97 protein-coding genes and 1 tRNA gene (2 of these 98 cut by a window edge) are annotated in these 115,343 nt (G+C 45.6%); 66 read left to right on the forward strand and 32 right to left on the reverse strand.

The features are described 5' to 3' along the window. The 7 genes from AC07M6_RS17980 to AC07M6_RS18010 all read left to right on the forward strand — a co-directional run. A protein-coding gene (locus AC07M6_RS17980) for a lysylphosphatidylglycerol synthase domain-containing protein (RefSeq protein WP_494891973.1) crosses the window boundary here: on the forward strand, positions 1 to 263 show its 3' portion. Its footprint begins 709 nt before the window's first position; 263 of the gene's 972 nt are visible here — the last part of the coding sequence; the start codon falls outside the window, past its left edge; the stop codon is at positions 261 to 263. After that, complete coding sequence (locus AC07M6_RS17985; protein WP_494891792.1) at positions 247 to 1,377, forward strand: glycosyltransferase family 2 protein; 1,131 nt, start codon at positions 247 to 249, stop codon at positions 1,375 to 1,377. Before AC07M6_RS17980 ends, AC07M6_RS17985 begins: the two co-directional genes overlap by 17 nt. A gap of 136 nt (positions 1,378 to 1,513) precedes the next feature. Then, positions 1,514 to 2,911 carry a class II fumarate hydratase gene (gene fumC / locus AC07M6_RS17990; protein ID WP_494891794.1) on the forward strand — a complete coding sequence of 466 codons (1,398 nt, stop codon included), beginning with the start codon at positions 1,514 to 1,516 and terminating at the stop codon, positions 2,909 to 2,911. Positions 2,912 to 3,121: 210 nt separating this feature from the next. Continuing rightward, positions 3,122 to 3,700: a fumarate hydratase gene (locus AC07M6_RS17995; protein ID WP_494891796.1), complete on the forward strand. Its 579-nt coding sequence runs from the start codon at positions 3,122 to 3,124 to the stop codon at positions 3,698 to 3,700. A gap of 3 nt (positions 3,701 to 3,703) precedes the next feature. Further along, complete coding sequence (locus tag AC07M6_RS18000; RefSeq protein WP_494891798.1) at positions 3,704 to 4,492, forward strand: S1/P1 nuclease; 789 nt, start codon at positions 3,704 to 3,706, stop codon at positions 4,490 to 4,492. An 89-nt stretch (positions 4,493 to 4,581) separates the two neighbouring features. After that, positions 4,582 to 5,019, forward strand: a complete 438-nt coding sequence (locus tag AC07M6_RS18005; RefSeq protein WP_494891800.1) for a low molecular weight protein-tyrosine-phosphatase — start codon at positions 4,582 to 4,584, stop codon at positions 5,017 to 5,019. Between the two features lie 112 nt (positions 5,020 to 5,131). Next, positions 5,132 to 6,211: an alginate lyase family protein gene (locus tag AC07M6_RS18010; RefSeq protein ID WP_494891802.1), complete on the forward strand. Its 1,080-nt coding sequence runs from the start codon at positions 5,132 to 5,134 to the stop codon at positions 6,209 to 6,211. Between the two features lie 2 nt (positions 6,212 to 6,213). Here AC07M6_RS18010 and AC07M6_RS18015 read toward each other — a convergent pair whose 3' ends face one another. Next, positions 6,214 to 6,567, reverse strand: coding sequence for a DUF5615 family PIN-like protein (locus tag AC07M6_RS18015; RefSeq protein ID WP_494891804.1), 354 nt, complete (start codon positions 6,565 to 6,567; stop codon positions 6,214 to 6,216). Further along, a complete protein-coding gene (locus AC07M6_RS18020) occupies positions 6,557 to 6,796 on the reverse strand; it encodes a DUF433 domain-containing protein (protein ID WP_494891805.1) in 240 nt (79 codons plus the stop codon). Before AC07M6_RS18020 ends, AC07M6_RS18015 begins: the two co-directional genes overlap by 11 nt. A 107-nt stretch (positions 6,797 to 6,903) precedes the next feature. Between AC07M6_RS18020 and hflX the strand changes: the two genes are divergently transcribed. Next, complete coding sequence (hflX, locus tag AC07M6_RS18025; protein WP_494891806.1) at positions 6,904 to 8,088, forward strand: GTPase HflX; 1,185 nt, start codon at positions 6,904 to 6,906, stop codon at positions 8,086 to 8,088. A 100-nt stretch (positions 8,089 to 8,188) separates the two neighbouring features. Here hflX and AC07M6_RS18030 read toward each other — a convergent pair whose 3' ends face one another. The 5 genes from AC07M6_RS18030 to AC07M6_RS18050 all read right to left on the reverse strand — a co-directional run bounded on the left by AC07M6_RS18030 (position 8,189) and on the right by AC07M6_RS18050 (position 15,075). Further along, positions 8,189 to 9,088 (reverse strand): alpha/beta fold hydrolase, encoded by a 900-nt coding sequence (locus AC07M6_RS18030; RefSeq protein WP_494891807.1) that lies wholly within the window; start codon positions 9,086 to 9,088, stop codon positions 8,189 to 8,191. A 91-nt stretch (positions 9,089 to 9,179) separates the two neighbouring features. Continuing rightward, the gene (locus AC07M6_RS18035; protein WP_494891808.1) at positions 9,180 to 12,911 is read right to left on the reverse strand and encodes a sensor histidine kinase; all 3,732 of its coding nucleotides are present in this window, start codon (positions 12,909 to 12,911) and stop codon (positions 9,180 to 9,182) included. A gap of 92 nt (positions 12,912 to 13,003) precedes the next feature. Next, positions 13,004 to 13,891, reverse strand: coding sequence for an ACP S-malonyltransferase (gene fabD / locus AC07M6_RS18040; protein WP_494891810.1), 888 nt, complete (start codon positions 13,889 to 13,891; stop codon positions 13,004 to 13,006). A 117-nt stretch (positions 13,892 to 14,008) separates the two neighbouring features. Next, on the reverse strand, positions 14,009 to 14,650 hold the full coding sequence (gene folE / locus AC07M6_RS18045) for a GTP cyclohydrolase I FolE (protein WP_494891811.1): 642 nt from the start codon (positions 14,648 to 14,650) through the stop codon (positions 14,009 to 14,011). A gap of 8 nt (positions 14,651 to 14,658) precedes the next feature. After that, a complete protein-coding gene (locus AC07M6_RS18050) occupies positions 14,659 to 15,075 on the reverse strand; it encodes a 6-pyruvoyl trahydropterin synthase family protein (protein ID WP_494891974.1) in 417 nt (138 codons plus the stop codon). Between the two features lie 75 nt (positions 15,076 to 15,150). On the opposite strand from AC07M6_RS18050, the gene mqnB reads away from it, so the two are divergent. Genes mqnB through AC07M6_RS18070 form a run of 4 tightly spaced genes read left to right on the forward strand, consistent with a single transcriptional unit; the run spans position 15,151 to position 18,018 of the window. After that, positions 15,151 to 15,870, forward strand: coding sequence for a futalosine hydrolase (gene mqnB / locus AC07M6_RS18055; protein ID WP_494891813.1), 720 nt, complete (start codon positions 15,151 to 15,153; stop codon positions 15,868 to 15,870). After that, positions 15,867 to 16,688, forward strand: a complete 822-nt coding sequence (locus AC07M6_RS18060; RefSeq protein ID WP_494891815.1) for a PhzF family phenazine biosynthesis protein — start codon at positions 15,867 to 15,869, stop codon at positions 16,686 to 16,688. Before mqnB ends, AC07M6_RS18060 begins: the two co-directional genes overlap by 4 nt. Positions 16,689 to 16,690: 2 nt before the next feature. Next, the gene (locus AC07M6_RS18065; RefSeq protein ID WP_494891817.1) at positions 16,691 to 17,137 is read left to right on the forward strand and encodes a DinB family protein; all 447 of its coding nucleotides are present in this window, start codon (positions 16,691 to 16,693) and stop codon (positions 17,135 to 17,137) included. Then, on the forward strand, positions 17,134 to 18,018 hold the full coding sequence (locus tag AC07M6_RS18070; RefSeq protein ID WP_494891819.1) for a menaquinone biosynthesis family protein: 885 nt from the start codon (positions 17,134 to 17,136) through the stop codon (positions 18,016 to 18,018). The genes AC07M6_RS18065 and AC07M6_RS18070 overlap by 4 nt, the downstream gene beginning before the upstream one ends. A 243-nt stretch (positions 18,019 to 18,261) precedes the next feature. Here AC07M6_RS18070 and AC07M6_RS18075 read toward each other — a convergent pair whose 3' ends face one another. Next, positions 18,262 to 19,032 (reverse strand): exodeoxyribonuclease III, encoded by a 771-nt coding sequence (locus AC07M6_RS18075; RefSeq protein WP_494891821.1) that lies wholly within the window; start codon positions 19,030 to 19,032, stop codon positions 18,262 to 18,264. Between the two features lie 125 nt (positions 19,033 to 19,157). Continuing rightward, positions 19,158 to 19,862, reverse strand: a complete 705-nt coding sequence (locus AC07M6_RS18080) for a peptidylprolyl isomerase (protein ID WP_494891975.1) — start codon at positions 19,860 to 19,862, stop codon at positions 19,158 to 19,160. 103 nt (positions 19,863 to 19,965) lie between these two features. Between AC07M6_RS18080 and AC07M6_RS18085 the strand changes: the two genes are divergently transcribed. Beyond that, complete coding sequence (locus tag AC07M6_RS18085; protein WP_494891823.1) at positions 19,966 to 21,906, forward strand: TlpA family protein disulfide reductase; 1,941 nt, start codon at positions 19,966 to 19,968, stop codon at positions 21,904 to 21,906. A 155-nt stretch (positions 21,907 to 22,061) separates the two neighbouring features. Here AC07M6_RS18085 and AC07M6_RS18090 read toward each other — a convergent pair whose 3' ends face one another. From AC07M6_RS18090 to ileS, 4 genes are all read right to left on the reverse strand, one after another. Further along, positions 22,062 to 22,406 (reverse strand): hypothetical protein, encoded by a 345-nt coding sequence (locus AC07M6_RS18090; protein WP_494891825.1) that lies wholly within the window; start codon positions 22,404 to 22,406, stop codon positions 22,062 to 22,064. Between the two features lie 275 nt (positions 22,407 to 22,681). Then, positions 22,682 to 23,287 carry a lipoprotein signal peptidase gene (locus tag AC07M6_RS18095; protein WP_494891826.1) on the reverse strand — a complete coding sequence of 202 codons (606 nt, stop codon included), beginning with the start codon at positions 23,285 to 23,287 and terminating at the stop codon, positions 22,682 to 22,684. Continuing rightward, positions 23,288 to 23,674: a TraR/DksA family transcriptional regulator gene (locus AC07M6_RS18100; RefSeq protein ID WP_494891828.1), complete on the reverse strand. Its 387-nt coding sequence runs from the start codon at positions 23,672 to 23,674 to the stop codon at positions 23,288 to 23,290. Next, positions 23,674 to 27,072, reverse strand: coding sequence for an isoleucine--tRNA ligase (gene ileS, locus AC07M6_RS18105; RefSeq protein WP_494891829.1), 3,399 nt, complete (start codon positions 27,070 to 27,072; stop codon positions 23,674 to 23,676). Before ileS ends, AC07M6_RS18100 begins: the two co-directional genes overlap by 1 nt. 68 nt (positions 27,073 to 27,140) lie before the next feature. Between ileS and AC07M6_RS18110 the strand changes: the two genes are divergently transcribed. From AC07M6_RS18110 to AC07M6_RS18120, 3 genes are read left to right on the forward strand one after another with little or no spacing between them, the layout of a single operon-like run. Further along, positions 27,141 to 27,338 carry a hypothetical protein gene (locus AC07M6_RS18110; RefSeq protein WP_494891830.1) on the forward strand — a complete coding sequence of 66 codons (198 nt, stop codon included), beginning with the start codon at positions 27,141 to 27,143 and terminating at the stop codon, positions 27,336 to 27,338. 21 nt (positions 27,339 to 27,359) lie between these two features. Next, entirely contained in the window at positions 27,360 to 27,557 is a 198-nt protein-coding gene (locus AC07M6_RS18115) for a hypothetical protein (RefSeq protein WP_494891832.1), read from the forward strand. Beyond that, positions 27,554 to 27,736 carry a hypothetical protein gene (locus tag AC07M6_RS18120; protein ID WP_494891833.1) on the forward strand — a complete coding sequence of 61 codons (183 nt, stop codon included), beginning with the start codon at positions 27,554 to 27,556 and terminating at the stop codon, positions 27,734 to 27,736. The genes AC07M6_RS18115 and AC07M6_RS18120 overlap by 4 nt, the downstream gene beginning before the upstream one ends. 189 nt (positions 27,737 to 27,925) lie before the next feature. On the opposite strand, the gene AC07M6_RS18125 is transcribed toward AC07M6_RS18120, so the two are convergent. After that, positions 27,926 to 28,318: a hypothetical protein gene (locus AC07M6_RS18125; protein WP_494891978.1), complete on the reverse strand. Its 393-nt coding sequence runs from the start codon at positions 28,316 to 28,318 to the stop codon at positions 27,926 to 27,928. Next, positions 28,290 to 29,066 (reverse strand): SDR family oxidoreductase, encoded by a 777-nt coding sequence (locus tag AC07M6_RS18130; RefSeq protein ID WP_494891835.1) that lies wholly within the window; start codon positions 29,064 to 29,066, stop codon positions 28,290 to 28,292. Before AC07M6_RS18130 ends, AC07M6_RS18125 begins: the two co-directional genes overlap by 29 nt. Positions 29,067 to 29,313: 247 nt before the next feature. Here AC07M6_RS18130 and AC07M6_RS18135 point away from each other — a divergent pair, with 247 nt between their 5' ends. From AC07M6_RS18135 to AC07M6_RS18170, 8 genes are all read left to right on the forward strand, one after another. Then, entirely contained in the window at positions 29,314 to 30,726 is a 1,413-nt protein-coding gene (locus AC07M6_RS18135) for a sigma-54-dependent transcriptional regulator (protein ID WP_494891837.1), read from the forward strand. A gap of 5 nt (positions 30,727 to 30,731) precedes the next feature. Continuing rightward, the gene (locus AC07M6_RS18140; protein WP_494891839.1) at positions 30,732 to 30,941 is read left to right on the forward strand and encodes a hypothetical protein; all 210 of its coding nucleotides are present in this window, start codon (positions 30,732 to 30,734) and stop codon (positions 30,939 to 30,941) included. A 167-nt stretch (positions 30,942 to 31,108) separates the two neighbouring features. After that, positions 31,109 to 32,158, forward strand: a complete 1,050-nt coding sequence (locus tag AC07M6_RS18145) for an AI-2E family transporter (protein ID WP_494891841.1) — start codon at positions 31,109 to 31,111, stop codon at positions 32,156 to 32,158. Positions 32,159 to 32,295: 137 nt separating this feature from the next. Continuing rightward, positions 32,296 to 32,562: a YtxH domain-containing protein gene (locus tag AC07M6_RS18150; RefSeq protein ID WP_494891843.1), complete on the forward strand. Its 267-nt coding sequence runs from the start codon at positions 32,296 to 32,298 to the stop codon at positions 32,560 to 32,562. Between the two features lie 65 nt (positions 32,563 to 32,627). Then, entirely contained in the window at positions 32,628 to 32,969 is a 342-nt protein-coding gene (locus tag AC07M6_RS18155) for a hypothetical protein (protein WP_494891845.1), read from the forward strand. A gap of 9 nt (positions 32,970 to 32,978) precedes the next feature. Beyond that, positions 32,979 to 33,422: a hypothetical protein gene (locus AC07M6_RS18160; protein WP_494891847.1), complete on the forward strand. Its 444-nt coding sequence runs from the start codon at positions 32,979 to 32,981 to the stop codon at positions 33,420 to 33,422. A gap of 186 nt (positions 33,423 to 33,608) precedes the next feature. Then, positions 33,609 to 34,259, forward strand: a complete 651-nt coding sequence (trmB, locus tag AC07M6_RS18165; RefSeq protein WP_494891848.1) for a tRNA (guanosine(46)-N7)-methyltransferase TrmB — start codon at positions 33,609 to 33,611, stop codon at positions 34,257 to 34,259. A 2-nt stretch (positions 34,260 to 34,261) separates the two neighbouring features. Beyond that, a complete protein-coding gene (locus AC07M6_RS18170; protein ID WP_494891850.1) occupies positions 34,262 to 34,594 on the forward strand; it encodes an MGMT family protein in 333 nt (110 codons plus the stop codon). A 2-nt stretch (positions 34,595 to 34,596) separates the two neighbouring features. Here the strand turns inward: AC07M6_RS18170 and AC07M6_RS18175 are convergent, their stop codons facing one another. From AC07M6_RS18175 to AC07M6_RS18185, 3 genes are all read right to left on the reverse strand, one after another. Then, entirely contained in the window at positions 34,597 to 35,127 is a 531-nt protein-coding gene (locus AC07M6_RS18175; protein ID WP_494891852.1) for an STM3941 family protein, read from the reverse strand. Positions 35,128 to 35,141: 14 nt separating this feature from the next. Beyond that, positions 35,142 to 35,507: a VOC family protein gene (locus tag AC07M6_RS18180; RefSeq protein WP_494891854.1), complete on the reverse strand. Its 366-nt coding sequence runs from the start codon at positions 35,505 to 35,507 to the stop codon at positions 35,142 to 35,144. A gap of 90 nt (positions 35,508 to 35,597) precedes the next feature. Further along, entirely contained in the window at positions 35,598 to 35,939 is a 342-nt protein-coding gene (locus AC07M6_RS18185) for a carboxymuconolactone decarboxylase family protein (RefSeq protein WP_494891856.1), read from the reverse strand. Between the two features lie 162 nt (positions 35,940 to 36,101). Between AC07M6_RS18185 and AC07M6_RS18190 the strand changes: the two genes are divergently transcribed. From AC07M6_RS18190 to AC07M6_RS18235, 10 genes are all read left to right on the forward strand, one after another. Next, positions 36,102 to 36,479, forward strand: a complete 378-nt coding sequence (locus tag AC07M6_RS18190) for a VOC family protein (protein WP_494891858.1) — start codon at positions 36,102 to 36,104, stop codon at positions 36,477 to 36,479. 58 nt (positions 36,480 to 36,537) lie between these two features. Further along, positions 36,538 to 36,852: a four helix bundle protein gene (locus AC07M6_RS18195; protein WP_494891860.1), complete on the forward strand. Its 315-nt coding sequence runs from the start codon at positions 36,538 to 36,540 to the stop codon at positions 36,850 to 36,852. Positions 36,853 to 36,925: 73 nt separating this feature from the next. Continuing rightward, positions 36,926 to 37,507 (forward strand): DNA-3-methyladenine glycosylase I, encoded by a 582-nt coding sequence (locus AC07M6_RS18200; RefSeq protein ID WP_494891862.1) that lies wholly within the window; start codon positions 36,926 to 36,928, stop codon positions 37,505 to 37,507. Positions 37,508 to 38,427: 920 nt separating this feature from the next. Then, positions 38,428 to 41,751 carry a SusC/RagA family TonB-linked outer membrane protein gene (locus AC07M6_RS18205; RefSeq protein ID WP_494891864.1) on the forward strand — a complete coding sequence of 1,108 codons (3,324 nt, stop codon included), beginning with the start codon at positions 38,428 to 38,430 and terminating at the stop codon, positions 41,749 to 41,751. Positions 41,752 to 41,761: 10 nt separating this feature from the next. Beyond that, a complete protein-coding gene (locus AC07M6_RS18210; RefSeq protein WP_494891866.1) occupies positions 41,762 to 43,570 on the forward strand; it encodes a RagB/SusD family nutrient uptake outer membrane protein in 1,809 nt (602 codons plus the stop codon). Positions 43,571 to 43,642: 72 nt separating this feature from the next. Continuing rightward, positions 43,643 to 44,653: a family 43 glycosylhydrolase gene (locus AC07M6_RS18215; protein WP_494891868.1), complete on the forward strand. Its 1,011-nt coding sequence runs from the start codon at positions 43,643 to 43,645 to the stop codon at positions 44,651 to 44,653. 283 nt (positions 44,654 to 44,936) lie between these two features. Further along, a complete protein-coding gene (locus AC07M6_RS18220; RefSeq protein WP_494891870.1) occupies positions 44,937 to 49,040 on the forward strand; it encodes a hybrid sensor histidine kinase/response regulator in 4,104 nt (1,367 codons plus the stop codon). Between the two features lie 224 nt (positions 49,041 to 49,264). Next, complete coding sequence (locus AC07M6_RS18225; RefSeq protein WP_494891872.1) at positions 49,265 to 50,752, forward strand: glycosyl hydrolase family 28 protein; 1,488 nt, start codon at positions 49,265 to 49,267, stop codon at positions 50,750 to 50,752. 52 nt (positions 50,753 to 50,804) lie between these two features. Then, a complete protein-coding gene (locus AC07M6_RS18230; protein ID WP_494891874.1) occupies positions 50,805 to 52,829 on the forward strand; it encodes an alginate lyase family protein in 2,025 nt (674 codons plus the stop codon). Between the two features lie 103 nt (positions 52,830 to 52,932). Beyond that, a complete protein-coding gene (locus AC07M6_RS18235) occupies positions 52,933 to 54,879 on the forward strand; it encodes a glycoside hydrolase family 97 protein (protein WP_494891876.1) in 1,947 nt (648 codons plus the stop codon). A gap of 23 nt (positions 54,880 to 54,902) precedes the next feature. Here the strand turns inward: AC07M6_RS18235 and AC07M6_RS18240 are convergent, their stop codons facing one another. The 4 genes from AC07M6_RS18240 to AC07M6_RS18255 all read right to left on the reverse strand — a co-directional run bounded on the left by AC07M6_RS18240 (position 54,903) and on the right by AC07M6_RS18255 (position 60,297). Next, the gene (locus tag AC07M6_RS18240) at positions 54,903 to 56,078 is read right to left on the reverse strand and encodes a chromate transporter (protein ID WP_494891878.1); all 1,176 of its coding nucleotides are present in this window, start codon (positions 56,076 to 56,078) and stop codon (positions 54,903 to 54,905) included. Further along, entirely contained in the window at positions 56,078 to 57,067 is a 990-nt protein-coding gene (locus AC07M6_RS18245; protein ID WP_494891880.1) for a DUF1259 domain-containing protein, read from the reverse strand. Before AC07M6_RS18245 ends, AC07M6_RS18240 begins: the two co-directional genes overlap by 1 nt. A 64-nt stretch (positions 57,068 to 57,131) precedes the next feature. After that, positions 57,132 to 57,992: a chromate resistance protein ChrB domain-containing protein gene (locus AC07M6_RS18250; RefSeq protein ID WP_494891882.1), complete on the reverse strand. Its 861-nt coding sequence runs from the start codon at positions 57,990 to 57,992 to the stop codon at positions 57,132 to 57,134. 91 nt (positions 57,993 to 58,083) lie between these two features. Beyond that, the gene (locus AC07M6_RS18255) at positions 58,084 to 60,297 is read right to left on the reverse strand and encodes a PAS domain S-box protein (RefSeq protein WP_494891884.1); all 2,214 of its coding nucleotides are present in this window, start codon (positions 60,295 to 60,297) and stop codon (positions 58,084 to 58,086) included. Positions 60,298 to 60,552: 255 nt separating this feature from the next. Here AC07M6_RS18255 and AC07M6_RS18260 point away from each other — a divergent pair, with 255 nt between their 5' ends. From AC07M6_RS18260 to AC07M6_RS18270, 3 genes are read left to right on the forward strand one after another with little or no spacing between them, the layout of a single operon-like run. Continuing rightward, positions 60,553 to 61,866 carry a hypothetical protein gene (locus AC07M6_RS18260; RefSeq protein WP_494891886.1) on the forward strand — a complete coding sequence of 438 codons (1,314 nt, stop codon included), beginning with the start codon at positions 60,553 to 60,555 and terminating at the stop codon, positions 61,864 to 61,866. Positions 61,867 to 61,876: 10 nt separating this feature from the next. Next, positions 61,877 to 62,734 (forward strand): hypothetical protein, encoded by an 858-nt coding sequence (locus AC07M6_RS18265; protein WP_494891888.1) that lies wholly within the window; start codon positions 61,877 to 61,879, stop codon positions 62,732 to 62,734. 18 nt (positions 62,735 to 62,752) lie between these two features. Continuing rightward, complete coding sequence (locus tag AC07M6_RS18270; RefSeq protein ID WP_494891890.1) at positions 62,753 to 63,658, forward strand: hypothetical protein; 906 nt, start codon at positions 62,753 to 62,755, stop codon at positions 63,656 to 63,658. Positions 63,659 to 63,760: 102 nt separating this feature from the next. On the opposite strand, the gene AC07M6_RS18275 is transcribed toward AC07M6_RS18270, so the two are convergent. From AC07M6_RS18275 to AC07M6_RS18285, 3 genes are all read right to left on the reverse strand, one after another. Next, positions 63,761 to 64,333, reverse strand: coding sequence for a porin family protein (locus tag AC07M6_RS18275; RefSeq protein WP_494891892.1), 573 nt, complete (start codon positions 64,331 to 64,333; stop codon positions 63,761 to 63,763). Positions 64,334 to 64,555: 222 nt separating this feature from the next. Then, on the reverse strand, positions 64,556 to 65,545 hold the full coding sequence (locus tag AC07M6_RS18280) for an aldo/keto reductase (protein ID WP_494891894.1): 990 nt from the start codon (positions 65,543 to 65,545) through the stop codon (positions 64,556 to 64,558). A 92-nt stretch (positions 65,546 to 65,637) separates the two neighbouring features. Continuing rightward, entirely contained in the window at positions 65,638 to 66,558 is a 921-nt protein-coding gene (locus AC07M6_RS18285) for a PfkB family carbohydrate kinase (RefSeq protein ID WP_494891896.1), read from the reverse strand. A gap of 86 nt (positions 66,559 to 66,644) precedes the next feature. Between AC07M6_RS18285 and AC07M6_RS18290 the strand changes: the two genes are divergently transcribed. The 20 genes from AC07M6_RS18290 (at position 66,645) to AC07M6_RS18385 (ending at position 99,198) form a co-directional block, all read left to right on the forward strand. Beyond that, positions 66,645 to 66,718, forward strand: a tRNA-Asn gene (locus AC07M6_RS18290). 1,137 nt (positions 66,719 to 67,855) lie between these two features. Then, positions 67,856 to 69,085 (forward strand): hypothetical protein, encoded by a 1,230-nt coding sequence (locus AC07M6_RS18295; protein WP_494891898.1) that lies wholly within the window; start codon positions 67,856 to 67,858, stop codon positions 69,083 to 69,085. A 51-nt stretch (positions 69,086 to 69,136) separates the two neighbouring features. Next, on the forward strand, positions 69,137 to 70,075 hold the full coding sequence (locus tag AC07M6_RS18300; RefSeq protein ID WP_494891900.1) for a hypothetical protein: 939 nt from the start codon (positions 69,137 to 69,139) through the stop codon (positions 70,073 to 70,075). Between the two features lie 118 nt (positions 70,076 to 70,193). Beyond that, on the forward strand, positions 70,194 to 73,580 hold the full coding sequence (locus AC07M6_RS18305) for a hypothetical protein (RefSeq protein WP_494891902.1): 3,387 nt from the start codon (positions 70,194 to 70,196) through the stop codon (positions 73,578 to 73,580). An 11-nt stretch (positions 73,581 to 73,591) separates the two neighbouring features. Beyond that, on the forward strand, positions 73,592 to 77,302 hold the full coding sequence (locus AC07M6_RS18310) for a DUF6443 domain-containing protein (RefSeq protein ID WP_494891904.1): 3,711 nt from the start codon (positions 73,592 to 73,594) through the stop codon (positions 77,300 to 77,302). Beyond that, positions 77,253 to 77,636 (forward strand): hypothetical protein, encoded by a 384-nt coding sequence (locus tag AC07M6_RS18315; RefSeq protein ID WP_494891905.1) that lies wholly within the window; start codon positions 77,253 to 77,255, stop codon positions 77,634 to 77,636. The genes AC07M6_RS18310 and AC07M6_RS18315 overlap by 50 nt, the downstream gene beginning before the upstream one ends. Positions 77,637 to 77,917: 281 nt before the next feature. Next, positions 77,918 to 78,814, forward strand: a complete 897-nt coding sequence (locus AC07M6_RS18320) for an RHS repeat domain-containing protein (RefSeq protein WP_494891907.1) — start codon at positions 77,918 to 77,920, stop codon at positions 78,812 to 78,814. 225 nt (positions 78,815 to 79,039) lie between these two features. Continuing rightward, on the forward strand, positions 79,040 to 79,513 hold the full coding sequence (locus AC07M6_RS18325) for a hypothetical protein (protein WP_494891908.1): 474 nt from the start codon (positions 79,040 to 79,042) through the stop codon (positions 79,511 to 79,513). A gap of 148 nt (positions 79,514 to 79,661) precedes the next feature. Beyond that, positions 79,662 to 79,946 carry a DUF5041 domain-containing protein gene (locus AC07M6_RS18330; RefSeq protein ID WP_494891910.1) on the forward strand — a complete coding sequence of 95 codons (285 nt, stop codon included), beginning with the start codon at positions 79,662 to 79,664 and terminating at the stop codon, positions 79,944 to 79,946. 396 nt (positions 79,947 to 80,342) lie between these two features. After that, complete coding sequence (locus AC07M6_RS18335) at positions 80,343 to 83,912, forward strand: TonB-dependent receptor (RefSeq protein WP_494891911.1); 3,570 nt, start codon at positions 80,343 to 80,345, stop codon at positions 83,910 to 83,912. A gap of 167 nt (positions 83,913 to 84,079) precedes the next feature. Next, the gene (locus AC07M6_RS18340; RefSeq protein ID WP_494891913.1) at positions 84,080 to 85,702 is read left to right on the forward strand and encodes a RagB/SusD family nutrient uptake outer membrane protein; all 1,623 of its coding nucleotides are present in this window, start codon (positions 84,080 to 84,082) and stop codon (positions 85,700 to 85,702) included. A gap of 112 nt (positions 85,703 to 85,814) precedes the next feature. After that, positions 85,815 to 86,984, forward strand: a complete 1,170-nt coding sequence (locus AC07M6_RS18345) for a right-handed parallel beta-helix repeat-containing protein (RefSeq protein WP_494891915.1) — start codon at positions 85,815 to 85,817, stop codon at positions 86,982 to 86,984. Between the two features lie 29 nt (positions 86,985 to 87,013). Continuing rightward, positions 87,014 to 89,260 (forward strand): beta-glucosidase BglX, encoded by a 2,247-nt coding sequence (gene bglX / locus AC07M6_RS18350; protein ID WP_494891917.1) that lies wholly within the window; start codon positions 87,014 to 87,016, stop codon positions 89,258 to 89,260. 145 nt (positions 89,261 to 89,405) lie between these two features. After that, on the forward strand, positions 89,406 to 89,945 hold the full coding sequence (locus AC07M6_RS18355) for a sigma-70 family RNA polymerase sigma factor (RefSeq protein WP_494891919.1): 540 nt from the start codon (positions 89,406 to 89,408) through the stop codon (positions 89,943 to 89,945). 38 nt (positions 89,946 to 89,983) lie between these two features. Then, positions 89,984 to 91,123: a FecR family protein gene (locus tag AC07M6_RS18360; protein WP_494891921.1), complete on the forward strand. Its 1,140-nt coding sequence runs from the start codon at positions 89,984 to 89,986 to the stop codon at positions 91,121 to 91,123. A 44-nt stretch (positions 91,124 to 91,167) separates the two neighbouring features. Then, positions 91,168 to 92,700 (forward strand): glycoside hydrolase family 28 protein, encoded by a 1,533-nt coding sequence (locus tag AC07M6_RS18365; protein WP_494891923.1) that lies wholly within the window; start codon positions 91,168 to 91,170, stop codon positions 92,698 to 92,700. Then, complete coding sequence (locus AC07M6_RS18370; protein ID WP_494891976.1) at positions 92,687 to 94,705, forward strand: sialate O-acetylesterase; 2,019 nt, start codon at positions 92,687 to 92,689, stop codon at positions 94,703 to 94,705. The genes AC07M6_RS18365 and AC07M6_RS18370 overlap by 14 nt, the downstream gene beginning before the upstream one ends. A gap of 35 nt (positions 94,706 to 94,740) precedes the next feature. Continuing rightward, the gene (locus tag AC07M6_RS18375) at positions 94,741 to 96,627 is read left to right on the forward strand and encodes a beta-L-arabinofuranosidase domain-containing protein (RefSeq protein ID WP_494891925.1); all 1,887 of its coding nucleotides are present in this window, start codon (positions 94,741 to 94,743) and stop codon (positions 96,625 to 96,627) included. Positions 96,628 to 96,699: 72 nt separating this feature from the next. Next, entirely contained in the window at positions 96,700 to 98,763 is a 2,064-nt protein-coding gene (locus AC07M6_RS18380) for a putative phage tail protein (RefSeq protein WP_494891927.1), read from the forward strand. Between the two features lie 147 nt (positions 98,764 to 98,910). After that, complete coding sequence (locus tag AC07M6_RS18385; protein WP_494891929.1) at positions 98,911 to 99,198, forward strand: hypothetical protein; 288 nt, start codon at positions 98,911 to 98,913, stop codon at positions 99,196 to 99,198. Positions 99,199 to 99,326: 128 nt separating this feature from the next. Here the strand turns inward: AC07M6_RS18385 and AC07M6_RS18390 are convergent, their stop codons facing one another. Next, entirely contained in the window at positions 99,327 to 99,929 is a 603-nt protein-coding gene (locus AC07M6_RS18390) for a YceI family protein (protein WP_494891931.1), read from the reverse strand. Between the two features lie 206 nt (positions 99,930 to 100,135). Between AC07M6_RS18390 and AC07M6_RS18395 the strand changes: the two genes are divergently transcribed. Together AC07M6_RS18395 and AC07M6_RS18400 are read left to right on the forward strand one after the other, a co-directional pair. Next, complete coding sequence (locus tag AC07M6_RS18395) at positions 100,136 to 100,597, forward strand: VOC family protein (protein WP_494891933.1); 462 nt, start codon at positions 100,136 to 100,138, stop codon at positions 100,595 to 100,597. A 74-nt stretch (positions 100,598 to 100,671) separates the two neighbouring features. Beyond that, complete coding sequence (locus AC07M6_RS18400; RefSeq protein ID WP_494891935.1) at positions 100,672 to 101,478, forward strand: YybH family protein; 807 nt, start codon at positions 100,672 to 100,674, stop codon at positions 101,476 to 101,478. Between the two features lie 136 nt (positions 101,479 to 101,614). Here the strand turns inward: AC07M6_RS18400 and AC07M6_RS18405 are convergent, their stop codons facing one another. Next, positions 101,615 to 103,465, reverse strand: a complete 1,851-nt coding sequence (locus tag AC07M6_RS18405) for a PAS domain-containing sensor histidine kinase (protein ID WP_494891937.1) — start codon at positions 103,463 to 103,465, stop codon at positions 101,615 to 101,617. A gap of 396 nt (positions 103,466 to 103,861) precedes the next feature. On the opposite strand from AC07M6_RS18405, the gene AC07M6_RS18410 reads away from it, so the two are divergent. The 3 genes from AC07M6_RS18410 to AC07M6_RS18420 all read left to right on the forward strand — a co-directional run bounded on the left by AC07M6_RS18410 (position 103,862) and on the right by AC07M6_RS18420 (position 107,607). Further along, a complete protein-coding gene (locus AC07M6_RS18410) occupies positions 103,862 to 104,494 on the forward strand; it encodes a DUF4397 domain-containing protein (RefSeq protein ID WP_494891939.1) in 633 nt (210 codons plus the stop codon). A 120-nt stretch (positions 104,495 to 104,614) separates the two neighbouring features. Further along, entirely contained in the window at positions 104,615 to 105,559 is a 945-nt protein-coding gene (locus tag AC07M6_RS18415) for an EamA family transporter (protein WP_494891941.1), read from the forward strand. A gap of 98 nt (positions 105,560 to 105,657) precedes the next feature. After that, positions 105,658 to 107,607: an ATP-binding protein gene (locus tag AC07M6_RS18420; RefSeq protein WP_494891943.1), complete on the forward strand. Its 1,950-nt coding sequence runs from the start codon at positions 105,658 to 105,660 to the stop codon at positions 107,605 to 107,607. Positions 107,608 to 107,718: 111 nt separating this feature from the next. Here AC07M6_RS18420 and AC07M6_RS18425 read toward each other — a convergent pair whose 3' ends face one another. Then, positions 107,719 to 108,597 carry an NAD(P)H-binding protein gene (locus tag AC07M6_RS18425; protein WP_494891945.1) on the reverse strand — a complete coding sequence of 293 codons (879 nt, stop codon included), beginning with the start codon at positions 108,595 to 108,597 and terminating at the stop codon, positions 107,719 to 107,721. A gap of 83 nt (positions 108,598 to 108,680) precedes the next feature. On the opposite strand from AC07M6_RS18425, the gene AC07M6_RS18430 reads away from it, so the two are divergent. After that, on the forward strand, positions 108,681 to 109,037 hold the full coding sequence (locus AC07M6_RS18430) for a winged helix-turn-helix transcriptional regulator (RefSeq protein WP_494891947.1): 357 nt from the start codon (positions 108,681 to 108,683) through the stop codon (positions 109,035 to 109,037). Here AC07M6_RS18430 and AC07M6_RS18435 read toward each other — a convergent pair whose 3' ends face one another. Further along, positions 109,038 to 109,376 carry an MmcQ/YjbR family DNA-binding protein gene (locus AC07M6_RS18435; protein WP_494891949.1) on the reverse strand — a complete coding sequence of 113 codons (339 nt, stop codon included), beginning with the start codon at positions 109,374 to 109,376 and terminating at the stop codon, positions 109,038 to 109,040. A 39-nt stretch (positions 109,377 to 109,415) separates the two neighbouring features. On the opposite strand from AC07M6_RS18435, the gene AC07M6_RS18440 reads away from it, so the two are divergent. From AC07M6_RS18440 to AC07M6_RS18450, 3 genes are all read left to right on the forward strand, one after another. Next, a complete protein-coding gene (locus AC07M6_RS18440; protein ID WP_494891951.1) occupies positions 109,416 to 110,555 on the forward strand; it encodes a cytochrome-c peroxidase in 1,140 nt (379 codons plus the stop codon). Between the two features lie 13 nt (positions 110,556 to 110,568). Next, complete coding sequence (locus tag AC07M6_RS18445; protein WP_494891953.1) at positions 110,569 to 111,060, forward strand: molybdopterin-dependent oxidoreductase; 492 nt, start codon at positions 110,569 to 110,571, stop codon at positions 111,058 to 111,060. 281 nt (positions 111,061 to 111,341) lie between these two features. Then, the gene (locus tag AC07M6_RS18450) at positions 111,342 to 111,644 is read left to right on the forward strand and encodes a GIY-YIG nuclease family protein (RefSeq protein WP_494891954.1); all 303 of its coding nucleotides are present in this window, start codon (positions 111,342 to 111,344) and stop codon (positions 111,642 to 111,644) included. A gap of 215 nt (positions 111,645 to 111,859) precedes the next feature. Here AC07M6_RS18450 and AC07M6_RS18455 read toward each other — a convergent pair whose 3' ends face one another. The 3 genes in view from AC07M6_RS18455 to AC07M6_RS18465 are tightly spaced (at most 30 nt apart) and all read right to left on the reverse strand, a layout consistent with a single transcriptional unit that may run on beyond the window. Beyond that, on the reverse strand, positions 111,860 to 113,593 hold the full coding sequence (locus AC07M6_RS18455) for a cellulase family glycosylhydrolase (protein ID WP_494891955.1): 1,734 nt from the start codon (positions 113,591 to 113,593) through the stop codon (positions 111,860 to 111,862). Positions 113,594 to 113,623: 30 nt separating this feature from the next. Continuing rightward, entirely contained in the window at positions 113,624 to 115,021 is a 1,398-nt protein-coding gene (locus tag AC07M6_RS18460; protein ID WP_494891956.1) for a glycoside hydrolase family 30 protein, read from the reverse strand. Between the two features lie 7 nt (positions 115,022 to 115,028). Continuing rightward, a protein-coding gene (locus AC07M6_RS18465; protein WP_494891958.1) for a glycoside hydrolase family 30 protein crosses the window boundary here: on the reverse strand, positions 115,029 to 115,343 show its 3' portion. 1,134 nt of this gene lie beyond the right edge of the window; 315 of the gene's 1,449 nt are visible here — the last part of the coding sequence; the start codon falls outside the window, past its right edge; its stop codon occupies positions 115,029 to 115,031.

The raw sequence follows: 115,343 nt of genomic DNA on the forward strand, positions 1-115,343 counted from the left end.
TACTGATACCGCAGATCCCGATTTATGATGTATTGATGATGGTATTCATCCTGTTCTTTATCCAATCGGCCCTGCCCTCGCTTGATTTGCTGGATGTCGGCGTACGCAATCTTACGGCAGGTACACTTTTTTCCTATGTAACCGATCAAAAAATAGCGGTTATGGCGGCAGTTACTTCTATTTGGCTCATAAACCTGATCATTCCTGCTATATTAGGCTCTGTTTTTGTTTTTAAACTTAAGTTTTTTGATAACAATCTATAGTATTATATCGCTCTTGCTTACCGGGCTATACCTGGTTATTGTAACCTACCTGATAAAAGGCTGGGCATCGCTTAAACAACCGCAAATTAATCCCGGCCCCTTCCATACCAGGGTAACCGTCCTGATAGCGGCCCGGGATGAAGAAAAAAACATCCGTGCCACGATAGAAGACCTGCTGGCACAGGATTACCCGCACGATCTGACGGAGATCATTATTGTAGACGACCACTCTACCGATAACACCGCTGCCATTATCAGCAGTTATGCTAACCGCGGCGTTAAGCTGTTGCAACTGGAAGCCGGACAGGTATTAAACTCCTATAAAAAGAAAGCCATTGCCGAAGCCATCCGCCGCTCAACCGGCAACCTGATGGTGGCCACCGATGCCGACTGCCGCATGGGCCCTAAATGGCTATCCACCATTGTGGGATATTTTGAAGCAGAGGGCATGCTGATGATCTCGTCGCCGGTAACTTATTTTGAGGAAAAAACCTTGTTCGAGCGGATGCAGACACTGGAGTTCTCGTTCCTGATCGGTATCGGGGCATCGTTTATCGGCAATAACCGGGCGTCAACCTGTAACGGCGCCAACCTGGCTTATCGTAAGGACACCTTTTACGAGGTAGGCGGGTTTAGCGGGATAGATGATCTGGCATCGGGAGATGATGAACTGCTGCTGCAAAAAGTAGCCGCCCGTTTTCCTGGTCGCATTGGTTTTTTAAAAAACCGGGACGCCATCGTTTATACCCATGCCAAACACAACCTGGAAAGCTTTTTACAGCAAAGGCGCCGCTGGGCATCCAAATCAACCAAGTATAAGGATAAAAAGATCATCGCGCTGGCGGTAAGCATGTGGCTTTTTAACCTGCTGTTGATTGTAAATGCCTCGTTAAGTTTCTATGATAGCTATTTCTTCCAACTGTTCCTGCTGCAAATCGGTCTGAAATATTTGTTCGAGATCATATTCCTGATGCCAGTGCTTGGTTTCTTTAAACGTGCCGGGCTCATCTTATTGATCAGCATAGTGGCGCCGCTGCATATTATTTATGTGGTTTATATTGGCATTATGGGCAATACCGGCAAATACGCCTGGAAGGGGCGCATGGTGCGATAGCCAACCGTCGGTTTTATCCACTCGTTGTTACAAGCAGATAATAGCATATAATAACGAGTGTAGCTTAGCTTTTACAGCTAATCTTCTTTCCGCTTTCGCCTTAAAACCATAAATTGCGCCAAATTTTAATACTGCCATGAGTTTCAGAATTGAACACGATACCATGGGCGAGGTACAAGTACCTGCCGACAAATACTGGGGCGCGCAAACACAACGATCGCGCAATAATTTTAAAATTGGTCCCGAGGCATCAATGCCCGTGGAAATTATAGATGCCTTTGCTTACCTGAAAAAAGCGGCAGCCTATACCAATACCGATCTGGGCGTTTTATCAGCCGAAAAACGCGACCTGATAGCACAGGTTTGCGATGAGATACTGGAAGGCAAGCTGGCCAGCGAATTTCCGCTGGTGATCTGGCAAACAGGCTCGGGCACACAAAGTAACATGAACGTGAACGAGGTGGTAGCCAATCGTGCGCACGTATTACAAGGCCATCAACTGGGCGAGGGCAAAACCTTTATCCACCCTAATGATGATGTGAACAAATCGCAGTCATCAAACGATACTTACCCTACCGCCATGCACATTGCCGCCTATAAAATGGTGATCGATGTAACTATACCGGGTGTGGAGAAATTGCGTGATACGCTGAAAGCAAAAGCCGAGGCCTTTAAAAGCGTGGTAAAAATTGGCCGTACGCACCTGATGGATGCTACGCCGCTTACCTTAGGACAAGAATTTTCGGGCTATGTATCGCAACTGGACCATGGCCTGCGCGCTTTGCGGAATACACTGGCGCACCTGTCGGAATTAGCTTTAGGCGGTACAGCCGTAGGTACCGGCATTAACACCCCCGCGGGTTATGATGTGCTGGTAGCCGAATATATTGCCAAATTCACCAATCTGCCGTTTATCACCGCCGAGAACAAATTTGAAGCGCTGGCCGCTCACGATGCCATTGTGGAAACCCACGGCGCGCTGAAACAAATAGCCGTATCGCTGATGAAGATCGCTAACGATATCCGTATGCTGGCCTCGGGCCCGCGCTCAGGGATCGGCGAGATCCATATCCCCGATAACGAACCGGGTTCATCTATTATGCCGGGTAAGGTTAACCCTACCCAAAACGAAGCCGTAACTATGGTTGCCGCCCAGGTAATGGGGAACGATGTAACGATCTCTATCGGTGGGTCGAACGGGCATTATGAACTGAACGTGTTTAAACCGGTAATGGCAGCCAACTTCCTGCAATCGGCACGCCTGATTGGCGATGCCTGTGTGTCGTTTAATGATCATTGCGCGGCGGGTATCGAACCAAATTACGCGGGTATTAAAAAGCACCTGGAAAACTCGCTGATGCTGGTAACTGCGCTTAACCCGCATATTGGATACGAGAACGCGGCCAAAATTGCTAAAACAGCGCTGAAAGAAAACCTGTCGTTACGCGAAGCCGCCATGAAGTTGGAACTGCTCACCAGCGAGCAGTTTGACCAATGGGTTAGGCCCGAAGATATGATTGGCGGATTGAAGTAAGCTAAAACTAATGCAGTCGCTCGGCTCCAGCCGAGTGACCGTTATTATCCGGCCTCCGGCCGAAGTTAAATAGGATTTAATCGCAATAACGGCCGGAGGCCGGGAAATAGTTGCCACTCGGCTGGAGCCGAGCGGCTGCAATCCTTTAATAAATACATGCACAAAGCGCGCGCCCTTTACCTTTTAGCTTTCGCCTCAAAAAGGGGTGTCATGGTGAGCCTGTCGAACCATGGCGGGCAGGCCTGCGCACGCACCCTTCGACAAGCTCAGGGTGACAGGTCATCTTCCGGACTTTCGGTCTTCCGGACTTTCGGACTACTTGGAGCTTTAACACTGGCAAGCTGCAGCTTCAACCCCAACCTGCAAGGTAAGGGCGAAGTATATCTGCAAGGCGAGTGGCGGCAGGATAGCAGCGCGCTGCAGCAAAAGCTGGTTACGTTTTCGCGTTATAGTATCCGCTTTGATTGTGATTCGTTTTTTGTGAAGATTGATAATTCCAGTAAAGTAAATTACGGCGGCGATACCTGCATGAGCAAAGGGCATTGGGCCGAATACATCAGGGGGGGCTACCGGCAACGCAACGACACGCTGTTTTTAAAAGGCCAGTTTTGCAATGCCGATTATACCCTGAAAACCGATATGAATTGTTTCCGCACGGGGCCCTACGAAGAGGTTTTTAAGATCAGCAAAAAAACGGATTCGCTGGTACAACTATCGGGCACATCAAGCGTTATACCTGTCAATTTACATCTGATAAAAAAAACAACCTGCACGCAAAAACCACTTTAGCATATGAAAATATTCAGAAAATTTGGCGCATTAGCCATCCTGTTTTGTTTGCCTTTTACCACGTTTGCCTGGGGCACCAACGGGCACCGCATCAGCGGCGAAATTGCTTACAGCTACTTAACGCCTAAAGCCAAACTGGCCGTAAAACAGATATTAGGTAACGAATCGGTAGCTATGGCCAGCAACTGGGCCGATTTTATTAAGTCGGACCCATCGTACAGCTATTTATACAACTGGCATTTTGTTGATTTTGATAAGGCAATGAGCCAGGCCGAAATGAATGAATACCTGGCTAAGGATACCGAAGTAGATGCCTATACCAAGCTAAATTTCCTGATAGCCGAATTAAAAAAGCCATCAACCACTAAAGAGAATAAATTGCTTTACCTGCGCATGCTGATCCATATTGTGGAAGACGTGCACCAGCCGATGCATACTGCCCATAAGGATGATAAAGGCGGCAACGATTTTAAAGTGAACTGGTTTAGCAAACCCACCAATATGCACAGCATCTGGGATACCGAACTGATCAACTTTCAGGAGTTAAGCTATACCGAATACACCGCTGCTATCAATCACACCACCGCAGCCCAGCGCGCCGAATGGCAAAAAGCGCCTATCAGCACCTGGTTATATGAAAGCAGCCAGCTGGCCGAAAAAATTTACACCGATACCAAACCCGGCGAAACGCTGAGCTATAAGTATAATTTCAGCCATATAGATATCCTGAACCAGCAGCTGCTAAAAGGCGGTGTAAGGTTAGCCGGGGTATTGAACGAGATATTTAAATAAATGTGCAAATGCGAAAATGTGCAGATATGCAAATTAGTTCCATCATCTGCACATTTGCATATACGCACATTTGCACATAATTATTAAGCATGAAGATCCTAATGGTTTGCCTCGGTAATATCTGCCGTTCGCCGCTGGCGGAGGGTATTATGCAGCACCTTGCAGAACAGGAAGGGTTGGATTGGCAGATCGATTCGGCCGGGACAGGCGACTGGCACGTTGGCGAAGGCCCGCACCATGGCTCGGTGCGTGTGGCGCGCAGTCGCGGGATAGATATCAGCGGGCAGGTATGCCGGTTATTCCGCATAGGTGATTTTGACCGGTTTGACCTGATACTGGTGATGGATAAAAGTAACCGGGCCAATATTTTAGCCATGGCCCGCAATCAGGAAGATGCCCAAAAGGTAAAGCTGCTACTGGGCGATCAGGAAGTGCCCGACCCATATTATACCAATTTGTTTGATGAAGCTTTTGATTTAATTGAGCGCGGTTGTAAAAAAATTATCAGTCAGTACCGTGATAAATAAGGCCATTATACCGGCATATATAGTTTAGCAAAAAGCTAATTCGCAAATAATATTTCCTGCCGTTAAACCATTTGGCTTTTATATCTTCATACCAATTATAACCCTGCCCATAATGAAGAAAATATACTTGTTTGCCGCGCTGGCATTTTGCGCGGTTTCGGCCCATGCCCAATTTGTAAGTTTAAATAAAGCCGAGATAGGCACATTGAAAAAGTTGTGCAGTACAGATGCATCGGCTAAGGCCCGTTTCAGTGAAATACAAAAAGCAGCTGATGCCGCGCTGAACGATAGCCCTAACCCAATTGATACCATCCATACCGAAGGCCGCCTGCAGGGCGACCCGCAAAAAATAGCCACACAAGCCGCTTTTAAAGATATGCGCAAAATGTACACGCTGGCTTTGGTATACCGTACCGCCGGCGACAAAAAGTACCTGAACAAAGCAGTTGAGTTTTTGGCGGCATGGTCGCAAAAAAACGTACCCAATGGCGACCCGATAGATGATACCAACCTTGACCCGGCCGTAGAGGCTTACGATTTGATTAAGGCTGATATAGACCCTGCTAATAACAAGCTGATTACCGGCTGGCTGGCACAAACCGCCCAGATGGAGATCAACAAAATGAAGATCGGACGGGAAACATCATACAATAACTGGCACTCGCACCGGTTAAAGGAAGTAGGCGAAATAGGCTTTGCCCTAAACGACAAAAAGTTTATTGATTTCGCTACGGCCGGCATCAAAACCCAAATTGGCAGAAACCTGTTACCTGATGGTTCCAGCATTGATTTTTTGCTGCGCGATGCCTTGCATTATCATACCTACGACCTGGAGCCGCTAACCAAACTGGCTATTATTATTAAGCGTGCTACCGGTGTGGATTATTATAGTTATGAGTCGCCCGAGCAAACCTCCATCAAAAAATCGACCGAGTGGCTGCTGCCCTTTATCACCGGCGCCAAAACCCACGGCGAGTTTGTAAACAGCAAGGTAGCCTTTGATAAAAAGCGTGCCGATAATGGCGAAAAGGGCTACAAAGCCGGTACCCTGTTCGAGCCAAAAAGTGGTATGGGCGTACTGCTATTGGTTGAATATTTTTATCCGGATGCCATTAACCTGATCCAGAAACTGAAAGCAACGGATGAGAGTTATCCCGATTGGCAGCTGGTGCTGAATAAGGTGAGGCGGTAACCTTAGTCAAGCTCAACAATATCAACATCCGAAGATGCAAGAATATTTATAGCGTGATTTATATTGGGTTTTAAAAACTCCCATAATAAGCGATTATCGCTATTGCCTTTCCTAAGATTGATCAGTTTTGGAGGTGAGCCTAACCGGCTAATTAATTCATGGAAGTCCGCGTCTTTGGATATAATGATCACATTGCCGGCAGCTTTCGCTTTTTCGTAAATAGCGGTATCTGTTAATGTATTTAACGAGAGAATATAGGATGATTTAACAACTATCCCGGTATATTCAGTCATCCATTTAGCAATTATTGGTGAGATCTGAGTATCCAACCAAATTTCCCAATTGTTATGCGGCATGAATTATAACGGTATTTTTCATTTTAAGCGAAGCATACAATAAGGCAGCCTGAATATCTTCTTTTTCTAAAATTGGGTGTTGTTCTAATATTTCATCATCATGCATCCCGGTTGAAAGTAATTCCAAAATATCACTCACTAAAAAACGCATAGAACGGATGGTTGGTTTTCCACCTAATAAATCAGGCACCAGTGTTATCCGGCTTAATAACTGTGTATCATTTTTCATACCAACAACGTTTAAAATATAAAGTTAAGCAAAATCGGTAATGGTTTGTTATTCAAAATTAAACACTAAATATTTTAACATTACCTTTGCACTAATAACATTTATTAATGAAGCAAAAATTTTATGATACTGCTGTGAAGCAGGAGAAAGTTGTACTGGTAGGCATTATTACCCCGGGCGAAAGCGAAGAGCAAACCCGTGAGTACCTGGAAGAACTGGAGTTTTTAGTAATGACTGCCGGCGGACTGACCGTGCGCAGTTTTACCCAGCGCATGTTAAAACCCGACAGGGCTACCTTTGTACATTCGGGTAAACTGGAAGAAATCCGTGATTTTGTGAAATCGGAAGAGATAGATATTGTTGTTTTTGATGATGAGCTTTCCCCATCGCAGCTGCGTAATATTGAACGTGAGCTGCAGGTAAAGATCCTGGACCGCAGTAACCTGATCCTGGATATCTTTGCTAACCGCGCCCAAACGGCCCAGGCAAAAACACAGGTGGAACTGGCGCAATTGCAATACTTATTACCCCGCCTAACCCGTTTATGGACGCACTTAGAGCGCCAAAAGGGTGGTATCGGGATGCGCGGCCCGGGTGAATCGCAAATTGAAACGGACAGGCGTTTGATCCTGAACAAAATAGCACTGCTAAAAGAGCGACTGAAGCTGATTGATAAGCAGAACGAGACGCAGCGCAAAAACCGTAATCAGCTGATTCGTGTGGCTTTGGTGGGCTATACCAACGTGGGTAAATCTACCATTATGAATATGATCTCCAAATCAGAGATCCTGGCCGAAAACAAGCTGTTTGCTACGTTGGATACTACCGTGCGCAAAGTGGTGATCGATAATCTGCCGTTCTTACTGTCAGACACGGTTGGTTTCATCCGCAAGTTACCGCATCATTTGGTAGAGTGCTTTAAATCTACCCTTGATGAGGTGCGCGAGGCTGATATCCTGGTACACGTAGTTGATGTATCGCATCCTAATTTTGAAGACCAGATTCGCACCGTAAACGAAACCCTGAAAGATATGGGTGCTATAGATAAGCCGATGATCACCGTGTTTAACAAAATAGACGCTTACCAGCCTAAACCAACGCACGAGGAAGACCCGGCCACCCCGCTTACTTTAGAAGAGTTTAAGCAAAGCTGGATGGGTAAAAACAATAGTCCGGCCATATTTATCTCGGCCCTTAAAAAGGAGAATGTAGATGAGTTCAGGAAGTTGTTGTACGATAAGGTGATCGCTTTACATACGGTAAGGTATCCATATGATCAGTTGTTGTATTGAGCCCCCCCGACCCCCTGAAGGGGGAGTCATTTCGGATTTATTGATACATTTCTTAATCTGCATATTTTTATATTCGCACATCTGCATATTTATTCCCCCTTTAGGGGGTTAGGGGGTGATTTATATCCCCGATCACGTGATCAAGCTGCATATTAAATACCTTAGGGTGTTCTACCATAGGGAAATGCCCGCTGCCCGGTACAATATAGATATGATACGGGATTTTGTTGGCCAGCAGATAGGTGCTGTCTACCGGGTGCATATCGCTATTGATCAGGTATAATTTTTTACCGGCTTCTTTTAGTTTGTCTATCTCTTTAAAATCATTGCCGTTTTCCAGGCAGGCTACGGCAATTACCGAATCGGCTTTGGCTACATCGTTCAGCACCCGTTCGCGTATTTCTTTAGAGGTAGTTTTAGAGAATAGCTCCTGGTTAAACCAGGCAAAGGCCGTTTGCTTAAAATGTTGTTTCAGTTGTATAATGGCCGCCGCATATTCTTTTTTGGATTGTTCGGTTTGCGGGGCGCCGGGGCTGTTAAAGTTATCAACCCCAACCAACCCTATCACCTTATCGGGGTTATCAATAGCAGCCTGCAACACAATATCGCCCGACATGGAATGCCCTACCAGGATCACCTTTTTCAAATCCAATGCTTTAATCACCGAGTCTACATCGCCGGCAAAGGTTTGGGTATCCCACTGCTTTCGGTTTTTGCCCGATTGGCCAAAGCCCGGCAGGTCGATAGCCACAACGCGATATCTTTTACCAAAATAAGATACCTGGTCTTTCCAATAACCTTTGTTAATAGCCCAGCCATGTACAAAAAGCAGGGTGGTGTCGCTGGTATTGCGGGTATCGGTATACGCGATATTAACTCCGTTATGGTGTATGGTGGTTTTAGCGGTATCTGCCGCGGTTAAGTTGGTTTTGTTATGGCTGCAGGATAACATTCCTGCAGATAAAATGGTGGCTGATAAGAGATAAAACAGTGATTTCATGGCGATGATATGATGATTGAATTAACCACCTCAATATCGGATTTGTTTTTGGGGATACGGTAATTACAGACAGGTTTAACCTAAATTAACATTATGCGGTAGCCGGCAAATTCAAATAAAAAGTAGTGCCCTTACCTATTTCTGTTTCGAACCAAACTTTGCCGCCGGCGTTTTCGATAGAGTTTTTAACAAAGGCCAACCCAAGCCCCGTCCCCGAACTTTTGGTGGTAAAGTTTGGCGCGAAGATCTTTTCGCGCAGGTTTTCGGGGATCCCATTGCCGTTATCGGCAACAATGACTAATACATGCCCCGAAGTTATTTTATGAGTAATGCTGATCATGCCCGGCCGGTTATCGGGGATGGCTTCAATGGCATTTTTAAGCAGGTTATTAAAGCAGCGCAATAGCTGGTCGCGATCGGCGCGGATAAAGAACGGGTCGCCGGTTTGCAGGTTGATAGTTACGTTATCCATCTGTTTAAAAATGATCACGGCCTGGCCGATGATATCAAACAGATTCACTTTTTCCAGCTTGGTATCCGGCATTTTAGCAAAAGCCGAAAACTCCGAAGCAATAGACGACAGGCTCTCTATCTGCTCCACAAACGATTTGCTGAAACGCTCAAACTTCTGGTCAAACTTCGGGTCTTTATCCTTCCAGGCTTTATCCAGCAATTGCAGCCCCAACTTAAGGGGGGTAAGCGGGTTCTTAATTTCGTGCGCCACCTGCTTGGCCATTTCGCGCCAGGCAGTTTCCCTTTCAGACTGGGCCAGGCGCTGCGCGCTGTTTTCCAGTTCGGCAATCATTTTGTTATACTCCTTCACCAGTGCGCCAATTTCATCATCTCGGTTCCAAACTATAGGCTCGTTCTTTTGTCCGTAGATGGTTTTACTCAGATTATGTTGTATCAGTGTTAAAGGCGAGGTGATCTGCCGGGCAATAACTACGGCAAACAAGCCTATGCCAATAAATACCAGCGCGTAAACATTTATCATCGCATTCAGCAGGGAACCAATGCGGTTGTTATAATCGGCTTCGTTACTAAAATAAGGGAGCTGCAAATAGGCCATAGTAACATTACGCGCATCCCTGATAGGTACGTATGCCGCTTTAAACTTCAGATCGCCAATTTGTTCGTCGTTTAAAAATACCGACCGCTGCAATTTATTCATGTTAATAAAAGCGCGCCGGTTCATACGGCGTGCCAGCAGCTCGTAATCATAAATTTTGGGCTGGGTGGTTATCAACGGTATCCCGTATTTGCTAAACAGCGTTAAATCTACCAGGTAGGTATTGGCAAACTCATTAAATTTTACCTGCCCTGCCTGTGTACTGCTGTAATCGTCTTTTTGCAGGCCAACCTCAAATACACCGCCTATACGGGTTATTTTATCGCGGATCATTTCTTCCTGTTGTTCCTTATACTGGGCACGGATAGCCTGGAAAGTAATGACGCCGATGATGAGCAGCGTAAACACTACCGTAAATATAACCGAGAATTGGATACGGCTGCGATACAATATCTTATCGATATTAAATTTAAAACCCCATTTTATTTGCTGGTTTTTGATATTGAATATACGGATGCGTGTCCACAACCAGGATATAAAAACAACAACCGCGCTAAAAGCCAGCAGCGTTACAAAAAAGAAAGTGAGGGATGTTACGTTTTGTGCAATAGGATCTTCTTCGCGGCTTGCTACAATAGTGATGCGTTTGCTTGGCTGATAAATTAAGTGGTTAAAACGGGCCAGCGGCTTGTACAGTTTAGTATCAAGCGGCCTGGTTTTTTTAGTGACGTATTTTTTGAGCTGTCCCTTCAGTTCATAATTGTACAAGCCATAGGCAAATTTACCGTTTTGGTTCACCAAATGGTTATCACTGTAATAGGCATAGGAGTAATCTTTAAATGCCGCATCCGATTTTATCTCGCCATTAACAAGCAGCTCAGGAAAGGTGCTTTCGGCCAGCAGCGGCTTGGATTTAAGGCGTAACACCACACTGCCCAAATCGTTATCGCCATCCTTAACCGGTAGTATGGCAAAATAGCTTTGATAGCCTGTATCATTATTTTCGTAATAGAAAAAATCGGTTACCTTTTTAACCGAACTGTAGGCCACCATGTCCTTAAAGTCGTTCAGCAGGTAGGTTTTATCGCTGGTAATAGGCTCGCCGGCGTTGTTAAAGGCATATACCTTTAAATCATATTTGGTTAAGTAACCATCAAAATAGGTTTTTTGCAGGTTGTTTTTCAGGAAATCATCATTACGGTTTTGGGTGCCGAAATAGATAATGGTGCCCCGGTCGGCGATGATCTGCCTTTCAATTTTATGGAATGCCGAATCGGCGGTGTCATCATCACCTATCTCCAGCTTTTGTATAAGCACCTTGCGCACTTCTGTTTCCTTTATGTGCTGAAAGTGTTTAAGCTTTATGGTAGATATTACAGAACACACGGCTATTAAAATTAAAAACGACGCAGCCGTAAGCTTACCATTGCCATACCAAACCGAATATACCCTTACCAGCGTAAACAGGCCTGCAAGGATGTAAAACATGCTGGTATCGTGCTGGATAACCGTCATCAGGGTAGCAGCCAGGATAAAGCCCGAAAATATAAGGGCCTTATGTTTATCAGGGATGGTTAGGCGCCGGGTAATGATCAGCAGTGTATCATTTAACAGGTAAAACGTTAAGTAACTAAAACAAAGCATTAAAACCCCCAGCAAACTAAAACCCGACAGGTTGAACACATTGGTTACATCGAAACTGATACTGGAGTTAATGACCAGGCCGTGGTATAAATTTAAAAGCACGGTAGCCAGTATAACCAGGCCCGCGCTACAAACCGCAACTATACCATAAGCCATTGCTTTACTTACCTGCCCGCGTATAATTTTATGCCGGTGATAATACACAAACGCGGCCAGCCAGCAGGCTTGCAGGGTATTGATGCAAAAATCGCCAAGGGAGGGGAACAGCGTATTTGAAGCGTAAAGTTTGGGACTGAAAACTTCAAAATTACTCAGGTTTGGAAAGCCCCAAAAAAGGTTGATATACCTGCATATAAAAATAAAAAGGGCCAGCACCCCAAACGATAACAGCGCATAACCTTTACCTGCAATGTAATTACAGATATTATGTATCAGTATACACAGGGTAAGAAAACCTAAAAGCCATAAAATAACCTCGAAATAATAAAACCGGTGGTTAATGTTGCCGGGTTTTAGCTTAATCGAAAACAGGTAGGTGTTGTTTAACGAATGAATGGGATAAACCAACTTATCGGTAAAATCGGCAATATCTATATTATCATCACTTAATAAGGTCCTTTCAAAATTGTTATGTAAATAACGGTTATGAAAAGGGTAGGTGTACCTTACCAGGGATAAAAATACCACTTTAAAATTACCCTCGGTTTTTTTAACTACCTGGTAATAGCCGTTAGCCAGGTTAACAAAACTGATCCCTTCCTGAAACCTATCCGGATTGCCGGGCATGATTTTTACGCCGCTCCAAAACTTAAGCTGATTGTTGATATAGGTATAAACCCAGATGTGTTTATCGGCCGTAAAATCCTGTATAAAATCTAAAGCATCGTTTTGATTACCATCTGCCAGGCTTTTTAGCCGGTCCATCCCCCTTTTGGTGCTGATGAACTGATTAATGTAGGCTTCCTTTTTATTGAGGTTGTTTTGCACAATTGCCCCGGTTTGCGCCAGGTTTACTTTGGGCGTAAACGTTCGTTTAACGATAACGGCCGTTAGTAAAAAGGTGGCGCAAACAATAGCCAGCAGTAAACGTATTTTTGCAGATGTGGTCAATAAGTGTCGTTGTTAGCCTGTAAGTAATATCAGGTATAAAACTATTTATAAAAAACAAAAGCCGCTTTAGTTTGCGGCTTTTTTAATTTATTTTATTGTGGCAGTGCGGCGCTGGCGGTAACTGCGTTACGGTCGGCCTTTTTAACCAGCCCCTGTAACACATTGCCAGGGCCAACTTCGGTAAACGAGGTGGCTCCGTCCTCCAGCATATGCAGTACGGTTTGTGTCCAGCGTACCGGCCCCGTTAACTGGGCTATCAGGTTGTGTTTGATCTGCGCCGGATCGGTTTGCGGTTTGGCATCAATGTTTTGATAAATAGGGCAAACCGGCGCTTTAATTTCGGTACCTTCAATAGCTGCTGCCAGTTCAACCCTGGCGGCTTCCATTAATGGCGAGTGGAACGCGCCGCCCACATTTAGTTTTAAGGCACGCTTGGCGCCCGCGGCTAACAGCAGTTCGCAAGCCTTGTCTACACCGGCAATACTGCCTGATATTACTAATTGCCCCGGGCAGTTATAATTAGCCGGCACCACTACATCGCTTACGCGGTGGCAAATATCTTCTACCGTAAAATCATCCAAACCCAAAATAGCCGCCATGGTTGATGGTTGCAGCTCGCAGGCCTTTTGCATAGCATTGGCACGCGCGGCCACCAAACGCAGTCCGTCCTCAAAATTTAAGGCCCCGGCCGATACCAGCGCCGAAAACTCGCCCAGGGAATGCCCTGCCACCATTTCGGGTTGAAAATCATCGCCTAAGGCTTTGGCTAATATTACCGAATGCAAAAAGATAGCCGGCTGGGTAACCTTTGTTTCTTTCAGCTCCTCTACCGTTCCGTCAAACATGATATCGGTAATGCGGAAACCTAAAATATCATTAGCCCGCTCAAATAAGGCTTTGGCTTCTTCGTTCTGCTCGTATATATCCTTGCCCATACCCACAAACTGTGCGCCCTGGCCCGGGAAAATGTATGCTTTCATTGTTTAGTGATTAGAGATTAGTTAATTAGTGATCAGTTAATTAGTGATTAGAGATTAGTTAAGTAGTTGTCTTTTAAAGCCTGATCACTAATTAACTAATCTCCAATCACTAATTTCTCAACTCAATTTCGAAGAAATGAGATTGAGAAATTCCGCCCTTGTTTTTTCCTGCAAAAAGCCGCCGGTAAAGGCCGATGTGGTAGTTACCGAGTTTTGCTTTTGCACACCACGCATACACATGCACAGGTGGCGGCATTCCATTACCACGCCTACGCCTACGGGCTGCAGGGTTTCCTGGATGCAATCGCGTATCTCGTTAGTTAAGCGCTCCTGCACCTGCAGGCGGCGGGCGTAAACATCAACCACACGCGGTATTTTGCTTAAGCCAACTACATGCCCGTTGGGGATATACGCAATATGCGCCTTGCCGAAAAACGGCAGCATGTGGTGCTCGCACATCGAGTATACTTCTATATCCTTTACTACCACCATCTGGCTGTAATCTTCTTTAAACAAGGCCGAGCCAAGGATGGCTTTGGCATCCAGATCGTAACCCTGGGTTAAGTACAACATGGCTTTGGCAATGCGCTCGGGCGTTTTCAGCAGGCCTTCGCGTTCGGGGTTTTCGCCTATCTGCACTAAAATCTCTTTATAATGGGCCGATAGGCTGGTGATCAGTTCGGGGTTATAACGGTCTACCTTGGCGTAGCCAATTATTTCATCATCCTCATCATCGGGCAGGTATGGTGTAGTACTCATATTTAAAATTAATCGCCAAAGTACTCGGCGCAATTATTTTCGGTTTCGTAAAGTTTAATGGAATGCAAAAATACACCTTCGTAAGCCTCAATAGGGGCCTTTAACTGGTTAAAGATCTCGATACACAGTAACTCGGTCGATGCCATTTTGCCTTTCATAAAATCAACATCAAGGTTAATGTTTTTATGATCCAGCTTTTCTATTACCCGCTCGTTTATAATTACCTTCAGTTCTTTCAGGTCAATTAAATAGCCTGTTGCATAACTAACGTTACCTTTAACGGTTACAAACAAATTATAGTTGTGCCCATGCCAGTTTGGGTTAGCGCATTTACCAAATACTTCCGCGTTTTTTTCGGCGCTCCATTCATCGCGGTACATCCGGTGTGCAGCGTTAAAATGTTCTTTGCGCGTCATGTATATCATCATAGCAATAATTGGGTGCAAATATAACAAAAACAAAAACAGGCTGTTTGTTTTATATTAGCATACAAATTTACCATGAGGATACTTATAGTTGCAGCAACACAGGCCGAGATTGAGCCGCTTTTTTTAGTCTCAAGTCAGAAGTCAGAAGTCGGAAGTCTGGAGTCTGGAGTCGGAAGTCAGAAGTCGGAAGATGACTTGGAACTTCAGACTAACGACTTAAGACTTCTAATAACCGGCGTAGGCATGGTAGCCACCGCTTTTGCCCTGGGCCGGCATCTGGCCGTAAACCAGTACGACCTGGCCATTAACCTGGGTATAGCCGGCAGCTTTAACCGCAGCCTTGATTTAGGCGAAGTGGTAGAGGTAACCACCGATATGCTGGCCGAATTAGGCGCCGAAGATGACCAGGATTTTATACCGATAGACCAACTGGGTTTTGGTGAAAATGTGTTTACGGCAAGCACCACCCTTTCGGGGATATTTAGCCAAAATGGTATTGATAGCAGCAACCTGTTGCCGAAACAAACCACGGGCATTACCGTAAATACAGTACATGGTAATGAGGAAGCTATACGTAAAGTAACCAGCCGCATAGATGCACAGGTAGAGAGTATGGAAGGCGCCGCGTTTTTTTACGCCTGCCACAAAGCAGGGGTGCCTTGCCTGCAGATCAGGGCTGTGTCAAATTATGTGGAAAAACGCAACCGCGATAACTGGCAGGTAGGTTTGGCCATTAAAAATCTCAATATATTTGCCGATGCGCTTTTGCACAGACTGGCATTATTAAAATGATATCGTACATTGTTGATTCGTTTACTACAGAAGCATTTAAAGGAAACCCCGCCGGCGTTTGTTTTACTGGTGATGAAGACCTGAGCGAAGAGCAGATGTTGCAGGTAGCGCGGGAGTTCGGCCTTTCAGAAACAGCATTTATTAAACCAACCAAACAGACAAATATCTATCGCATCAGATATTTTTCTCCCAAAAAAGAGATCCCGCTGTGCGGGCATGCCACCCTTGCATCGGCCAAAATTATTTTTGAGGATAATCATGTCAATGAAATCCATTTTATCACTGTTGAAAACATCGACCTGTATATTACCCGCGATGGCAACGAAATTATAATGACGTTTCCATCTTACAACACGGTAGCTATCGATGTTCCTGACCCGGTATTTAAAGCACTGGGTATAGCTAAGGCTGCGAATACGGTTTACAGTAGCAAAAATCAGATTATCCTTATTGAAATTGAAGGAACTGATGTACTATCCGGATTAAAGCCCGACTTTAACGCGCTGATAAACTCCTATACCGGTATTAACGGAGTATTGGTTACTGCGCGGTCGGACGGTGATGGTTACGATTACCATTACCGCTATTTTTGGCCTTGGGCAGGTACTGATGAAGACCCTGTTACCGGTGGCGTTCAAACTTTTTTAGCACCGTACTGGGGCGGGAAACTGGGGAAAACAACCATGAAAGCTTTCCAGTCATCGGCCCGTACCGGATTTATGTACTTAGCATTGAGAGACAATAAAGTTTTACTAAAAAGCCAGGCAGTAATTGTATTAAAAGGAGAACTGCTGGCATTTAACCGCGATAAAAAATAAATATGTTGCAGGAAACCCTACGCCATCTTTTTAACCGCGACCTTAACAGGCTAAAAACAGAAATCGGATTATATACCGATGAACGATCTATCTGGATGATCGACGGACAGATCGCTAATTCAGCCGGGAACCTTTGCCTGCATTTAATAGGCAATCTTAATACCTATATCGGTGCCCAACTTGGCGGGACGGGTTATGTGCGGCACCGGGACCTGGAGTTTTCTCAGAAAGATATCCCTATCGAAAACCTGATCGATAGGATAGAAGAAACGATTAGCATAGTAGATACCACGTTAAGCCAGTTAAGCGATGAACAACTGGCGGCCGAATATCCTGTGCTGGCTTTTGAAAGCAAAACATCCACCGAATTTTTTTTAATTCATTTAGCAACGCATTTGACCTACCATTTAGGGCAAATAAATTATCATCGAAGACTATTAACCAGATGAAACTGACACTTGGCTTTTCGCCCTGCCCAAACGATACGTTTATATTTGACGCCCTTATCCATCATAAAATTGATACCGAAGGGTTAGATTTTGAGGTGTTTTACGAGGATGTGGAAACCCTTAACCAAAAAGCTTTCCGCGGCGAACTGGATGTAACCAAACTTAGCTACCATGCCTTTGCTTATGTAGCCGATAAATATATTTTGTTAGATAGTGGCAGCGCCCTGGGCTTTGGCGTTGGCCCGCTTTTAATTTCGAAACGTGAAATTTCAATTGCGGAATTGGAAGGTAATTCTATCTCAAATCTCACATCTCCTGTCTCAAATCTAAAAATAGGGATCCCCGGGAAATATACCACGGCTAACTTTTTATTAGGCCTGGCTTTTCCTAAAGCTACCCATAAGGAGATCCTGGTATTCTCGGATATCGAAAATGCCGTGCTGGACGGACGCGTGGATATCGGCCTTATCATCCACGAAAACCGCTTTACCTACCAGGATAAAGGCCTGAAAAAGATCATTGACCTGGGCGATTACTGGGAGAAACAAACCGGCTGCGCTATTCCCCTTGGCGGGATAGTAGCTAACCGCAATTTGCCTTTTGATATACAGCACAAGCTGAACCGGGTATTGCGCCGGTCGGTAGAGTTTGCTTTTGCCAACCCAAAATCGGGACTGGAGTTTATCCGCAGCCATGCGCAGGAAATGAGCGAGGAGGTGATGTATAAGCATATCGAATTATACGTAAACCAATACTCGGTTGATTTAGGCGCCGAAGGGCGTAAGGCCATTCAACTATTGTTTGATACCGCGCTGGAAAAAGGAATTATACCGCCCATAGGGCAGGAACTATTCCTGACGGCAGGGCAAATCTCCGGGTAAGCATATTAGCCCATGAACAGACAGATTCACCAGACGTTCCTATGGAACGAAAGAAATTGCCTGTTTGCTATGCTACCAACCAGGCGTTCCTACGGAACGCGTTGTATTGCTCATCCCGTAGGGATGTTTGGTTGGTAGAAAATAAAGAAAAACCGTTACGTTCCATCGGAACGTTTGGTGGAAATCTCCACCTGTCTATTGATAGGCTATTACTCGGTTAAGCGATATCCGGTGCCCCTTCTGTTAAGCCGGATGCAGTTCCAGCAGTACCGGGCAATGGTCCGAGTGCCGGGCCTCGGATAGGATGGCTACCCGTTTAATGCGTGGTTCCAGTTCGGTGCTGGCCATGGTATAATCAATACGCCAGCCCAAATTCTTAGCGCGCGAATTGGCGCGGAAACTCCACCAGGTATAGTTATGCGGTTCCTTATTCAGGTGGCGGAACGTATCGATAAAACCCGACTCTACAAAGTTTTCCATCCACTCGCGTTCTTCGGGCAAAAAGCCCGACGAGTTAGCGTTTGATTTTGGATTATGGATATCAATAGGACGGTGGCAGATGTTATAATCGCCGCATATAATTAAATTAGGATGCTCTACTTTTAGCAGGGTAAGGTATTTACCAAACTCATCTAAAAAGCGGTATTTAAATACCTGGCGCTCATCGCCGCTGGAACCGGATGGGAAATAAACGCTCATCACCGATACATCGTCAAAATCTACCCGGATATTGCGCCCTTCGCGGTCAAAATCGGCAATGCCGCAACCGTATTCGATATGGTTAGGCGTGCGTTTAGTCAGGATAGCTGTACCGCTGTATCCCTTTTTTTCGGCCGGGAACCAATAATGCTGGTAGCCCAATTGCTCAACCAGGTGCAGGTCGGTCAGCACATCCGGCGTAGCCTTTATTTCCTGCAAACAAACCACATCGGCATCGGTAGCCTGCAGCCAGCCCAGCCAGTTCTTGCTCATGGCCGAGCGGATGCCATTTACGTTATATGTTATAATTTTCATACCCCCTAACCCCCTAAAGGGGGAACTTTTTCTTTAATTGCTGTTAAATCTAACTAATTTCCTCATTTGCACATCTGCATACTTGCACATCTGCATACTTGCACATCTGCACATATACTCCCCCTTTAGGGGGTCGGGGGGTTAAGCAGCTTATCCAACTGCTTGCACTCGCCCTTGCTTAGTACCTCCACGGTCATGGGTACATCTTCCAGCGGGCGGTCTTTCGCGTCCTTTTTAACGGCGGCAATCCGGTCAACCATATCAATGCCGGATACTACCTCGCCATATACGGTATAGCTGTGATCTAACTGCGCCGTGCCGCCAACCGACCGGTACCATTCGCGCTGCCATTCGGGTACTTTAAAACCCTTTAAACGGCCCTGTTCCAGCTTGTCCAGGTCTTCATCGGTATAGCGTTTGCCCTCTACAATATAAAACTGGCTCGCGCTGGATTCCTTCGCCGGGTTATTGTCTCTTGCCGCCGCCAGTACACCCCGTTTATGGAACAGGCTGTCTTTAATCTCGGCTGGTACTTTATATTTCAGGTCGCCCTCGCCCAGCGCTTCCCCGGGCTTGGCGTTTTTAGAATCGGGGTCGCCGCCCTGTATCATAAAGTTTTGAATAATGCGGTGAAACAGTGTGCCATTGTAAAAGCCCTGTTTAGCCAGCTTAATGAAATTATCGCGGTGTTTTGGCGTTTCATTATACAGGCGGATAATGCATTGCCCGTAACTGGTTTTAATGCGTACATACTGGTTTTTTGGCGGCCCTGCAAAAGCAGTTGCCGTAATTAAAAACAGCGTGAAACAAAGGATGGTAAATTTCTGCATCATTGGTTAAAATGAAGATTAAAATTATTTTAATTATTGAGCAACAAAGGGTTGCATTTACAAAATCTATTACTAAATTTATAGTTCACAAATTCCTGATCTTATGAAAATTAAACAATTATTATTATTGCTGCCGCTGGCATCGGGTGTTGCCGGTTTTGCACAAACTGCCGATCATTTAACCGTTTCGCCGGCCGTCGCACATCCGGGCGAAACGCTTAGCATCACATACAACCCTGCGGGCACCAAATTAGAAAAACAAACCGAAATTAAAGGCGTGGTATACCTTTTTAATAAAAAACGGGTGGTGCGCGCCCAGGATATAGCATTGACCAAAGAAGCCGGGATTTGGAAAGCCAAGATATCCATACCCGACACCGTGGTTTTAGCAGGATTAAAATTCAGCAGTAATAAACTATCAGATAATAACGATGGCAAGGGCTATCTGATAGGTATGAAAGATGCCGCCGGCAAGCCAGTACAGGGCGAGCAAATGATTGAAGGTATGATAGCGCATTATTTTGGCAACAATATGATGGGGTTAAAATCAGACCTGAAACTGGCGCAGCAGCTGTATGAAAAAGAATTTGCCGTATACCCCGAAAGTATAAAGGGTATGCAGAATATGTATTACAGCTTATTGATGCAAAATAAAGATGTAGCCAAAGCAGCCATTGAAAAACAAAAGATACTGGCAGCTTTTGCACAAAAGGATGCTACGGAAGCGGACTTGTCCTTATTAGCCAATGCGTTTTATAACAGTAATAAGCCCCTGTCCGATTCGCTTTCTAAAGCCATAGTGGCCCGTTTCCCTAAAGGTAATTTGGCCGTAAATCAGGCAAGTACGCCCTTTTTTAAAGAAACCGATCCTGATAAAAAAGCTGCATTGTATAACGAGTTGAAAAGCAATTTTAGCCCGGCCAAACCCGTTAACGACAATTTGCTGATGAACCTTGCATCGGCTTATGGCGCCAAAAAGGATTATGCCGCCTTTAACAAGTACACCGCCATGGTTCAGGACAGGCGTAACCTGGCCTCGTTATATAACAGCATTGCATGGCCTCTGGCCGAAAAAGGCGAGAACCTGGATGTGGCCGCCGGTCTGTCGAAGCAATCGTTAGATATTGTAGAGAGCTATAAAACTAACCCGCCGGCGTACTATACGACATATCCTGAATCGCAACGGACCGAAATGATCAATTCAAACTATGCCATGTTTGCCGATACTTACGGCCTGATCTTATACAAACAAGGTAAGGTTGCCGATGCATTGGCCTATCAGCAAAAAGCGGTAGACTATCAAAAAGGCTCATCGCCCGATGTAAACGAACGCCTGATCACCTTTTTAGCCGCCAATGGCAAGTCTAAAGAAGCTATGCAAAAAGCCGAAGAGTTTATCAAAGCCGGGAAATCAACCGGTAAAATGAAGGAAGATGTAAAAGCTTTATATGTAAAAGCAAAAGGCAGCGATAAGGATTACGCTACCTATATGGCCGGGTTGGAAGCTGTTGCCTACGCCAAGGCTAAAGCCGAGGTGCTGGAGCAAATGATCAATCTGAAGGCCCAGGGTTTCTCGTTAAAAGATACCAAAGGTGCCGAAGTATCGCTGGCATCGTTAAAAGGCAAAGTGGTTATTGTTGATTTTTGGGCTACCTGGTGCGGGCCTTGCAAGGCATCGTTCCCGGCTATGCAAAAAATGGTGACCAAGTATAAGGATAACCCTAACGTTCAGTTTATTTTTGTGGATACCTGGGAAACCGACCCTAAAAAGGAGGAACTGGTGACCAAGTTTATTGCCGATAATAAATACGATTTCCATGTATTGTATGATACTGAAACCAAGGACGCTAAAGGTAAATACGATGTAGTAAGCCAGTTTGGTGTAGATGGTATCCCAACTAAATTTGTAGTAGATAAAAATGGCAACATCCGCTTTAAAAGTGTAGGCTGGAGCGGCAGCGATGACGCCCTGATCACCGAGCTTTCTATTATGATCGATCTCGCATCAAACCCGCCAACGGTTACCGCAAGTGTTAGAGAGTAATAATTAACCAACTTGTCATTGCGAGGAGCGATAGCGACGTGGCAATCCCATTGGCAGGTCCTCGTTGCTTGTCCTATGGGATTGCCGCGCTATCGCTCGCAATGACAAGTAGTGTAATATAATAACAAAAACGGCCCCAATCGGGGCCGTTTTTGTTATTGATAAATCTCGTCAAAGTAATTGATCACCAATGATTTCATGGTCATCTCCTGCTCCAGCAGGGTGTAGTTGGGGATGGGTTTCACCAGTTTCCAGTGCGGCCAGCCGTCCTGATCTAAGCCTTCCAGTTCGTAAAAGCCCATCATGCTAAACAGCTTGCAGGTAGCAATATGCATCAGCTCTTCCTTTTGGCGCTTGTTGAATTTTTGAGGCCCCTGGCCCAGTTCCTGCACGCCAATTAAAAACAGCATTACTTTAATATCGGGAATATCAGAATCAAATTCAGTAGCTATGCGCTCCTGCAGTTCTTTCCATTTTATATTGATCTCGGCGGGTTTCATGGCTCAAATATACATTGTTTAAGGTGGAATGTAGGTAAGTGGATTGTCATTGCGAGGAGCCAGTTCTGGATTGTGCGCTGGGGCGATGTGGCAATCTCGTAGCTTGATTTGCGCACTACGAGATTATTAATATTATAATTGTTTTTTCAAGGCATTAATGAGCCCCCGTTGGTCGGTTGTCCACGCTACGCTCGCAATGACAAAATCCATAAATAAAAAAGCCGCGTTAAGCGGCTTTTTTATTTCATATTCCCCCTTCAGGGGGTAGGGGGTAATTATTCCTCCACTACCTCGCTGTTCAAATTGCTTTCTTCTACTTTCTCGTGCTTAAAATAGCGTTTTTGCCATATCAGGATCAGGATAACGCCTACCGATATGGAGGCATCAGCAAAGTTAAATACCGGCTGGAAAAACTCGAAGTACTGCCCATGCCAAAATGGGAACCACGATGGGTAAGTACCGCGGATTAGTGGAAAGTAGAACATATCAACCACCCGTCCCTGGAAAATAGGGGCGTAGTGATAGATGACCCCGTAAAAGGTTGAATCGATAATATTACCAACAGCGCCGGCAAATATCAGGGCAACATTCAGGATCAAGCCACGGTGATATTTATGCTGGATCAAATAAACCACGCCGTAGCCAATAGCGGCAACAGCAGCAATGCGGAAAATGGTTAATGCCAGCTTACCGGCTATCCCGCCAATTTCCCAGCCAAAGGCCATGCCGTTATTTTCGGTATAGTGCAGCATGCCGCGGCTACCCAGCAGATGGATCTCCTCGCCAATAAACATGTGTTTACGTACCCAGATCTTGATAACCTGGTCGATAATAATAATGATAGCAGCTATTAAGAAAGGTTTTGTATACGCAGCCTTCATTTAGTATTGCTTCATTTTAGCTTCCATGCTTAGCGTGGTATGCGGCACGGCACGCAGGCGTTCCTTTTGTATCAGTTTACCCGTTTCGCGGCAAATGCCGTAGGTTTTATTTTGGATACGTACCAGGGCGGCCTCTAACTGCTCAATAAATTTCTTTTGGCGGGCAGCCAGTTGGTTAATTGATTCTTTCTCCAGCGTAGCCGAACCGTCTTCCAGGGTTTTATAAGTACCGGCAGTGTCGTCGGTCCCGTTAGCGTTAGGGCTGCTTAATGATGAAGCCAGATTGTTCAGCTCTTCTTTAGCTATACGCAATTTTTCCAGCAGCAGGTCTTTAAATTCTTGTAGCTCACTATCAGAATACCTGGTTTTTTCGTTCTCTTGTTTCATTATACTTTTTTTATAGCAATAATAATTTCATTCCCGTCAATCTCGGCTTTTTCGCCTTCAATTAACTCATTGTCAAACAATATCGTATCGGCTAAAATTTCGGCGCAAATATAGGATAAATTATTGTTCACCGCGTCGCGTAGAAACTCTGCCTTACCTAATCTTACATTTATCCTGTCGGTTACCTCAAACCCGCTCGATTTTCGCAGGTTTTGTACCCTGTTGATCAACTCCCTCGACATCCCCTCCTCTTTTAATGCGTTGGATATGGTAACATCTAAAGCCACGGTTAGTTTGCCTAAATTTGCAACCTGCCAGCCCGGCACATCCTCGGCAATGATCTCTACATCGGATAAAAGGATCTCAAATTTCGAATTGCCAATTTCGAAAGTGAAAGCCCCCTGTGCTTCAAACGTTGCTAAGTCGTCCTGGCCCATGTTGTTAATTACCTCTGCCACAGCCTTCATGTCCTTGCCTACCTTTGCACCAAGTGCTTTAAAGTTTGGTTTTATCTTCTTTTTAATAAAGCCGGCGGCATCGGTAATATACTCTATATCTTTAATATTAGTCTCGGATAATATTAATTCTTTTACCTGCTCAACCTGGCGTTTAAAGTTTTTATCTAAAATAGGCAGTAATATTTTGCTCAGCGGCTGGCGTACGTTTATCCCTACTTTTTTACGCAGCGATAACACAAGCGATGAGATCTGCTGTGCCATTTGCATACGTTCTTCCAAAGCTTCGTTCACCAGATCGGTATGGTAAGCCGGGAAATCGGCCAGGTGCACCGACTCAAAACTTTCTTTTTGGGTGATGCTGTTTAAATCGGTATATAAACGCTCGGCAAAAAACGGCGCTATGGGCGACATCAGCTTGGCGATTGTTACTAAACAAGTATATAACGTTTGATAAGCCGATAACTTATCCGCATCGCTATCCGAACGCCAGAAACGGCGGCGACTTAAGCGCACGTACCAGTTGCTCAGGTGTTCGTCCACAAACTCCTGGATGCTGCGGGCAGCCTTGGTCGGCTCAAAATCGGCATAGAAAGCATCCACCTCTTTACTTAAAGTATTGAGCAGGGAGATGATCCACTGGTCAATTTCGGGGCGGTTGGCTATGGCAATCTCGGCTTCGCTGTAATCAAATTTATCGATATTGGCATACAGCGCGAAGAACGAGTAGGTGTTATAAAGCGTACCGAAGAATTTGCGGCGCACCTCATCCAATCCCTCTATGTTAAACTTCAGGTTATCCCATGGCGACGCGTTGCTGATCATATACCAGCGGGCGGCATCGGCACCGTACTTTTCAATGGTTTCGAAAGGCTCGGCGGCGTTACCTAAACGCTTGGACATTTTGTTGCCGTTTTTATCCAGCACCAGTCCGTTTGATACCACATTTTTAAAGGCTACCCCGGGGTTGCCAACTAAGCTGTTAACGGCTTTTACCTCGTCACTGGCTTCGCTTAGCATTACGGCTATAGCATGTAGGGTAAAGAACCAGCCACGGGTTTGATCCACACCTTCGGCAATAAAATCGGCCGGGTAGGCATCAGCAAATTGCTCTTTATTTTCAAAAGGGAAGTGCCATTGCGCGTAAGGCATGGCGCCGCTGTCAAACCAAACGTCAATCAGGTCGGGTTCGCGCAGCATGGCTTTGCCGTTTGATGAGGTCAGGATCACATCATCAACGTAAGGGCGGTGCATATCAATCAGTTCAAAGGCCTGGGGCATTAAGCCCGCGGCTTTAGATATGGCAATTTCACGCTCTAACTCTTCAATCGAGCCGATGCATTTTTCTTCACTGCCCTCCAACTCGCGCCATATCGGCAGCGGGGTACCCCAGTAGCGCGAACGCGACAGGTTCCAGTCCACCAAATTTTCCAGCCAGTTACCAAAGCGGCCGGTACCGGTCGATTCGGGTTTCCAGTTAATGGTTTTGTTCAGCTCGACTAACTTATCTTTAACAGCAGTAGTTTTAATGAACCAGCTATCCAGCGGATAGTATAAAATAGGCTCATCCGTACGCCACGAGTGCGGGTAACTGTGCTCGTATTTCTTAACGTCGAAGGCTTTGTTATCCGTCTTTAGTTTGATCGAGATCAGCACATCGGTTGGTTTAAAACCGGGCGCTTCGCGTTCTTCCTTGCTGTAATATTCTTCTTTAACGTACAGGCCGGCATAGTCGGTCACCTCATCAACAAACTTACCTTGTTTGTTCACCAGCGGTACTTCCTTGCCTGTTTCGTCCAGCACCATTACCGATGGTACATCGTTTTCCTTACAGGCCCTAAAGTCGTCCGCACCGAACACCGATGCGGTGTGTACAATGCCGGTACCATCCTCGGTGGTCACAAAATCGGCAGGGATCACACGGAATGCTTTTGCTTCCAGCTCGGCATTGGTAACGTATGGCATGAGCTGGTGATAGCGTAAACCTAACAGGGCCTTGCCCTTAAATTCGGCTTTTACCACCCATGGGATAACTTTATCGCCATCCTTATAATCGGCAAACGAAGCGTTCTCGCCTTCGGCCTTAAAGTATTTTGGTACCAGCACCTTAGCTAACACTACACTTACCGGTTGATAAGTATAAGGGTTAAAAGTACTGATCTTCACATAATCGATATTTTCGCCAACGGCCAGGGCGCAGTTTGATGGCAGGGTCCATGGAGTAGTCGTCCAGGCCAGGATCACGGTATCTTCGTCCGCTTTTTCAAACAACGTCGGCATTAAAGCATGCTGCTGGTCGTTCTTTAAATGGAACTGGGCTACAATCGTAGTGTCCTTCACCATTTTATAAGTACCCGGCTGGTTCAGCTCGTGCGAACTTAAGCCCGTGCCCGATTTGGGCGAGTAGGGCTGCACGGTATAACCTTTGTACAGCCAGCCTTTATTATATAGTTCCTTCAGGATCCACCAAAGGCTTTCAATGTATTCGTTTTTGTAGGTGATGTATGGGTTTTCCAGATCGACCCAGTAACCCATCTTTTCGGTCAGGTCGTTCCAAACATCGGTATAGCGCATTACCTCCTTACGGCAGGCTTCGTTATAATCCTCTATCGAGATCTTTTTACCGATATCGTCCTTAGTAATGCCCAGCGATTTTTCAACCGCCAGCTCAATAGGCAGGCCGTGCGTATCCCAGCCGCCTTTGCGTTTTACCTGGTAGCCTTTTAAAGTTTTATAACGGCAAAAAATATCCTTAATGGCGCGGGCCATCACGTGGTGAATGCCCGGCATCCCGTTGGCAGAGGGCGGCCCTTCATAAAAAGTGTATGGGTTGGTGGCCGGCCTGCTGCTGATGCTTTTTGCGAAGATGTTGTTCTGCTGCCAGAATTCCAGTACATCTTTCCCCGTTTGCGATAAGTTTAATTGCTTATATTCCTTGTACATCAGTGTATTCGCCTCAAAATTTGAGGTGCAAAAATACGGATTATAACTTAAAATAATTATATTGCAGTATGATAAATCAAATCAAAACCCCTGTGATTATGATATCTGCAGGCATCCTACTCATTTTGGCGGCATCAATGATCCCGCTAATTCAAAACAACCGTTGGGATAATTGGCTATTAAACGGTGCCCGGGTATTAGGGGCTATAACTGTTTTAATATTTTTTGTTGCTGCCATACAGCGCGCCAAAGCCCCAAAAGTGTAAGCTTTTACCTATAATTGCAGCATGATAAATCCTATAAAACGCGCCATCATCGCTTCGGGGGCAGTTGTATTGATCATCATGGTTGCTTACTTTATCCCGGCGGTAAAAGGCAGCAAATTAGCCGACTTTTTAAAAGGCGGGGCCGTAGGGGCGGTTTCGGTGGCTATTTTAATGGTGGTTATTGCTATTGCGCAACGCCCAAAGGTTTCAAAATTATGAATGATAAAGTTAAGCGCACATTGGTTTTACTGGCCGTTGCCGCCGCGTTGTTTACCATATCCGAAATGTATACCACTACCTGGATGCCCTGGGTACGCGGCGCATCCGCCGGACTTGCCCTTGGCGGCATTGTAGGGGTGATCTTGATCTTTGCGGAGGCTTTGAAAGGGAAGAGGTAATCATTCGTTCTGTATTCCATTAGGCTTGGTAAACCAGTTATGAAAGTCAGTGGATGTTACTTTCTTTTTTCGCAAAAAAGAAAGTAACCAAAGAAAAAAACCGCGGCTTGGTTATCTTCTTCGAACAGGTAGTGCTTTGGCAGGGACAGTGGTACCCGAAGATTCCCGATGCCGCATTTAGGACGGTTATTAAGGGTCCATCACAATAGTATCCACAACTCCGATCGGCTTCGGCCGATTAAAAGGAGCGAAGCTCCGCTTCTTATCGGTTTCGCTTCTCTTCCAGACAGCGGTGCGGCTTCCGGAAAGATCAGGCAAAACGATGCTGGCCTGTGGGTGGAAAGGGAAGCGAATTTGCCTGAAGCGTGGCCATGTGCGAGCGAGAGCAGGGGCAAATTCTTGTGGCCCGTGGTTTTGCATGATGTGGGTAAAGGCCCGTGCGGCAAAGGAAGCATTTCCGCTGTCTTGATTTTTGGTTCTTTTTATCAAGAAAAAGAACAGACTGTCCGGCGGCGATTGAGCCGGGCCACCGTTCATAAAACAGAGCACAACCCTAAAATATCCCCCTGCTTGCACCCCCATCAACTTGTATGGTAGTGCCGCTGATGTAGGCAGCCTGTTCTGATGCCAGGAAGGCTACCAGCGCGGCCAGTTCTTCGGGTTTGCCAATGCGGCCTAAGGGGATGCTTTTGGCTTTTTCCTGCATCACCTTTTCGGGGTCGGCATCTTTGGGGAAGGTATGTTTAATACGGTCGGTGAGGATCAATCCCGGGGCTACATTGTTTACGGTGATGTTATAAGGGCCAAACTCATCGGCCAGCATTTTGGCCATACCTACCACCCCCATGCGCATGCTGGTGCTTAGCACCGATAAGTTCAGTACCGATTTTACCGACCCGCTGATGATATTAATAATACGGCCGCCGCCCGCTTTTTGCATGTGCGGCAATACTTGGCGACTGGCGCGGGCAAAACTCAGCAGGTTCAGGTCGAATGCTTTTTGCCATTGCTCGTCGTTAATGTTTTCAAACTTGTCAAACGGCGGGCCGCCGGCATTGTTCAGCAGGATATCTATGCGGCCATATTTGGCGGCGGCCTGTTCAATAAAAGTGCTCAGCGCGCCGCCGTCCGATACATCAATGGCCATGGCAAAAACCTCGTTCCCGGTTTGCGCGGATATTTCGGCGGCGGTATTGGTTAGCTCCACAATATCGCGCGAACCAATGATCACCCTTGCGCCTTCGGCAGACAGGGCAGTGGCAATGGCCCGCCCCAGGCCTTTACTGGCGGCTAATATCAGGGCTACTTTATTGGTGAGTTTTAAATCCATGCGTTAAAGTTAAATAAACAATAAAAAATAATAACAGAGCGTTTGGCTTTTACGTATAAATCAACTATAGTGCTGTTAGTTTAGTTGGTTTTTTCTTTCAAATTAAAAAAACAGGCATTAACAAAGATAAACCGATTGATAGTATTAAATAGATTTCCGGCACGCGTTGCTTATGAAAAGAATATTTGTCAAATTTGTACTATCTTGACCCTTGATACATTTCACACCTGGAAATACAGCCGATACTATGAAAAGAATACTCATCGTTGATGATGAAGTTAATGTTGGGTTATTACTATCCAAATTTTTAACGCGCAACAATTTTGACGTAACTACCGCTAACAACGGCGCCAACGCTATGGAGCACCTTAAAAACGGGGAGTTTGATCTGGTGCTTTGCGATTTCAGGCTGGAGGATACCGATGGCCGCCAGATGCTCATCAACATTAAAACAAACTATCCAAAAACGGGGGTGATCATTATTACCGGTTATTCGGATATCAAGATGGCGGTAGAACTGATTAAGATGGGGGCTTATGATTATATTACCAAACCGTTGTACCCCGACGAGATCCTGAATACCATTACCAAGGCTATTGAAACCCGCCATGCCCTGCTGGAGGACGAGCCCATTGCTGCATCGGCACCAAAATCAAATAAAAAGCAGGTATTATCAGCCGAGTTTGTAGCCGGTCAATCGCGGGTTTCCAAGGAGTTGCTGCGACAAATAGAGCTGGTTGCCCCCACTAATTACAGTGTGATTATTATGGGCGAAAGCGGCACCGGTAAAGAATCGGTTGCTAAAAGCATCCATTTAAGCAGCCCCCGGCACGATCAGCCTTTTATAGCCATGGACTGCGGCTCGCTGACCAAAGAGCTGGCCCAAAGCGAATTTTTCGGGCACGAAAAAGGCTCGTTCACCGGCGCGCTTTATACCAAAATAGGTCACTTTGAAATGGCCAACGGCGGTACTTTGTTTTTAGATGAAGTAGGTAATTTATCATACGATATACAGGCTGCCCTGCTGCGCACCGTACAGGAACGCAAGGTAAAACGCATAGGCAGCACTAAAGAGATAGACCTGGATGTGCGCATTATTGTAGCCACTAACGAGAACCTGCAGGAGGGGATCCAGAAAGGTCGTTTTCGCGAGGACCTTTTCCACCGCTTTAACGAGTTTGGCATTTATATGCCAGCCCTGCGCGAGCGTGGCGCCGATATTATGCTGCTGGCCAATCACTTTTTAAAAATGGCTAATAACGAGCTGGGCCGTAGTGTAAGCGGCTTTGCTCCCGAGGTAGAAGAATGCTTTTTAAGCTATCGCTGGCCGGGCAATATCCGCGAGTTAAAGAACGTGGTACGCCGCGCCACCCTGTTAACCGAAGGCGATATTGTGCAAATGAAAGCCCTGCCGCTGGAGATATCCATCAACGCTAAGTATACCCCGCCCGAACCGGCCGCTACAAATCACCAAAATGATGTGCCGGCCGCCAAAGAGCCTAAGCACGATTTGAAGAACGCGGCGCTTGAAGCCGAATACGATACCATTTTAAGAGTGCTGCGCGAGGTGAACTTTAACAAAACCAAAGCCGCCGAAATTTTACAGATAGACCGTAAAACACTTTATAATAAAATGAAGGCCATTAATTTAGGCAAGTAATAGAGATGGAACCGGGCGAAAATAAAACCGTTGATATAGAGGTATTGCGTAATTTAAAGCACGATATTAAAAACGAGCTTTCGGGGATGATACTGTGCCTGGAGCAGTTGCGCTACGAGCTAAATGACGCGCCGCCCGACTGGAAATACTATATGGATTCCATCAGCAACGGTTGCGGTAATATCAACAACTTTCTGAACGAGGCGGAGTCGTAAGATAGTCCGGAAGACCGGAAGTCGGAAAGTCCGGAAGTGAACTATTAGAGCCAGCTCCCTGCTCAATCTTTCGGACTTTCCGACTTATGCGGACTTTTCCGACTTTCCCCCAACCTTTTATGCCTTTTTTTGTTTAGATGGTATAGAAAAATTTTACAAAGCCATTAATGTCTATTTTTAGTTATAAACAGCGTAATAATATTACCCTGATCAGCATTATTTTGCTGGGATGTTTATTGTTTTACGCACTGAGCGACCTGTTTAGCTCTATTCTGGGCGCTATTGTTTTATACACTATTTTCCGGCCTTTTTACCTTTACCTGGTCGAGGGTAAAAGATGGAATAAATCATTAGTAGCGGTTATCATTATCCTGATATCCGTTATTGTAGTGGTGATCCCCTTTCTTACGCTCAGCTTTATGATGATCGATAAGATATCAACCCTCAACCGTAACACTTTCCCTATTGAACAATGGCTGGGCAAGCTGGACAGTTTTGCCGGATCGAACTTTAAACAACCCCACCTGGCCGATAGTATCATGCTCAAAATAGGCAGCCTGGCTACCGATTTGTTTCCGTCTATACTCAGCAGCGCGGCCAGTATTATTATTACCCTGCTGGTAATGTATTTTTTACTGTACTTTATGTTTGTGCAAATGCGCGAGTTTGAGACCGGCTTACTGCGCTTCGCGCCCTTTCGCGAGCAGCACGCCCTTAAGTTTGCTGTAGCCTTGCGTAATGCTACTTACTCCAACGTACTGGGGCAGGGTATTATCTCTGTTGTACAAGGCATATTGCTGGCCAACGGTTTCCTGGTATTTGGCATCCCCGATCCTATATTTTGGGGGGTTATAGGGGCGTTTATTTCGTTTTTGCCGGTTGTGGGCGCACCAACCTTATGTATCCCGGCAGCTATTATCATCATCATAAACGGGCATACTTTAAAAGGGATTTTGTTGATGGCCTATGGCTTACTGTTTATAGGCAATGTAGATAATGTACTGCGTATGATCATTAATAAGCGTATTGCCAACACGCATCCCATTATATCTATTATCGGGGTGTTTATTGGTATCCCTTTGTTTGGTATATTAGGGCTGGTTTTTGGCCCCGTGCTGTTATCGTACTTTTTACTGCTGGTAGAAATATACGAAACCAACCGCCTGGCTGCCGACCGGCTTGAACGGATAAAAACAGGCCCTGATATTTCAAATTAAAAAGCGATAATTGTAATAAGACAGCCATAAATGATAATTTGACGGGCGGGATAACGTTAAGGAAATATAAAAAATAGATTTTTGATAAAAATTAGTCGATAAAAAAAACAATTGTTCAACTTAAAAATTATAATACTATGAATGATAACACAAAGGTAGTTGTAGCATTGCTGGCAGGATTAGCGGCAGGAGCAGCGTTAGGTATTTTATTTGCCCCCGATAAGGGCACCGAAACCCGTGATAAACTCAGCGAATCATTAAAAAACCTGGGCGATTCTATTAAAGAAACAGCCGCGGCCGAAATTGACAACCTGGTTGGGTTTAAAGACAAAATTGTTGACAGCATTAAAAGCAAAGTAAAAGGCGCCGAAGAAGAATATCAGGACGACCTGGAACACGCCTGAATATAGATATCATGTCCCGTTGTTGGCTAAGGCTGGCAACGGGATATTTATAAACATACACCTGCATGGAAGACAAAGACAAGAAGGACCAACCGCCTATTATTGACCAGCTTAAAGAATACCTGGAAACCTATTTAAAGCTGGCCCGCTTACGGGCTATTGAAAGCGGTACATCGGTATTTGCCGGCATGATAACCGATGCTTTTATTATACTCGGGTTATCGGTTACCTTATTGTTTGCAAGTATTACACTTGCCTTATACCTGGCAACGGTATTTAACTCGTACTGGCAAGGCTTTGGGTGTGTAGCATTGGTGTATATCATTGTCATTATTTTTGTAATGGTATTCCGCAAAAGCCTCGAACGCCCAATTGTTAATGCACTGCTTAAAAAACTTTTTAAATAAAAAAACGTGATGGATCGGCATATCAGAAATATTGATGATTTACAAGGCGAGATTGCACGGCTTAAAGAGTTGCATCAACAACAAAAAGCAGCTATTGGCGAGCGTTTCAGTAGTCCGTCGGCTGTGTTTTCTACCGCGTTCTCGCTGTTCCCAAAGTCAACCGCAACTCATACCATAAAAGACAGCGGCGTACTTGACCAGGATTATTTTGGCCTGCTTTCGCGTATAATTTTGCCGCTGGCATTAAATAAAACACTGTTCCGGAATTCTAACTTTATTGTAAAAACCCTTGTGGGGCTGGTATCGCAAAAAGCATCGCACTATATCAGCGAAGATTCGGTTAGCAGTATCTGGGATAAGGCTAAAGCGCTGTTCAGTAAAATTGGCGGAGGCAAAAAAGACAAACCCGTGCACCCTAAAAACTTGCAGGGCTTTGGTGTACCGCCCATGTAGACTGTGATTTTATTTAAAGATTCACCTGATTTTTACCTTTACTTGTGCCCCCGCAAACAAGTAATCACTATGCAAGCTGTTTATGAAAACACAAACAGTGGGGATATAAACTTGATTTACAAAAAATCAACATTCCCTTTCCTGCGTTTTAACATAAACCTTACCTTTGCTTTTTAATACTTGCTTGTGGGAAAAGATAAGTTAAGGCGTTTTGCCGAGATCAATACTTTTAAAAATGTGGTACAGATGGATGCCGGTAAACCCTTTCAGGGTAACTGGGCCAACGGCTTTTTTGCCAATACCAACCCTGTAGTGCTGGAGCTGGCCTGCGGTAAAGGCGAATACACCGTAAACCTTGCCCGGCTTTTCCCCGATAAAAACTTTATTGGCGTTGATTATAAAGGCAACCGCATTTGGCGCGGCGCCAAAACCGCTATTGAAGAAGGCATCCACAACGTGGGTTTCCTGCGCATCCAGATAGAGAACCTGCTGGATTACTTTGGCCCGGGCGAGATAGACGAAATCTGGATCACTTTCCCCGACCCGCAGCCACAACTTAGCCGCGAGAAAAAGCGGTTAACATCGTCCCGTTTTTTGGTGATGTATCACCCCTTGCTTAAGCCGGGCGGCAGCGTTCACCTGAAAACCGATAACGACGGCCTGCACCAATATACTGCCGATAAAATTACCGAACTGGGCCTTCCGCTGCATATACGTACCGAAGACCTTTACCACTCGGAACACGCCGACGAGGTGCTTTCCATTAAAACCTATTACGAGAAAAAGTACCTGAAGGATAATAAGAATATTAACTATCTTAAGTTTTCATTTGAGTAATAATGGAGCGTGCCGATTTTTATGACCAGGTTTACCAGGTGGTAAGGCTTATCCCCAAAGGGCGGGTTACATCATACGGAGCTATTGCAAGTTACCTTGGTACTAAAGGGTCATCACGCATGGTGGGTTACGCTATGAATGATGCCGGCAAAGTGCATCCGCAGGTGCCCGCACACAGGGTGGTGAACCGGCAGGGTTTGTTAACCGGTAAATTCCACTTCGGCGGCGATACCATGCAGCAAATGCTGGAAAGTGAAGGCGTAAAAGTGGAAGATGATCAAGTGGTTGATTTTAAAACCTTGTTTTGGGACCCGGCTATAGAGCTGGCTTTGTGATTTTACTTCCGGTGCTTTTGGAATTGCGTCGTTATTAAATTATACAATTCATGAAAATTGGTTTGTAAGCCATTTGCGTTAATACATATTGGTGTGTTATACATGCGGTAATTGATTTTCATCATGCGCCGTTTAAAACTCCCCTGCTGTGCGGCAATATATTTCTCCGGATCGGATACCATTAACAGGATAAACCGCTGACTTTGAACCTGTGCTGTACTAATCCCGTCAATTTCATTCCAGGGTATCAACCCGCCGCTTACGGCGCTCGAATTATCTGTTATCCCCAGCTGATCAATAATCAATCCTGGCCGGTCATCAAACATTTTTTTAGCGGCGAATACGGCACAAAAGCCAAAAAACAGGATAGCCGCGCTTCCAATAATAGCAATGAACCGTGTATTTTGCATTAAGGGGTTTAAAAATGTGGTAGGTTTAATCAAGAAAAACACGCCTGCCACAACAAATAAAACCGAACCCACTAACAGCATAAGCAGTTTACGTTTACTTAAAGGGATCATTATAGTTTCCATATTGATAAGTCTATTTAATTTTGATCATACTCCAATAATTCCATCCGGTTGCCAAACGGATCAATAAAGGCAAACCGTTCCCTGCCGGGGATAACCGGCTCCCAAACAATTTCCACACCCTTACTTTCCAGGTAGGCTTTGGCCGCTTTTACATCAGCCACCTCAAACGCGCTGTGGCGGATGCTGCGGGGCAATGGCTCTTCCACACCAATATGCAGTTGGATGCCGCAAATATTAAACCAATGCCCCGGCCGGCCAAAAACATCGGGCCGGTAAGTTTCGGTCAAACCAATGATACCGGCATAAAAAGCACGTGCTTCCTCCAGCCGCTCTTCGGGAACACAAACGTGGATATGGTCTATTCTTTTAAAACTGATCATTTTGATGTGCAAATATGCATATATGCAGATGTGCAAATGGAGGAATGCGCAGCTTCATCTGCATATTTGCATATCCCCGCATCCGCACATTTAACTGTTTAACTCGTCCCAATACTCCACCGCGCGGCGGTAATGCGGGATCACGATAGAGCCGCCCACCAGATTGGCTATCATAAATACTTCGTTCATTTCATCATGCTTTACGCCGGCTTCGTGGCATTTGCCCAGGTGGTATTTAATACAATCGTCGCAGCGTAATACCATGGATGCCACCAGGCCCAGCATTTCCTTTGTTTTTACATCCAGCGCGCCATCGGCATAGGTGGTGGTATCCAGCGCGAAGAAGCGCTTGATATTGGTATTGGCTGTTTCCATAATCCGGTCGTTCATCCGGGTACGGTAGCTTTCAAAATTGTCTATTAATTCTCCCATGGATATTTAATTATTGAATGCTTGAAGGTCTGAATTATTGAATTAACCTTGTACAATTTTCTTCAAAAAATTATGTAAAACGGATATCAATATTTAAATTGCGAAAAATATTAGCAATTGCTAATCGATAATGCAATCATTCACTAATTCAATCATTAGCTTATGGAATCCCTGTCACCAAACATTTTCACTAACGATATGAAAGCTACTGTGGCTTTCTACCAGTTATTAGGTTTTAAAATAACCATGTCTGTGCCCGAAGAAGGCGACGATTTAGTTTGGGCCATGATGACCGATGGCAGCGTAACCATGATGTTCCAAACGTTTGAAAGTTTGGCCGATGATCTGCCCGAAATATCGCGCGGTAAGGGCGGGTCGTTACTGCTTTACATCAATGTGAAAAACATCCGCTCATTTTTTGATGAATTGGAAGGTAAAGTAACAGTATTGAAAGGGCTGGAAACTACATTTTACGGCGCAACGGAGTTTTCGATATTAGATAATAATGGCTACGTTTTAACTTTTGCTCAGCATGAATAAGTCTTAAGTTCAAAGTCGTTAGTCTTAAGTCTGAAGTAGAAAAGCAAGTATTTAAAAAATGGGGAAGTTTCGGGATTTGATCGCCTATAAAAAAGCATTTGGGCTTTCAATGGAAATATTTGAATTGACCAAGAAGTTTCCTAAAGAGGAAACATATAGCTTAATAGATCAAATTAGGCGCTCATCAAGATCTGTTTTTGCGAGCATCGCGGAAGCATATAAAAAGCGGAGATATCCTAATCATTTTATAAGCAAATTAACAGATGCCGATATGGAAAACGGAGAAACGCAGGCGTGGCTTGATGCTTCCTTAGCTTGCAATTATATCACACGGGAACTGTATAATGATTTAAATAAAAAAGTGAGGAAGTAACCTATTTGTTGATTTACATGATTAATAATCCGGATAAGTTTCAATAAGGTTCAGACTTAAACTAAAAACTAAAATGACTTCAGACTCAAGACTTCAGACTCAAGACTTAAAACGTTGTTCATGGTGCGGTACCGATCCGCTCTACATGGAATACCATGACAAGGAGTGGGGCAAACCCGTACATGATGATAAAATCCTGTTCGAGTTCCTGGTATTGGAATCGGCACAGGCGGGCTTAAGCTGGATCACTATTTTGCGTCGGCGCGAGGGTTATCGCCAAGCTTTCGCCGATTTTGATGTGCACAAGGTTGCCGCTTTTGACGAGACCGATGTGGAACGGCTGATGCAGGATGCGGGGATCATTCGTAACCGGCTGAAAGTTTTAGCGGCCATTAACAATGCCAAACTGTTTATCGGGATTCAAAAGGAGTTTGGATCGTTTAACGATTACTTATACGGCTTTATGCCCGGCGGCAAACCAGTTGACAATAAACCCCAACCCGGCGGCATCCCGGCGGCTACCGAAGTGTCGGACGCGATTAGCAAGGACATGAAAAAGCGAGGGTTTAAGTTTTTCGGCACTACAATCTGTTATGCCCATATGCAGGCCACCGGCATGGTGAATGACCACTTAGCAGATTGCGATTTTAGATAGACGTATGTCGGCCGGTAATACAAACGGGGCCGACCCGGCCATTAGCCATATTTGCCACCCCGTAACCGTGATTAAAATTATGGTTCATGAATTTTTATTGCCCATTTCAGGTGATTTATTTCCATAATGCCTGTCTTTGCTTTTAAGTACAAAGCATTTTCCCCTTTATTTGACCTGTTTGCCCCTCCACGTCTTTTGCTTTAAGCGGTACTTTAGAGCAATTAACACTAAACAATCAATTTTTAACCGCGGGTCTGCCTATATCAGTCCGGTGAAGTACTGCTATTCGGTGAAGAAAATACCATACCTTTTATTGTTTGTTATATACCTGTTGCTGGTTATCGCATATCTGTTGCTGTTTCTTATCATATACATTTTTAGTTTAAGCAACTAAAAAATAGCTATATCATCCACTTCCGGCGGTTAAACCCTTCGTCTTCCAAATTATGGAACAAAGCACCCTTTTAATGAGTAATAGCCATCAAAAAGACAGACGATCACGAACCGTTCCGATGGAACGAAATAAATCGTTATCTGCTTGCTACCAACCAGTCGTTCCTACAGAACGGCTATACTGTCATCCCGGAGGGATGTTTGGTGGGTAGTAGTAATGAATATATATCACCTACGTTCCATCGGAACGTTTGGTAAAATTTGCGTTCCTGCCTTATTACCCTTTTAACCACCCTGCTTATATTACACTTATTATTATTGGTAAAGAATATATTCCGGGAAATAAATATTTTTAGCAAAAAAGTGTTCTTTTGGTGCATTTTAGCAAATATTCCCCCGTTATTTGACCCATTGCACCCCTTTAGAAAATACAAGTACCAGCTACTTTTGAAATCATAATTGTTCCCGATCAGACCAATTTTTCGGCAGTGACAATTGAACCAATTATTTATTAAAATTTATTAATTATGGGAATTTGTACTTTTTTAATTAAAAGGAGAAACCGGGCGCTTTCATTAATAGCCTTTTGTTTCTTTTCTTTTGCCGCCCTGGCTCAGAACAAGCCGGTCAGCGGGAAAGTTGTTGACGCCACAACCGGCGAGGCTTTAATCGGGGCCACGGTTACCATCGTTGGAACAAGCACCGGTATTGCAGCTGATGTTGACGGGAAATTTACGCTCAATGTTCCGCCTAACGGAAAGCTGCAGTTTAAAAGCATAGGCTATACAGCGGTTACGCTTAACGCCGATTTTACAAAGCCCATGCTGGTTAAACTCTCCGCAGATAATAACGGGTTAAATGAGGTGGTTGTAGTTGCTTACGGAACGCAAAAAAAGGCGACCGTAACCGGCGCCATCGCTACTGTTACATCAAAGGTGTTTGAAGACCGGGGCCCAACCAACAATCCTATTGCCAACTTACAGGGCCAAATCCCAGGCGTTGTTGTAACCAGAACCTCGGCACAGCCCGGAAGGGAGAACTGGAATTTCCAGATTAGAGGTGCAACATCGGTTAATAACCAGGACCCGCTTGTGATTTTGGATGGGGTTGCCATAAACAACAATAATGAACTGAACTCCATCAACCCTGATGATATTGAAAGCATATCTGTTTTAAAAGACGCATCGGCATCTATATACGGTGCGCGTGCAGCTTATGGCGTAGTATTGGTTAGTACCAAAAAAGGCAAAAGCGGTAAAATGCAGGTTCAGTACAGCCCAACCGTATCCGAAAAACTGATCGGGCTGCAGCCAAACATGACCAATGTAGAGCAATGGGCTAATGGCCTTAAAGAGGCAAAAATAAACGATAACTACGGCGTGGTACCTTCCACCGACCTTTGGTATCAGATGGCCAACTTTGCGCTGGCTAATAATGGCACCGTTGTTTTAGCATCACAAATTCCCGGATACAACGGCTCGGCAATAACCGCGGGCCTGTTCTACAACGGCGTTCCTGTTCCGGTATTCGGCGATGTAAAGGAACTTGACTTTACTGATACCAGGATGTCGGATGTGCTTTGGGGCAGGGCTACATCTACCCAGCATAACCTGAATTTTTCGGGCGGGAGCGAGAAAAATACTTACCGAGTATCATTAGGCTATCTTAGGGACGGCAGCCAGCTAAAGTTTGGCAATAATGGCAACCAGCGTTATAACCTCAGGTTTAATAACGGATATAAGTTTAGCGATAAAGTGAGCCTGGAAACCAATGTATCGCTGGAAAAAAATGATATCCAGCAGCCTACGTTGTACACTACAGGCAGTTATAGTGCGTTAGGTAACGGTTTTCAACCGGGCATACCGGCGTTTACACAATCCGGTCGCCCGTACCAATGGGGTGGCGTTATCAGTCCGCCGGGACAGTTGAGGGACGGTGGCGACAACCTGGAGTATAATACCCGCGCATTGCTTAACACAACGCTAACCTATAACTTTTTAAAGCACCTCACCTTTTCGGGAACAGCCGGCTATAATGTATGGTTTCAGGATGATAGGGTGCAGGCCAAGTCGATCCAGTTTTATTCTTATGATGATAAGTACCTGATCTCTACCACACCAAGCATCGGGACAGCCGGAAATACTACAGGTAATGCCAATTATTTCCGTCAGAATATCAGTGATCCATACTATAACCTGATTGCCAGGGTAACCTATGCCAATACCTTCGCCAAACATCACGATGTAACGATGATGATCGGTAGCTCGTACGAAAGAGATGAGTATGATATGACCAACTCCCGCACCTATAACCTGGGTAGCGAAGATATCCCGTCATTAGGCGGAGGATTATCAAGCGGAACAGGCGGTTTTGTAGTAAATGACGAGGTGCGGAACCATTACGCTTTAGGTTCATATTTTAGCAGGCTTACCTACGCTTTCGACCGGAAATATCTTTTAGAAGCTACCGGCAGGTACGATGGCTCGTCTAAATTTATCGATTATAAAAGATGGAAGGCGTTTGGCGCGTTATTATTAGGATGGCGTATTTCCGAAGAATCTTTTGTGAAAAAGCTAAACATTTTTGATGAGCTGAAACTGCGTGCCTCTTATGGTACAACCGGTAATCAGGCCGGGATAGGTTTGTATGATTATATACAACAATTAGGCGCCAGCAGCAGCAACACCTTACTGGGTTCAAGCATTGCTACACAGGTACGGACATCAGGGTCCCTGGTATCATTGGACAGGACCTGGGAAACGGTTAAAAAAACCAACCTGGGATTAGATTTTGGCGTTTTAAAAGGCCATTTAACAGGTTCGTTTGAAATGTTCAGGAATTTTAACGATAACATGTTAATCGGTGTAACCTACCCGGGGGTATTGGGCTCGGGTGCGCCGCAGTCTAACAACGGGAAACTAAAAACATGGGGATGGGAGGGTATTGTAACCTGGAAAGACCGTATCGGTAAAGTAAATTATACCGTATCGGGCAATATTACCAACAGCCAAAATAAACTGATTTATTATAACGGTACACCATTGCTTGGCGCGGGTTACAACGGCGCTGTAGAAGGTTATCCGCTGGGGTCTTATTTCGGGTTGAAGTATGCCGGCCGGATACAAACCCAGGACCAGTTAGATGCCTATAACAAGTATTATAATCCCGGAGGCGTGGTGAACACCATCGGGCTACCGATTGCCAGCGCGCTTACCAATCTTCCCGGCCAATTTTCGGGCCTGCGCCCGGGCGATAACATGTTTGCCGATGTGAACGGCGACGGCAAGCTGACCACAGGAACATCAACCTCGGATATGGGCGACCTGGTGTACCTGGGCAGCGATATACCCCGTTTTACGTTCGGCCTTAACATTGGTCTGCAATGGAAAGGGTTTGATTTTTACAGCATTTTTCAGGGCGTGGGCAAAAGAACAATATTCCGCGCCAACGGCAGTGCCAATAACTGGCGTACACCTTATACCGCACTTGGCCAGGCCCAAACTACTGCCTGGATAGGTAAAACCTGGTCGCCGGATAATACGGATGCTTATTATCCTAACCTGCATACCAACGGTATTAATGGTTATAACTACCAGGCTTCTACCTGGTCTGTTGAAAATGGCGCGTATGTACGCCTGAAAAATGTGGTATTGGGTTATACCCTGCCAAAATCGCTTTTACAAAAAAGCGGGGTTATCAGTGGCTTAAGGGTTTACATTTCCGGAAGTGATCTGTGGGAGATCAGCGGGATCCATGATGCCTGGGACCCGGAAGTTACCCGGACCACACAGGGCAATGAGCGCTACCCTTTTTATCGTTACCTGACCCTTGGCGCAAACATCACTTTTTAATTAAACGGACATGAAAAATATCAACAACAAGTTTTTATGTTACCTTACTGCTGCGCTTTTGCTGACACAGTTTGGGTGCAATAAAATTACGAACCTAAAGCCGCAGGATACACTTTCTGATGCTGCGTACTGGACAAAACCAACTGATTTTAAAACATTTGCCAATCAGTATTATGGTTATCTGCACAATTTTGGCAATTCATTTGCAGATAATGCGCATTATGACGGCAGGGCCGATGTGTTTGGCGGCGGCGGCGCTTTCGGTGCCGGAACCAATACTGTACCCGCTACCGACGGTAACTGGACCAACAATTACGCTAATATCCGCAACTGTAACTACCTGTTAGAAAAAGCGGACGGCTTTGCTGATCAGGCCGGTATTGCGCAATACGTTGCCGAAGCCAGATTTTTCAGGGCTTATTGCTACTTTGAATTATTGCAGCTTTACGGCGGCGTACCTTTAATTACTAAAACGCTTGATCTGAATTCGCCCGAACTGTATGGCGCCAGGGCAAGCCGGGATGCGATAGCAGACCAGATCATTGCCGATCTGGAAGCAGCGATACCTGGTTTACCGGCTACCATTGCAGCTTCATCTGCCGATTTCGGCCGCGTTAGCCGCACGGCTGCGCAAGCCTTTTTAGGCCGCGTAACCTTGTATGAAGGTACCTGGCTTAAATTCAGGAGCGGGGATGCAACACGTTATAATGCTTTGCTGGATAAATCGACAGCCGCATCAAACGCGGTGATCACCAGCAATCAGTACGCGTTATTTGGTACCGCCGCATCTAATGCATTGGGTGGCAATAGTACTGTTTTGGGCGACTCCGCGCAAAAATACCTGTTTATCCTGGAGAACCCTAAATCCAACCCGGCGGGGGTAACCAAGACGGCCAATCACGAATACATTTTAGCCTACCGTTATGATGATGTGCTTAAAACCATCGGGACTAATATCAGCCGCCAGGGTACACAGATAGGGCCGCAGCATAAGTTCATTAACGCGTTTTTATGCCAGGATGGTTTGCCTATCGAAAAGTCGCCGCAGTTTCAGGGCTTTCAAACCTATGGGTCGGAATTTGCCAACCGCGATAACCGGTTAAAGTACACCACCAAAATAATGAACATGTACTACTGGTACGGCAATATTAACTACCGCGTTACCTGGATCAATGATGCTGCGGATAATGCCAACTCCTTAGGGAAAATTACCCAGATAGGTGGTTACGGCAACCAAAAATGGGTTACGGAAAGGAATTGCCCGGATACCAAGGAATCTGAAGATTACCCGGTAATACGTTACGCCGAGGTTTTGCTGAATTACGCGGAAGCCGTTTACGAGCGCAACGGAACTATTACCGACGCTGATCTGAATAAATCTATTAACCTGGTGCGTTTGCGTGTCAATAAAAATATGCCTCCTTTATCCAATGCCTTTGTGGGTGCTAACGGGTTAGATTTCCGTACAGAGATCAGGCGTGAGCGTTTTATCGAACTGTATTACGAAGGGTTTAGGTTTGATGATATTAAACGCTGGCACAGTGCCGGTACCGATCTGGTAACCAACACCGGCGGTACAGCTTATGGTAATGCAAGCGCTTTTGTAAGCCAGTGGCCAATCGGTATAAAATACGTCGGGACACAAGCCCAGATCGGCCCGAACCCATTAGCCCCGGCACCAACCAACGCGCGTGATGCCAACGGCGCACTGATCCTTGATAATACAGCGCGGTCTTTTGCCGAAAAAAACTACCTGTATCCAATACCTACACAACAGATAGCCCTTAATCCTGCCCTTGTTCAAAACCCGGGCTGGTAATATTCCTGGAACCCCGGTTGATCTTGCTTCAACCGGGGCTTTCCATATACTTAACTGAAAAGCTATAAAAACATGAACATAAAGTTTAGCATCCGGTTATTGATGCGATGGATAACCTTATGCGCGTTACCCTATTTAAGCTTCGCGCAAAGCGCTCAGATCAAGGCGATCAAACCCGGTGAATTATGGCCTGATGATCGTGGAAATCATGTGCAGGCCCATGGCGGAGGAATTATCAAAGTTGAGGATACTTATTTCTGGTACGGCGAAGAGCGGGCAAAAGGACTGGATAGCAACAAACGTTATGTGAGTTGCTACGCCTCGAAGGACCTGACCAACTGGGTTTTTAAAGGCGACGTTGTGCAAATGACAGACCCCGAAAATTTAGGCCCCGGATGGATCCTGGAACGGCCCAAGGTATATCATAATAAAAAGACCGGGAAGTACGTGCTGTATTTCCACATGGACAATAAGACCTATAGGGTAGCAAAAGTAGGTATCGCTATCGCGGATAAACCCGACGGTAACTTTACCTATTTAAAAAGTTTCAGGCCGCTGGATCATGAAAGCCGTGATATTGGCCAGTTTATTGATGACGACGGCACTGCTTACCTGGTATTTGAAGACCGCCCTTTCGGCTTCAGGATAGCCAAACTGGCAGACGACTACCTGAGCATCGAAAAAGAAGTGTGCCTGATCCCGGAGCATATGGAAGGCGGGGCAATTGTGCATTACAAAGGATTGTACTATGCCATAGGCTCGGCATTAACCGGCTGGAAAGCTAACCCGAACAAGTATGCCACGGCTACCTCATTGGCAGGCCCATGGTCGGCTTTTAAAGATATCGCGCCAGCCGAAACAAATACTTATGGATCGCAATCAACCATGATCATTAAGATAGTTGGCGACAGGTCTACAACGGCCATATTTATGGGAGATATCTGGAAGCCTAAAACACAATGGGACTCCCGGTATCTTTGGATGCCTCTGGAAATAGGCGGGGGTAACCTGCGGCTCCCCGAACCTAAACCCTGGGAACTGAATATTAAAAGCGGGGAATGGAAGTATGCCCCCGGGCAATAAACAACATTAAATTTCACAATCTTTAAGAGATGAGGCCATCAGGGTTTCATCTCTTTTTGTTGATAAGGGCAGATAGACAGGGACAGTCAGTAATGGGCTTAATTTTGATAGCCGGCTACCGAAATATTTTGCCGATACGATAAAAAAACATAAATTCAAGTCTTAAACTCACCGGGTTTAAATCAGAACCTAAAATAAACGGATATTTATATTTATCCTGTAAAATCAAAAACAGCAATGAAGTTTTTGATGTGCGGGATATCTTTAATTTATTTCATCAGAAATGAGATACTGGAACAGCGTACCTTTACTTTTCCTTTTATTGTTTAGCGCGCTAAGCTACGGCCAGTCGGTATCTTATATTGGTATTGAAAACGGCTTATCTAATAATACGGTCACCTCTATCCATAAAGATAAATTCGGCCTGATGTGGTTTGGCACATTAGACGGATTGAACCGTTACGACGGCTATTCCTTTAAAATATTCAGAAACAAATTTGGCGATTCAACATCACTGCCTAACGATATTATTAACGCGGTCGGTTCCGATAATTCGGGCGATATATGGGTAGGGACACAACGGGGCCTGGGTATTTTGGACAACAAAAGCCTTCAATTCTCAAAAATCACCTATAAAAACGCGGCCGGGCAAAAGACCTTGTTCGACGGATGGGTTAACAGCGTGCAAAAGGGGCCGGACGGAAATATGTATGTAGGCGCTAACGACTTCGGGTTACTGGTGAGCAAAGCGGGCCTGACAGAGACCATCCAGGCGCCTTTGGCTGGGCAGTCGTCAAAAACAGCCCCGCGTTATTCGGTTACTGCTATTTGTACAGGTGAAAGCAAGCAGGTTTGGTTGGGCCTCAATTTAGGGTTGGGCCTGTACAATTTGCAAAGCGGTGAGGTAAGCGTTGTGAGCAAAGATATACCTGCAATTACGGCCATCTGCCAGGGCTTTTTTGGCGATCTGTGGGTGGGCACCAAGCACGGGCTGTTCCATTATGATACCAAAACACAAAGCGCATACAAATTTGATCTGGAAAACCAAACGCTGAATGAGTGTAATATTTCCGGCCTTATCCTATGTAAAAACGGCCAGTTATGGATAGCTACCAACGGCGAGGGTATGATACAGGTAGAAGGCCTGCGCGGCAAAACACATCGTGTTAACGGAAAGTATAAATCGGGCGATATTTCAAGCGATGCCCTGTTTACGATTATGGAGGATGAGCAATCAAGGAAATGGATAGGCACGCTCAGAGGGGGGATTGATGTAATAGATGAGAAGAAAAACCAGTTCAGAACCTATACGCACAGTCCGGTTAATGCAAACAGCCTGGTTAATAATTTTACTTTTTCCTTTTGCGAAGATGCAAATCATAATGTTTGGATAGGTACCGACGGAGGCGGCTTAAGTATCTGGAACCGGAATACCCGGTCTTTTACCAACTATGTATACACCCAGGGCCAAACCAATAGCATTACATCTAACCGGATTCCCAGCATAGTAAGGGATAATCACGATAATATGTGGGTGGGAACATTTGGGGGTGGCATTTCAAAATACGACCCGAAATTAAAAAGGTTTGAAACGATTGCCCTTGAAAATAACGGTACCAAGCATTCGGTATGGCGCCTTTATAAAGACCATAAAGGAGATATATGGACGGTATGCCTGCGGGGTGCTAATGCATCCGGCCCGCAAAGGTTATTTAAGTACGATGCGGAAAAGAATGTTTTTAAAGCGGTTAGTTTTGATGTTAAGGAAGATATCCTGGCCATAACAGACGATAACGATGATAGCTTTTGGGCCGGCGGCTTTGCCGGGATCATGCATATTGATAAGCAAAAGGGAGTTGATAAAAACATTGATCTGCAAACGGCTGTAAGGGCTGTTTATAAAGCCCGGTCGGGTTTATTGTGGATCGGCACTTATGGCCGGGGGCTATTTTCATACAACACCAAAACAGGCCGCTTTACCAACTATACCGAAGAAACGGGCCTGTGTAATAACAAAGTATTAAATATTGAGGAGGATGGGAAGGGCAACATTTGGGCAAGCACCTATAATGGCATATCAAAGTTAAACCCCGTTACCGGTAAGCTGGAAAATTTTTATACGGTAGATGGGCTCCAGTCAAACCAGTTTTACTATAACGCTTCGGCACATCTCAGTACAGGGGAGTTGCTTTTCGGGGGCATTAAAGGGTTCAATATTTTTCATCCCGACAGCATCAGGCAGTTTCATGATTTTCCGCCTTTATTGCTTTCCGGTTTGCGTATTGCAAATATCGCTGTAAATGCAAATAGTGAAATTACACCCGGCGCCGCAAACTTTTACCATATCGATCATATCCGCCTCCCGTACGATAAGGCCATCATTTCTTTAGATTACGTAGCGTTGGAGTATTCACTTCCTGAAAAGATCCAGTATGCCTATTTCTTAAAGGGCAGGGATAAAAGCTGGAATAATGTGGGCAATCAGCGGACGATCAATTATTCGCATTTGGATGAAGGTAACTACGTGTTGAAGATCAGATCGACCAATGCGTCAGGATTTTGGAACAGCAACGAAAAAACAATTAATATCACGGTACTTCCGCCATGGTACCGGACCTGGTGGGCCTACCTGTTTTATTTCACCCTGCTTTGTTCATCCATTTATGGATACCTGTTCTATCAAAAAAAACAGACCCAATTAAAACTGGAGGTTAAGTTTGTGAAGGAGTTAAACGAAAAGAAGATTGCTTTTTTTACCAATATCTCGCATGAATTAAGGACGCCGCTGACACTCATCGTAAATCCCATAAAAGAGTTATTGCACAGTAACGGAACCAATCTCGACCTGGTCGATATCAGCGCCGTTTACAGAAATTCGCGCAGACTCCTTAGCCTGGTCGACCAGTTGTTATTATTCCGGGCATCCGAGAACGAGATCGCCGAACTTCAGCCGGCGTTGCTTAACCTGAAGGAAGTATGTTTCGAGGTATTCCACTGCTTCAATAACCAGGTTAAGGCAAAAAACATCCAGTATAATTTTGAATGTTCAAATGATCTGATCAGTATTTATGCCGATCGCGAAAAGTTGGAGATCATCCTTTTCAACCTTTTGTCAAACGCCATCAAATATACCCCCGCAATGGGGACGGTAAGTCTCGGTATCCGGGAGGAAGGCAAATTTGTATCCATCTCCGTCAGCGACAATGGCCAGGGCATCCCTGTGGAGACCGGTGACAAACTTTTCGACAAATTTTACAGGCTTCAAAATGATAATGATGGCAGTAAGGAAAGCGGTTTCGGGATTGGGTTGTTCCTGGCAAAAAACTATGCCGAACTGCATCACGGCAAACTGTCCTATATCAGCGAGATGGGCAAAGGAACCACATTCACCATATCATTACCCGCGTTAGATCCGGCCCGGTTGCCTGCCGCGCCTGCGCATGATCTGTACCCGGTTACCAGCTCCCTGTTGCTGGATGAACTGGTTGCCGATACTTCGGACGCGGTGCCCGGCGATGCCTCCGCGACAAATGACGATGTTGGTGATATTATGGGCGGCATTGTTAATAAAAAGCATGTGATACTGCTGATTGATGACGACTTTGAGATGCGCAGCTATATTAAAACTTTGCTGAAAGATGAATACGTGGTTTACGAAGCCGGCGATACCGAAACCGGATTTAATACCGTGCTGAAGGTTGATCCTGATATTATTGTTTGCGATGTGGTAATGAAAGGTACATCGGGGGTAGAGTTTTGCTCGAAGATGAAAGAATCCTCATCGTTCAGCCATATTCCGGTTATCCTGCTGACGGGGAGCTCTTCTCCCGAGATCAAGTTAAAGGGTATCGAATGCGGGGCCGACGATTATATTACCAAACCCTTTGAAAGTGAACTTTTGGTGGCCCGGATAAAAAGTATGCTTAAGGGCAGGGATACGCTCAAAAACTACTTCCTTAACGAGATCACGCTGAAAAATAACAGTCAGAAGATCCCGGCCGAGTTTAGTGAGTTTTTATCCAGGTGTATCAAAATTGTGGAAGACCATTTAGAAGACGAAACATTTTCTATTAAGACATTCACCGATGAAATTGGTATGAGCCGGTCTAAACTATTCCGCAAGATCAAATCCATCTCCGGATTATCAAGCAGCGAGTTTATCCGTTATATCAGGCTCCGGAAGGCGGCCGAACTAATGATCCAAACCGATATGCAGATCAAAGAGATCGCTTTCAGGATCGGTTTTCAGGATATCAAACACTTCAGGGAGCAATTTAATAAGCTTTTCAAAATGAACCCATCCGAGTTTATCAGCAAACACCGCAAAACGTTCAGCTTAAATCATAACCTCGGTTCGGGCATAGCCAATCAGCGGCATAAAAATTAACCGGGTAAGCTCCTTCGGGATTGCCGGTCAGCGTAAAATTTCATTTACAAAATGCACGGGGTAGGATAATACCCCCTGTTTGACCTGTTTACCACCTCTGTTTTCTTCGGATAAAAGGCAATTTCGCCTTGCTCAGCATGCATTCAGCATGCTCAGTGCATAAATCTGTTTACCAATTATAAACTAAACCTAACGGGTTATCCCGTGATCAATAGTTATCGCTTATGAAAAGAATATTTCTTTTATTACTGTTTTCACTTAGTACTTTTTTACTACATGCCGGCATCAAAATTTATCCGGCCCCTCCGCATAGTCAACTCAATCATGCATTTACCGTTAAGGTGAGGCAAAACGGGGGAGATTGGCATCAGCTGGATGTTTATCTGGCAAAGGTAGCCAACAACATAAACGGGCTGATCAAACAGGAAATGACCTCATTCGCCTATTTTGATTTTCAGGGCGAGGTGGAGATCTCGGTTACATCCAATAACGCAAACATTAATACGGTTAGCTTACGTCCCCTATCTTTTGGCATTGTGCCGGCCGCGACCGAAAATACGGTAACTTTTAAGCTCAAATCTCCTAAAAACCTCTCGTTAGAGATTAACGGTAATATCTTTAATAACCTTCATTTGTTTACCAATCCGCTGGATAACTTTAAGCATAACGCCCGGGATACAAACCTGGTTTATTTTGGCCCTGGGATACATCGGATAGGCCGGCTGCGGGTGCCTTCAGGCAAAACGGTTTATATCGCGGGCGGGGCTATTGTTCAGGGTGCGTTAATGATGGATAAGGTGAACCATGTTAAAATACGGGGGCGGGGTATTTTAACACAATTGTCGCTCCCCGGCGATCCTGTTCAGGCAGCAGGGGGCAAACCCGGTCAAAAGCCAGCCGAACCAAGAGGGGACGCCATCACCATCAACTATTCTGAAGCGGTAAGCATAGACGGGATAATTGTTCTTCCTCATAAATACAGCGTATTGATCGGCCAATCAGCCGGTGTAACATTGAAAAATCTGCGCTCTTTCAGCTCCGAAGGCAATGCGGATGGCATTGATGTATTTTGCAGTAATAATGTTTTGATCGATAGCGTATTTATGCGCAATTCCGACGATTGTATTGCCATCTACGGGCACCGCTGGTCGTTTTTTGGCAATACCAATAAGGTTAGGGTTACCAACTCCACGCTATGGGCAGATGTTGCCCATCCGGTCCTGATTGGCACTCATGGCGACTCCCTGCATCCCGATACGCTTGCCGATATCTCGTTTAAAAATATCGATATTCTTGACCAGCACGAAAACCAGATAGATTACCAGGGTTGCCTGGCTTTAAACGCGGGCGACAGCAACCTGATAGACCAGGTTAGCTTTACCAATATTAACGTAGAAAATATCAGGAAAGGGCAGTTGGTGAACCTGCGGGTAATGTATAACCAAAAATATAATACCTCGCCGGGAAACGGGATCAGGAATATCCTTTTTAAAAATATGACCTATAAGGGCTTAAATGCCAATTTATCCGTAATTTGTGGTTATGACGATGCCCGGGGTATTAAAAATGTGACCTTTGAAAATCTGTGCATCAACGGCAGGGTGATCTCGGATAATATGCCCGGCAAACCGGGTTTTTACAAAACCGGGGATATGGCCAATATTATGGTTGGCGAACATGTGGAAGGTATTAAATTTGTTGTAACCCGTTAAACCTGCTGCTAATCCCTTTTGCCTGTATACAGGCGCGCGTAAATGTTTACTTATGATAATCCGGATATTAAAAAAGAGTTGGCCTTTTAATCTGCTTTGTTGTCTGCTGATCGTTAGCGGTATCGCCGAAGTACGGGCGCAATCATTTGTCCACCCCGGATTGCTCCATAGCGCCGCCGACTTTCGCCGGATGAAATACGGGATTGAAAACATGCAGGAGCCTATTTACCAGGGCTACCTGGTGTTCAGGACTAATGCGCAATCACAAAGCACTTATTTAATGCAGGGGCCAATGCCTACGGTTGGCCGGAGCCCGACTATAGGCCAGTCTGTATACGATACAGATGCGGCGGCGGCCTATCAAAATGCGGTGATGTGGGTGCTTACCGGGCAAAAGGCTTATGCCGATAAAGCGATTGAAATTGTTAATGCCTGGTCGCACACACTTAAATCCATTACCGGGCGCGATGCTGTTTTGATGGCCGGCTTAGGGCCGTTTAAAATGGTCAACGCGGCCGAAATACTAAGATATACCGGCTCCGGTTGGTCGGCTGCGGAGATCCAAAAAACCGAAGATCATTTTAAAAATGTGATCTATCCTGTTATTAAGGACTATGCCCCATTTGCTAATGGCAACTGGGACACCGCTGCCATGAAGACAGCCATGGCCATCGGCGTGTTCTGTAACGATCGCCCGATATTTGAAAAAGCGCTCCGTTATTACGTGGCAGGCGCCGGCAACGGATGCCTGTTCAATTACATAATTAACGAAACAGGCCAGTGCCAGGAAAGCGGCCGCGACCAGGCCCATACGCAATTGGGCATAGCCCATCTGGCCGATTGTTCGGAAATGGCCTGGCAGCAGGGCCTGGATCTCTACAGTTATGGCGATAACCGCCTGTTAAAAGGGTTTGAGTATACCGCAAAATACAACCTTGGGATGGATGTGCCGTACATCGTCCGGGTTGATCAAACCGGCAAATACCTGAACCGCCAGATTTCGCCCGAGGCCCGCGGCCATTTCCGGACGGTTTACGAAGAGGTTTACAATCATTATGTTAAGCGTGCAGGGCTCGCGGCGCCTTATACCAGTCAGGTTGCAGATAAGATCAGGCCCGAATTGCAAGGTGCGGGCGGGGATAATACCGGGTTTGGAACATTGTTTTTTACCCGGCCGGCCGTTTCCCTGCCGGGTAAAGCTGCTGTAAAGCCCCTTGTGCCAGCCGGGTTAATTGCCCGGACAAGCACCACTGGCGGTAATACCATCACCTGGATCAAATCGGTTAATGCGGATCATTACCTGGTGGAGCGGGCGTTAGATAAGAATGGCCCTTATGCCCGATTAAGCAATGCTGTTACGGGATCAACTTATACCGACCATCAGGCACAAAACGGCAAATTGTATTATTATACGGTCAGGGCGGTCAACGGCCCCGGGCAAAGTGAATGGGCGTATCCGGTTGCGGTAACTACAGGCTTGCCCCCGGGATGGAAAAAAGCGGATATAGGCCCAGGCAGTGATCTTTCTTACGCGGACTTTGACGGGGTTAAATTCACCCTCGAATCGGGCGGTATGCCGGCCGATTCTTCGGACGGGCGTTTAATGCTTTATAAAAACTTAAATGATATAGAGAACTTCACTGCCAGGTACGTACCCCAGATCAGCTCGCAAACCACCATAATGGGACTGACCTTGCGCCAGGGCCTGGCCGGCTCAGGCGACAAGATCTTGCTGATCCTTAAAACAGCATCGCCTAAAGTATCCGAAGCACCCCGGTGGATTGGAAAACTATCCTGCCAAAGCAATCATGACCAAGCCGGATCAAAAACCATATCACTCCCGGTAACTGATGATACGATCATTACCAACGGCCGTTTGACGGGCTATTGCTGGTTTCGTTTAACCCGGAAGGGTGAGCGGTACTCGGGCTATATTTCTGCCGACGGGGAAAAGTGGACCTTGGTGGGCGCTGTAAGCAGTCCAATGCGCGGACAAATAAAAGCCGGCCTTGTTATATCTTCCGGCAACCCGGCTATTGGTACCCGTGTGCAATTTGACCGGGTTGTACTTAAGTAACAGGCCGATGATGAGCCCCCTTTGTTTGACACAATACCCACCCTTTGCAAAATAATATTAACAATAGGTTTGATCTGCAAAATCAAATCAGGAAATAATAAATATGAAGAAAATATACGATGATCATAATGCGGTCAAAAGCAATTTGAAACGGGCAATCATCAATGGATTGGGTTTTTACCGGATGATGATCGCGCTGGTAATTGTATCCCTTTTTTCAATAAGCGGAAGCATGGGGCAACAGATGGCCCAATTCAGCTCAAAATCGCCCGATGGGCATACGCTTGTACAATTTAAGCTGAATGATATCCAGCAGTTATTTTATCGCGTAAGCTTTAATAAAGAGGTTGTTGTTGACTGGTCGGCGTTGGGACTTAAAACCGATACCGGAAATTATGTTAGCGATATTACTATAACCGGAAAAGAGGAGTACAACCACAAGGAAACCTTTGAGTGGCCCCTGGGCGAAGACGCGCGTATTGAAAATAATTACAACGAGATCATATTACATTGCCGCACGGCAAATGCTGGTTTCGACATAGCCGGCCGCTTGTACAATGGCAGCTTTTGCTTCAGATACCTGGTGAAAAATTTAAACGGGACAAAGCCCTTACGTTTGGAGCGGGAACTGACGGAATTTAACCTTACCCGGCCCTATACCATTTATCAATATCATGAGGAATCGATCTTTCGGCCTGTACCGGTTGATTCGCTTCCCGGTATAAGCGACCTTCCATCTACGCTGGTTTCCCGCAATCAAATATACCTGAGCATTGGCGAGGCCGAAAACCGGAATTACACTAAAAGCGTGCTGGTAAAAGGCGACAAGCCGGCAAGCCTTGCCCTGCATTTTTATATCGACACGCTTTACCGTAACCAAAAGGTCAACTCAATTCCAAAAGATACATTGGTGTTTTTCAGCGACAGCCTGATTACACCATGGCGGACGATCAGTTGTGCCACCAGCGCTATCGGCCTGCATCAGTTCAGTTCGCTCAATCTTAAACTTGTTACCCCGCTTAGTAATGCCGTACCCAGGGGCATCAAGCCCGGTAAAGTATTCAGGGTGCCGATATCTACAAAAGGCGCGATTGACGGGGCCGATTTCGCAGCGAGACAAAACTTTCAATACATCATGCTCGACGCGGGCTGGTATGGTGCCGAATTTCGTACAACGTCCGATCCTACACAACCAATTCCAACGGTTGATATGCCAGCTATCATCGCGCATGCGCAATCAAAAGGCATAGGTGTTATCCTCTATGTAAATTATGTGGGGCTGAAAGCCAAGATCGATACCATTCTTCCGCTGTTTAAAAAATGGGGCGTGGCAGGTATTAAATTCGGGTTTGTTGATGGGGGCACCCAGCAAGGTTTAACCTGGCTGGATGCCGCAATGCAGAAGGTTACGGATTACGGCTTTATCCTTAACGTGCACGACCATTATAAGCCTACGGGTTTAAGCAGAAGATATCCGAACGCTTTAAGCCAGGAAGGGATCCGGGGGGATGAGAATAGTCCCGATGCCTTTCATACTACCGTACTGCCTTATACCCGTTATTTGGCAGGGCCGGCAGATTTTACCTTCTGCTACCCCAACAGCCGAGAAAATTTTGCCAAAAATCTGAAAGTAAGTAAAGGCCAGCAACTGGCTTTAACGGTCGTATACTTCGATCCTCTGCAGGCAATATTCTGGTATGGCAAGTCCGAAGATTACAAGGATGAAAAGGATATCGAATTTTTCAGGTACGTACCTACGGTATGGGACCAATCTGTTTACCTGGCCGGTGAAATAGGTGAGTCGATCAGTGTCGCGCGCAAAAAAGATAATATCTGGTATATGGGGTCGGCGGCAGGCTTTAATAGTTGGAAAACCGCTGTTAAGCTGGACTTTTTAGACCGGGGCAAAACGTATACGGCTACAATTTATGAAGATGATACTAACGGTGGAATTAAAACCCGGGTAATTAAAGTAAAACGCGGAGCGATGTTTCCACTTGAAGTTAACGCAAAGTCTGGCCAGGCCATCATATTCAGGCCAGAGAAATAAAGCATGCATCACCGGTTGGAGTTTTACAGAACTTTGATCACTATGCCAATAATAGCCGCGATGCCGATGATATAAGGCTCCTGCAATTTTTTAATATAGATCAGGGCAAGTACGGATGCCATGGCGATTAGTGCTGTAGGAATATCCATAACAGAACGCAGGCCGATAATGATCACCGAGCCCACCAAAGCCCCTATAACGGATGCGGTAATACCATCCACAAAAGCTTTAATGCTGGCATTCTTTGCTATCTTTTTAAATGATGGGGCCAAAGCTACCGTGAATAAATAACAGGGCAAAAAGGTAGCTAATGCAGCAACACAGGCACCCGGAAACCCTGCCACCAGGTAACCGATAAAGCCCACCGTGATAACCACCGGCCCCGGTGTGATCATGGCCACCGCCACGGCGTCAATAAACTGGTGTTCGTTTAGCCAGCCAAACTCTTTTACCACGCCTCCATGCAGGAACGGCACGATGGCCAATCCACTGCCGAACACGAATGCGCCGGCCTTGGCGAAGAACCACGCGATCTGTTCTAAGGTCTTTCCCTCGTACTTCCAGAACCCGGTACTAACCAATATGCCCATTGGTAATACTGCAGGCTTTTTAAGCCATTGCGGCGGTGCCTTGATAAGCATATATAAAATACCGCAGCTTAGGAACAACAAAATTTCTTCCCGTTCGGTGATGACGGTTACCACGATACCGGCGATATAAAAAAGCCATAACAACCATTTGGATCTCATGGCCGCTAATTCAAACTTACTGATGGATTTGATAGTCAGTTTATAGGCGCTCATCGCGATGATGCCGATCACCGCAGCACCCACACCATAAAATACGGCCTGCATCCAGGGCAGGCCGCCATAAAGCTGGTAGGCCATACCTAATAGCACTACCATAATAAAAGACGGCAGTACAAAGGCTAAACCGGTTAAAGTAGCGCCGATAAGCCCGTAATGTACAAAACCGATATAAATGCCTAATTGCGCCGCCAATGGCCCCGGCGCTAATTGCGCTAATGCCAGGCCCTCTTTATATTCTTCTTCTGTTAACCAGCCTTTATTTTCTACCAGATCGCGCTGCATATAACCAACCAAAGCCACCGGCCCGCCAAAACCCCAGGTGCCCAGCTTTAGGAAGTACCTGGTAATATCCAGCAATGAGTAAGCTGGTTTGATAGTCTGTTCTCTCATTACATCTTCATGTTACCCATACCACCGCTTGTTTTACCCAGCACGTCCAGTGCCGCCCGGAAGCCTTGTGCCAAATCAATCGCCTTACCCCGGCCATAGTAATGCAGGAAGATCATGTGTGGATCATCGCCCAGCATGTGGTTGTGTACGGCAACCACTTCCAGGTTATGCGCCCGTAAAGTTTTGATCACGATATTAACCTCGCTTTGCAACATAGCTACATCACCGGCTATATGGGCGTCATCCTGTTTACCTGCAAAGGATGCCCAGGTATTTAGCCCGATGTTGGTGGTCATTTCCACGCCCATCGCCATGATCTTCAGATCGGCACGGCCTATGGTATATTTATAAGTAGGCCCATTCACGGTGCCGGTATATTTAACAATGGCATCCAATGCCGGCAGGTCAAAGTTTTCCTTACCGGTTATTGCAGACGGGGTTGATGGCGCCGGCTGGTTAGCCGGGAATAATTTGCTGTCGCGGATGGTATCGGCATATTTCTTCGCCAGTTCAGCCACCGTTCCCATGCCATGTATATGCATATAAAAAATGCGGGGCTCCTCATAAAAAAAATGGTTGTGGATAGCGGCTATTTCCAGACCGTTGGCATGGGCTGCAGAAATCAGCGGATTAACCTCTTCCATCTGCAATACGGTATCGCTCATCACCATCGCCGATTTACCGTCAACGGTTTTCTTAAACGACACCCAGCCGCCAAAACCAAAAGGAATTGGTACCGGCTCACCTTTGATCTTCATCTTCAAATCGTTCCTGGGTAGCGGTGTGGTATAAACCTGCTCGGCTTCTTTATAGCTGCCTTTCTTGCCTAAAGCGGCATCGATGGCCGCCATTTCGCCGGCGGTTATCGGCGGGGTTTTGCCCTGCGGGGCAGGCAACGCTTTGATCTGTTCCATCGGTAACAGCAAAGCTGCACCGGCAAGGGCCGTCGTTTGCAAAAATTGCCTGCGATTGTTAGTAGATGTTTTCATAATGGGTAGTTTGTATTTTTCTATGCAATACTACACACGATGCCGGGCGATAAATAGAACAGATTTAACTATTGGTATCCTTTTTACTTTTCAGCGCAAATTTTTTATAAAGTGTTGGTGTTTGGCCGGTTTGCTTTTTGAATATCCGGGTAAAATGGCTTTGGTCGGAAAAGCCGGTGAGGTAAGCTATTTCGGTTAAGGAATAATCAGTGCTTTCCATCAGGTGCATTGCTTTCTCAATGCGGAGTTTCCGGATGTATTCGCCAAAAGAAAGGTTTTCAAAATATTTGGAAAACTCCCGCGACAGGTAAGCCGGATTGATCTCCAGTTCGTCGGATGCCTGCTGCAAGCTTAAAGCCATATTGGTATCCAACTGATCCTGGATCATTTCTTTCAGTTCTTTCGCCCATTCAGGGGCTTTCCGCAATTTGCTTTCGTTAAGGTATTTATGATAGACTTCGAGCAACATTTGTTCTGCCGGTCCCGCTTGCGTATGTTTCAACTGGTACAGGTGTTTGGCCCAGCTGTACAGTCCGTCGTAAATGATCATGCCTAATTCCAGTAGTTCCTGATCGTTTTTGCTATTATAGGCCAGCCCCGAAAAAATGGCTTCCAGCCCCGCTGCCTGTGGTGCAAAATCGTGCCGGTCGGTATCAGCGCCGCGGACAATGGCGGCTATCCGATCAAGCGCAGTGTCTTTAAGCTGGTGTTTTTTGATAAAATAATCAAAGGTACAAAGGTCATCGTAATGCGTGTATTCCACACCCGGCAGGTCAAACGGTATGGCATCCCATTCTGCCGCTTTTATAAGGACCTGGTCAAATGGAACATAAATAATTTCAGCGTCCGCGTCAATAAAGCGTTTGATTAGCCAAGGACAAGCGATGCGGTCAATTTTAGGATGTTCACGGGTGATCCATTTCATTTGTTAGCGTACAAGATTTTTACCGACCGGAAAAATACATGCTTTTGTTTATATCAGGCAAGCCTAATGCAAATTCATTTAAGCAGTTATATTATGACACGCCCAGGGCATCCGGAATGGTAAAATAAAAGGTGCTGCCAATGTTTTCCCGGCTTTCCACCCAAAGGTTACCCCCGTGCTTCAGCACAAAATCATGACAAAGGTTAAGGCCTAAGCCAGTACCTTTTTCGCCGGAGGTACCATAAGTGGTATAGTTGGAGTTTTTATTGAAAAGTTCGCCCATCTTGCCCAATGGTATTCCGGTACCATTGTCACTTACCGAAAACAGGGTGCACTTGTTATCTCTACGGGCGGTAAGCGTCACTTCGCCGCCTGTGTTGGTAAATTTAACAGCGTTAGAAAGCAGGTTGCGGATAATGGTTTCCAGCATCCCGGTATCGGCCGTCAGGGCAAGCCCGTCGTCAACTTTCAAAACAATGGCGATCTTTTTTTTAAGGGCCATCGGTTGAACAGTCCGCATGCATTTATCGATCAGGATGGATACATCGGAAATACTTACAGGATCAAAACTAACCGCGTTAAACTGCGATTTGGCCCAGGTTAGCAGATCTTCCAACAGGTTATTAGCGTTGGAAAGTTCCTGCTTCATCAGGGAAAGATAAGCATGCACTTCATCTGCCGAACTCGACTCAAAGTCGGTTAAGGTATGGTCTAAAAGCTGCAGACTTCCGGATATCGGATTTCTCAGATCGTGGCCAATAATAGAAAGCAGGTTGTTTTTTTGCTGGTTTGACGCGGTTAATTCCGAATTTAATGCTTTAAGCGCATTTTCATGAAACTTCCGGGTGGTTACGTCCCGCATGCTTCCCTCGGTAGATACGATAGTCCCGTCTTCGATAACCAGGCGCGCGTTTACCGAAGCGTAGCGTAACTGATCGTCCTTGGTTTTTAAACGCACTTCAAAGTCGATAACGAAGCCCTGCGTACGGAGGGCTTCAATGATCCGGTCGCGGTCCTGTACGTAGAAGTAGAAATTAGAAACCGGCTGCCCTATAATTTCATTACGCGGGTAACCCGAGTATTTTTCGATAGAAGGACTGATCTCGGTTACCAATCCATTTTGATCGGTTTGATAAAATACATCCTGCACATTCTCAAAAATGGTCCTGTACTTTTTCTCGCTGAGCACCAGGTCATTTTCAATCTCTTTTCTTTTGGTGATGTCTTCTATCTGCGAAACATAATAGAGCGGGTTGCCCGAATTGTCATAAAGCATGGTAGCCGCAACGATTACCCAAATGATTTTGCCGTCTTTATGGATGTACCGCTTTTCGTATTTGATCTTCTCGATCTTGCCGGTGCATAAATCGTTTAGTGTTGCTGCGGTACTGGCCCGGTCGTCCGGGTGGGTTATTGCCTGTACCGTCATCTTTTTCATTTCCCTTTCCGAATAGCCCAATATCTGGCAAAGGCTTTTGTTCACCCTTTTCCATCTGCCGTCGGGCGTTACCTGGGCCATGCCGATCAGGGAATGTTCAAAGGCCAGTTTAAACTGCGTCTCGCTCCTGAACAACTCCTCCTCTAATAGCTTACTTTTGGTAATGTTAAAGGCCACGGCGCCCACCATGTTGCCTTCGGCCTCGGTAAACGGAAATTTATACGTTTTAAAAACCTGCAGGTGCCCCTGGTCGTCCCTGACGGTTTGGTGAAAATTCTTTCCCTTTCCTGATTTCAGTACCAGTTCATTATTCTCCTGAAAGTGCGTGGCGATATCCTGCCCGAATATTTCCCCGCTGCTTTTACCAATCACATCTTCTGTTAAATGCAGGGTCTCATAAAAACATTTATTGGCATATTTCAGCATATTCCTGTCGTCGGTGATCCAGCAAAGCCCGGGGAGTTCGTCCATGAAAAGCTGGAAACGCTTTTCATTCATAAAAATGAGGGTTTTATAGCTGACATCTTCGCTGGACATCATCATCCCCCCAATCTTCCCGTCTTCATCCAGCCAATGCCTTACTTCCCATTTCAACCACATCACGCTGCCGTCGGCGCGTTCAAACCGGTCTTTTTCGCACTGTTGGTCTTTGCCTTTCAGGCAGTCGGCATGGATCTTTTTCCAGCGGTCATCAATTTCAGGGAAAACTTCGTAATGCGATCTTCCGATCAGCGGCGTATTTTCGAGGCCATAGAAGCTGATCCACTTTTCTGATACAGCCAGGTACCGCATACCGGTATCTAAAATGGCCATAGGCAGAGAAGAAACAGCAATAATATTTCTGAATAATGCAGGAACGTGATTCATTGTATAGTAAAAATGTACAAAACAGGATCAAACCCGATGCCAACAGCTCCACACCCTTATAAACGCTGTTTATTACCCCCTCCTGGTTTCCCGGCAGGAATAAACGCAGCATCTATAAAATCCTTTTGCCAGTAATACGAATAACAAGGGTGATATGTTTGGAGATTTAGATTTTAATTTACCGAAATTGTCCATGACATAGAAACCTTATTCAAAAAAAACCGTAAAATAGCCCTGACATAAATCTTATCATTCATGAAAAAATCCCTACTGGCAGTTATTGCCATTCTTTCGGCACTTCCGGTTATCTCACAGGCGCAGTCTTTACCATTAACAGCAGGCAGTACTTATCCTTTAACCGGTGATCTGTATATTGATGGAACTAATGGCAACCGGCTTATTTTTAGTTACGGAGGGGTGTCTAATAATAAGGTCCTGCTGGGTAATTCCTATTCACTTTTTGGGACTGGCTCAAAAGATGACCTGGTAACTTATGTCAGAAGTAATAATCCTTATGCTATCTGGACGAACAATATTCAAAGATTAATGATAGATGGAGCTGGCAATGTGGGTATCGGTATCACAACACCAGGTGTGAAACTAACTGCACGTAGTGGTGTTAATGCCCCCCCTTCCACATCAGGCAGCACTCAGGCTGCTGGTGCCTTTCGTGTTGAAGGGGGTGATAATGCTGTGATAGACTTTGGCGCGAACAGTATCAATACCTGGCTACAGGCAACGGATAAAACCTCATTAAACCTTAATTACAACCTTAATTTAAATCCTAATGGTGGTAATGTAGGTATCGGCACTACAAGCCCTATCGGAAAATTTGATTTAAGAGGCAATGCATTTATCGGGACTACCGACCTGGCGATTGGCTCTGCCGGCTCTTTTGTTCAAATCGATCAGGGTGCAAGTACCGGAAATACCTATACCCAAATCCGTGCTTATAGTAATGGGGGGACCGTTACAAATAACCTTATTCTTCAAAATAGTGGAGGCAATGTCGGTATAGGCACTACAAGCCCGAATGCAAAACTCGACGTCCAGGGAGGCAACGCAACGGTGTATAACAACGGTTCGGCCACCAGCCTGATTGTTGGAAGCGGCGCAACGGGTAAAACGTTTTTATCTATGGGAACGTCTGCCGACGCAGGGGGCTATGCTAATTTGCAATCCGTTTCCGCATCAGGCTCCACCTATGGAAGCCTGATTTTAAACGGCACCGGAGGCAAGGTAGGTATCGGCACAACCATTCCCGACCAATTACTAACCGTAAAAGGTACTATTCACAGCCAGGAAGTAAAAGTTGATTTAAGCGTACCGGGCCCCGATTATGTATTTCACCCCACTTACAAGCTACCCACACTAACCGAAGTAAAAGCCTTTATTGATAAAAATCAGCACCTGTCCGAAATTCCTTCGGCTGCGGAAATGGCAAAGAACGGCCTCGACCTGGGTGATATGAATATGAAGCTGTTAAAAAAGGTGGAAGAGTTGACGCTGTATCTGATAGAACAGAATAAGCGTATTGAGCAATTGGAATTACAGATAAAAAATAAATAAATCATATATCATGAAAAAAATCTTAACACTCATTGTTATTGTTTTCGCATCTACATTTATTACTAATGCCCAAAATACTTATTATGGCACGGAGACATTCAGTTACAACAGCAACACCGTTCACCATTATGGATTAGGCTGGTACGCTGACGCTGATGCCTCAGCTTACGGACCGATGGCGTATTTATCCGGCTTTGGCGGAATTAAATTTTTTACCGGCGGTGCCTTTAAAAGCGTCATTGATGTCAATGGTAATGTCGGTATCGGCACTGCAACCCCCAAATCGCAATTGCACGTGGGGGCAACAACAGCAGCCCTAATTTCTATTGGCACGACCGACTATGGCGGTGGAACCGGTGAGGCTTTGGCCGGGATAAAAGCAGGTCAGCTGTCCGGTGGTCTTGGGGGAAACCTTGAATTTCAAACGTTACATTGGAGTTCTACACCATACGCGCTAACAACCAAGATGATCATTTTGGGAAACAACGGCTACGTCGGCATTGGCACCACCATCCCCGACCAATTACTAACCGTAAAAGGTACCATCCATAGCCAGGAGGTAAAAGTTGATTTGAGCGTACCGGGCCCAGATTATGTATTTCATCCAACCTACAAATTACCTACACTAACCGAAGTAAAAGCCTTCATTAATAAAAACCATCACCTTTCCGAAATTCCTTCTGCCGCCGAAATGGCAAAGAACGGCCTGGACCTGGGTGATATGAATATGAAACTGTTAAAAAAGGTGGAGGAATTGACGCTGTATCTCCTTGAGGAAAACAAGGCTAAACAGGAACAGCAAAAGGAAATTGACCTTTTAAAGCAACAATTAGCAGCATTAACCAAAGCAATCAGTAAAATTAAATAACACTAAATCTTATCGATCATGAAAAAATCCTTGCTGACAGTTATTGCTATTCTTTCGGTATGTCCTTTTATTTCTCAGGCGCAAACTAACACTTTCCCATCAAGTGGCAATGTCGGTATCGGTACCACAAGCCCTATTGGGAAACTGGAATTAAATGATGGTAATGGAACGGGTGTTATTGCCTACTTTGGTGCAAATGGTACCGCTAATGCAAAAGGTCTGTATTTTAGCCGCCCATCGGTAAATACCAACCCGGTTAATATTCAAGGTACTATGTCGGGTGTTGGTGCTACAAATATTTCGTTGCAAGCCGAAGGTGGCAATGTCGGTATCGGCACTACGAGTCCAAACAATAAACTTGATGTTCAATTCGGCAATGCGAGTGTGTACAATAATGGCTCAACAACCAGTCTGATTGTTGGCGGAGCTGCAACCGGGAAAACATTTTTAGCCATTGGTACCTCTGCTGATGCAAGCGGTTATACCAGTTTGCAGTCTGTTTCCGCATCTGGCTCTACATATGGCAGTTTGATTTTAAATGGAACTGCGGGTAAAGTCGGTATCGGCACCACAATCCCCGACCAATTATTAACCGTCAAAGGCACCATCCACAGCCAGGAGGTAAAAGTTGATTTGAGCGTACCGGGCCCTGATTATGTATTTGAGCCGACGTATAAATTACCTTCATTAGCTGAAGTAAAAGCCTTTATTAATAAAAACCACCACCTGTCCGAAATTCCTTCGGCCGCCGAAATGGCTAAGAACGGCCTCGATCTGGGGGATATGAACATAAAGCTGTTAAAAAAGGTAGAGGAGCTAACGCTGCATTTGATAGAGAAGGAAGAGGAGTTGAAGGACCAGCGGGAGAAACTCAATAAAATGCAGCTTCAGATTAACGCGTTAATTGAAAAAACCGGGAAATAATAACACAATATCAAGCGTATTTTTATTAACAAATAGAAAACCCCGGTATAAAACGCCGGGGTTTTCTGGTATTTATATATATTGATTTGGGATAGATGCCCGTTAAAAAACATAGAACAGGCTTGCCTGGATGGTGTTGTTTTTAAAATCGTTGATGCTGCCGATGTTTAAATCGGCAACCTTTTGTAGCCCGTAAACATACCTGGCACCAATACCTAAGCCCATTTTAGACTGAAAGCCCATACCGCCGGCAGCCGCTATATCTATTTTCCTGGCAAAATCGGTAACGGTTAACCCGGCAACTTCTTCTTTTACTTTGATCCCAACCTGCGGGCCGGCTTCCAGGTAAAACCCGGAATTGGTGCGGTATTTTAAAAGAAAGGGTACAGCAACATAGGATAATTTAAGGTCCTGGGTGCCAAGCGTGCCCCCCTTGATTTTTGCACCCTGGGTAGAGAATAAAAACTCTTCCTGAATCATAAAATTATCGGTGAATTTGTATGCAACGGTAGCGCCGCCGTGGAAGCCGATCAATGGGTCTGTCGGGAAGCTGGCATCTGTAAAATTACTGACGTTTACACCGCCCTTTATCCCAAACTCAAATTTCTTTAAAAAGCTTTGGCTGAAACAATTTGTAGAGGCCAGTACCAGGGCAATTAGAATTAACTTTTTCATGAATTTCTTTTTTAATGTGTATGACTTTTTGATGAGCAGCGCCAGGCTGCACGATTATTTAAGTCAAAGTTGTGGCTTAGCCAGCCGCGAAAAAAGGAAAAAGCACCCGAAGCGGGCAAACCCGCGGCGGAAAGGGCATAAAGAAGTTTGGATAAAAGTATAATGCCATGTTAACCCGCCGGGAGGCTGTCCTGGCTCTGTCAAAATAACATCAAATGGAGATTACTTATTCACCATACTCATGGCCGCATCGGTATACCGCGGGCCGGTATTGGGATATTTCTTTAATAAGGCCTCCAAATCGTTCAGGTCGGTTGGTGTTAATATTACGTTTACCGATTGCGCATTTTCCATCAGGTATTTACGCTTTTTGGTGCCGGGGATGGGGATGATGCCATCGCCCTGCGCTAATACCCAGGCCAGGGCTAATTGCGCCGGTGTGCACTGTTTGTCGTGCGCCAGCGTAGCAAATTCGGCAGCCAGTTTGGTGTTGTTATCATAATAATCGCCCTGGAAACGGGGAATAGTATGCCTGAAGTCGTTTGATTTTAACGCGTCGGGACTATCGGGCAAGGTAGCGCTGAACAAACCGCGCGATAGCGGGCTGAAAGGCACAAAGCCAATGCCCAGTTCCTTACAGGCGGGGATGATCTCCGCTTCCGGATCGCGGGTGAGCAGGGAATACTCGCTTTGCAAGGCCGCTATAGGATGCACTTTTACTGCCCGGCGTAAGGTTGCCGCCGATGCTTCGGACAGGCCAAGGTAGCGTACTTTGCCCTCCGTCACCAGTTGGGCCATGCCGCCTACCATTTCTTCAACAGGTACATTTGGGTCGATACGGTGAGCGTAGTACAGGTCTATTACTTCAACATTCAAACGCTTCAGGCTGCCCTCAACCGCTTTGCGCATATAAGCCGGTGAGCCATCGAATGCGCGCAGACTACCGTCGGTTTGAGGTACAAAACCAAATTTGGTAGCAATAAATACCTTATCGCGGTTAGGGGCCAGCACCCTGGCAATCAGTTCCTCGTTAATATGCGGGCCGTAAATATCGGCGGTATCCCAAAAGTTAATGCCCAGTTCAATGGCCAGGTTCAATACTTCAATAGATTCCGCATCGTCGCGTGTGCCATAAGCATGCGACATGCCCATGCAGCCCAGGCCAATGGCCGAAAGTTTTTCGCCGGTATTACCTAATTCCCTGTATTTCATTTTTCTTTAGTTCATGGTTAATAGTTGATGGTTCATAGCCATCTGCAAACATTTTCACTATGATCTATGAACCATCAACCATGAACTTCTGTTTACTCAATAATAGCAAATTGCGATAAACTGACAAACTCCTGAATGCGGGCAGCTACTTCTGCCTGGGTCAGGTTCTTCAACTTTTCAGTCCCGAATTTTTCTACGCAGAACGATGCCAATGCCGATCCGTAGATAATGGCATTCTTCATATTATTAAAGTTAATGGTGCCCACCTTGGCCAGGTAGCCTATAAAACCACCCGCAAAGGTATCGCCGGCGCCGGTTGGATCAAATACATCGGCCAAAGGCAGGGCCGGTGCCGAAAAGATCAGGTCATCACTGAACAATAGCGCGCCATGTTCTCCTTTTTTAATGATCAAGTATTTAGGCCCCATAGCCAGTATTTTACGGGCGGCCTTTACTAACGAATACTCGCCCGATAGCTGGCGTGCTTCGGCATCGTTAATCGTAAGTACGTCTATCAGCTTAATCGTTTCCAGCAGATCTTCCATGGCAATGTCCATCCAAAAATTCATAGTGTCCATTACAATCAGTTTTGGGCGTTTCTTTAATCGCTTAATAACCGTTTGCTGAATTTGTGGCGTTAAGTTACCCAGCATCAGGTATTCGCAGTCCTGATAACTATCAGGGATGATGGGATCAAAATCGGCCAGTACGTTTAACTCGGTGATCAGGGTATCACGGCTGTTCATATCGTTATGATATTTGCCGCTCCAAAAAAATGATTTCTCGCCTTTTTTTACCTGCAGGCCTTCGGTATCAATATTGTGCTTATTCAGGTCTTCTATTTCGAACTGTGGGAAATCATCACCTACAACAGCCACAATTTTTGTCTTATTATAAAAGTAAGAAGCCGCTAAACTGGCATAGGTTGCCGCGCCGCCAACAATTTTATCAGTCTTACCAAAAGGGGTTTCAATTGCGTCAAACGCCACAGTACCAATAACTACCAAACTCATGTAAAAATATTTTAATTTTTTTTGCGACAAATATTGTGAAATTACCTCAATAATCATACTTTTGCACACTCCAAACCGGAAAATACTCCTGAGTAGCTCAGCCGGTTAGAGCATCTGACTGTTAATCAGAGGGTCGCTGGTTCGAGCCCAGCCTCAGGAGCCTGTAAATCAATAAGTTAGCCCCACTCCGGCGAGTGGGGCTTTTTTATTTGCAGAAAATTTGCATACTTTTTTAGTAATTGCATAGCTACGGCGGGGGAATCATATTTTACGTTGATCAGACGGCCCTGCACGGGCTTATCAAGACGAAGAACGCATTGTCCTCAACTGCCGCATGGGGTACGGGGGGGCATACAGCGTGTCCGACGGCTCGGACAACACGAGCAAGATCGTGCAGGCGCTTGGCGCGGGCAATACCGCTGCGCTGTGCAGGGCGTGCCGGGACGGCGGCTACTCCGACTGGTTTCTTCCAGCCGTCAACCAACTGGTGCTGCTTGGAGTACCGCCCAATGGGGCGACCTACTGGTCTTCCACCCGAGGCGACCAACAACGCGTCCTGGGCATACGTCACCGCGCCTCCCTACAGAAACGCCTACGGAGGGGAGCCGAAGGCCGTCAAGCACGAAGTCCGCCCGATAAGAGCGTTTTAGGCTGGCTAAGGAATTTTGGTTTAAATGATATGCCCGCTGACCGCTGTAACGGGCACGCAGGTTTCCGTCAAGGCGTGGAGCGCGTCGGGCGACTTCTCTCAGCTGCATGTCGTGGGCGCCGCCGGAAGCGGCACCGCCTTCGCCGTAATCGAGCTGTGGTCGTCCACGCTGCAGATGTCGCTGCCGATATCGTCCACGGATTACGCCACCGGGCGGGACACGTTCACCCGCTGAGGGGACGCGCGGTTTGGGGCCGGATACTCCTAACGCGTTCGGGGGATGGTGACACGCTTATGCCACCATCCCCTGAAATATTGTAGCGACCTTTGTAAAGGAAATGCATCGGTATTCCGGCATAAACAAACTGTGCCTATCGCGTTTCCATAATCCGGCTCCCTAAAACTGCACGCGGACAAATATTTTTCCGCGACGCTGAAAATATTGAAGACAACCCTTATCTTGGGCACAGAATGTAATATCAACCTTACCTCAGTCCATCACAAATGAAATCACCCTGGCATCGCCTTTCACCGAGCTTGAAATTTAGTTTTAACCGCGCCTGTTTGCCTCCTGCTTGTAGATCAGCATTCTGAATATTGGAACCTTTCATACAAAATCCATAAAATTATAACGTACTCCTTATCATCATGAAAAAAAACTTTTTGGCAATCATTGCCATTTTATCGGCACTTCCGTTTTTCTCAAATGCACAAACATGGTCTGGTTCAACGCCAGGAGACATCTATTACAATTCTGGCAGCGTGGGCATCGGTACTGCGGGGTCACCGGGCACAAAGTTTGAAGTGAAAGGGGCCACAACCACTACGCCCACCGTCTTTTTGCGAAATTCGAGCTACGGCAGCACGGATGCATCGGGCACTTCCGCATTGGGGCTGTATTTTGCAAATCATGGTGCGGTCAAAATAGAAGCGTCAAAGTACACAACCAACATTAGCGATCTGAAATTTTATGGGGAGTACGGTTATAACATCCCGTCACTCATCATGACTCTGCACCCGACGAGCGCATCCGGCGGCTATGTCGGTATCGGCACTACAAACCCAATTGGCAACCTCGATGTAAGAGGTAATTTTTTTATCGGGACAACCGACTTTGCGATCGCCAGTACTGGATCCATTATTCAAATCGACCAGGGGGCGAGTACCGGAAATACCTATTCACGCATCAGGGCTTTTAGTAATGGTGGGGCACAGGTAAATAACTTGGTTTTGCAAAGCGATGGGGGCAACGTCGGCGTAGGCACGGATAATCCGATTTCCCTTTTTCAGGTTGACGACGGCTGCACGAAGGCGAGCATCGGCGATGCCAGCGGCCCGGCCCTCAATTACGGCACGAGCTACCTCGGCTTTAACGCCGCCAGGAGCGGCACCTCGTGGACCATGCACAGCGACGGCGTCAACAACGGCGGCGGCGTCATATACAACGACATCTTCGGCAACATGAACTTCGCGACCATCGCGTCGACGGCAAGCGCCTCAAACCAGGTCTTGTCCGACGCGACTGTCAAGGGCAATATCTACCTGCAAATTACTAAAACCGGGATAGTTCGTGTTAAAGCAATTAAGGCAGAAACGGCCAACTGGCCGGATTATGTCTTCAAAAAAGAATACAAGCTGCCGAGCCTCGCGTCGGTCAAGGCCTACATCGACAAAAACCAACACCTGCCGGAGATGCCTTCCGAGCAGGATGTGGCCAAAAACGGCATTGACCTGGGTGAGATGGTTAAACTCCAAACAAAAAAGATCGAAGAGCTAACCCTCTATTTACTCAAAGAAAACGAGGCAAAACAAGCGCAACAAAAAGAGATAAATGAATTGCGCAGACAAGTGGAAACTTTATTGAAAAAGAAATCGTAAAAAGCATTTGATTTCTATCTGTTGAAATTCACCATAAACACTTATCACATCATGAAAAAAACTCTTTTGGCAGTTATTGCCATCCTTTCGGCACTTCCGTTTATTTCAAAGGCTCAAACATGGTCTGGTTCAACACCAGGTAATATTTATTACAATTCTGGCAACGTCGGCCTGGGAACAACAACCCCCATATCTGGCGGATCTGCCGCTTCATGGCTCACAGTCAATGGCTCGTCCAGTTACAGCGGCGGCGTGGCATACGCGATAGGCGGGGATGTCAAGGGATTTAGCTATATAGCCCCGGACGGTTTATTGACCCAGCAATCTCTATATACGGGTCAAAAATTTGTTGTTAATACATCTACTACCGCTATGACAATTCTTACAGATGGCAATGTCGGCATCGGCACGACAAGCCCTTCTGCAAAGCTCGATATTGATGGGAATCAAAGACTAAATGGAGATTTATTATTCGCGGGTGACCAGACAGCATATTTTATTAAGGGTCCTGGTAATGGCGGAGCAATACGTATTCGATCTAACATAGGCGCTGCGGTAGATAGGAATATTCAATTCGGCAATGTAGATAACAATGGTAGTTGGCACAGTTACATGATTGTTGATCAAAGCGGCAATGTCGGCATCGGTACAACCAATCCCGATCAATTATTATCCGTAAAAGGTGTCGTCCACAGCCAGGTGGTAAAGGTTGACATGACAGGCTGGTCGGATTACGTCTTTATGCCTGGGTACAAATTGCCTTCTCTCGCATCAGTAAAAGCATACGTTGATTTAAACTATCATTTGCCGGAGATACCGTCCGAACAGGAGATAACCAAAAACGGCCTGGATCTGGGCGAAATAAACAAGCTGTTGCTGAAGAAGGTGGAGGAGTTGACCTTGTATTTGATTGAGAAAGATAAAAAGGATGCTGAACAGCAAAAAGAAATTGACGTGCTAAAACGTCAAATGAAAAGCCGCAAACACTAATCTTACCAAACATAAAAATCATTATTGACAATCGTTGCCCTTCTCTCAATGCGGCCGTTTGTTTTTCTAAACTTAAAATGATCATCATACCGTCCAATCACCAAATATCCTGAAGCTTATGTCAACTTCTATCAACTTGCGAGCCATCTTTTTGGCATTATTGGCCAATTTTACCTGGCTGATTGTACCAGCTAACGCTCAAAACCGAATTGAACTATCTAAAGTAATTTTACCATCGCCAAACGCAGCATCGCTTGGAAGTTTTGGGAATAACTCTAAGGGAACGTATAATGGAGTACCAGAGATATCCATTCCATTGTTTCAAAATTTCTTTCCCAATCAAGCAGGAAATATTGTGTTAAGTTATGATGCGTCTGGCACAAAAGCGGCGCAGGAAGCCAGTTGGGTGGGTCTGGGATGGTCTCTGGCTTATGGTGGCGGTGTAATAACGCGGACCGTGCGTGCAATGGATGACCTTTACAGTGGAGGGTATCATACAATAGACACGCTTCCCTCCGAAAGTGCTTTGTCTAATTTATACAGTACGCATGGCGCTTCAGATCCCAATTTTTATTTATCAACATATCTCGCGTCAGTACGCAATGGCTTGGTAGACACCGAGCCAGACATTTTTAATTTTAGTATTGGTAACTATAATGGGAAATTTGTTTTCGATAAAGTTTCCAAGGGATCATCAATATTGCAACTGGAGGGGTCAAACTTAAAAATAATATACCTGAATCCAGGCTGGCAGATAATCGATGGTGACGGTAATAAGTATTATTTTAACACGCAGGAATCAGCACTTGATTGGTCGACAACAACCGAAAGCGAAACTTTCTATAACCCATCGCTCAATGATTTTGTCAACAACAGCAGTATCCCCCACAATATTATTACAGCCTGGTATTTGGATTCAATTGTCACATCAAAATCCGAAAAAATACTATTCTCTTACTCGGCGGAGCAGAGCTTAAGTTTAATGCATAAATCCGAAGAAGAGTATACTTTGATGCAGGTCGTAAATGGATGCGCTCCTGGCATTGCGAACCCTTTGCACAGTTACACAGCCTCGCAACAGATACTTTACAACGATTTACCGGATAACATAACCTTCCCCAACGGATCAATGGAATTCCATAAAGCTTCGCGATTGGATATAAAGGATGTTTCCGGGGCGAATAGCTCCTCGCGTTTAGACTATATCATCGAAAAAGACAGGCAAGGCGCAGTGCTCAAAAAAATCCAATTTTACTATTCCTATTTCAACCAGAATGATTTTGATGCTACTAATAAAAGATTAAAGCTTGACTCGGTAAAGGACGTTTCCGATGCCTTGCATCCATTGACAGCTTATAGGATGAGTTATAACAACCCGGACGCATTGCCCCCAAAATTGACCAAAGCTGTTGATCATTGGGGGTATTTTAACAACCAGACAGACAGCCAAACGATGCTTGTTGCTGCAGCCACATCCCAGCCTTATTTTAAATCGTTTCAAGGGACGAGCCGCCGACCGGATACTTCGTTGACAGCTGTTCAAAACGGTGTCTTATCATCCCTTCGTTATCCGACTGGCGGTAAAACAGACTTTACCTATGAACTTAATGAATATACGAATTTATTCGGAAATGACACTTGGAATCCCAAAGATACAACCATAACGCTTGGTACATCACTTCCTAATTCAGCTGCGTCTTCAGGAAGTTTTACAATAAGCGAAACCACAGAGGTTAAATTTAATTTCAATTATTACGATCCCAATAATCCGGATTACAGGGATGAGTTTATAAGCGATTACGCTTTCCTGGACATGAACGGACAACCCTACATGACTTTTCGCAACGCGCAATATATTAATAACGGCGGTACAACCCAGCTCAATTACATCACCGAACAAACTGTTTTATTGACGCCTGGAACATATACAATCCGCCTCAACCCAGTAACGGCGACATATTATACTACATTTTCGGCACAATTCACCAAGCATGTTTACTTGGCACAAAGAAAGGGCGGCGGTCTTCGAATCAAGCGGGTCGAAAATTATGACGGATTGGGCAATAAAACGGTGAAAAGATTTCTTTACAATGACGGCTCGTTATCAAGCGGGCTAGTACTTGAGCCTAAAGGCTATGATTTTCTTGCTGAAGTCGGGGGCTCCAGCATCTGTTCCGGCGGTGGTTCTTTCCCCTTTTTGGGATACTACTATGCCCGCTGCTCAAGTTCAACACATGTTGAGGGCTTCACGCGAAGCGGTACGATTGGATATGGTAAGGTGACCGAACTATCAGGAGAAAACGGTGAGAATGGAAAGATTGAATACGCCTTTTTTAATTATGCACCCTCATATATTCAGGTGCCATATATTCCCAGTTCAGTGCACCCTTTAAACGGTAAGTTGATTGCCGTAAAATATTATGATTCAGGAAATACTTTGAAGAGAAAAGCTCAGTATGATTTTGGCTCTGTGATAAACCAATGGCAAAGCATTCCAGGCATGAAACTATTGAGTTTCCCCTGGACCACGACCGGTTTTTATACAACTCTATATGCTAATGCTACCATGTGGTCGCCTGTGACCCAAGAAACTGAAGTAGACTACTTTGGTGTCGATTCGATAAAAACGGTAAAAAAATATTTTTTTGACAATTCGGTGCACAAACAAATTACAAAAATGGAGCAGCAATTATCTGCCGGAGATACCCTTACTACCACTTACAAGTACCCGGATGATTTAAAGTTATCGGGAAGCCCCAATGTATACAACGCTATGTCGGACCGCAACTTCCAAAATTCAGTGGTTGAACAATCTGTAAGCAAAAATGGGCAGTTTCTCACGCTTAAGCGTACCAACTTCGATTTCTGGAAGGATAATTCGTGGAGTGATAATACCGCAAAACTAATTTTGCCGAAATTGATTGAGACAAAACAGTTGGGCGGAAATACAGAATCTAGGATACTTTATAAAAGCTACGATAACTTCGGTAATCTTTTGGGTCAATCATTAGCTAACGGAACCGACCTGTCCTATCAGTGGGGCTATAACAGCCAATATCCTATAGCCGAGTGCAAGAACGCGTCGAATACGGAGTTTTATACGGAGAACTACGAGGAAGCCAGCGGCGCGGCTACGGGGGCTGCCCATACCGGTAATAAATACAGCACCAGTGCCTCGGTAAGCTGGACGCGCCCGAACAGCCGTGCATATGTAATCGACTACTGGTACCTGGACGGCACAATATGGAAGTATAAACAGGATAACTATATGGCAAACACCTATACCATGACCGGCGGTAGCGGCTATGACGATGTGCGGATCTATCCAAAAGACGCCCAGATAACGACCTACACGTACGACCCCTTAGTGGGGATGACCAGCGCTATCGATACCAAGGGGCAAACCACCTATTACGAGTACGATCCTTTCCAGCGATTGGTCAACATTAAAGACCAGTACGGCAATATTGTAAAGCATACCGATTACCACTACCAGAACCAATAACCTGAACAGTCATGATACAAACCGATCACACGATAGCGGGCAAAAAGCCCAGGGCAAAAAACAGGGGCATATCAGCTGTTATGGCCGCTTGCTGCCTGCTGCTTTGCATTCAGGGCGCAAAGGCGCAAACCTACGTATCCAGCGGTACTATGACGGGGACACCCGCCGCAGGCACCTATTACAATAACAGCAGCATCCTGCTCACTGATTTCAGCTTTACGGCTACAACCGGCAATTCTCTGCTGATCTATGTTACACCCTGCGTACCCTTATCGACAGTATTAAGCGGCACGCAGAATTATATCAGTACGATTGTGCCGCGCATTGCCGGTTACAACCCGGCCATCAGCACCTACACTACCTGCGATGCCATGCAAACGGTGCAATATATCGACGGGCTGGGCCGTCCGCTGCAAACGGTGCAGGTAAAAGGTAACCCGGATGCCAGCAAAGATGTAATTGCGCCCAATGCCTATGACGCTTTCGGGCGCGAGGCCACCAAATACCTGCCCTATACGCAAAGCACAAGTACGCCGGGTGCATACCGCCCGGCTGCTATTAGCGAACAGGCCGGTTTTTATGGTTTATCGAATCAAAACTATAAAAATATAACCAGCCCCTTCGCGATCACCGTATTCGAGCCCTCACCGCTGAACCGGGTGCTGGAACAAGGCGCGCCGGGCGATACCTGGCAGCCGTCCGGCAGCCGCACCAGTACCGCCGGACGGACGGTAGTAATGGAATATACAACTAATAACACCACCGCTTTAACCGATACGGCTAATACCCGCCGGGTAGCGCTGTACACGGCCGCTATCAACAGCAATGGCAGCCGCACCCTCACCAGGGGCGGTACCAATACCGCCGTATATGATGCCGGTCAGCTAACGGTCACTGTCAGTAAAGATGAGAACTGGACCAGCGGCCGGGCCGGCACGATGGAGGAATACAAAGACAAAGAAGGTCACGTCGTATTGAAACGCACTTTTAACTATAAAAGCGGTGCGCTGGAAATGTTATCCACCTATTACGTGTATGATGACATGGGGCAACTGGCCTTTGTGCTGCCACCGGGCGCCGACCCGGACAATACGGCAGGCATAGACCCAGCCAAGTTGAACAACCTGTGCTACCAGTACCGTTACGATGAGCGGAACCGGTTAAGCCAGAAGAAGCTGCCGGGCAAGGGTTGGGACATGATGGTCTACAACCAGCTGGATCAGCCGGTACTGAGCCAGGACAGCACCCAGCGGCTCAGCAACCAGTGGACGGTAAGCAAATATGACGCCCTGGGCCGTACGATCATGACCGGGCTTTGGAATGCCGGCAGCGCCATCGCGCAAAGCACCCTGCAGGCCAGCATCTATGCCGGGGCGCAGTACGATGCCAGGGATTACGGCAGTACCACCACCGGTTACACCATCAGCAGCTACCCGGCCACGCTGAACGATATCCTGAGCATCAGCTATTACGATGATTACAGTATCCCCAACCTGCCGGCAGTCTACGATCAGCACAGCAGCTACAGTACCATGACCCGTGGATTGCCCACAGCCAGTAAAACGGCCATCCTGAACCCTGGCGGCACCGTTGATACTGCTATGCTTTGGAGCGTACAGTATTATGATGACAAGGGAAGAAGCGTAAAAAGCTATGCGCAGCATTACCTGAACGGCGTGGTGAGCAATTATAATTACGACGATATCACTACCGCTTACGATTTCACCAACGCCGTCACCAGCACCACCCGCCTGCATTATGCTAAGAACAGCGGCAACACCGCGGCCGTGCTGGCCTTAACCGTAGCCAATACCTACGAGTACGACCATATGGGCCGCAAGGTAAAAAGCTGGGAACAGATTAACGGGGGCACCAATGTGCTGCTGAGCAAAACAGACTTTAACGAGGTAGGGCAATTGTACAAAAAATACCTGCACAGCGCCAATGGCGGCACCTCCTTTTTACAGGATGTGACCTATAACTATAACGAGCGCGGCTGGTTAAGCAAAAGCAATGCCGGGCTGTTTGAAGAACAGTTACAGTATAACAGCGTAAACAATATCAGCGGCATAACGCCCACCGCGCAGTATAACGGCAATATCGCCAGCCAAAGCTGGGGCACCAGCGCGACGCCCAATACCACCAGCTATACCTATGCTTATGATAAGCTGAACCGGCTGACGGCGGGTACCTCTACCGATAACTACAACGAGAGCGGCATTACTTACGATGTGCTGGGCAATATCAAAACCCTGCAGCGCACCTGGAACGGGAGCAGCAACATGATCGATAACCTGACCTACACTTATGCCATGAGTGGTAACAATACCAACCAGCTGCAAAGCGTCAGTGACGCGTCAGGCGATACGGGGCCATTCGGCTATAAAGCGGGCAGCTATACCTATAGTTATGACGGTAATGGCAATATGGCGACCGACAATAGCAAGAGCCTGGCAATAACCTACAACATGCTGAACCTGCCTAAAACCAATACCATCACAGGTACAAACGCGGGCATGATCAGCTATGTATATGATGCCGCAGGGCAGAAGCTAAGGAAACTATCCACCCAGGGCAGCGGCTCCGTTACTGAATATATCGGCGGGATCCAGTACGAGGGTAACACCATCAGCTTTGTGCAAACCGAAGAGGGGCGGGTACTGAACCCGGCCACCAGCCCCAATTACGAGTACAGTCTGACGGACCATTTGGGGAATGCCCGGGTTACCTTTGATAGTTTTGGCGGCGCAGGCGCGGCTAAACAAACCGACGATTATATGCCTTTCGGGATGGATATTGCCAAGGGCACCATACCCAGCCAGAAAAACAATTATCTTTACAATAAGAAGGAGCTGCAGGATGGCTTAGGTCAGTATGATTACGGGGCCAGGTTTTATGATCCCGTAATTGGGAGGTGGACGAGTGTTGATCCTAAAAGTGAAGTTTTTCAACATTGGTCTCCTTATAATTATGCTTCGAACGATCCTATCTCAATTACCGATCCAGATGGTAACGCGGGAGAATCCTTCAGAACAAGATATGTGGATCCAAATGGGAACGAAATCTTAAACACGCATGATGGACGCAACGATGTTTACGTAGTTCCGTGGGATAGACGATCTAACTTCGAAGAGAATATAGCATTATGGCAGGATCGCTATCCGGGACTTCTCAATTCGCAAGGATGGAATAACTACTGGCGTGGGGAATTCACCCAGGTAATCAGTGCTTACGCATGGGATCATTATGCCTTTGGTTATGAGGGTTTAAGCTTGCAACTTAAAGGCGAGTGGATTAAACAATTTATTACACATGACCCTGCCGACCGGAAGAAATTCATGACAGACTATATTAAATCCCAATGGAGTGATCCCGTAGTAGTGGTAGGATCTATAATAGCGTTTGCAGATGCTGGTGTACGACCAATTCCGCTAACCATTGAAGAAGTAATGGACAACCCTAATGCTTTGAGAGGTAGAACTCCTGAAAGTGTTGAACAACAAATTGGTAAGACGCAAAACTGGAAGGTTGAAAAACTCGGAAAAGGATCAAAAAAAGGCCAAGGATGGGTGTTAAGAGAGTATAATGCTAACGGACAACCTACAGGCAGAGTAATGCGTTGGCACCCAGGTGGCGGGCATCATGGCCCTGACCCATATTATAAAGTAAGCAATGGCAGTACAACAAGTGGAGAAATTAGGCCCGCTCCAGCTAATAAATAAAAAAATGAATGAATTATTGACTAACTCAATTAAATTGATGGCGGCTAGTTCTAACGAGCAGAGAGAATGGTTAAAAAAAGCTGGATCATTTCCCTGTACAGATGAAATCGCGCTTCTATTTGATGATTGTTTTCAAGGTTTACAAGTTCAAGGCAATAATTGCTTATCGAGTTCTATCTTAAATAAACTTAATAAAATAAACATAATCCTTGACGTTGCCAGTGAACATAGTGATTCAGACACCTGGGATGAAAAATCGTTAGATTATCAGCCTTGGACAGAGATAAGAGCACTTGCTATTTCAATATTAGAAGAAGCATCGAGTCTCCATTAGGTCCCTCCGCTACCGCAAGCGTCCTTAGCTTGTGGTACGTGGGACAAGTATGCGATAAGTTTAACCCTAACCCTAACTGGCGCGAGTATGCAGCGTTGACAAAAGCGTAGTGTACTCGTGCCTTAACAATTAATACCAAGCCCAGCCTAACCAGCTGGGCTTTTACTTTTTACCGTATTTAGCCCAACCAGCTGCAAAGCGTCAGTGACGCATCGGCCGATACCGGGCCATTCGGCTATAAAACGGGTAGTTATACCTATAGCTATGACGGCAATGGCAATATGACCGCGGACAACAGCAAGGGCCTGACGGTGAACTATAACCTGTTTAACCTGCCCCGGGTAAACACCCTGCCGGGCGGCACCATCAGCTATACCTATAATGCTGCGGGGCAGAAGCTGCGGAAGGTGAGCACCATCGGCAGCGGCACCACCACGGATTACGTTGGCGGGATCCAGTACGAGGGCAATACCATCAGCTTTGTGCAAACCGAAGAAGGGCGGGTGTTGAACCCAACCACCAGCCCCAACTACGAATACAGCCTGACGGACCATTTGGGGAATGCCCGGGTTACATTTGATAGTTTTGGCGGTGCAGGCGCGGCTAAACAAACCGACGATTATATGCCTTTCGGGATGGATATTGCCAAGGGCACCATACCCAGCCAGAAAAACAATTATCTTTACAATAAGAAGGAGCTGCAGGATGGCTTAGGCCAGTATGATTACGGGGCCAGGTTTTATGATCCGGTGATCGGGCGATGGACGGCGGTGGATCCGCTGGCGGAAGATGTAGAACATTTAACACCATATAACTACGGGGAAAATAATCCAATATTGATGAACGATCCTGATGGGATGGCTGCGGATAGCGTAAATAAACAAAAGCCGGGACTTCCACCGGTCAATTTACCTGAAGTAGTAATTAAATCTGGGCCACATAAAGGCTTAGTTGCGATAACAGTAACTCCGTGGCTGGGGAATTATCCCTCGCATATAGAATATAGATTGCCACAAGCGGTCTTAGAAGCGAATAGAGCTGAGGCATTGGCTTTTTTAAGTAAGTATACAGAAGTTGGTGCAACAGTCACAGTAATTACGAGTTTGCTTAATATAAATAACGAACTTAGGCTATCGAAATCAGGCACACCCAGGGCTAAAAAAGTGGTAAACAATTAAGAAAAGAATGGGAAAAAGCAACGGGTAAAAAATGGCCCAAAGAACCAGGAGATCCAAATAGAAACCAAGTAGCTCATCATAAAAAACCCTTAGCGGATGGAGGAGAAGATGGTTACCCTAATATTGAGCCTAAGCCCGCGGCTGATCATAGGGCATGGCATCAGATGCTTGGCGATTTTGTACGATGGGGTTCGAGAAGAATAGAAGACGTAGATTAATTATAATATGAAATATCCATTAGAATATAACAAGATTACTGTTAATACAGAGTTTTATAATGAGCTTATTAAGACTCATGAAGAAGCACAGGCATACCTTGAGAGATTTCTTTGGTGTCGTAAAATTATACGAAGTAGTGTCTATTTAAATTTAGGATCAACTTTATGCATATTTCTTTTTGAAATTGAGAATAGTGCAAGTAAATCCGATAATTACTTATGGGTAATTGCAGGAGATATCCCACCAATGTACTTAGATATATATGGGCCAAAGACGACCAAGCAAGTCTTAGAAGACTATATTAAATTAGCAGAGGATTGGATAGCAAATGTAAAATCAGAAAAATCGATTAAAGATTGTTATCCGTTTAATACTAAACCAACATTGGAAATGGCTGAATTATTACAAAAAAGAACGTTATTCATGAAAAATACACTCATTGATAGCATAGATGATATACCAATCTTGATACAGTCTTGATATTTATCCTCAAGCCCCATCCTGGCGCGAGTATGCAGCGCTGGCAAAAGCATTGTGTACCCATGCTTTAAAATACCAAGCCCAGCCACAACTGGGCTTTTACTTTGAGTAGGCTTTCTTAGCTTTATAATCTCTTAACAAGGCAACTATGCTTTTCAAAACCCCTGAAGGCGAAAGGATAAGCCTGGTAAAAAAGGCCGCGATGTACAACATTAAGCATATGGGGAAAACATTCAAGCCCCAACCTCTTGTTGCAGGTAAAAAAATACCTCTTTTATTGTATGGGTCGATGTGGCATGACTCGAGTCTTCCCAAAGATGCGGTCAGGTTCTGCATGGAGAGGCAACTAGCGCCTGATTTCAGTAGCGAAGCATTTACAAGCATGCCACACTATTACCTAATATTTGTAGAAATTACAGAAAAGCTAAAATAATATCTCAGGAGCAAATGCAAAAGCCCTTAACTTAGTTGTTAAGGGCTTTTCTGTTTTTAGCTTTTTGAAATGCTTTTGATAGGTCAATCACTTAATTTAATTTGCGATACATCATACCTCAAAAGTAAAAACTAAATTCGGTACCAGACCAGATTGGGAAACTGCCAGAAAGTTGGCTGACTTAAATGTGTTACTTATCCTCATTTTCTGGGTTTAATAACTGTAAATAAGCACATTATAATCTTACGGTAAACAACAAAAGTCTTTACTGAAAAGGGTTCGGATAAAATAAAAAAACCTGAAATGGTCATATTCACATTTATTTAAATTATCGGTAAATTCATTCACCCATTTCTTAAATGTCCCCGTCTTAACAGCTAACCAATTAAAATTAATATGAATAAACTTTTACAGTACGGGCATTCCTGTTGTCTGGCTTTTTTAATCTTTGTGCTACTGTCTCCCATCCTAACCCTGGCGCAGTCGAACAAAAAAATAACACTTGTCAAAGATAACATTGCGATTACGGATGTATTTAAAGAAATAAAAAAACAGACGGGGTTAATGGTTTTCTACGGGAATCAGTTGATTGACGATCGAACTACAGTCAATGCAAATTTTGTTAACTCTGCCATCGGTGATGTTCTTAAAACGGTGCTTGCTGGTAAAAACCTGACCTGGGAAATCCAGGACCAGTTCATTGTCTTAAAAAAAAACGTAACAGGTACCGTAGGAAAAACAACCAACGACACGGCAAAACCACCAGTTACAATTACAGGGCAGGTATTAGATGAAAAAGGCCTCCCGATTCCGGGAACAAATATCAGAGTAAAAGACGGAACGACCGTTGTACAGACCAATTCCTCCGGCGAATTTTCAATTCCAGTCAGCAATCCAACTTCGGCAGTTTTAGTTATAACTTTTATCGGTTACACACAGCGGGAGGTTGTTGTAGGCAATGAAACGCGGCTAATTATTAGATTGACACCGGAAAATACCGGTTTAAATGAAGTAGTGGTGATCGGCTTCGGTACTGTTAGCCGAAAAGACGTTACGGGTTCTATTTCTTCTGTAGACGCGCGTCAATTAAGAGATATGCCAATCAATTCAGCAGCGCAGGCGTTAACAGGCCGGCTGGCTGGTGTGCAGGCAACATCATCTGAAGGAGCTCCAAATTCTGACGTAAAAGTAGTCATCCGTGGAGGTGGTTCTGTGACACAGGATAATTCGCCACTGTATATTATAGACGGAGTGCAAGTTGAAAACGGACTTAACGGTATATCCCCCCAGGATATCGCATCCATCGATGTACTTAAAGATGCATCATCTACCGCTATTTATGGAGCGCGTGGTGCAAATGGTGTTGTTATTGTAACAACCAAAGGTGGCCGGAATATGAAGACCGCTGTTTCCTACAATGCTTTATTCGGAGTTAATCTGCTGGCCAATAAATTAAAGGTATTAAGCCCCTATGACTATGTGGTTTACCAGTATGAAAGATCAAGAGGAAATGGTACGGACAGTATTAGTTTTAAAAATAACTACGGTGGCTCATTTGATTCGCTCTCGGTTTATAAATCAAGAAAGGCGATTGATTGGCAGGACGAAGTATTTGGCAAAAAGGCATTGATCCAAACGCATAACCTCTCCATTACAGGCGGCGATGCTAAAACGACTTTTAATATCAGCCTGACTAAGAATCTGGAAGACGGGATCATGAAGGGTTCTGATTTTGACCGCAATCTGGCTAATATGAGGTTCGATCATTCGGTTAATTCCAAATTAAAGATCGGTTTAAACTTTCGTTACGCCAACCAGACCGTGAATGGTAGCGGCACAAGCGCAAACGGGAGCACCCAAAATTCTTACCTGAAAAACGCGATCAAGTACCGGCCCTTCCTGGTGAACCCCAACCTTGGCATCTCAGATTTTGACCCTGATTATTATAACCAGACTGCGGGAGTTGGAAACGGGGTATTTATCATTAATCCGCTGGAACTTGTCCAGGCTCAATACCGCCGCAACAATACCAAAATATATAATATTAATGGTTATGTAAATTATACATTCACGCCTTTTCTAAGCTTTAAGTCTACCGCGGGGCTGGATTACAATATCCAGCACAACGATGCATTTGACGACAGTGTTTCGCCTAATGCTATTTATGGCGGTGGTTCCAGTTTGCCACTGATCAGCGTAACCGATAATTCACAAAATACATTGAATGTATCAAACGTTTTTACCTTTACAAATAGTTCGCTGAAAGGCACATTCAATAAGAACAATGCTATCAATTTCCTGCTCGGGCAGGAAATTTATCAGATCGATAACAGGTTAGTCAATATACGCCTGCGGTACTTTCCGGCCGGTATCACTGCCGATAAGGCCCTTGGACAATACAATCTTGGTACATCTTTTCCCGGCTACCCGTCTTCTGCACTTAATGCAAGCCGGATAGCTTCATTCTTCACGCGTCTCAATTATTCTTTCAGGCAAAAGTATCTTGCCAGCTTTACGCTCCGGGCAGATGGGTCTACAAAATTTAAAGAAGGTAAGCAATGGGGCTATTTTCCTTCCGGATCGCTGGCCTGGCGTATTTCAGAGGAGCATTTCATCAAACAATTGGAGGCCGTATCCGATCTTAAATTGAGATTAAGTTACGGTAGGGCCGGCAACAACCGCATTGGCGACTTTTTATATGCAACCTTGTATAATACCAATTCAAACCCCTATGGCCTCAATGATCAGTTAGTGTCTGGCTATTCAGTAACCAAGCTCGCCAACCCAAACCTCAAATGGGAAACAACGGTATCTAAAAATATCGGACTTGATTTGGGCTTATGGAACAATCGCGTTTCATTAACTGTGGATGCTTATCAAAATGATACCCACGACTTGCTGATTAACGTGCCCATCCCCTCAACATCCGGTTATACCACACAATTGCAGAACGTTGGTTCTACACGCAACACTGGTTTGGAGTTCCAGTTGAGCGGAAGCCCGATCGCTAATAATAAGTTCCGCTGGAATGTTAATTTTAATATCTCGTTCAACCGTAACAAGATACTGGCCCTTTCTCAATATCAGGGTTATTATTATCAAAATTCAGGTTGGGGTATTTCCGGACAATTACCTGATTACATTGTCAAAGTCGGCCAGCCTGTCGGATCTATGTACGGTTTTGTAACAGATGGCTATTACAAATTGAGTGATTTTGATTATGATCCGGCTACCCGTATTTACAAGCTTAAGAGCGGAGTAGCCGACAACTCGGCAGTCCTTGGCGTGGTGCAACCGGGTGGTCTTAAATTTAAAGATATTGATGGCGACGGAAAGGTTGATGCCGATCATGACCGTACCGTCATTGGGGATGCAAATCCCAAGTTTACCGGCGGGCTTTTTCAGCAATTTACCTACAAAAATTTTGATCTCAGTGTATTCCTCAATTTTGTTTACGGAAACAGTATACTGAATGCCAATAAAATTGACTTTACAAGCAGCTATACCGGGGGGACGAATATGCTGGGCTTTGAGGCCGGCCGTTGGCGGACTATTGATAATAACGGGAATGTGATTCAGCAAGTAATAACCAGGTCTGGCCAACAAGTGGTTGTAGGTGCTTCGCCGGATGTGTTAGGCCAGGTAAACGCTAATGCCACCATTTGGCAGCCGTTACGCAACGCCAATTCTTACGTACTGCATTCATGGGCTGTAGAAGATGGTTCATTCCTTCGTGTTAATAATATTACCATGGGTTATACTTTCAAAAATTCCCTGTTCCAGAAAGCTAAAATCAAAAACTTGCGGGTTTATGCGACAGTCAATAACGTGGCATTAATCACCGGTTATTCGGGTTATGACCCTGAAGTAAATATTAGCCGGTCAACGCCAGTTACACCGGGCCTGGATTACTCGGCTTATCCACGGAGCAGGTCGTTCATTTTTGGTCTTAATCTTAACTTTTAACCAACAATCTAATGAAAAGATTTAATCAATATATATTAACTTTTACTACATGCATAAGCTTGGTTTGTGTAACTGGGTCTTGCAAAAAATACCTCAGCATAGAGCCTCAGTCTGCATTTGATGATAATTACGTTTTCAGCACAGTTCCAAATGCAACCAGTGCTTTAATGGCTGTATACAACCGTCTGACAGGTGATGGCGGTTATGGCAGTCGCCTGAGTTTGTTCTATCCCATGGATGCGGACGACATGATAGGTGCACTGAATTCTTCGGCTGGCGGCGGCGATAACGGGCCTAAATCACTGTCCCGTTATAATGCCACACCGAGCAATTCTATTTTGGAGGCCCCTTTTAACCAGTTGTGGTCTGGTATTGAAAGTGCAAATATTTGTATAAAAAAAATCCCCCTGATGTCGCTCTACACTTCAGGCTCGGCGGCCGAACAAAAAGAACTGCGCCGGCTGTACGGCGAAGCGCTGACATTGAGGGCACAGTTTTATTTTGAACTGATCCGAAATTGGGGTGATGTACCTGAAGCCTTTAAGCCGTCGGCAGACGAAACCGATCTTTTTAAACCGAAAGTTGACCATGATCAGATCTATGACCGGATATTGCAGGACTTGCTGGAAGCAGAGAGTATTGTTCCCTGGCGAAAAGATTCAGGCGTAGCTAAGGATGAACGGATAACCAAGGGTGCGGTAAAGGCATTACGGGCCCGTATTGCACTGTTCCGTGGTGGGTATTCCCTGCGCCGTACTTCGAACCTAATGGAGCGCCGTACCGATTACCTCAACTTTTATAAGATTGCCCGCGACGAGTGCAATGATATCATTCTGTCGGGGCAGCACACGCTCAATCCGCAGTTTATTACCACATTTAAAGATGTGCTCGATGCACACATCATCGATCCATCGGGCGAAGTGATGTTCGAGGTTGCAATGGCGGGCGGAAGCACTGCCGATAGCCGGCTTGGTAACATAGACGGCCCGAGGATAGGCGCCAACCTGGGCGGAAATAATTCGTTGCTGGTACCTACCTATTACTATGGTTTTAATGTGCTGGATACCCGCCGCGATGTGACCGCCTGCGATTATAACATCAGCACTGCGGGCTTTAGCACCGGCCAATCATTAACCCAGGTAGTATGTGGTAAGTTCCGTCGTGACTGGATATCGAATCCGTCAGTACCACTTTCTTCAGCAGCACTTTATTTTGGTGTAAACTGGCCAATAATTCGCTATGCTGATGTTCTGCTCATGTTTGCAGAGGCCGATAATGAAATCAATAATGGCCCAACGGCAGATGCGATTAAAGCATATGAGCAAGTACGTAAACGGGCTTTCGTGGGTAATGAAAGCTTGATTGGCATTACGCCGACGGATAAAGCCGGCTTTTTTGATGCTGTCAGCGAAGAGCGGAAATTTGAATTCGGCGGCGAAGGTATCCGAAAGTACGACCTGATACGCTGGAATCTACTTGGCGCCAAATTGTTGGAAACCAGGGCTAACCTTACAAAATTCAGTGCAGGCCAGGCACCGTATACCAACATCCCGCGCACCAGATATTACAAAAATTCCTCAGTAGGTTTGGTTTGGTTCAACCCAATGTTTGGTACCGCACCAACCAGCACCCCGTCGGGATATACAGTTAAACAATGGGCTGCCGATGTGAGCACCACTTATGTCATACAGCCAGGCGAACTATTTAAACCAAATCATAGCGAAGTTTTGCCTTTGCCGCAGTCGGCGGTTAATTCAAATCCCAAACTAAAGCAGGATTATGGGTATTAGGCTTTGCTGTTCAGTTTTATTCTTTTTCTGCTATTATGCTGGTTTCACCTATCCGGGAGCACAACGGAGTGCGCCCCGGCTTGAAAAACGGCACACATATTTTATTAGTTCAGTGGGAAATGATAATTGGGAAGGAACTTCAAAAGACAAGCCCTGGAAAACGCTTAAAATATTACAGCCAGGCAATACTTATCTTTTTCGCCGGAACGATACTTTCAGTTTTGTGATCAGGCATGTAAAGAACCCGGCTTTGCAAAAGATTGTAATTAGCAGTTATGGAAAAGGTGCAAAACCATTAATCAGCGCCTATATCGATATACAGCGATACGATTGGCAACGCGTAAATGCGAATGTCTGGAAGGCGGGTTTAGGAAAGCATGGCAATATTGGTTTTCTGAATGTGAATGGAAGTATAAAAGGCGTAAAGGTGAATGACCTTTACGCTTTGAAGAAACCCTGGGATTTTTTTTCGGATGATCAGTTCTTGTATGTATATACCGGTGAATCACCGGCACAGTTTGCTGGTGTGGTCCGGGCTGCCCCTAATGGCGTAATTGCTACGCTGAGCGACGCAATGGAAATCAGTAATATCGCTTTGGCCGGTACCGGTGGACATGGCATACAGGGCACCGGTAGCCGATACATTAATATTCATGATGTCGATATTTTTGACATAGGCGGTTCTTACCTCAATGGAAATATCCGTTACGGAAATGGGATAGAATTTTGGGATGGTGCACAACACTGTCGGGTTACGAATTGTCATATCCGTAACGTTTATGATGTGGCGGTTACTTTACAAAACGGGAAGCCAAAAAACGATGGGCCCCCTTCACCCAAAAGCTATTCTGATATCATAATCAGCGACAATTTACTGGAAGACAACGAGCAATCTTTTGAATTTGAAGTGCGCGATTCCATCTCCACATTCAGCAATTGTGTTTTTGAGCATAATCGTTGCAGGAACGCTGGTATGGGCTGGTCGCACGCTGTACGGCCAGACAAAAATGCCGGCGTTCATTTGCTTTGTTACCGGTTAACCAAAGGAATTGAAGCGGTAGTTGTGCGAAATAATACGTTTATAAATGCGCTGTCGGGCTATGTATACTTTCATGAGAACCAGCGTGGTAACGGCATGTTTACATCATATCATAACGTGGTTGTTTTACCAGCGTCAATACCGATCAAATCTCAGGATACCAGGTTTTACACCAATAATGCAGCCGCCTTCATCAGGGAGTTCGGCATAGAAAAAAGATCCATATTTAAACCCCTCGATTAGCTGATCTACTAAAAGCGATTATAAAATAAATGAAGACAAAAAATATGATATTAGTGCTTGCTGGTCTGTTCTTAAACTTTCTGCAATTGCATGCACAGCAAAAAACTACCGCCGCCGACACAGGAAACGCTGCCGCATTTGTAAGTAAGCTGCTTGGCCGCATGACACTTAAAGAAAAGATAGGACAGCTTAACCAATTGGCCGGCAGTTACACGGTGACAGACCCGTTGCTACATAAGCAAATTGATATTTACGGCCTGATACGAGATGGGAGGGTTGGGGCGCTGCTCAATGTAGTGGGCGTTCCGGCCATCCGCAAAATGCAGGAGGTAGCCGTTAATGAATCCCGGCTGCGGATACCGTTAATATTCGGCTTCGATGTTGTGCATGGCTTTAAAACCATTTTCCCGATACCGCTGGCAGAATCATGCAGCTGGGATCTCGAAGCTATGCGTTTATCGGCACATATTGCTGCATCAGAATCGGCTGCGAGCGGACTTAACTGGACATTTGCCCCGATGGTAGACATTTGCAGGGATGCCCGCTGGGGGCGCATTGCCGAAGGTGCCGGAGAGGACCCATATTACGGCTCGCTTGTGGCCGAAGCGCGTGTAAGGGGTTTCCAGGGTGATGGACTGGGCAGTGTAGATGCGGTGATGGCCTGCGCCAAACATTTTGCAGGTTATGGTGCAGCAGAAGGCGGCCGCGATTATAATGGTGCCGATATTTCTGAACGACAGTTGGAAGAGGTTTATTTTCCGCCATTCAAGGCGGCTGTGGATGCAAACGTTGCAACATTTATGACTGCATTCAATACAATAAACGGCGTACCCGCAACTGCTAATGAACCCCTGCTGCGTGGAAAATTAAAAAGAGATTGGAAATTTAGCGGCTTTGTGGTTTCTGATGCCAACTCTATTGGCGAATTAACCGGTCATGGCGTGGCAGCTGATAAGGCGGAGGCTGCGTTACTGGCACTAAAGGCTGGTTGTGATATGGATATGGTAAGCAACTGTTATAGTAACACGCTGGAGGCGCAGGTTAATTTGAATAAGCAGCTATTAGCATACATAAACGATGCCGTAACCCGTATACTTTTGATGAAATATAAGCTTGGCCTTTTTCAAGATGCTTTTCGTTTTTGTAACGTGGCAAGGGAACAAAAAACTGTTATGAATAGTTCGTTTCTAAGCTCAGCCAGGGTTATAGCCCGTAAATCAATCGTACTTCTTAAAAATGATCATCAGTTGTTGCCGCTGTCAAAAAAAACGCGATCTATCGCGGTTATTGGCCCGCTTGCAAACAGTAAACGCGACATGCTGGGGAACTGGTTTGCGGCCGGCGATACTACGCAAGCGCGCACAATCCTTGATGGCATTAGGAAAAGTGCCGATGCGAATACAAAGATTTATTACGAAAAGGGATGTAACGTTGACGCAAAAGAGCCTGAAGACTTCTCTGCGGCCCTCGCACTTGCGCGGAATGCCGATGTTATTGTACTATGTCTTGGTGAATCTGGTAATATGAGTGGCGAGGCAAAATCGAGAAGTAATATTGGCCTGCCCGGCAATCAGCTGGCGCTTTCAAATGCACTGGCAGCGATTGGTAAACCGATTGTCGTCACCCTCAGCAATGGCCGCCCCCTTGATCTGACAGAACTATCGCTGAAAGTACCGGCTATCCTGGAGACCTGGTTCCTGGGCACAACAGCCGGAGATGCGATAGCAGATGTGCTCTTTGGCGATTACGAACCGGTTGGCCGCCTTTCTGTAACGTTCCCTTATAACGTAGGCCAGTTACCGCTTTATTATGCGCAACAGAATACCGGAAGGGCAAATACCGCCAATCCGGTTTACCGGTCCCGTTATCTTGATGTACCCAATACTGGCCTTTATCCGTTTGGGTATGGGCTTGGTTATACCACTTTTTCTTACAGCGCTCCGAAACTGGCCAAAGATATCGTTGGGCCGACTGATACTATCAGCGTGTCGGTTAATGTGACCAATACCGGAACGAGCAATGGCGAGGAGGTGGTGCAACTATACCTGCACGATGTGGTTGCATCGGTAAGTCGACCGGTTAAGGAGTTAAAACGCTTCCGGAAGGTCAGCATTGAGGCTGGTAAAACGGCAACGGTATCTTTTTCACTTACTGCCGAAGATTTGAAATATTTTGATCAGCATGCCAGGTGGGTGGTTGACCCGGGTAAATTTGAGGTGCTGATTGGGGCAAATTCACGCGATCTCCAAAAAGTTAGTTTTACATTGCGGAAATAAATGATTAATTTTAAAAGTTCCGTAGCTTGTCCTAAGCGGTGAGAACAACCAATATAAAATATAAACGCTCGATTGGGCATTCCAAAATAATGGTAACTTTTTTATTGACCGTAAGGTCTTATTTGTTTTCGTAATTCCCGGCAGTATGGAGAATAATCAGGACACCGAGTTGCTTGCAAGACTGCGTAATGCTGATATGAACGCCTATGAGCAGATTTTCAGGAAATACTATAAAACACTGAATTTGCAGGCGTTTTATTTACTGAAAGACGAGATGGAAGCTGAAGATATCGTACAGGTGCTGTTTATAGAAATATGGGACCGGAAGCTTTACCAAAACATTAATTCATCTCTTAAAGGATACCTGCAAACCGCCATACATAATAAGTGCCTTGATGTGCTGGAGAAGAAGAAAAACCGACAACAACGCCATGAAAGCTACGTGGTACTTATGCAGGACGAGGATGATCCGTACCCACCTGAACGCCCCGAATCATTTAATAATGTACAGCAGATCATTAGCGAGTTCCCGATGCAGCGGTCACAGGCATTTAATTTGGTATATGTAGAAGGGAAAAAATATAAAGAAGCAGCTACAGAAATGGGTATTACCATCAATTCATTAAAAACCCACCTAAAATTAGCAGTTAAAGTGTTAAGACAACGATTTGTTAATTACCGGTAATTCACCCAATTTCGCCAAAATGGCGTCATATTTTCGCAATGGATTATAACGATCAGAACATTCACCAACTCTTAGTTGAGAAACTTACCGGTAAGCTAAGCCCCGAAGAGGAGGCCTATGTAAATAAACTGATTAATGAACGCGCTGATATCGGTGCAGCCTGGCAGGACATGCAACAATTGCAAGCTTCAAGAGGAGATGTTTTTTTAAAATCTTTAGATGAATCAAAAGCATGGAATGCCTTACAGGAAAAACTTGAGGATCGGGGAGCGCATCGGCTCCGGCTAAAACCATGGCACGCAATTTCTGCTGCTGCAAGTATTTTATTGGTATTCGGTGTGATTTTTTTGCTTAATCAAAAAACTGAAATCAACGGAGGCGCTCCCAAAGTAGCTATAAAAGGCAAGGCGGGAGTTGAACTTACCCTGGCAAATGGCAACAAGGTCGATCTATCCGGAAGACAGTCACGTACTGTTCAAACAACAGTGGCTAATCTCAAGATTGCCGATCATAGTCTGGCTTACACCAGTGCCGGAGATGAAGCCCTTGCCTGGAACGTTTTAACCGTACCCACAATTTCCGATTACAAGATCGTGTTATCAGACGGCACTATGGTTTGGCTTAATTCTGCATCGTCATTGAAATTTCCATTCGCTTTCTCTAATACAAAAAGAGAAGTTTACCTGACTGGCGAAGCCTATTTCGAAGTTGCTAAAAACCCGGCAAAGCCGTTTATTGTGCATACCGAACAAACAACGGTACAGGTGCTTGGTACCTCTTTCAATGTTAATGCTTACGATCAAAACAATATTACAACTGCACTTGTGGAAGGGTCGGTCAAAACCTGGTCGGGCGAACAACAAGTACTATTGAAACCAGGCTTCGAGGCGGAGTTTAATCAGTCCAAAGGCTTCAGCCGCCATCCTTTTGATGAGGAAAGTGTTCTTTCCTGGAGACAAGGTATTGTCTATTTTCATAATGCGGACCTGGCCGAGATCTCTCATATACTTAACCGCTGGTTCGATATTACCGTGAAATTTGACAGCGACTATTTAAAAGAACAGACCTTTACCGGGGCGATAGACAAGCATAAACCGGTAAAGTTATTTTTAAGAAATCTGGAAACCACTTCTGGCATTTCTTCTTACCTGAAAGACGGGGTGCTGCATTTTAAATAACTCAAAACGTTCACCCGGTTTTACCACCGGGCCGTCTATGAGTTATGAATTATTCCGCCTTTTTTTTCCTTGCTTTTTTCTCTGTTTCCAAAACCTTCTCCGGCGATATTGGAACACCGCGCAACTTGATATCACCGCCCGAAACCGAAACGTCTCATACCATAACCCTGCTTTGGGATAAACCTGCCGATGCTGACAATGTTAAAGGATATGCGATCTACCAGGGCAGCAATCGGGTTGGCACTTCAAAGAAAGCAAATTATACAATAAGCGGCTTGTCACCATCGGCAAGTTATACATTCCGGGTGCGGGCAATTGATGCTGCCGGGCATTTATCCGCGGCAAGCCAGCCCCTTCGTGTAAAGACTAAACCTGTCGGTAAACAGTTGAACGTTTTGGCTTTTGGTGCGCACGGTGACGGTATTTTTGATAACACCAAAGCGATACAGAAAGCCATTAACGCCTGTCCTTCCGGTGGCATAGTTATTATCCCTCCCGGTACCTTCATCAGTGGCGCTATTTATCTAAAAAGTAATATGACACTGCTGATCAAACGGCATGGTGTGCTGAAAGCTACTTCCGATGTATCGGGTTATTTACCGGCGGTGAAAAGCCGTTTTGAAGGATGGGAACTGGAAACCTATGCCAGCCTGATCAATGTAGGCGTTCTTGATCATCAGCGGCCTTTGTTTACCTCGAATGTAAGCATTCGGGGCGAAGGGAAAATTGTGGGCGGAGGGGCGAACCTGGGTGAAGCCATGACAAAAGGCCGCGGGATCAGAAGCCGCGGACGGCTGATATGTATTGTTAATGCTAAGAACGTTAATGTCCAGGGGCTCCAACTGGAAGATTCGCATTGCTGGACACTGCATTATATCTACAGTCAGAACATTTCCTGTCACGACCTCAGTATCACCAGCACGGTTATCAACGGTGACGGGATCGATCCTGATTCGTCCTCAGACTCCTATATCTTCAATTGTACATTTTCTACCGGCGACGACTGCATTGCAATTAAGTCGGGCAAAAACCCCCAGGGTAACCAGATCAACATACCAACAAAGAACGTACGTATTTCTGATTGTAATTTTTTGAAAGGGCTTAGCCTGGCAATTGGAAGCGAAATGTCCGGAGGGGTTGAAAACGTGCTGATTACCGATTGTGAGATTGGTAACCTCAATTCTGGCCTTCAGATCAAATCCAGAAAAGACCGTGGCGGATATGTGCGGAATGTGACCGTGAAGGATTGCAGCCTTTACCGCATCAATCTGGAGACGACGATTAATTATAACAGCGATGGAGAAGCGGCCCCCGCCTTACCGAAGTTCGAGAATATCCGCTTTATTAACCTTGATATGACGCGGGCAATCTCGCTAAAAAAGCCAGTGATTGCGATAGACGGATTCCCGGACAGACAGCATTATACCGAAAATGTTTTTTTCGACCATATAAAGATCCCCGCCAGCAGCAAGATAACACTGAATTATTGCCGGAATATTCAATTTTCAAATCTTATAACTGTTGGCGATGGGCTGCCTGAATACAAGATTACCAATAGTGAAGATGTTGTTCGATAGCTATTTAATACTTTTTAATAATTACGTTATCATGTACAAACGTTACCTGTTTTGCTTTACCATTCTTGCTCTTTTTACAGCTGCTTATTGCCGGGCGGCTATTACGCTCCCTAATTATTTTGGCGACCATATGGTTTTACAACGGGATCAGCCGGTCAGCATTTGGGGTTGGGGGACCAAAGGAGAGCGCATACAGCTGGTATTCAGGCATAAACGGATGCAGGGAAAGGTTGGAGACGATGGAAAATGGCAAATCATGCTCCCGGCAGTTCCTGCCGGTGGCCCGTATCAAATAGAATTACATTCGGCTGGTCAGACCATTATAATCAAGGATGTGCTTTTTGGCGACGTATGGCTTTGCAGCGGTCAAAGCAATATGAATTTCCGCATGATCGAGGAGAATACTTTCGCCCGGGAACTTGGCGATTGCGAGCTTCCGCAACTCCGGGTGCTTAATGTTAAAAGGGCATCGGCTGTGATGCCACAGGCCGATATTAAGCCTTCGGTTTGGAAAACATGCAACGCGGAGTCGTTAAAGGAGTTTCCGGCAGTGGCCTACTTTTTTGCAAAACAAATTATCAGGGATATTCATGTTCCCGTTGCCATTGTTCATGCATCCTGGGGCGGTTCGCCGCTCGAAACTTTTTTAGGTAAAGATGGCTTCGGTGCCTTTCCCGCTCTCCAGGCAAAGATTAACTCGCTTAGCCCTGACTTTATTGAAAAAACGAGAACTGCAAACCAGGAGATTAGCCGAAAATGGGAACAACGTTTTTATCAAGCCGCAGTCCTCACCGCCGATTCCAACCTTAACAGGCAGGCTGCTTTTTTTGACACTGGTTGGAAAAGCATCATAGTACCCGGCTATTTAGAAGAGCAAAAACCCGCTGCAAAAAAAGGCATTACCTGGTACCGCCGGGGGGTAAACTTACCGGCCGGGTTTACCGACAGCGTAGAAGTGTATTTGGGCCGCATTAATTATGCAGCCCTGGCCTTTGTTAACGGAAAATTAATCGGTAAACAACTTAATAACTGGAGCGATTCCAGATTCAGGATTCCCGCATCACTGCTGCATAGGGGAGAAAATGAAATTGTTGTATACACGTTTAATGAAACGTCGCAATCTGGTTTCCAACCGATAGCAGACCCTATGCTCTTGTCAGCGTCACGAAAGGATACCATCCCGTTAAAAGGAATTTGGGAATACAAACAAGGCATGACGGCTGATAGCGTTGGCATGCTCGGCCCCAAAGTGATGGTTGACCTTTTTGAACATCAAACCCCTACCCTGGTATATAATGGCATGATTGCCCCCTTATCGCCAATGCACCTTAAAGGCGTGATCTGGTATCAGGGCGAAGATAATAGCACTGCCCCGAGATGTTGGGATTATGCAGCCCTGTTGCGCAGCCTGATCATAAACTGGAGGACTGTTTGGCATGACCCGAAGCTCCCTTTTCTTATTGTGCAATTGCCGCCATGGGGCCCAATTAGCGCGAATAGCCAAAAACCAGCCCCCTGGGCGGTAGTTCAGGAAGCACAGCGTAAAGTAGTTGCTGAAACAGATAACGCGGGGCTGGCAGTTTCTATCGATGTAGGTGATCCGCTGAATATCCATCCTACAAACAAGCATACCGTTGGCGGGCGACTTGCTGCACGTGCCAAAAAACTTGTTTATCATCTTAATGGAGTGGTAGCGGGCGGGCCAGTTTACCGTTCATTTGAAAAACAAAAGAACGAATTGATCATCAGTTTTGATGATTGTTACGACGGGCTTTGCACAAATGACGGGCATGGGGAAGTGCGGGCTTTTAGGATAGCGGGTACAGACGGAGTATTTTATCCTGCTTCGGCGAGGATATCAGGGAATTCGGTGATTGTTTCTTCACCCGCGGTGCCTGAGCCTGCCTATATCCGTTATGCTTTTGACGCCAACCCCGGAACAGTTAATCTTTATAATAAGAATGGTTTTCCAGCCGCACCCTTCAGAACGGATGATTTCCGGTAATACTACAAGTGATGAAAATTAACCAATTAAGCCCAATGAATATCTTTAGATTATCAATTGCCATGTTGCTGCTAACCTCGTTTCAGTCGACATTGGTGGCACAAGGAAAAGCGCCGACTGCGGTTCAGGATTCTATGATTGCCCTTAGCCCGGGCCAGATGCAGGTAGGCGGATATATTGGAACCAGGATCGATCTGTGCATGGCACATCGCATTGCGGCACAAGATGCAGATGAGTTGGTACGGCCATTTTATTTACGAAACGAAAGCAAATTCTGGCAAACAGAGTTTTGGGGGAAATGGGTGCTTTCCGCCATAACGGCGTATCAATATGAAGAAAACGCAACCTTGAAACAGAAAATCGATCGCTCGGCAGAAGGCATAATAGCATCCCAGTCGAGGGACGGTTACATTGGGAATTATGCCGATACCAGCCGTTTACAACACTGGGATATATGGGGACAGAAATATACCATGCTGGGCCTGTTGGCCTGCTATGATTTAACCGGCAAAAAAAACGCTTTGCGTGCAGCTGTTAAACTGGCCGATTACCTGATTTCTGTAGTGGGTCCCGGAAAAGTGAATATTGTTAAAACCGGCTTGTATCGCGGAATGCCGAGTTGTAGTGTGCTGGAACCAATTGTATTGCTGTATAACCGTACAAAAGATCCCCGTTACCTGAAATTTGCAGAATACATTGTTGAGCAGATAGAAACACCCGAAGCGCCGCAACTGATTGAAAAAGCGTTAGCCGGTATCCCTGTAGGAAAGCGTTTTCCGCAGGCCGCTAATTGGTGGTCATGGAATAACGGTGAAAAGGCTTATGAAATGATGTCGTGCTATGATGGAATGCTTGAGCTCTACCGGGTCACCGGTAATTCAAGATATTTGAAACCCGTTGTGCTTTCGGCCCGCAGCATAGCAGAGACGGAACTTACCATAGCTGGTGGCGCATCATCTATTGAGTGTTGGTATGGAGGAAGGCAAAATCAGGTACGCCCAAGCCTGCTTTCTATGGAAACCTGTGTAACCCAAACCTGGATGAAGCTATGTCATAAACTATTAACCATTACAGGTGATCCGGTTTACGCAGACTATATTGAAACATCTTATTATAATGCTCTGCTGGCTGCAATGACCCCGGACGGATCTTCCTTTGCGAAATATTCAGCCATGAGCGGTTACCGAACCCTTGGCGAAGATCAGTGCGGTATGAAAATCAATTGCTGTATCGCCAATGGACCACGTGCCATTGTGCAATTTCCAGCTACAGCGGTAATGAGTGGAGCAAACTCTATATTTATTAACCTGTACGCTAAATCATCAGCAAACGTAAAAATAGCTTCAGCCAATGTGCGTATCGACCAATTGACCGACTATCCGAAGTCTGATTCAGTAATGATCACAGTCTCTCCGGATACACGTTCACTATTTACCTTAAACCTGCGTATTCCCGGTTGGAGCGCGTTTTCGGAGGTGCGGGTAAACGGAAGCAAAGTGTATTCAAAACCAGGTGAATATGTCCGCATTTTCAGAGAATGGAAAAAGGGAGATATCGTGACGCTCCGGTTCGATCTCAGGGGCCGTGTAACGCGGATAGATGGATATGCGGCCATCCAGCGGGGGCCCGTGTTACTTGCGCGCGATTCGCGTTTTAATTCTGCGGATTTTATTGATGAAGAGGGCGTGCCGATGCTTGGTAGGAATGCCGGGACGATGGATGAAATGAAAACCGGAAAACCAGCCGGGATGTGGATGGCCTTCAAAGTTCCTTTTCAGATGGGTAGTAATCACGAGCTTAACGATGGTAAGCGGCTGATCCCGTTTACTGATTTCAGCTCGGCTGGCAATGACTGGCAGGCTGCTACCCGTTTAAAGACCTGGATTGTAGAACCGCTTGACCCCAAAAAAATCAAACCGTAAGAACAAAAAATATTGCCTAAATGGCAAATCATCCTTCTTTCTTCCAATTACTAACCAAATTATTCAAAACCAATGGCATTACCAGTAACAGTTTCTCTTACGTTCACCGGCACGGTTAACGGAACAAATCTCATTTTTTCATCCAATATCACTCCTGATCCGGCAGCATCGGCCATGGTTTGGGATGGAGGCGTATTGCAAGTACAAGGTACAGACTATAATGTATCCGGCAATACCTTTACTTTCCTGGCGGGGCACGCACCTACGGTAGGGTTAACCGGAACGGCGAATATTGACCCCGGCACCTTTGTCAATATTGCTAATCTTACCGAACTACGTTCAATCAGCAACCCCGACGCAGATACGCTTTATTACTTAAGCGAATTGGATAAACAGGGCTTTTTTTACTATGATGCTGCCGATACGACCAGTACAGATAATACTGGCTTAGTTGTGGTTTCCGGCACATACCGTTTTAAGCGGATTTATAATAAAGATATTGTTTACGCATCATGGTTCGGTGTGGCGGGGAACGGTATTGCAGACGACACGACAACCATGCAGGCTGCTATTAATGCCTGCCCATTTGGCGGAATTGTAAGGATGCAAACTAACGGTGTTTATAAAGTCACTTCGTCTATATTAATTCCATACGGTGTCAGTGTAGATGGGTTCAGCACTCAGATCGTACCGGCAACCGGAGGAACATTTATCAGCGGTTACATTTTCCTGATCAATACCGTAAACGGAACTACCTGGACGGTTTCAAACCCCAAAATGGCAGATTTTTTTGTTAAAGGGTTCCACCTGAACAATAGTCCTAACAATGTGAGCAGCATGCATGGCATCAGGTGCCATGCACCTTATCATATTTCTTTTATCCGCGGGGAACGACTGGGGCGCCATGTATCCATCTCCAACGAGTATATCGATTTTGCCTATATCAGTGATATAGATATCCTGCTGAAACAAGATGCCACGGCATATGCCATTGAAACCGGAAACCTGGGTGATGGCAGGGTGGTTGATAAGATCCACATGGCGTTCCCTTCGTCAGCAAGTACCGCGCTAAGCGTTCTGACCGGTAACGGCTTAAATGGCTGCACCATATCAAACATTATCAACGGAAACATTTTCCTGGGAAAATCTGGCAATCAAAAATTGTATAATGTACACCAGGAAGCGTACGGCAGCATTACTATCAATGCCAGCTGCTGTATCCTGGAAAATATTTATCACTGGGTAAAACCCGGAACTATCCCTATCACTATTAATGCCGATACTTATGAGATGTCGCCAGTAATTCTGAACCATGTTTTGTTCATGTATCAGAAAGATGAAACCTACACCACCGAACAAGCGGATATATCTGCAAATACCAAAGTAAATCTGAAGTTTAATGGTGTATATCGCTCTATCTTTGGTACAAACATTAATTTCAGGATTTATACCGGGACGAAGATCAATATTAACGGCACACCCTATGCTATGTTTAATAAATCTAATAAGAACCTGTCCGTATCGTGCGATATCATTGACGGATCATTTTCCGGGCAAAACCAGCGAAAACTCCCTACGGTAAGCACTAATATCATCACAAACATAGCCACCGACGGGAATATGATCTGGAAAGCCGCAACCGGCACTTATTATTATACAGCACAATTTTTGGCAGATCCTGTGCGCCTAATCGGCAGGAACGACGACGCAACCGAAAAATCGGTTGCGGTAACTAACGGAGGCAATGCAGTACTTTTATTGGGGGGAGGCAGTTCTGGCATTGAACGGTCTGACTGTAACATCCGCTATTACCGGGGAACGGCTACCGCTTCTTACAATATGTATGTAGACGCGGGCGTCCTTTCTACGGCAGTAATTGATGCTGGCCTTCATGTGGTAGGCAATGTATGGCAAAGCCGCACTGCCGGGGGAGTAGATACACTGTTTCTGGCCGAAAAGATCCTGGAAGACAGCAGTGGTTCGGTAACCTGCTGGGCAACCACCACGCCAACAGTGGGTGCCTGGAGCAAAAATGACAAGATTATCAATACTAATCCGTCAAGCGGGAATCCATATATGTGGATATGTACCACAGGCGGATCACCCGGTACCTGGACAGCGGTAACTTTAAACTAAAAAGCATCGTTAAGAAGCACGACCGGCTGAAATGTGATAAGCCCCGGTCGTGCTTTTTCAAATGGTGCCTACCTGCAAACAGGCACTTTACCGAAGAAGATAACTGATTTTTAATCGGCAATTAATTCTCTGAATCGGTTATTCAAATTGAAGGATAACTGGAAGAAGCTGCAGCCATTAACCGTGCTGCCCGACAAACGAAAGGTTGTAAGGCTCGACGCGACCGTCGGGGGTGTGACCATCAAAGATATCGTAACCAATGCCGCCGACCCGAATGATCCGGTAAGAAGAGTTACGTTGTTCGGCAATGAGCTGCTGAATCACTTTAACATGATACTCGATAATCAGAAGGGCTTGCTCTATCTTAAGCCGAACGCCAGGATGAATGAACCCTATTCTGATTATGCAAACTATTTAAAGACGAATAAAGAGTAGTCATTCAGCATTAAAAAAGAAAATACATCATCTCATATTAACATGCTATTGAGTAAATGATTTGACAATAATTGATGATATAAAATGTAACGCGCAGTTAAGGCCGCACTTGTTCAGACTATAGTATGCTACTTATTAAACACCAGGTTTAACGAGATCTGGATCTCGTCGGCAATAACCTGGTTTTTTAAGGCCGAAACAAAATCCCATGCTTTGGGTTGGGCTTGCAGGTCAATGTTCCACTTCAGGCGGTGTATATCGAGCTGAGCGGTTACATAAATGGTATTACCTTGTTGCTTTATAGCCGACGTAAATTCAATGGGATTGGTAATCCCCTTTATGGTCAGCTCTCCCGCCACTTTATAGGTTGTTGTATTACCAATCCGGGCAATATGTTTAACGTTCATAGTAGCCTCGGGATACCGCGGCACATCAAAAAATCCCGGGGTCCTTAACTCTTTATCTACTTTTTGGTTGGCCGCAGCATCGGCATGATCGGCGCTCCTCATGCTGTTCATATCCATGCTGAACGAGCCGTCCGAAGGTTCGCCCGCGGTCGAATAATTCAGGGTGCCGGAGTTAAAAAGCAGGGAGCCGAAATGGGCGCCCATTGTTTGCCGGGTATTCCATAAAATTTTGCTTTTTTTAACGTTCAGCTGATACGTTTGCTGCCCATAAGCAACAAATTGAAACAGGGCCAGTAACAGGGCAATTGCAGGTTTTTTGATCATAACGTCATCTAATTTTGAAGAGACAAACCTACCCATCTGTTGCAAGCCGGTTATGATAAACATTGTAAATAAAATTGTAAACTTTGTAAATTCAACCGGTGCAGCTTAAATAAGCTCAATACTTTGATATTATCAGGCGGCAATCAGGCACTCATCTTGATATTCAAAATATTTTCCCATCTTGCTGGTATAAACCTTTTATGATCATGAAAATATTAGCCCTGTTTGTTTTAGTTGCAGCTTTGGCATGCCCGCCCCAAAAAACCATGGCACAAACCGAAAAGAAGCCGGTTGCTGCTTTAAACCATGTTGCCATTTATGTGGCCGACCTAAAAAAGGCTACCGACTTTTATAAAAGTTTGTTTAACCTGGAAATTATAGCTAACCCGTTTAACGATAATAAGCATACCTGGTTTAACCTGGGCAACGGCACTGCATTCCACGTTATAGAAGGTGCAAAAGTTAAAGGTGTTTTTGCCAAGAACGAACATCTGTGTTTCAGTGTGCCCTCGGTTGAAGTTTTTGTAAAGGAGCTTAAAGCTCAAAATATCCAGTTCGAAAATGTTGCCGGGATAGTTGGGCAGATCACCGCCAGGGTAGACGGCGTAAAGCAGATTTATTTCCAGGACCCGGACGGGCATTGGCTGGAGGTGAACGATGCAAAGTAATACCTGGTAGCACCCGGTATATTTACCCCTTAAAGGGTGATAGCCATAACTGTTGCTAACCTTATTTTAGCATCATGAAAAAGTACCTTTCCATTATACTATGCGGCCTGGTTTTGGGTGCGAAGGCCCAAAATGTACAAGAGGTGATTAATGCCGAAAAGGCTTTCGCGGCTTATTCGCAGGAGCATAATACCCGCGATGCCTTCCTTAATTTTATGGCGGCCGATGGCCTGGTGTTTAAGGCCGGTAAGCCCGTAAATGCCATTGACGACTGGAAACCCAGGCCCGTTAACCCGGCTAAGCTTTTATGGGAACCCGCTTTTGCAGGAATAGCAGCATCGGGCGAGCTTGGGTTTACTACCGGGCCCTGGCAGTTTAAAAAGAGTATGCAGGATACTGCAATGGCATCCGGTATATTTACTTCGGTTTGGCGTAAGGGCGCTAATGGCGAGTGGAAGAATATTGTAGATATGGGTTACGGCCTGCCAAAACCTGCATATCAATCACCCCGAATAAAAACCAGTAAGCCGGGCATTACAGCAGGCAAGGATCTGAGCGATGCGATGGCGGTAGACCAGCAATTTATTGAAAAATATGACCGGCTGGGTAAGGCGGCATTTAACGAGGCTTTAACGGCCGATAGCTGGCTGAATATGCAAGGGGCACTGCCATTTACAAGCGCGGCTCAGCATGAGCAGGCCATTGCCCTTATCCCGGCCGGATTAGTAATGAAACCCATTGGCGGCGGCATCTCGGCTGCTAAAGACCTGGCTTATGTTTACGGCAGTGTAGATTATAACCACAAAACGGAGAGCTATCTGCGCGTTTGGAAGCAAACCAGCGCCGGCTGGAAGATTATTTTGCAAGTGCTGTTGTGGTAGGAGATGGGGTGATGATTTAACCACAGAGGGCACAGAAAAGGAAGCACAAAGGACACAGCGTTTTAAATTAGAAATTTAGATAGGGCTCTGTGTTCTCTGTGAAAACCTCCGCGCCCTCTGTGGTTAAAATCCTAAACTATTCCGACAGCCCAAATTGTATCACAAACTCCGTCCCTTCGCCCAGTTTGCTGTTAATGCTGATGGTGCCGCCCAAAGCCTCTACCTGTGTTTTTACCATAAACAGGCCCATGCCTTTACCCTCGGTACTGGTATCAAATCGCTTGTACAGCCCAAACAGGTTTGATGTGTTTTTGGCCAGGTCAATACCTTTGCCATTATCCTTAAAGCGCAGTTCTATTTTATCGTTTAACTTATACTGGTAACTTTTAATGCTGATGTGCGCAGGGGTATCCGGCTTGCGGAATTTAATACTGTTTGATATCAGGTTGTAAAAAATACTATACAGGTAACTGCGGATGGTATACATGGAATCAACTTCATCAAAATCGTAATCTAATTCTACCTGCTCTTTAATTACTTTGTTTAAAATACTGGCATCAATGCTCGATACTACATTTTTAAAGGAAACTATTTCCTTTTTCTCATTCATCGGCGTCCTAACCTGTAAAATATGGTTCAGGTCGCGTATAACGGTATCCAGGTTCTTTATAGATGCTGATACCATTTCAAACACCTCGTCCTTCGGTACCGGCTGGGTGGTGGGGATGGTCAGCAGTTCGGCTAAACCCATAATATTGGCAACAGGCGCCCGCAGGTTGTGCGAAATAATATAAGTAAACTGCTCCAGGTCCTTATTTTGCTGGATCAGGTCGGTCGTGATCCTTTCGCGCTCAAGCGCCGCCAGTTTGGCTTCGGTAATATCCTTATTGGCCAGTATAAACCCCCAGTTCCTGTCGTCAAGATTTTTTACGGTGAGCCAGCGCACATGGTGCCATTTTGCCACGCCGTTATCAATAAAGCTTAATTCATATTCAACACTGCCTTCGCTTTTTAACCGTTCAATCACATCGTTGATAAACAGCAAATGTTGTTCGGGAAAATAATCTTTTATAGGTTTATTAATCTCCAGCAGTTTATTATTTACCGTTTCGGAGTAGGTTTGTGCCAGGCCGTTGAAAGAAACTATTTCCAGTTGGTCATTAAGCAATATGTACGATGAATCGGTATTGTTAAACAGGGTGCGCAGGTTGGCTTCGGATATTTTAAGGGCCTCTTCATCTTGTTTACGCTGCGTAATATCAGTGATCATGGCCAGCGACCCTTTGTATGTTCCCTTGTCGTCAAAAATAGGGTTGGCCGATATATTTGTCCATACGGTATTGCCTGTTTTGGTCATATACCTGATATCCAGGTTTTCCTTCGCGCCCCGCCTTCTTCGCTCCATGCATTCAATAGCATAAATTTTGCCCGCTTCATCCATAAAGTCAAAAAGCTCTTTACCCATCATTTCTTCGGGGGTATAACCCAGGATATCGCATATTTTTTTATTTACAAAATTGGTTTTATCATGTTCGTCAATTGTCCAGATCCCTTCCTGGGCGTTTTCAACAATCTGCCGGTATTGCGCCTCGCTGTGTTTTAGTTTTTCTTCAGCTTCCTTATGTTCGGTAACATCGCGGATGATGCCGTTTATCCCCGTCACTGCGTGGGTTTCATCAAGGTTGGGGATCATTTTTTTCTCTATCCAGCGGATGGTATTATCCTTGCGGATAATGCGGTACTGGTTGTTTACCTGCTCACCACGTTGTAGGGCAGGGGTTTCACCGGCCGCTATATGCTGATCTTCCGGATGTATCAGATCAAACAAAAGCTGGTAGTTGTTTAAAAAATCGGCAGTGGTATAACCATATAGTTTTTCGCAGGATTTTGATATGCGGATCAACCGTGAATTAGCCGGGTCAACAGATAAGAAGACATCATCAGTAGCGTTAAAAAAACTCATTAATTCCTGCTGGGTGTATTCCATTTTGTGTTATTCGGCGACTTGCTGAGCGGATTGGGTTAATACCGTAGTTTGTACTTTTTTACGATATCCGGTATTAATTAGTTCGGTACATTAAAAAAGGGCGATGCGAATACCGGTTTTAAAATGTAAAGCATATAGCGATATTAATTAAAAAGTAAATCAAAATTGCATAAAGAGATAGTATTATCTTAAATATACTCATGTAGTGTTTTATGCGTTATCAAAAAAAACCAATAGTTAATTGTAATGATAAGTAGCGAATTACTCATTAGCTGCGTATAGTAACTAAAAACATGTTTAAATTTATATTCTATGAAAAGATCTCAGCAAATTTTTAAGAGACAGGCGGGCATAATCGGGGTGTTATGTTTGCTGGCGGCAACATTTTCTTCCTGTATGAAGAATAAAAATAACGAGCCGCAAACACCTTTCGGCCTGGTGTCGGTAATCCATACATCGCCCGATGCGCCATCTCAGGATTTTTACCTGGATAACAACCGTGCAAACAATGTTGGCATTACTTACGGCCATGGGCTTGATTATATCCAGGCTTACACCGGTAAAAGAACAGCCGCATTTTATACCAATGGTACCCAGCAAAAAACCATATCAGATACACTTACGGTAAAGGATGGTAAGTATTATTCTGTATACCTGGCTAACGTGATTAGCCACCCGGATATACTGATACTTAAAGACACCATCGTTCAGCCGGCCGCGGGTATGGCTACCATCCGCCTGGTAAATGTTAGTCCCGATGCCGGGGCAATTGACCTGGCCATAAAAGGAGGTGCCGTACTGGCTGCAAATAAAGCGTACAAGGGCTTCTCCAGCTTTGTGCCCATACAAGGGAATACCAAATACACACTGGAAATACGCCAGGCAGGTACAACTACCGTATTGGCCAGTATTACTGATGTAACTTTGCCGGCTGCCGCGGTTTACACCGTATGGCTGCAAGGCTTAAAGGCCGCTACCGATCAAACCAAGCTTACGGCGGGCCTGCAGCAGAATGTTTACTATTATTAACTACAGTTTTTTGTTCGCAATGCAAAGTCCCGGTTTATCAGCCGGGATTTTTTGTTTATAACCTATTTGGGCTATCGATAAGTGTATTGTTTGCGATTAACTATCTTTGCGCATTCATCTATGAAACCAGCTTCAAATCCTGCGCCATCCGCCCTTATTATTGTTGCCTTTGCCATTGTATATGTAGTGTGGGGTTCCACGTACTTTTTTATCCAGATGGCTATACACGGTTTCCCGCCTATGCTGATGGGGGCTACCCGTTTTTTAATTGCCGGCATATTAATGCTGGTTTGGTGCTACCTTAAAGGTGATAAGATTTGGGTAAAGAAAGATATTATTACCGCAGGCATTAGCGGTTTGCTGATGTTGTTTATAGGTATGGGTACTGTAATTTGGGCCGAACTGAGCCTGCCCAGTGCCATGGTAGCTATTATGGTATCAACCAACCCTATTTGGTTTGTGATATTGGACAAAACCCAATGGAACACCAATTTTAAAAGCAAGTCAACTATCATTGGCCTCATTATTGGCTTTGGCGGCGTGTTCCTGCTTTTTGGCGAGGCTATTGGTAAATCACTTAACGGAACGTTTAGCCATGCGCAATTAATAGCGTTGTTACTGTTACTGGCAGGGCCTGTGGCCTGGTCGGCCGGAGGCTTGTATTCAAAATACCGCGGAGGTAATGCATCTGCACGGCTAAGCACTGCCTGGCAAATGATGATTGCAGGCTTAGCCTATATTCCGGCCAGCATTATTCATGGCGAGTTCACTACCTTCCAAATCAGCGCTGTGCCCATGCAGGCCTGGCTGGCTATAGCTTACCTGGTGGTGTTTGGCTCTATCATTGCCTATAGCGCTTACGTTTGGCTGCTATCGGTATGCCCGGCCACGCAGGTAAGTACCCACTCCTATGTAAACCCGGTTATCGCGGTGCTGCTGGGGATACTATTTGCTAACGAGCATGTTTCTGCTTTACAACTTACCGGGCTGGTGGTGATATTGTTTAGTGTGTTGCTGATCAACATCAGTAAATACTCCTCTGCAAAAGCGGAAATCACGGGATAAGTGATCTTAAACGCAAAGGCGGGTATGAACTTTAATCTTCACTTACAAACCCGAACAACTTTACTACCTTTAGCGTAAAAAGGCGCTAAGCCCTGTTTATGCGATATTACCTGTACATCCTGTTTTTGCTGACTGCCATTCCTGCTTTTGCGCAATCAACACTGCCCGACTTGCATGCCAAACTTGCAACCGGTACCGATAGCGATAAGATACAAGCCTGCCTGGGTATCAGTAAAATTTACGCCGTTGCCCAGCCGGATTCGGCTGTTGATTATTGCAACCGTGCCATGCGATTGGCCCAAAAACACAACAACCGCCACGATGAAGCTATGATATTGCTGGAACTGGGCCGCGTTAACCAATTGCATGATCATACCGACCTTGCCAGGCGGTTCACTAACGAAGCCTTATCCATATTCCGTAACCTGCACGAGCCCGAAGGGGTAGCCCTGTCTTACGATCAGTTAGGTTCATTGGAAGGGCAACTAAAAAACGTAACCTTAGCCACAAAAGATATCGGCCAGGCCATGAAATTTTATCAGGACACGCACGATACATCGGGTATTTTGGAAACCTACCATAAGCTGGGCGCTGTTTATGAAGAGAAGGGCGAGATAGAGAAAGCCTTAACTTATTATTTACGTGCGCTGGTACAATATGAACATCGAGCCATAAAGCCCGAAGCTTATTTTGTGCTGTTGGAACGTATTGGCCACCTTTATTTAAAAAAAGGAGATAGCCGCACGGCCCTGCATTATTTGGAAGAAGGCATCCGTAACAGCAATAACCCAACTAACCGCGATACCCAGATCACTTTGCTGGATGAAGAAGGAAAAGTATTTGAACAGGAAGGCGAAAAGGCCCGTGCGCTTAGCTATTACAAACAAGCATTAGCGGCAGCCAAAAAATATAACCGCCCAGAAGAGGAAGCCCGCGCGCTGATCAGTATTGCCGGAGTATTGAAGAAACAGAATGCTAAGCAAAGTTTAGCCGACCTGAAGCAAGCGTTGAAAATTGTTGGCAAACTGCATCAGCCGCAACTGGAAGCCCGGATTTACCAGGCCCTTGCCGGTGTATATCAGCAACAAAAGGATTATAAAGAAGCTATGGAGGCGCTGGAAGAGCATCACCGTTTACTGGATAGTTTGCTTGGCGCGGATACTACAAAAGACATTTCTGAACTGGACAGCAGTTACGCGCTGGAAATATCGCGCGAGAAGGTGGGGCAGTTGCAGCAGGTAAATAAAAAGGAAACCGCCGAACTGAATTTAGGTATTGTAATACTGGCCGCGGCCCTGGTTATTTTGGTGCTTTTATGGTTTACCTTACGTAAAGTAAGGCGGCTGAATACCGAATTGACAGCATCCAACAAAATTAAGGATACGTTATTTTCCATCATCGGGCACGATTTAAAAGGCCCTGCGGGCAGCGCGGCACAGCTTTTTGCCATGATGGAGACCGAGGACTTTAGCGAAGAGGAATTGCGGGCCATGATATCTGAACTGCGGGCACAAACCTCGGCATCGTTTGATTTACTGAACGCCTTGTTTGAATGGGGGCGGGCGCAATTACAGGGTGTAAAAGTGCAGCCGGAATTATTAGATACCAAGTCCATCATCAGCAAAAATGTTAGTCTGCTATCGCAGCAGGCAGCGCTAAAAAATATTACCATTACCGATCATACACCCGCAGGTACACAGGTAATGGCCGACCCTAACCACTTTGATTTTATTATCCGTAACCTGTTATCAAACGCTATAAAATTTACTTTTTCGGGCGGGCGTATTGATGTAACCGTTACCGGTAACGCGCGTGAAATGGTCTACGGGGTGAGGGATACAGGCATCGGTATAAACGAATTACAGCAAAAAGCATTTTTAAAAAGCCAGTTAAGCGTAAACTTCGGCACTGGGGGCGAGAAAGGCAGCGGCCTGGGCCTGCTGCTTATTAAAGAGTTTATGAAAGCCAACCACGGCCGCATCTGGCTGGAAAGCGTGGAAGGCGAGGGCACAACATTTTATTTCTCGTTCCCTAAAGTGGCAAATTAACCACAAAGGTCACAAAGAAAGAAATCACAAAGATCACAAAGTTTTATCCTTTGTGATCTTTGTGTTAAAGGGTCAAGCAAGTTCTTTGTGGCCTTTGTGGTTAAAATGCATTTAAAACTTCTCTGCAAATTCCTTTGCAAAATCTTCCAATTTAGTTTTACCGGTTATGGCTGCCTTTTGCGCTTTAAAATCGTCTGAAAGCAAACCATTACGCGCGGCAACACCCATTTCAGTATAAATGCGGGCCATTTCTTCGGGCAGGCCGGCTTGCACCATACCATCATGCGATTGCTGGTCGGTAAATTCTACCCAAGCCAAATCGGGTTTACCAATGGCGGTGCCTAATACTTTGGTTACTTCACCCAGTGTGCGTTCGTCACTTACTACGTAGCGCACGCTATTAGACTTAAATTCGCTTTCAATTTCTTCGGCTATCGCAGCGGCAATATCGGCGGGGTGTACCATCAGCAGGTGATTAGCGGCACCATAATTAGCACCCATAAAGCCCAGTTGCTTAATCATATCGATATTGCTATAAAAGTTAACGTAGAAAGATCCAGCACGCAAATGCTTAACTGCTACGTTTGGTAAAGCGTTTAAAATAAGTTCTACATCGTGGATTCCGGCTATAGGGCCTGTGCCGGCATCTAAATCTGCACCAATGCTGCTTAAATTTACAACTTTGGTGATCCCGGCTTTTTGAATAGCTTCTGCATAGTTTTTACCGATGTCATTGACATAAGCCCGGTAATTGGATGCCCCGAAGTTGGGCGGTACCATAGTGTAAACCACATCGGCCCCGGTAAAGGCCTGGGTTAAAAACGCCACATCGGTTATCGAACCGATGGCTGCTGTTGCGCCTAATGCTTCAATTTCTGCAACTTTATCAGCCTTGCTGCTGATTACGGTTACCTTGTGCCCGGCTGACACTAATAATTTAACCAGTGGTTCGCCGATATTTCCTAATGATCCTGTGAGTGTGATTTTCATAATCTTTTTTATTTGTTTTTGTTGATGACAAAGGTATATTTGTACTTACTTTTATACAAGTACTTACCCTAAAGTATGTATCAATGACAGAGGTAAAGGAAAGCTCGACACGGAATTTTAATAAGGGCATAGCCACGCTGGCCTGCCCGGTATCGTACGTAATGAATAAAATTGGCGGGTACTGGAAACCTATTATCCTGTTCCAGTTAATGAATGGCCCCAAGCGTTACAGCGAGATTAAACGGGCTATCCCGGATATTACCGAGAAAATGCTGATCCAGCACCTGAAACAGTTACAGGCCGATAACCTGGTAGTGCGCAAAGCCGAACCGGTAGTGCCGCCATTTGTAACCTACTATTTAAGCCAGCCCGGCGAAGAATTAACCCCGATACTGAATGCCATGGCCGCCTGGGGTTTTAAGGACAGCGCCCGGCAGTAGTTATTTTTTGCTTTTAGATGTTTGTTTACTCAGCAGATATTGATAGGCGCAACCCAGCGCATCGGTCAGCATATCTTCGCGTACTACTTTAAGGTTAATAAAGGTAGCTCCCCGTTTGCCCCAGGCATTAGGAACGGGGTAAAAGGCCAGGCCACCATCAAACGCACAAAACACATCCTGATCGGTTAAGGACAGTTGCACCATAGCGCGGCCATCACTTTCGCGCAGGGTAGCGAAGATCTTATTTTTCCAGCGGAACGATGCCATTTCAAAATGCGGTAATTCTTCCGTTTCCGGGAACGAAAGGGCCAGGCTTCTGAAAGTATTTGCTTCAACCATATCCAAAGCTACTTATATTTGCTTTGCGTCTGTCAAACTATGATCAAGTTTAAAAATACCGTCAAATTACCGGCCCTGCACAAGTGGACTGTGGCATTGCCTGTGTTGATCTTTGTAATCGGTATAGCATCCTGGACTTATCAGTCAGATCCCATCCCCATGGGTGCCTACAACCTTGTTTACCCCGCTAACTTTGGCAATCGCATTAATGTGCCTGATGATAACCCCACCACTCAACAGGGCGTTTACTTAGGCCGCATGTTGTTTTACGAGCCACTGCTATCCGCTAACGGTAAGATCAGCTGCGGCAGCTGTCACCAGCAGCAACTGGCTTTTACCGATGGGAAGGCTTTTAGCCAGGGGGTAGATGGTACTTTAACCACACGCAGCAGCATGTCGCTGGCTAATTTGCTGTGGACAAGGAAGTTTTTTTGGGATGGACGATCGAACAGCTTAGAAAGCCAGGCCGCCATACCCATGACCAACCCGCACGAGATGGGCCAGCTGATGCAGGTATCGGCACATAAATTAATGAAAACCGCGCCTTATCCCCAATTGTTTCAAACGGTATTTGGTGCCGAAGGGATCAGCGGTCCGAATATTATGAAGGCCATAGCGCAGTTTGAACGCACGCTGATCTCGGCCAATTCAAAATATGATCAATACCTGCGCGGCGATTATCAGCCTACCACATTAGAATTACAGGGACTGGCTTTGTTTGAAAAAGCTCCGCAACCGGGTAAAAGCATCCGCGGGGCTAATTGCGCGCGCTGCCACGGCGGGCCAAAAACCTATATGGAACTGTTCCATAACAACGGGTTAGACAGCATCCCTAAAGATGCCGGTATGGCCGAGCTGACTGGCTTGCCCGGCGACAAGGGCCGCTTTAAAGTGCCCACTCTGCGCAACATTGCACTCACCGCTCCCTACATGCACGATGGCCGCTTTAAAACGCTGGAAGAGGTGGTTGACCATTACAGCGAACATGTAAAACAATCAGTATCGCTAAGCCCTTTTCTGCGGGGCGAATCGAACGAGCTGAATGGCAAAACGCTGTTGCTGCATCCCGATGAAAAGAAAGCCATTATTGCCTTTTTAAATATGCTGACAGATGATACCTTTATCCACGATCCGCGGTTTTCTGATCCGCATCAGATGGCCGGTATCCGGAAAAACTAAAGATCTATCAAAAATGAAAAAACATACCATCCTCCTGTTCCTCTGCCTGCTTGGCGCGATAGTTAAACCCGTATCTGCGTTAGCGCAATCGGTAAAAATAAGCGGAGAGGTAAGCGCACCGCTGGAATTGAAACCGGCGGATATAGCCGCTTTCCCTCAAACACAGGTAAACCGCAAGGATAAAGATGGTAAGGATCATACCTATACCGGCGTGCTGCTGTCGGTCATCCTGCAAAAAGCGGGCGTTACCATGGGTAAAGACCTGAAAGGCGAAAACCTGACCAAATACGCCATTGTTGAGGCCAGCGATGGCTACCAGGTAGTATTTGCCTTAGCCGAACTGGACAAAGATTTTACCGACCGGCAGATCATCCTGGCTACAATGGTTGACGGCAAGCCACTGGCCCCAACCGATGGCCCCTTCCGCATTATTGTGCAGGATGAAAAGAAGCCCGCGCGTTGCATTAAACAGGTAACCGGGATTAAGGTGGCGTTTGCTAAGTAGCAGGGTATCCCCCCCACGTCATTGCGAGGTACGAAGCAATCCTCGGCAGGCAGAGCAACAACGCAAATCCTGATCACCCCGTCATTGCGAGGGACGAGGCAATCCTCGGTAAGCAGAGCAACAACGCAAATCCTAATCACCACCGTCATTGCGAGGTACGAAGCAATCTCACGATAAGCAGAGCGACATGACAAGTAGCAAACTATATCTCTTACCGCAAAGTCATTGCGAGGTACGAAGCAATCTCAAAGCAATACATTGCCATTTTATTATATTTACCTATGGTATTTAAAAGAGGAGGCTGCGTCTATATTCTAACTAATAAAGACCGTACAGTTCTTTACACCGGTGTCACATCAGACATTGCCGTGCGCATATGGGAGCACAAAAACAAAATATATCCCAATAGTTTTACTTCTAAATATAAATGCGATAAGCTGGTTTACTATTATTTCTATAGTAGTATCCAAGAGGCCATTTCAGAGGAAAAGCGCATTAAAGGCAGCAGCCGCGCGCACAAAGAAGTGTTGATCAATGCGTTAAATGCAGGATGGGTTGATTTATATGATAGCTTATTGGAGTGATGAATGCACAGTTCTGAGATTGCTTCGTACCTCGCAATGACGGGGTGGTGAAGCTGCATCGCTTGGAATAGATTAAAGACGATGCACAGTTTTGAGATTGCTTCGTACCTCGCAATGACGATGTGGTGAAACTGCATCGCTTGGAATAGATTAAAGATGATGCACAGTTTTGAGATTGCTTCGTACCTCGCAATGACGGGGTGGTGACGCGGTGCCTACTTCACAAACACCATTCCCCTAAAACACCACCCACCTTTATCTGCATAAACACGCAGCTTATTAATGCCGGTGTTTAAAGCAACGCCTTTTAGCTCCACGGTTTGCCAGGCTTGTTCGCTGCCGGTATTCGGGATGGCTGCATTGCCTAAAACTTTCTCGCCATTTTTTAGTGATAGCCTGCCATCGTTAGTGTTGCTGGCAACGGTAAACCGGATACTATAAACTCCCTTTGCTTTCACGTTTACCGTGTATTGCAGCCACTCGCCGCCTTCAATACTCATTACGTACGGGCCGGTGGCGTCGGTTTTAATATCCACGCCATCGTTGCGGTATGCGCGGCCTTTATTACCGGTGGTGTTTACGCCGGGTGTATACTGGTAGCTGGCGGTATCCTTATCATAATAAGCCGACCGCTGACGGCCCAGGTCAAAATCGGCGGCCAGGATGCTGGTATTATTGGTAATTATATACTGCTTAAAAGGTTTGGTATCGGCCGATTGTACCTGCCTGAACATGGCATCAATTACATCGCGGTGAATGATGTTGTTCTCCAGCTTCAGATTTTGCAGCCATTGGTCTAATATCGGTTGTGCTTCGGCAGGCGATAGTTTGGGGCCTTTGCCGCTCCAGTAATTCAGTAGCTTTTGATAGCCCTCGGGCTGTTTAATTTCCAGCGGGTTGTTGCCGCCCATTTTTTTGAGGGGCCACCAACTCCAGCCAATATCGTTACGCTCGGCCAGGCCAATGCACTCGGTAAACCAGGTGTTGGAGTTCTCGCCCGATTCGCCAAGCCATAGCGGCATATTATATTTATCGCGCAGGTTTAAAAAGTTTTGGATGGCCTTTTGAGTGTTAAAATTGCCATATTTATGAAAGCTGAGCACCATGTTATTATCCCAGGCTGGCAGCACGCCGTTGTAATTATTGCCAAAGCCGTTGCCTTCAATAATAATGATGTGTTTTTTATCTGCTTTACGAATGGCAGCCGTAACCTCCATCATCAGCTTCTTTAGCGGTGCGTTGGTTTTCTCCTCAGTACCGCGCTTATCGTTGGGGTCGTCAAAACCCATATTGGGTTCGTTAATAATATCGTAACCGCCTATATAAGGTTCGTTTTTGTAGCGTTCGGCCAGTTTAACCCACAGGGCAATCATTTTTTGCTGGTTGGCGCGGCTTTCCCAAAGTGTGGGCTGGTCGGGGTGACGGTCGGCAATGGGCAGGTCGTTACCTTGTCCGCCTGGTGTTGCATGCAGGTCAAGGATCAGGTACATCTGGTTGGCCTTGCACCATTTTAACAGGCTATCCGTCATATCGAAGCCTTTTTTTAACCAGGTATTTTTCCCCGCAACAGGTTCATCAGCCACGGGCAGTGTGTACAGATCAAAGTGCATAGGCAGACGGATGGAGTTAAAGCCCCAGCGCGCCATGCTGTCCACATCAATTTTGCGGGTGTTATTGGCCAGCCAGGTATTGTAAAACTCAGCGGTTTTTTCGGGGCCAACCAAATCCTGTATCCCCGCGCGGATCTTATATTGCTGGTTCAGCATGGCTACCTTAAACATATAGCCCTCCTGCAGCATATCGCCGCCAAGACCCATACCGCGCAAAATTACCTTTTCGCCTTTTTCGTTTACGATCTGTTTGCCTTTTACCTTTAAAAAGCCCTGGCCGCTGGCATAATGGGTAACGAAGAGGCATAATAGGATAGGCAGGAATGGTCTGATGCGCATGGTGGCAGGTTGATGTTTCTTTGTGATGAATTAATCCCAGGTATAAGTGCCCACCGCGCCTTTGCTGAGCGTAGTAGCAACTGTTTTACCTTTATACTGAATGTTGAATGATTGCGTACCGGCGCCGCTGTTGGTAACAATCAGCACCTTTTTACCCTGTGGAGTAGTAAAAGCCACGTTAGGCAAAGTTTCGATATGATTTGATGCCACGCGCACAGATCCGGGCCTTACAAATTTAGAGGCATGGGCCATGGCATAATAGGCGATGTTGCGGGTGTAGGTATCCTTGTCAACCGTTATCGCGCCCTGGCACATCGGGCAGCCGCCGCGATCGGTATGGGGCTGATTGTTGATATCGGCAGCCAGGTTCCATTCTAAAACGTTGCGGCTCCAGTTACGGGTGGCCCCGATGAATAACTTCCTCACCGGGGATGATACATTGGTTGACGGTGTGTTATCCTTCTCAATCACCATTTGCTCGGTGAAGTACAGGTTTTTATCAGGATAAGTATTGTGCAGATCTGACATGGCCTCAATTTTGCCCCCATACAGATGGAAGCCCGAGCCATCTACATATTTAGCCGCCTGCGGGTCCCGTAGTATCGAATCCACATAATCGGGGCGGTCGCAGTTATGGTCGTACACAATAATTTTGCTTTTTATCCCCGCCGATTTAAATGCCGGGCCAAGGTTGTTTTTAATAAAAGCAGCCTGCTCGCCGGCATACATCATCATGCTGGGGTTATTTTTTGGGTTCAGCGGTTCATTTTGAATGGTAATGGCGTCAATGGCAATGCCAAGCGCTTTATAGCTTTTAATATATTTAACCAGGTAATCGGCATAAACCTGGTAATATCCGGGTTTTAAAGCGCCGCCGCGGGTATCCCCGTTGGTTTTCATCCATACCGGTGCCGACCATGGCGAACCGAGGATCTTGATCTTAGGGTTGATAGCCAATATCTCCTTCAAAAGCGGGATCACATCGTCCTTGTCCGGCCCTAAATCAAAGTGCGCCAGCTTCATATCGGTTTGCCCGGCTGGCAGGTCATCGTACGAGAACACTTTTTCGTTCAGATCGGATGCGCCGATACTTAAACGCAGGTAGCTGATACCGATATTGTTATCATCGTAAGCAAAAAGCTCTTTTAATAAGGCTGCACGTGCTGGTTTGCTCATGCGGATAATGTGCATAGCGCTGCCGCCCGTAAGCGCGAAGCCAAAACCATCAATGGGCTGATAAGTGATCTTGTCATCAATAGTGATCACCGGGTTAGCATCAGCCTTATCCCCGAAACTCAATACCTGCTTTTGTTGCTGGAACAATGCCGAACGGTCGGCTGTGGTAAGCCATAAGCTAACCCCCGATTTTTGCGCGATGGTTTGCAATGCGATCCCTGCTAAAGCAAATGTGATGACAGTCTTTTTCATAAGTTGATCAGGATACGATGATGGTAGCGATGGAATGCGGCAAGCTGGTGACTGATGCAGCTTTGCCCTTGATCCACAGGAAATACGGCACTTTATCATCGCTGCTATTCATCACAACAACCACCAGTTTGCCATTGGCGTTGATGAAAGCTGTACTGCTTAGTTTATCCCTGCTGACTGATGCGGCTATGCGGCGAGCGCCGGGCTTCACAAATTTAGAGAACTGACCCAGGTAGTAGTAAATGTTGGTGTAAATGAGTTTACCGGTTTGCGTATTGCCGATAATAGGGGCAAAGCAATAGTTACCTACATGGTTCGGTCC

Source organism: Mucilaginibacter sp. GW821-FHT07H05 (assembly GCF_059418485.1).

Excerpts from the sequence above, each read along its gene's own strand:
- AC07M6_RS18310 (WP_494891904.1), top strand. The coding sequence starts at position 73,592 with ATGATACAAACCGATCACACGATAGCGGGCAAAAAGCCCAGGGCAAAA.
- AC07M6_RS18360 (WP_494891921.1), top strand. The coding sequence starts at position 89,984 with ATGGATTATAACGATCAGAACATTCACCAACTCTTAGTTGAGAAACTT.
- AC07M6_RS18145 (WP_494891841.1), top strand. The coding sequence starts at position 31,109 with ATGTCTATTTTTAGTTATAAACAGCGTAATAATATTACCCTGATCAGC.
- AC07M6_RS18335 (WP_494891911.1), top strand. The coding sequence starts at position 80,343 with ATGAATAAACTTTTACAGTACGGGCATTCCTGTTGTCTGGCTTTTTTA.
- AC07M6_RS18330 (WP_494891910.1), top strand. The coding sequence starts at position 79,662 with ATGCTTTTCAAAACCCCTGAAGGCGAAAGGATAAGCCTGGTAAAAAAG.
- hflX (WP_494891806.1), top strand. The coding sequence starts at position 6,904 with ATGAAGCAAAAATTTTATGATACTGCTGTGAAGCAGGAGAAAGTTGTA.
- AC07M6_RS18295 (WP_494891898.1), top strand. The coding sequence starts at position 67,856 with ATGAAAAAAAACTTTTTGGCAATCATTGCCATTTTATCGGCACTTCCG.
- AC07M6_RS18005 (WP_494891800.1), top strand. The coding sequence starts at position 4,582 with ATGAAGATCCTAATGGTTTGCCTCGGTAATATCTGCCGTTCGCCGCTG.
- bglX (WP_494891917.1), top strand. The coding sequence starts at position 87,014 with ATGAAGACAAAAAATATGATATTAGTGCTTGCTGGTCTGTTCTTAAAC.
- AC07M6_RS18150 (WP_494891843.1), top strand. The coding sequence starts at position 32,296 with ATGAATGATAACACAAAGGTAGTTGTAGCATTGCTGGCAGGATTAGCG.
- AC07M6_RS18185 (WP_494891856.1), bottom strand. The coding sequence starts at position 35,939 with ATGGGAGAATTAATAGACAATTTTGAAAGCTACCGTACCCGGATGAAC.
- AC07M6_RS18225 (WP_494891872.1), top strand. The coding sequence starts at position 49,265 with ATGAAAAGAATATTTCTTTTATTACTGTTTTCACTTAGTACTTTTTTA.
- AC07M6_RS18440 (WP_494891951.1), top strand. The coding sequence starts at position 109,416 with ATGATCAAGTTTAAAAATACCGTCAAATTACCGGCCCTGCACAAGTGG.
- AC07M6_RS18390 (WP_494891931.1), bottom strand. The coding sequence starts at position 99,929 with ATGATCAAAAAACCTGCAATTGCCCTGTTACTGGCCCTGTTTCAATTT.
- AC07M6_RS18140 (WP_494891839.1), top strand. The coding sequence starts at position 30,732 with ATGGAACCGGGCGAAAATAAAACCGTTGATATAGAGGTATTGCGTAAT.
- AC07M6_RS18030 (WP_494891807.1), bottom strand. The coding sequence starts at position 9,088 with ATGAAATCACTGTTTTATCTCTTATCAGCCACCATTTTATCTGCAGGA.
- AC07M6_RS18230 (WP_494891874.1), top strand. The coding sequence starts at position 50,805 with ATGATAATCCGGATATTAAAAAAGAGTTGGCCTTTTAATCTGCTTTGT.
- AC07M6_RS18065 (WP_494891817.1), top strand. The coding sequence starts at position 16,691 with ATGTTGCAGGAAACCCTACGCCATCTTTTTAACCGCGACCTTAACAGG.
- AC07M6_RS18285 (WP_494891896.1), bottom strand. The coding sequence starts at position 66,558 with ATGAGTTTGGTAGTTATTGGTACTGTGGCGTTTGACGCAATTGAAACC.
- AC07M6_RS18190 (WP_494891858.1), top strand. The coding sequence starts at position 36,102 with ATGGAATCCCTGTCACCAAACATTTTCACTAACGATATGAAAGCTACT.
- AC07M6_RS18130 (WP_494891835.1), bottom strand. The coding sequence starts at position 29,066 with ATGGATTTAAAACTCACCAATAAAGTAGCCCTGATATTAGCCGCCAGT.
- AC07M6_RS18370 (WP_494891976.1), top strand. The coding sequence starts at position 92,687 with ATGTTGTTCGATAGCTATTTAATACTTTTTAATAATTACGTTATCATG.
- AC07M6_RS18195 (WP_494891860.1), top strand. The coding sequence starts at position 36,538 with ATGGGGAAGTTTCGGGATTTGATCGCCTATAAAAAAGCATTTGGGCTT.
- AC07M6_RS18015 (WP_494891804.1), bottom strand. The coding sequence starts at position 6,567 with ATGCCGCATAACAATTGGGAAATTTGGTTGGATACTCAGATCTCACCA.
- AC07M6_RS18380 (WP_494891927.1), top strand. The coding sequence starts at position 96,700 with ATGGCATTACCAGTAACAGTTTCTCTTACGTTCACCGGCACGGTTAAC.
- AC07M6_RS18095 (WP_494891826.1), bottom strand. The coding sequence starts at position 23,287 with ATGAAGGCTGCGTATACAAAACCTTTCTTAATAGCTGCTATCATTATT.
- AC07M6_RS18180 (WP_494891854.1), bottom strand. The coding sequence starts at position 35,507 with ATGATCAGTTTTAAAAGAATAGACCATATCCACGTTTGTGTTCCCGAA.
- AC07M6_RS18365 (WP_494891923.1), top strand. The coding sequence starts at position 91,168 with ATGAATTATTCCGCCTTTTTTTTCCTTGCTTTTTTCTCTGTTTCCAAA.
- AC07M6_RS18085 (WP_494891823.1), top strand. The coding sequence starts at position 19,966 with ATGAAAATTAAACAATTATTATTATTGCTGCCGCTGGCATCGGGTGTT.
- AC07M6_RS18315 (WP_494891905.1), top strand. The coding sequence starts at position 77,253 with ATGGCAGTACAACAAGTGGAGAAATTAGGCCCGCTCCAGCTAATAAAT.
- AC07M6_RS18320 (WP_494891907.1), top strand. The coding sequence starts at position 77,918 with ATGACCGCGGACAACAGCAAGGGCCTGACGGTGAACTATAACCTGTTT.
- AC07M6_RS18245 (WP_494891880.1), bottom strand. The coding sequence starts at position 57,067 with ATGAAAACATCTACTAACAATCGCAGGCAATTTTTGCAAACGACGGCC.
- AC07M6_RS18260 (WP_494891886.1), top strand. The coding sequence starts at position 60,553 with ATGAAAAAATCCCTACTGGCAGTTATTGCCATTCTTTCGGCACTTCCG.
- AC07M6_RS18000 (WP_494891798.1), top strand. The coding sequence starts at position 3,704 with ATGAAAATATTCAGAAAATTTGGCGCATTAGCCATCCTGTTTTGTTTG.
- AC07M6_RS18255 (WP_494891884.1), bottom strand. The coding sequence starts at position 60,297 with ATGAATCACGTTCCTGCATTATTCAGAAATATTATTGCTGTTTCTTCT.
- AC07M6_RS18220 (WP_494891870.1), top strand. The coding sequence starts at position 44,937 with ATGAGATACTGGAACAGCGTACCTTTACTTTTCCTTTTATTGTTTAGC.
- AC07M6_RS18400 (WP_494891935.1), top strand. The coding sequence starts at position 100,672 with ATGAAAAAGTACCTTTCCATTATACTATGCGGCCTGGTTTTGGGTGCG.
- AC07M6_RS18090 (WP_494891825.1), bottom strand. The coding sequence starts at position 22,406 with ATGAAACCCGCCGAGATCAATATAAAATGGAAAGAACTGCAGGAGCGC.
- AC07M6_RS18125 (WP_494891978.1), bottom strand. The coding sequence starts at position 28,318 with ATGGGGGTGCAAGCAGGGGGATATTTTAGGGTTGTGCTCTGTTTTATG.
- AC07M6_RS18445 (WP_494891953.1), top strand. The coding sequence starts at position 110,569 with ATGAAAAAACATACCATCCTCCTGTTCCTCTGCCTGCTTGGCGCGATA.
- AC07M6_RS18410 (WP_494891939.1), top strand. The coding sequence starts at position 103,862 with ATGAAGAATAAAAATAACGAGCCGCAAACACCTTTCGGCCTGGTGTCG.
- AC07M6_RS18430 (WP_494891947.1), top strand. The coding sequence starts at position 108,681 with ATGACAGAGGTAAAGGAAAGCTCGACACGGAATTTTAATAAGGGCATA.
- AC07M6_RS18010 (WP_494891802.1), top strand. The coding sequence starts at position 5,132 with ATGAAGAAAATATACTTGTTTGCCGCGCTGGCATTTTGCGCGGTTTCG.
- AC07M6_RS18265 (WP_494891888.1), top strand. The coding sequence starts at position 61,877 with ATGAAAAAAATCTTAACACTCATTGTTATTGTTTTCGCATCTACATTT.
- AC07M6_RS18450 (WP_494891954.1), top strand. The coding sequence starts at position 111,342 with ATGGTATTTAAAAGAGGAGGCTGCGTCTATATTCTAACTAATAAAGAC.
- fabD (WP_494891810.1), bottom strand. The coding sequence starts at position 13,891 with ATGAAAGCATACATTTTCCCGGGCCAGGGCGCACAGTTTGTGGGTATG.
- AC07M6_RS18060 (WP_494891815.1), top strand. The coding sequence starts at position 15,867 with ATGATATCGTACATTGTTGATTCGTTTACTACAGAAGCATTTAAAGGA.
- AC07M6_RS18100 (WP_494891828.1), bottom strand. The coding sequence starts at position 23,674 with ATGAAACAAGAGAACGAAAAAACCAGGTATTCTGATAGTGAGCTACAA.
- AC07M6_RS18120 (WP_494891833.1), top strand. The coding sequence starts at position 27,554 with ATGAATGATAAAGTTAAGCGCACATTGGTTTTACTGGCCGTTGCCGCC.
- AC07M6_RS18200 (WP_494891862.1), top strand. The coding sequence starts at position 36,926 with ATGACTTCAGACTCAAGACTTCAGACTCAAGACTTAAAACGTTGTTCA.
- mqnB (WP_494891813.1), top strand. The coding sequence starts at position 15,151 with ATGAGGATACTTATAGTTGCAGCAACACAGGCCGAGATTGAGCCGCTT.
- AC07M6_RS18405 (WP_494891937.1), bottom strand. The coding sequence starts at position 103,465 with ATGGAATACACCCAGCAGGAATTAATGAGTTTTTTTAACGCTACTGAT.
- AC07M6_RS18110 (WP_494891830.1), top strand. The coding sequence starts at position 27,141 with ATGATAAATCAAATCAAAACCCCTGTGATTATGATATCTGCAGGCATC.
- AC07M6_RS18420 (WP_494891943.1), top strand. The coding sequence starts at position 105,658 with ATGCGATATTACCTGTACATCCTGTTTTTGCTGACTGCCATTCCTGCT.
- AC07M6_RS18170 (WP_494891850.1), top strand. The coding sequence starts at position 34,262 with ATGGAGCGTGCCGATTTTTATGACCAGGTTTACCAGGTGGTAAGGCTT.
- AC07M6_RS18250 (WP_494891882.1), bottom strand. The coding sequence starts at position 57,992 with ATGAAATGGATCACCCGTGAACATCCTAAAATTGACCGCATCGCTTGT.
- AC07M6_RS18235 (WP_494891876.1), top strand. The coding sequence starts at position 52,933 with ATGAAGAAAATATACGATGATCATAATGCGGTCAAAAGCAATTTGAAA.
- AC07M6_RS18210 (WP_494891866.1), top strand. The coding sequence starts at position 41,762 with ATGAAAAATATCAACAACAAGTTTTTATGTTACCTTACTGCTGCGCTT.
- AC07M6_RS18415 (WP_494891941.1), top strand. The coding sequence starts at position 104,615 with ATGAAACCAGCTTCAAATCCTGCGCCATCCGCCCTTATTATTGTTGCC.
- AC07M6_RS18070 (WP_494891819.1), top strand. The coding sequence starts at position 17,134 with ATGAAACTGACACTTGGCTTTTCGCCCTGCCCAAACGATACGTTTATA.
- AC07M6_RS18075 (WP_494891821.1), bottom strand. The coding sequence starts at position 19,032 with ATGAAAATTATAACATATAACGTAAATGGCATCCGCTCGGCCATGAGC.
- AC07M6_RS18460 (WP_494891956.1), bottom strand. The coding sequence starts at position 115,021 with ATGAAAAAGACTGTCATCACATTTGCTTTAGCAGGGATCGCATTGCAA.
- AC07M6_RS18050 (WP_494891974.1), bottom strand. The coding sequence starts at position 15,075 with ATGATATACATGACGCGCAAAGAACATTTTAACGCTGCACACCGGATG.
- ileS (WP_494891829.1), bottom strand. The coding sequence starts at position 27,072 with ATGTACAAGGAATATAAGCAATTAAACTTATCGCAAACGGGGAAAGAT.
- AC07M6_RS17995 (WP_494891796.1), top strand. The coding sequence starts at position 3,122 with ATGGTGAGCCTGTCGAACCATGGCGGGCAGGCCTGCGCACGCACCCTT.
- AC07M6_RS18280 (WP_494891894.1), bottom strand. The coding sequence starts at position 65,545 with ATGAAATACAGGGAATTAGGTAATACCGGCGAAAAACTTTCGGCCATT.
- AC07M6_RS18340 (WP_494891913.1), top strand. The coding sequence starts at position 84,080 with ATGGCTGTATACAACCGTCTGACAGGTGATGGCGGTTATGGCAGTCGC.
- AC07M6_RS18425 (WP_494891945.1), bottom strand. The coding sequence starts at position 108,597 with ATGAAAATCACACTCACAGGATCATTAGGAAATATCGGCGAACCACTG.
- AC07M6_RS18435 (WP_494891949.1), bottom strand. The coding sequence starts at position 109,376 with ATGGTTGAAGCAAATACTTTCAGAAGCCTGGCCCTTTCGTTCCCGGAA.
- AC07M6_RS18455 (WP_494891955.1), bottom strand. The coding sequence starts at position 113,593 with ATGCGCATCAGACCATTCCTGCCTATCCTATTATGCCTCTTCGTTACC.
- AC07M6_RS18270 (WP_494891890.1), top strand. The coding sequence starts at position 62,753 with ATGAAAAAATCCTTGCTGACAGTTATTGCTATTCTTTCGGTATGTCCT.
- AC07M6_RS18115 (WP_494891832.1), top strand. The coding sequence starts at position 27,360 with ATGATAAATCCTATAAAACGCGCCATCATCGCTTCGGGGGCAGTTGTA.
- AC07M6_RS18395 (WP_494891933.1), top strand. The coding sequence starts at position 100,136 with ATGAAAATATTAGCCCTGTTTGTTTTAGTTGCAGCTTTGGCATGCCCG.
- AC07M6_RS18205 (WP_494891864.1), top strand. The coding sequence starts at position 38,428 with ATGGGAATTTGTACTTTTTTAATTAAAAGGAGAAACCGGGCGCTTTCA.
- AC07M6_RS18020 (WP_494891805.1), bottom strand. The coding sequence starts at position 6,796 with ATGAAAAATGATACACAGTTATTAAGCCGGATAACACTGGTGCCTGAT.
- fumC (WP_494891794.1), top strand. The coding sequence starts at position 1,514 with ATGAGTTTCAGAATTGAACACGATACCATGGGCGAGGTACAAGTACCT.
- AC07M6_RS18215 (WP_494891868.1), top strand. The coding sequence starts at position 43,643 with ATGAACATAAAGTTTAGCATCCGGTTATTGATGCGATGGATAACCTTA.
- AC07M6_RS18355 (WP_494891919.1), top strand. The coding sequence starts at position 89,406 with ATGGAGAATAATCAGGACACCGAGTTGCTTGCAAGACTGCGTAATGCT.
- folE (WP_494891811.1), bottom strand. The coding sequence starts at position 14,650 with ATGAGTACTACACCATACCTGCCCGATGATGAGGATGATGAAATAATT.
- AC07M6_RS18275 (WP_494891892.1), bottom strand. The coding sequence starts at position 64,333 with ATGAAAAAGTTAATTCTAATTGCCCTGGTACTGGCCTCTACAAATTGT.
- AC07M6_RS18240 (WP_494891878.1), bottom strand. The coding sequence starts at position 56,078 with ATGAGAGAACAGACTATCAAACCAGCTTACTCATTGCTGGATATTACC.
- AC07M6_RS18160 (WP_494891847.1), top strand. The coding sequence starts at position 32,979 with ATGGATCGGCATATCAGAAATATTGATGATTTACAAGGCGAGATTGCA.
- AC07M6_RS18175 (WP_494891852.1), bottom strand. The coding sequence starts at position 35,127 with ATGGAAACTATAATGATCCCTTTAAGTAAACGTAAACTGCTTATGCTG.
- AC07M6_RS18375 (WP_494891925.1), top strand. The coding sequence starts at position 94,741 with ATGAATATCTTTAGATTATCAATTGCCATGTTGCTGCTAACCTCGTTT.
- AC07M6_RS18135 (WP_494891837.1), top strand. The coding sequence starts at position 29,314 with ATGAAAAGAATACTCATCGTTGATGATGAAGTTAATGTTGGGTTATTA.
- AC07M6_RS18080 (WP_494891975.1), bottom strand. The coding sequence starts at position 19,862 with ATGCAGAAATTTACCATCCTTTGTTTCACGCTGTTTTTAATTACGGCA.
- AC07M6_RS18325 (WP_494891908.1), top strand. The coding sequence starts at position 79,040 with ATGAAATATCCATTAGAATATAACAAGATTACTGTTAATACAGAGTTT.
- AC07M6_RS18300 (WP_494891900.1), top strand. The coding sequence starts at position 69,137 with ATGAAAAAAACTCTTTTGGCAGTTATTGCCATCCTTTCGGCACTTCCG.
- AC07M6_RS18155 (WP_494891845.1), top strand. The coding sequence starts at position 32,628 with ATGGAAGACAAAGACAAGAAGGACCAACCGCCTATTATTGACCAGCTT.
- AC07M6_RS18305 (WP_494891902.1), top strand. The coding sequence starts at position 70,194 with ATGTCAACTTCTATCAACTTGCGAGCCATCTTTTTGGCATTATTGGCC.